The organism is Seramator thermalis (genome assembly GCF_004138125.1).
Classification (GTDB): domain Bacteria; phylum Bacteroidota; class Bacteroidia; order Bacteroidales; family Dysgonomonadaceae; genus Seramator; species Seramator thermalis.
The window spans coordinates 230,686-346,028 of the sequence record NZ_RXHS01000001.1 but is presented as its reverse complement, the minus strand read 5'-3'; the positions used below and the strand labels follow the sequence as shown (position 1 = coordinate 346,028).

General features: G+C 42.4%; 98 protein-coding genes, 1 tRNA gene and 1 pseudogene (2 of these 100 only partly in view). 67 read left to right on the top strand and 33 right to left on the bottom strand.

The features are described from left to right. Positions 1 to 1,732: the 3' portion of a SusC/RagA family TonB-linked outer membrane protein gene (locus EJN84_RS01520; protein WP_129593763.1), read on the top strand. 1,208 nt of this gene lie to the left of the window's left edge; only the last 1,732 of its 2,940 coding nucleotides appear in the window; the start codon falls outside the window, past its left edge; the stop codon is at positions 1,730 to 1,732. A 20-nt stretch (positions 1,733 to 1,752) separates the two neighbouring features. Beyond that, on the top strand, positions 1,753 to 3,324 hold the full coding sequence (locus EJN84_RS01515) for a RagB/SusD family nutrient uptake outer membrane protein (RefSeq protein WP_129593762.1): 1,572 nt from the start codon (positions 1,753 to 1,755) through the stop codon (positions 3,322 to 3,324). A gap of 201 nt (positions 3,325 to 3,525) precedes the next feature. Here the strand turns inward: EJN84_RS01515 and EJN84_RS01510 are convergent, their stop codons facing one another. Next, positions 3,526 to 4,740, bottom strand: a complete 1,215-nt coding sequence (locus EJN84_RS01510) for a uracil-xanthine permease family protein (protein ID WP_129593761.1) — start codon at positions 4,738 to 4,740, stop codon at positions 3,526 to 3,528. 9 nt (positions 4,741 to 4,749) lie between these two features. Between EJN84_RS01510 and EJN84_RS01505 the strand changes: the two genes are divergently transcribed. From EJN84_RS01505 to EJN84_RS01460, 10 genes are all read left to right on the top strand, one after another. Next, positions 4,750 to 5,472, top strand: coding sequence for a DUF4199 domain-containing protein (locus EJN84_RS01505; RefSeq protein ID WP_129593760.1), 723 nt, complete (start codon positions 4,750 to 4,752; stop codon positions 5,470 to 5,472). Positions 5,473 to 5,496: 24 nt separating this feature from the next. Next, positions 5,497 to 6,447, top strand: coding sequence for a glycosyltransferase family 2 protein (locus EJN84_RS01500; RefSeq protein WP_129593759.1), 951 nt, complete (start codon positions 5,497 to 5,499; stop codon positions 6,445 to 6,447). 11 nt (positions 6,448 to 6,458) lie between these two features. Beyond that, on the top strand, positions 6,459 to 6,977 hold the full coding sequence (locus tag EJN84_RS01495; RefSeq protein WP_129593758.1) for a nitroreductase family protein: 519 nt from the start codon (positions 6,459 to 6,461) through the stop codon (positions 6,975 to 6,977). Positions 6,978 to 7,003: 26 nt separating this feature from the next. Continuing rightward, positions 7,004 to 8,068, top strand: coding sequence for an FAD:protein FMN transferase (locus tag EJN84_RS01490; protein WP_129593757.1), 1,065 nt, complete (start codon positions 7,004 to 7,006; stop codon positions 8,066 to 8,068). A gap of 5 nt (positions 8,069 to 8,073) precedes the next feature. Then, positions 8,074 to 8,652: a methylated-DNA--[protein]-cysteine S-methyltransferase gene (locus tag EJN84_RS01485; RefSeq protein WP_129593756.1), complete on the top strand. Its 579-nt coding sequence runs from the start codon at positions 8,074 to 8,076 to the stop codon at positions 8,650 to 8,652. A 29-nt stretch (positions 8,653 to 8,681) separates the two neighbouring features. Further along, a complete protein-coding gene (locus tag EJN84_RS01480; RefSeq protein WP_129593755.1) occupies positions 8,682 to 9,680 on the top strand; it encodes a porin family protein in 999 nt (332 codons plus the stop codon). Positions 9,681 to 9,792: 112 nt separating this feature from the next. Then, positions 9,793 to 11,175, top strand: a complete 1,383-nt coding sequence (locus EJN84_RS01475; protein ID WP_129593754.1) for a family 16 glycoside hydrolase — start codon at positions 9,793 to 9,795, stop codon at positions 11,173 to 11,175. After that, a complete protein-coding gene (locus EJN84_RS01470; RefSeq protein ID WP_101488074.1) occupies positions 11,175 to 11,585 on the top strand; it encodes an A1S_2505 family phage non-structural protein in 411 nt (136 codons plus the stop codon). Before EJN84_RS01475 ends, EJN84_RS01470 begins: the two co-directional genes overlap by 1 nt. Before the next feature lie 360 nt (positions 11,586 to 11,945). Next, positions 11,946 to 12,377, top strand: coding sequence for a DUF2231 domain-containing protein (locus tag EJN84_RS01465; protein WP_129593753.1), 432 nt, complete (start codon positions 11,946 to 11,948; stop codon positions 12,375 to 12,377). A gap of 26 nt (positions 12,378 to 12,403) precedes the next feature. Next, a complete protein-coding gene (locus EJN84_RS01460; RefSeq protein WP_238943889.1) occupies positions 12,404 to 13,018 on the top strand; it encodes a rubrerythrin family protein in 615 nt (204 codons plus the stop codon). Positions 13,019 to 13,636: 618 nt separating this feature from the next. Here the strand turns inward: EJN84_RS01460 and EJN84_RS12475 are convergent. The 8 genes from EJN84_RS12475 to EJN84_RS01425 form a co-directional block, all read right to left on the bottom strand. Beyond that, a complete protein-coding gene (locus EJN84_RS12475) occupies positions 13,637 to 14,287 on the bottom strand; it encodes an RHS repeat domain-containing protein (protein WP_317125850.1) in 651 nt (216 codons plus the stop codon). Between the two features lie 163 nt (positions 14,288 to 14,450). Next, on the bottom strand, positions 14,451 to 14,591 hold the full coding sequence (locus EJN84_RS12470) for a hypothetical protein (protein WP_317125849.1): 141 nt from the start codon (positions 14,589 to 14,591) through the stop codon (positions 14,451 to 14,453). Between the two features lie 166 nt (positions 14,592 to 14,757). Further along, the gene (locus EJN84_RS01450) at positions 14,758 to 15,477 is read right to left on the bottom strand and encodes a porin family protein (RefSeq protein WP_165003998.1); all 720 of its coding nucleotides are present in this window, start codon (positions 15,475 to 15,477) and stop codon (positions 14,758 to 14,760) included. Between the two features lie 74 nt (positions 15,478 to 15,551). Beyond that, positions 15,552 to 16,259: an outer membrane beta-barrel protein gene (locus EJN84_RS01445; protein ID WP_129593751.1), complete on the bottom strand. Its 708-nt coding sequence runs from the start codon at positions 16,257 to 16,259 to the stop codon at positions 15,552 to 15,554. 216 nt (positions 16,260 to 16,475) lie between these two features. Beyond that, positions 16,476 to 18,035, bottom strand: coding sequence for a hypothetical protein (locus EJN84_RS01440; RefSeq protein ID WP_129593750.1), 1,560 nt, complete (start codon positions 18,033 to 18,035; stop codon positions 16,476 to 16,478). Positions 18,036 to 19,948: 1,913 nt separating this feature from the next. Beyond that, positions 19,949 to 20,019: transfer RNA gene (locus EJN84_RS01435), tRNA-Gln, on the bottom strand. A gap of 60 nt (positions 20,020 to 20,079) precedes the next feature. Then, complete coding sequence (locus EJN84_RS01430; protein ID WP_129593749.1) at positions 20,080 to 23,430, bottom strand: DEAD/DEAH box helicase; 3,351 nt, start codon at positions 23,428 to 23,430, stop codon at positions 20,080 to 20,082. A gap of 29 nt (positions 23,431 to 23,459) precedes the next feature. Continuing rightward, positions 23,460 to 23,825, bottom strand: a complete 366-nt coding sequence (locus EJN84_RS01425) for a diacylglycerol kinase family protein (RefSeq protein ID WP_129593748.1) — start codon at positions 23,823 to 23,825, stop codon at positions 23,460 to 23,462. 217 nt (positions 23,826 to 24,042) lie between these two features. On the opposite strand from EJN84_RS01425, the gene EJN84_RS01420 reads away from it, so the two are divergent. The 7 genes from EJN84_RS01420 to EJN84_RS01390 all read left to right on the top strand — a co-directional run bounded on the left by EJN84_RS01420 (position 24,043) and on the right by EJN84_RS01390 (position 32,802). Beyond that, on the top strand, positions 24,043 to 25,305 hold the full coding sequence (locus EJN84_RS01420) for an Nramp family divalent metal transporter (protein WP_129593881.1): 1,263 nt from the start codon (positions 24,043 to 24,045) through the stop codon (positions 25,303 to 25,305). Positions 25,306 to 25,769: 464 nt separating this feature from the next. Beyond that, positions 25,770 to 26,651 (top strand): hypothetical protein, encoded by an 882-nt coding sequence (locus EJN84_RS01415; protein WP_129593747.1) that lies wholly within the window; start codon positions 25,770 to 25,772, stop codon positions 26,649 to 26,651. 35 nt (positions 26,652 to 26,686) lie between these two features. Then, a complete protein-coding gene (uvrB, locus tag EJN84_RS01410; RefSeq protein WP_129593746.1) occupies positions 26,687 to 28,729 on the top strand; it encodes an excinuclease ABC subunit UvrB in 2,043 nt (680 codons plus the stop codon). A gap of 62 nt (positions 28,730 to 28,791) precedes the next feature. Next, entirely contained in the window at positions 28,792 to 30,456 is a 1,665-nt protein-coding gene (locus EJN84_RS01405; RefSeq protein WP_129593880.1) for a formate--tetrahydrofolate ligase, read from the top strand. A gap of 113 nt (positions 30,457 to 30,569) precedes the next feature. After that, positions 30,570 to 31,214, top strand: coding sequence for a hypothetical protein (locus EJN84_RS01400; RefSeq protein ID WP_101487037.1), 645 nt, complete (start codon positions 30,570 to 30,572; stop codon positions 31,212 to 31,214). After that, the gene (locus tag EJN84_RS01395; RefSeq protein WP_129593745.1) at positions 31,215 to 31,931 is read left to right on the top strand and encodes a DUF3307 domain-containing protein; all 717 of its coding nucleotides are present in this window, start codon (positions 31,215 to 31,217) and stop codon (positions 31,929 to 31,931) included. A 7-nt stretch (positions 31,932 to 31,938) separates the two neighbouring features. Continuing rightward, complete coding sequence (locus EJN84_RS01390) at positions 31,939 to 32,802, top strand: N-acetylmuramoyl-L-alanine amidase-like domain-containing protein (RefSeq protein WP_129593744.1); 864 nt, start codon at positions 31,939 to 31,941, stop codon at positions 32,800 to 32,802. On the opposite strand, the gene EJN84_RS01385 is transcribed toward EJN84_RS01390, so the two are convergent. Both EJN84_RS01385 and EJN84_RS01380 read right to left on the bottom strand, forming a co-directional pair. Continuing rightward, positions 32,803 to 33,885, bottom strand: coding sequence for a CapA family protein (locus EJN84_RS01385; RefSeq protein WP_129593743.1), 1,083 nt, complete (start codon positions 33,883 to 33,885; stop codon positions 32,803 to 32,805). A 12-nt stretch (positions 33,886 to 33,897) separates the two neighbouring features. Beyond that, the gene (locus EJN84_RS01380; RefSeq protein ID WP_129593742.1) at positions 33,898 to 35,577 is read right to left on the bottom strand and encodes a S41 family peptidase; all 1,680 of its coding nucleotides are present in this window, start codon (positions 35,575 to 35,577) and stop codon (positions 33,898 to 33,900) included. A 189-nt stretch (positions 35,578 to 35,766) separates the two neighbouring features. Here EJN84_RS01380 and EJN84_RS01375 point away from each other — a divergent pair, with 189 nt between their 5' ends. The 12 genes from EJN84_RS01375 (at position 35,767) to EJN84_RS01320 (ending at position 50,499) form a co-directional block, all read left to right on the top strand. Further along, positions 35,767 to 36,189 (top strand): VanZ family protein, encoded by a 423-nt coding sequence (locus EJN84_RS01375; protein WP_129593741.1) that lies wholly within the window; start codon positions 35,767 to 35,769, stop codon positions 36,187 to 36,189. A gap of 26 nt (positions 36,190 to 36,215) precedes the next feature. After that, entirely contained in the window at positions 36,216 to 36,689 is a 474-nt protein-coding gene (locus EJN84_RS01370) for a DUF4870 domain-containing protein (protein WP_129593740.1), read from the top strand. Between the two features lie 2 nt (positions 36,690 to 36,691). Then, entirely contained in the window at positions 36,692 to 37,384 is a 693-nt protein-coding gene (locus tag EJN84_RS01365) for a cell division ATP-binding protein FtsE (protein ID WP_129593739.1), read from the top strand. Between the two features lie 2 nt (positions 37,385 to 37,386). Continuing rightward, positions 37,387 to 38,532, top strand: a complete 1,146-nt coding sequence (locus EJN84_RS01360; protein ID WP_129593738.1) for a glycoside hydrolase family 5 protein — start codon at positions 37,387 to 37,389, stop codon at positions 38,530 to 38,532. A gap of 173 nt (positions 38,533 to 38,705) precedes the next feature. Further along, complete coding sequence (locus tag EJN84_RS01355; protein WP_129593737.1) at positions 38,706 to 39,269, top strand: RNA polymerase sigma-70 factor; 564 nt, start codon at positions 38,706 to 38,708, stop codon at positions 39,267 to 39,269. Between the two features lie 123 nt (positions 39,270 to 39,392). Then, a complete protein-coding gene (locus tag EJN84_RS01350; RefSeq protein ID WP_129593736.1) occupies positions 39,393 to 40,409 on the top strand; it encodes a FecR family protein in 1,017 nt (338 codons plus the stop codon). A gap of 250 nt (positions 40,410 to 40,659) precedes the next feature. Then, complete coding sequence (locus tag EJN84_RS01345) at positions 40,660 to 43,986, top strand: SusC/RagA family TonB-linked outer membrane protein (protein ID WP_238943888.1); 3,327 nt, start codon at positions 40,660 to 40,662, stop codon at positions 43,984 to 43,986. Between the two features lie 23 nt (positions 43,987 to 44,009). After that, positions 44,010 to 45,929: a RagB/SusD family nutrient uptake outer membrane protein gene (locus EJN84_RS01340; protein WP_129593878.1), complete on the top strand. Its 1,920-nt coding sequence runs from the start codon at positions 44,010 to 44,012 to the stop codon at positions 45,927 to 45,929. Positions 45,930 to 46,232: 303 nt separating this feature from the next. Then, positions 46,233 to 47,687 carry a glycoside hydrolase family 10 protein gene (locus EJN84_RS01335; protein ID WP_129593735.1) on the top strand — a complete coding sequence of 485 codons (1,455 nt, stop codon included), beginning with the start codon at positions 46,233 to 46,235 and terminating at the stop codon, positions 47,685 to 47,687. A 125-nt stretch (positions 47,688 to 47,812) separates the two neighbouring features. After that, positions 47,813 to 48,352 carry a Fur family transcriptional regulator gene (locus EJN84_RS01330; protein WP_129593734.1) on the top strand — a complete coding sequence of 180 codons (540 nt, stop codon included), beginning with the start codon at positions 47,813 to 47,815 and terminating at the stop codon, positions 48,350 to 48,352. Next, complete coding sequence (locus tag EJN84_RS01325) at positions 48,342 to 49,601, top strand: adenylosuccinate synthase (protein WP_129593733.1); 1,260 nt, start codon at positions 48,342 to 48,344, stop codon at positions 49,599 to 49,601. Before EJN84_RS01330 ends, EJN84_RS01325 begins: the two co-directional genes overlap by 11 nt. Before the next feature lie 205 nt (positions 49,602 to 49,806). Then, positions 49,807 to 50,499, top strand: coding sequence for a zinc metallopeptidase (locus tag EJN84_RS01320; RefSeq protein ID WP_129593877.1), 693 nt, complete (start codon positions 49,807 to 49,809; stop codon positions 50,497 to 50,499). Positions 50,500 to 50,718: 219 nt separating this feature from the next. On the opposite strand, the gene EJN84_RS01315 is transcribed toward EJN84_RS01320, so the two are convergent. Next, positions 50,719 to 52,269 carry a sulfatase family protein gene (locus EJN84_RS01315; protein ID WP_129593732.1) on the bottom strand — a complete coding sequence of 517 codons (1,551 nt, stop codon included), beginning with the start codon at positions 52,267 to 52,269 and terminating at the stop codon, positions 50,719 to 50,721. Between the two features lie 701 nt (positions 52,270 to 52,970). Next, a pseudogene (locus EJN84_RS01310) lies at positions 52,971 to 54,235 on the bottom strand (IS1380 family transposase). Between the two features lie 424 nt (positions 54,236 to 54,659). Here EJN84_RS01310 and EJN84_RS01305 point away from each other — a divergent pair. The 6 genes from EJN84_RS01305 to EJN84_RS12210 all read left to right on the top strand — a co-directional run bounded on the left by EJN84_RS01305 (position 54,660) and on the right by EJN84_RS12210 (position 63,110). Further along, positions 54,660 to 55,439, top strand: coding sequence for an ADP-ribosylglycohydrolase family protein (locus tag EJN84_RS01305; RefSeq protein WP_238943887.1), 780 nt, complete (start codon positions 54,660 to 54,662; stop codon positions 55,437 to 55,439). 222 nt (positions 55,440 to 55,661) lie between these two features. After that, complete coding sequence (locus EJN84_RS01300; protein ID WP_394343069.1) at positions 55,662 to 56,297, top strand: alpha/beta hydrolase; 636 nt, start codon at positions 55,662 to 55,664, stop codon at positions 56,295 to 56,297. A 558-nt stretch (positions 56,298 to 56,855) separates the two neighbouring features. Continuing rightward, a complete protein-coding gene (locus tag EJN84_RS01295) occupies positions 56,856 to 58,076 on the top strand; it encodes an exonuclease SbcCD subunit D C-terminal domain-containing protein (protein WP_129593731.1) in 1,221 nt (406 codons plus the stop codon). Further along, positions 58,073 to 61,354: an AAA family ATPase gene (locus EJN84_RS01290; RefSeq protein WP_129593730.1), complete on the top strand. Its 3,282-nt coding sequence runs from the start codon at positions 58,073 to 58,075 to the stop codon at positions 61,352 to 61,354. The genes EJN84_RS01295 and EJN84_RS01290 overlap by 4 nt, the downstream gene beginning before the upstream one ends. Positions 61,355 to 61,641: 287 nt before the next feature. After that, a protein-coding gene (gene prfB, locus EJN84_RS01285) for a peptide chain release factor 2 (protein ID WP_129593729.1) occupies positions 61,642 to 62,755 on the top strand; the annotation gives its coding sequence in 2 pieces (ribosomal slippage) (positions 61,642 to 61,704 and positions 61,706 to 62,755; 1,113 coding nt in all). Positions 62,756 to 62,945: 190 nt separating this feature from the next. Beyond that, entirely contained in the window at positions 62,946 to 63,110 is a 165-nt protein-coding gene (locus tag EJN84_RS12210; protein WP_165003996.1) for a hypothetical protein, read from the top strand. Positions 63,111 to 63,295: 185 nt separating this feature from the next. Here EJN84_RS12210 and EJN84_RS01280 read toward each other — a convergent pair whose 3' ends face one another. Then, complete coding sequence (locus tag EJN84_RS01280) at positions 63,296 to 64,096, bottom strand: TIGR02757 family protein (protein ID WP_129593728.1); 801 nt, start codon at positions 64,094 to 64,096, stop codon at positions 63,296 to 63,298. A gap of 103 nt (positions 64,097 to 64,199) precedes the next feature. Here EJN84_RS01280 and EJN84_RS01275 point away from each other — a divergent pair, with 103 nt between their 5' ends. After that, positions 64,200 to 66,458, top strand: a complete 2,259-nt coding sequence (locus EJN84_RS01275) for a trypsin-like serine protease (protein WP_129593727.1) — start codon at positions 64,200 to 64,202, stop codon at positions 66,456 to 66,458. Positions 66,459 to 66,463: 5 nt separating this feature from the next. On the opposite strand, the gene EJN84_RS01270 is transcribed toward EJN84_RS01275, so the two are convergent. The 5 genes from EJN84_RS01270 to EJN84_RS01250 all read right to left on the bottom strand — a co-directional run bounded on the left by EJN84_RS01270 (position 66,464) and on the right by EJN84_RS01250 (position 72,065). Then, positions 66,464 to 68,152: a lytic transglycosylase domain-containing protein gene (locus EJN84_RS01270; protein WP_129593726.1), complete on the bottom strand. Its 1,689-nt coding sequence runs from the start codon at positions 68,150 to 68,152 to the stop codon at positions 66,464 to 66,466. A gap of 38 nt (positions 68,153 to 68,190) precedes the next feature. Next, a complete protein-coding gene (locus EJN84_RS01265; protein ID WP_129593725.1) occupies positions 68,191 to 68,910 on the bottom strand; it encodes a DUF5683 domain-containing protein in 720 nt (239 codons plus the stop codon). Positions 68,911 to 68,914: 4 nt separating this feature from the next. Next, on the bottom strand, positions 68,915 to 69,826 hold the full coding sequence (locus tag EJN84_RS01260; RefSeq protein ID WP_101486726.1) for a ParB/RepB/Spo0J family partition protein: 912 nt from the start codon (positions 69,824 to 69,826) through the stop codon (positions 68,915 to 68,917). Between the two features lie 33 nt (positions 69,827 to 69,859). Further along, positions 69,860 to 70,624 (bottom strand): ParA family protein, encoded by a 765-nt coding sequence (locus EJN84_RS01255; RefSeq protein WP_129593724.1) that lies wholly within the window; start codon positions 70,622 to 70,624, stop codon positions 69,860 to 69,862. A gap of 109 nt (positions 70,625 to 70,733) precedes the next feature. Further along, a complete protein-coding gene (locus tag EJN84_RS01250; RefSeq protein WP_238943886.1) occupies positions 70,734 to 72,065 on the bottom strand; it encodes a KamA family radical SAM protein in 1,332 nt (443 codons plus the stop codon). A gap of 426 nt (positions 72,066 to 72,491) precedes the next feature. Here EJN84_RS01250 and EJN84_RS01245 point away from each other — a divergent pair, with 426 nt between their 5' ends. The 11 genes from EJN84_RS01245 (at position 72,492) to EJN84_RS01195 (ending at position 84,119) form a co-directional block, all read left to right on the top strand. Beyond that, on the top strand, positions 72,492 to 73,112 hold the full coding sequence (locus EJN84_RS01245) for a GNAT family N-acetyltransferase (RefSeq protein ID WP_101486723.1): 621 nt from the start codon (positions 72,492 to 72,494) through the stop codon (positions 73,110 to 73,112). Positions 73,113 to 73,178: 66 nt separating this feature from the next. After that, entirely contained in the window at positions 73,179 to 74,369 is a 1,191-nt protein-coding gene (gene argG, locus EJN84_RS01240) for an argininosuccinate synthase (RefSeq protein ID WP_129593723.1), read from the top strand. Then, positions 74,362 to 75,336 carry an N-acetyl-gamma-glutamyl-phosphate reductase gene (gene argC / locus EJN84_RS01235; RefSeq protein ID WP_129593722.1) on the top strand — a complete coding sequence of 325 codons (975 nt, stop codon included), beginning with the start codon at positions 74,362 to 74,364 and terminating at the stop codon, positions 75,334 to 75,336. Before argG ends, argC begins: the two co-directional genes overlap by 8 nt. A 25-nt stretch (positions 75,337 to 75,361) precedes the next feature. After that, complete coding sequence (locus EJN84_RS01230) at positions 75,362 to 76,486, top strand: aspartate aminotransferase family protein (RefSeq protein ID WP_129593721.1); 1,125 nt, start codon at positions 75,362 to 75,364, stop codon at positions 76,484 to 76,486. After that, positions 76,483 to 77,439, top strand: coding sequence for an N-acetylornithine carbamoyltransferase (locus EJN84_RS01225; RefSeq protein WP_129593720.1), 957 nt, complete (start codon positions 76,483 to 76,485; stop codon positions 77,437 to 77,439). The genes EJN84_RS01230 and EJN84_RS01225 overlap by 4 nt, the downstream gene beginning before the upstream one ends. 15 nt (positions 77,440 to 77,454) lie before the next feature. Beyond that, positions 77,455 to 78,240, top strand: a complete 786-nt coding sequence (argB, locus tag EJN84_RS01220) for an acetylglutamate kinase (protein ID WP_129593719.1) — start codon at positions 77,455 to 77,457, stop codon at positions 78,238 to 78,240. 2 nt (positions 78,241 to 78,242) lie between these two features. Next, positions 78,243 to 79,343, top strand: a complete 1,101-nt coding sequence (locus tag EJN84_RS01215; RefSeq protein ID WP_129593718.1) for a M20/M25/M40 family metallo-hydrolase — start codon at positions 78,243 to 78,245, stop codon at positions 79,341 to 79,343. A 24-nt stretch (positions 79,344 to 79,367) separates the two neighbouring features. Further along, on the top strand, positions 79,368 to 80,663 hold the full coding sequence (argH, locus tag EJN84_RS01210; protein WP_129593717.1) for an argininosuccinate lyase: 1,296 nt from the start codon (positions 79,368 to 79,370) through the stop codon (positions 80,661 to 80,663). Positions 80,664 to 80,851: 188 nt separating this feature from the next. Continuing rightward, the gene (gene pta, locus EJN84_RS01205) at positions 80,852 to 81,862 is read left to right on the top strand and encodes a phosphate acetyltransferase (RefSeq protein WP_129593716.1); all 1,011 of its coding nucleotides are present in this window, start codon (positions 80,852 to 80,854) and stop codon (positions 81,860 to 81,862) included. A gap of 34 nt (positions 81,863 to 81,896) precedes the next feature. Further along, positions 81,897 to 82,874: a 3-hydroxyacyl-CoA dehydrogenase family protein gene (locus EJN84_RS01200; protein WP_129593715.1), complete on the top strand. Its 978-nt coding sequence runs from the start codon at positions 81,897 to 81,899 to the stop codon at positions 82,872 to 82,874. Between the two features lie 18 nt (positions 82,875 to 82,892). Then, a complete protein-coding gene (locus EJN84_RS01195) occupies positions 82,893 to 84,119 on the top strand; it encodes an acetate kinase (protein WP_129593714.1) in 1,227 nt (408 codons plus the stop codon). A gap of 8 nt (positions 84,120 to 84,127) precedes the next feature. On the opposite strand, the gene EJN84_RS01190 is transcribed toward EJN84_RS01195, so the two are convergent. The 5 genes from EJN84_RS01190 to rpsF form a co-directional block, all read right to left on the bottom strand. Continuing rightward, positions 84,128 to 84,724 (bottom strand): response regulator transcription factor, encoded by a 597-nt coding sequence (locus tag EJN84_RS01190; RefSeq protein ID WP_129593713.1) that lies wholly within the window; start codon positions 84,722 to 84,724, stop codon positions 84,128 to 84,130. After that, the gene (locus tag EJN84_RS01185; protein ID WP_129593712.1) at positions 84,708 to 85,406 is read right to left on the bottom strand and encodes a hemerythrin domain-containing protein; all 699 of its coding nucleotides are present in this window, start codon (positions 85,404 to 85,406) and stop codon (positions 84,708 to 84,710) included. Before EJN84_RS01185 ends, EJN84_RS01190 begins: the two co-directional genes overlap by 17 nt. Before the next feature lie 173 nt (positions 85,407 to 85,579). After that, a complete protein-coding gene (rplI, locus tag EJN84_RS01180) occupies positions 85,580 to 86,023 on the bottom strand; it encodes a 50S ribosomal protein L9 (protein ID WP_129593711.1) in 444 nt (147 codons plus the stop codon). 12 nt (positions 86,024 to 86,035) lie between these two features. After that, positions 86,036 to 86,302, bottom strand: a complete 267-nt coding sequence (gene rpsR, locus EJN84_RS01175) for a 30S ribosomal protein S18 (RefSeq protein ID WP_071136196.1) — start codon at positions 86,300 to 86,302, stop codon at positions 86,036 to 86,038. 3 nt (positions 86,303 to 86,305) lie between these two features. Then, positions 86,306 to 86,710 carry a 30S ribosomal protein S6 gene (gene rpsF / locus EJN84_RS01170; RefSeq protein WP_129593710.1) on the bottom strand — a complete coding sequence of 135 codons (405 nt, stop codon included), beginning with the start codon at positions 86,708 to 86,710 and terminating at the stop codon, positions 86,306 to 86,308. 266 nt (positions 86,711 to 86,976) lie between these two features. Between rpsF and EJN84_RS01165 the strand changes: the two genes are divergently transcribed. Beyond that, positions 86,977 to 87,279, top strand: a complete 303-nt coding sequence (locus EJN84_RS01165) for a DUF308 domain-containing protein (protein WP_129593709.1) — start codon at positions 86,977 to 86,979, stop codon at positions 87,277 to 87,279. Positions 87,280 to 87,290: 11 nt separating this feature from the next. After that, complete coding sequence (locus EJN84_RS01160; RefSeq protein WP_165003994.1) at positions 87,291 to 87,545, top strand: DUF308 domain-containing protein; 255 nt, start codon at positions 87,291 to 87,293, stop codon at positions 87,543 to 87,545. A 95-nt stretch (positions 87,546 to 87,640) separates the two neighbouring features. On the opposite strand, the gene EJN84_RS01155 is transcribed toward EJN84_RS01160, so the two are convergent. After that, positions 87,641 to 88,690, bottom strand: coding sequence for a C40 family peptidase (locus EJN84_RS01155; protein ID WP_129593707.1), 1,050 nt, complete (start codon positions 88,688 to 88,690; stop codon positions 87,641 to 87,643). 164 nt (positions 88,691 to 88,854) lie between these two features. Between EJN84_RS01155 and EJN84_RS01150 the strand changes: the two genes are divergently transcribed. Next, entirely contained in the window at positions 88,855 to 89,463 is a 609-nt protein-coding gene (locus EJN84_RS01150; protein ID WP_129593706.1) for an HAD family hydrolase, read from the top strand. Between the two features lie 50 nt (positions 89,464 to 89,513). Here the strand turns inward: EJN84_RS01150 and EJN84_RS01145 are convergent, their stop codons facing one another. Together EJN84_RS01145 and EJN84_RS01140 are read right to left on the bottom strand one after the other, a co-directional pair. Next, entirely contained in the window at positions 89,514 to 90,422 is a 909-nt protein-coding gene (locus tag EJN84_RS01145; protein WP_238943885.1) for an RluA family pseudouridine synthase, read from the bottom strand. Then, positions 90,419 to 91,441 carry an N-acetylmuramoyl-L-alanine amidase family protein gene (locus tag EJN84_RS01140; protein WP_317125848.1) on the bottom strand — a complete coding sequence of 341 codons (1,023 nt, stop codon included), beginning with the start codon at positions 91,439 to 91,441 and terminating at the stop codon, positions 90,419 to 90,421. Before EJN84_RS01140 ends, EJN84_RS01145 begins: the two co-directional genes overlap by 4 nt. Before the next feature lie 267 nt (positions 91,442 to 91,708). Between EJN84_RS01140 and metK the strand changes: the two genes are divergently transcribed. From metK to EJN84_RS01105, 7 genes are all read left to right on the top strand, one after another. Next, complete coding sequence (metK, locus tag EJN84_RS01135; protein ID WP_129593705.1) at positions 91,709 to 93,016, top strand: methionine adenosyltransferase; 1,308 nt, start codon at positions 91,709 to 91,711, stop codon at positions 93,014 to 93,016. Positions 93,017 to 93,023: 7 nt separating this feature from the next. After that, entirely contained in the window at positions 93,024 to 93,659 is a 636-nt protein-coding gene (locus tag EJN84_RS01130; protein WP_129593704.1) for an LOG family protein, read from the top strand. Positions 93,660 to 93,683: 24 nt separating this feature from the next. Then, positions 93,684 to 94,571, top strand: a complete 888-nt coding sequence (locus EJN84_RS01125; RefSeq protein WP_129593703.1) for a DUF4271 domain-containing protein — start codon at positions 93,684 to 93,686, stop codon at positions 94,569 to 94,571. Continuing rightward, complete coding sequence (locus EJN84_RS01120) at positions 94,568 to 95,329, top strand: uroporphyrinogen-III synthase (protein WP_129593702.1); 762 nt, start codon at positions 94,568 to 94,570, stop codon at positions 95,327 to 95,329. The genes EJN84_RS01125 and EJN84_RS01120 overlap by 4 nt, the downstream gene beginning before the upstream one ends. Before the next feature lie 134 nt (positions 95,330 to 95,463). Continuing rightward, positions 95,464 to 95,874, top strand: coding sequence for a ribonuclease P protein component (rnpA, locus tag EJN84_RS01115; protein WP_129593701.1), 411 nt, complete (start codon positions 95,464 to 95,466; stop codon positions 95,872 to 95,874). After that, entirely contained in the window at positions 95,868 to 96,140 is a 273-nt protein-coding gene (gene yidD, locus EJN84_RS01110; protein WP_129593700.1) for a membrane protein insertion efficiency factor YidD, read from the top strand. Before rnpA ends, yidD begins: the two co-directional genes overlap by 7 nt. An 11-nt stretch (positions 96,141 to 96,151) precedes the next feature. Then, positions 96,152 to 96,859, top strand: coding sequence for a TatD family hydrolase (locus tag EJN84_RS01105; RefSeq protein WP_129593699.1), 708 nt, complete (start codon positions 96,152 to 96,154; stop codon positions 96,857 to 96,859). Positions 96,860 to 96,929: 70 nt separating this feature from the next. Here EJN84_RS01105 and EJN84_RS01100 read toward each other — a convergent pair whose 3' ends face one another. Beyond that, a complete protein-coding gene (locus EJN84_RS01100; RefSeq protein ID WP_129593698.1) occupies positions 96,930 to 97,553 on the bottom strand; it encodes a ribonuclease H1 domain-containing protein in 624 nt (207 codons plus the stop codon). Continuing rightward, the gene (locus EJN84_RS01095) at positions 97,550 to 98,011 is read right to left on the bottom strand and encodes a hypothetical protein (protein ID WP_129593697.1); all 462 of its coding nucleotides are present in this window, start codon (positions 98,009 to 98,011) and stop codon (positions 97,550 to 97,552) included. The genes EJN84_RS01100 and EJN84_RS01095 overlap by 4 nt, the downstream gene beginning before the upstream one ends. 161 nt (positions 98,012 to 98,172) lie before the next feature. Here EJN84_RS01095 and EJN84_RS01090 point away from each other — a divergent pair, with 161 nt between their 5' ends. The 3 genes from EJN84_RS01090 to EJN84_RS01080 all read left to right on the top strand — a co-directional run bounded on the left by EJN84_RS01090 (position 98,173) and on the right by EJN84_RS01080 (position 102,019). Next, positions 98,173 to 99,351: a C1 family peptidase gene (locus tag EJN84_RS01090; RefSeq protein WP_129593696.1), complete on the top strand. Its 1,179-nt coding sequence runs from the start codon at positions 98,173 to 98,175 to the stop codon at positions 99,349 to 99,351. A gap of 15 nt (positions 99,352 to 99,366) precedes the next feature. Then, positions 99,367 to 100,689 (top strand): UDP-N-acetylmuramoyl-tripeptide--D-alanyl-D-alanine ligase, encoded by a 1,323-nt coding sequence (locus tag EJN84_RS01085; RefSeq protein WP_129593873.1) that lies wholly within the window; start codon positions 99,367 to 99,369, stop codon positions 100,687 to 100,689. Between the two features lie 316 nt (positions 100,690 to 101,005). Continuing rightward, complete coding sequence (locus tag EJN84_RS01080; protein ID WP_129593695.1) at positions 101,006 to 102,019, top strand: aldo/keto reductase; 1,014 nt, start codon at positions 101,006 to 101,008, stop codon at positions 102,017 to 102,019. Positions 102,020 to 102,097: 78 nt separating this feature from the next. Here the strand turns inward: EJN84_RS01080 and gap are convergent, their stop codons facing one another. Beyond that, positions 102,098 to 103,102: a type I glyceraldehyde-3-phosphate dehydrogenase gene (gene gap, locus EJN84_RS01075; protein WP_129593694.1), complete on the bottom strand. Its 1,005-nt coding sequence runs from the start codon at positions 103,100 to 103,102 to the stop codon at positions 102,098 to 102,100. A 470-nt stretch (positions 103,103 to 103,572) separates the two neighbouring features. Continuing rightward, entirely contained in the window at positions 103,573 to 104,202 is a 630-nt protein-coding gene (locus EJN84_RS01070; RefSeq protein WP_129593693.1) for a DUF6266 family protein, read from the bottom strand. A gap of 906 nt (positions 104,203 to 105,108) precedes the next feature. Here EJN84_RS01070 and EJN84_RS01065 point away from each other — a divergent pair. The 5 genes from EJN84_RS01065 to EJN84_RS01045 all read left to right on the top strand — a co-directional run bounded on the left by EJN84_RS01065 (position 105,109) and on the right by EJN84_RS01045 (position 113,191). Further along, entirely contained in the window at positions 105,109 to 105,585 is a 477-nt protein-coding gene (locus tag EJN84_RS01065) for a hypothetical protein (protein WP_129593692.1), read from the top strand. A gap of 124 nt (positions 105,586 to 105,709) precedes the next feature. Continuing rightward, complete coding sequence (locus EJN84_RS01060) at positions 105,710 to 109,555, top strand: efflux RND transporter permease subunit (protein WP_129593691.1); 3,846 nt, start codon at positions 105,710 to 105,712, stop codon at positions 109,553 to 109,555. Further along, the gene (locus EJN84_RS01055) at positions 109,542 to 111,032 is read left to right on the top strand and encodes a TolC family protein (RefSeq protein ID WP_129593690.1); all 1,491 of its coding nucleotides are present in this window, start codon (positions 109,542 to 109,544) and stop codon (positions 111,030 to 111,032) included. The genes EJN84_RS01060 and EJN84_RS01055 overlap by 14 nt, the downstream gene beginning before the upstream one ends. 15 nt (positions 111,033 to 111,047) lie before the next feature. Continuing rightward, entirely contained in the window at positions 111,048 to 112,721 is a 1,674-nt protein-coding gene (locus EJN84_RS01050; RefSeq protein ID WP_129593689.1) for an efflux RND transporter periplasmic adaptor subunit, read from the top strand. Positions 112,722 to 112,756: 35 nt separating this feature from the next. After that, positions 112,757 to 113,191: a heavy-metal-associated domain-containing protein gene (locus tag EJN84_RS01045; RefSeq protein ID WP_101488158.1), complete on the top strand. Its 435-nt coding sequence runs from the start codon at positions 112,757 to 112,759 to the stop codon at positions 113,189 to 113,191. A gap of 133 nt (positions 113,192 to 113,324) precedes the next feature. Here the strand turns inward: EJN84_RS01045 and EJN84_RS01040 are convergent, their stop codons facing one another. After that, on the bottom strand, positions 113,325 to 114,626 hold the full coding sequence (locus tag EJN84_RS01040; RefSeq protein ID WP_129593688.1) for a dihydrolipoamide acetyltransferase family protein: 1,302 nt from the start codon (positions 114,624 to 114,626) through the stop codon (positions 113,325 to 113,327). Between the two features lie 5 nt (positions 114,627 to 114,631). Continuing rightward, on the bottom strand, positions 114,632 to 115,343 hold the 3' portion of the coding sequence (locus EJN84_RS01035; RefSeq protein ID WP_129593687.1) for an alpha-ketoacid dehydrogenase subunit beta. Its footprint extends 266 nt past the window's final position; only the last 712 of its 978 coding nucleotides appear in the window; its start codon lies off the right edge, out of view; the stop codon is at positions 114,632 to 114,634.

Here is a 115,343-nt window from a genome sequence, read left to right as displayed (position 1 = left end):
AAATCCTTTGAGACAAATAGAAATGAATGAAAGAAATATTAAAAATGTAGATTTTTATGGTAATGGCGATATTGAATTTAGCTTTACTGAGGATCTTATTGGTAAACTGACATTGTACACTCAAAGAAAATCTTTTGATTATTCTCGTTACGATCACAGTGAAACATATAATGGAAGAGATCCAAAAGGTTTCGCTCAGCGTGACGCAAGAACGATGGATAAAAATTTGTTGGAATCCACACTCACATACAATACCATATTTAACAATGCTCATAAGGTTACGCTTTTGGGCGGTTATTCATGGGAACAAAATGATTTTCAAAGAGTTCAAGCGCAAAATCGTTTTTTTATTACAGATATGTTAAAGGCAAACGATTTGCAATCAGGACAGAATCTACTTCCCGAAGATGTTTTATCTGAGAAAAATATGTATCGTTTAATTTCATTTTTCGGAAGATTAAATTATGCATATAAAGAACGATATATGCTTACAGCGACACTTCGTTATGATGGTTCTTCTAAATTTGGATCGAATCATAAATGGGGTACTTTTCCTTCGGTATCAGCTGCTTGGGGTGTTTCACAAGAAGAATTCATGAAAGATATTACATGGCTGGATGATTTGAAATTTCGAGTAGGGTATGGTGTTACCGGAAATCAAGACGGGCTTGATCCTTACAAAACATTAGAATTGTATGGTCGTTCGGGGTCTTATTATGATCAGGGAAACTGGTACACTTCCTATAAAATTGCTCAGAATGCTAATCCTGATTTAAAGTGGGAACAAACTTCTTCTCTCAATATTGGTCTTGATTTTTCGATCTTTAAAAATGTTTTAAATGGAACTGTAGAATGGTATCGCAAAAAAACGTCGGATATGCTTTATGAATATGCTGTACCTACTCCTCCTTTTTTACATGATAGAATTATGGCGAATGTAGGAGATATGTTAAACACCGGGTTTGAATTTGCACTTTCTTCAACTCCAATTAGAAACTCTAATTTTACATGGACTACCTCGATCAATGGTTCTTTCAATCATAATGAAGTTACGAAATTATCCAATGAATTATATTCTACGAGTAGACTGTATGTGGGGGATGTTGGTGGAATTAGAGGTATGTCAGCTACTACTTCATCAATATTGGAAGAAGGGTACCCTGTGGGTCAGTTTTATATGCTTAAGAGTAATGGCATTGATGAAAATGGAAAATACATAATCGAAGATATTACGGGAGAGGGTGAAATTACGGATGCTGATCGTACTTATGTAGGAGATGCTCAACCGGACTTTGTTTTCGGATGGCAAAATACATTCAATTATAAAAAATGGGATTTATCGTTTTTCTTCAGAGGTACTGTAGGTAACGATGTACTGAATATTGGAAAGATTGCATACTCTAATTCCCAAAGTTTGATTGGTGCTAATGTACGAAAAGAAGCTCTAAAGATAGGGCTAACTCAAGCTCCACAAATGTGTAGCTACTATGTAGAAGATGGATCCCATATACGACTCGATAACCTATCCATTGGATATAACTTCGACACATCTCGAATAGGGTGGTTGAATAATGCTCGTGTGTACATTACAGGTCAGAATTTGTTTGTTATTACTAATTACACCGGTCTTGACCCTGAAGTAAGGATGGACGGAGTTGATCCTGGAAAGGAAGAACGAGAATTTTATCCCAAACCAAGAACATTTTCTCTTGGAGTAAGTTTAAGTTTTTAATAATAAAACCATTAAAGTCTATGAAAACAAAAATCAAATATCTACTAACTTCTTTTTCTCTGTTATTCTTTTTTTCGTGTACTGACTTAGGAGAAGATGTATATGATAAAATCCCTGCCGATAAATTCGGCCAAACTGAGGCTCAAATCAATGCTATAATTGCACCAATCTATCGTTCATTGACTAGTTTATGGCCTGGAGATGGATTAGTTATTTCGGAAGAATCTGCGGATATGGCTATAACTCCTACTCGAATCGGAGGTGATTGGTGGGATGGTGGTGTTCATATGGAATTCGGCAGACATACTTGGCAGCCAAGAAATGGAGTATTGAACGGATTTTGGAATAGTGCGAATAACGGTGTTACCACCTGCAATAAAGTATTGGCAATTATAGAATCAAACACATCAATGGATGAAACAAAAAAAGCTAATGCCATTGCTGAAATACGTGGTGTAAGGGCTTTTTGGTATTATATACTGATCGATTATTTTGGAAATGTTCCGTTGGTTACTAGTTTCGACGATACAGAATTGCCTAGTACTACTAGTAGAAAAGATGTTTATAAATTTGTAATAGATGAACTTACTGAGATAAAAGATCAACTTCCATCAGACGTGTCATCAAAAACTTATGGAAAGTTTACTAAAGGAGCGGCGTATTTTTTGTTGGCAAAAATGTATTTGAATGCCGAAATTTTTACGGGAACGCTTACTGAGTCTTCTTTCACTAAAGGAACTGCTGAATGGCAAAATTGTATCGATGCTTGCGACTCAGTCTTAAAATTACCTTACATTCTTGAGCCAAATTGGAAATTATCTTTTGAAGTAAACAATGAGTCGTCAAAGGAAATCATTTTCCCCTGTGTGTTTACTCGAAAAGAATCGGGAAATCATATTTTGCATCGAACCTTGCATTATAAAGATCCAATAGCTTTAGGTATTAGCATCAGTCCATGGAATGGAATTAGTGCAATCCCCGATTATGTAAATCAGTATGATGATGCGGATAAGCGCAAAGATTGGTCATTTCTTATCGGACCTATGATTGATCCGGCTACAGGAGATGTGCTGATCACTCAACATGGCCGCGATCTCATTCATACGATTGACATACCTATAATTGAAGGATCGCAAAATAAGTATGATGGGACTTGGGGAGAGGTTCATCAAGAAGTTGGAGCTCGTTGTTATAAATGGGCAATTGAGCCCGGTATGTCTGCAAATTCTGAAAATGATTTTGCAATTTTCCGATTAGCTGATGTTTATTTGATGAAAGCCGAAGCATTGGTTCGTTTAGGCCGAAATGCAGAAGCATTACCTCTTGTGAATGAGGTTCGAAAAAGAGCCTTTGATGATCCCTCCAAACTACTTACAGAAGTGACCTTGGAAGATATTTATAGAGAGCGGAGGTATGAAATGGCTTGGGAATGTTACACGCGTCAAGATATGATTCGTTTTGGAACGTTTACAGCGCCTCGATTTTTAAAACCCGAAACCACTCCAATTTATAAAATACTTTTCCCAATACCTATTCAGGCATTGGAGGCTAATAATAAGCTTACTCAAAATCCCGGTTATTCAGGACTGTAAGATAAATAATAAAAATGCCCGAAATCTTCGGGCATTTTTATTACGGTTCAATTGCTTCACTTTTGTGACTCTTGATGAATTGATTATGATTTTGTCCTTCAATATTTATACAACAAAAATGCTCAGTAGATCCGACAAATTTTAAAGTATTTCTGTTGAATAAAGACAAATATCAAATAATTAATTTTCTAAAATAGCTATTTATTCTTTCGCTTGCACATCCTCATCCTTTTTTGAGTTCGGAAGAATCAGATTGAGAATAATCCCTACAAGGGCTGAAAGACCGATACCCGAAATACTAAAAGTTCCCCATTGAAAAACCGCTCCACCGATGCCGGTGGTAAGTATCAGCGAAACAATGATGAGATTGCGGGTATTGTTCATATCGGTTTTGTTGTGAACCATGTTGTTGATCCCCACTGCGGAAATCATCCCGAAAAGTAACAGCATAATACCGCCCAAAACGGCATTCGGGATCGATTTCAGCACGGCGCTTACCTTGCCCACCAACGAAAAAACAATGCCCGTCACGGCGGCGATCCTTATCACGGCCGGATCGGTAACCTTAGTCAGAGCCATCGCACCGGTAACTTCGGAGTAGGTAGTTACAGGAGGGCCGCCCACCAGCCCTGCAAAACAACATGCAATGCCGTCGCCCAACATGGTGCGATGCAAGCCGGGCTTTTTCGCGAAATCCTTTCCGGCGATGTGACTCACTGCATACACGTCGCCTACATGTTCGATGACAGGTGCTATTGCAACAGGAATCATAAAGAGAATGGCTTCCCAAGAAAACGCCGGTTTCTCAAATTGTGGTAAGCCAATCCAGGGAGCGGTCGCTATGCCCGAAAAATCAACTTTTCCCGTAAAAATGGATACCAAATATCCGATAATGATTCCACTGAAAATAGGTATCAATTTTAACAGCCCTTTGGCGAACAAACTAACGACAACGGCTGTTGACAAAGATATGAGAGCAAGCAACCAATTCTCTTTTGCCATATTTACGCCTGTACCGGCGAGCGACAACCCGATGAGCATGATCACCGGACCGATGACCACAGGCGGAAAAAGACGATCGATTATTTTTAGTCCCTGCCATTTTATCAACCCGCTCATCATGAAATATATAAGGCCTACGGCCACCAATCCTGAAAGCGTTCCAGCGAGTCCGTATAATTCGGTTGCTCTAATAATCGGTGCGATAAATGCGAAACTGCTTCCCAAAAAAATAGGGACAATGCCTTTCGTAATCAAATGAAAAAGCAATGTCCCTACACCTGCCGTAAACAAAGCTGTTGACGGATCGAGTCCCACCAGAAGGGGTACAAGGACTGTGGCTCCGAATGCCACAAAAAGAAATTGCACTCCAACTACCGTTTTCGAAGCCGGAGAAAGTTGTTTATCGTTACTCATTGACAGAAAATGAAAAGTTTTTATAAATTAGTATCGTCCGCAAAGGTAATCCATTTCTTAACTTTTGAATATTATCATCAGCATAAATTGAAAGCTGATCGGAATACTTCTATCAAAAATGACAGAGATGGTTATCCTTATGTTTTCGTATTTTTTGATTATTTTTGCACGAAAATAAAACCGATACAGATGAAGGAAGACAAAAGTCAATTGATGAACTACGCTATGAATAGCGGTCTTATACTGGGGGGATTCTGGGTTTTCAAATATCTTTTTGTGATTGGTGCAACACAATTTCCTTTTTTGGGAATTGTGCAATCATTGTTAAGCATCGGAACACCTCTTATTTTGCTCTATTTTATTGTGAAATACAAAAATCAGATTGAAGGCAGTCGTATCGGTTTTTGGCACGGAGTGCAATTTTCGATGCTGCTGTTTTTTTACGCAGGCCTGATCGAAGCGATTATCGTGATGATTCACGTTTTATGGATCGATCCGAACTACATATCGAATACGTTCGAAAACATTATTTCGATAGCCGAATCGCTACCCGTAGATCAAAATACGATCGAACAGGTCAGAAATCAACCCGTTCCGACGCCTTTTCTCTATACTCTTAATTTGATAATAAGTGATGTGTTGATAGGCATTGTTCTGTCACTTCTCATTGTACCACTGGCAATGAAAATCGAAATCACAAGACAAAACGAGAATTCTCGTAAAGAGGATTAAAATCTCAATCTATATCTCGATAAAATGGACATTTCTGTTGTTATTCCGCTCTACAACGAAGAAGAATCGCTCGAAGAGCTTTATGTCTGGATAAAACGTGTGATGACCGAAAATCGGTTTTCGTATGAAATTGTTTTCGTGGACGACGGAAGCACCGACTCTTCGTGGCGTGTGATCTCAAAGCTCAGAGAACAGGATCCGAATATTCGTGCTATTCGTTTTCAGCACAACTACGGAAAATCTCCTGCACTGTTTTGTGCTTTTCAGAAAGTTTCGGGCGATGTGGTGATTACGATGGATGCCGATCTACAGGACAGTCCCGACGAAATCCCCGAGCTCTACAGGATGATTCGGCACGAGGATTATGACCTGGTATCGGGATGGAAAAAAAAGCGTTTCGACTCGATTTTGTCAAAAAATCTGCCTTCAAAACTCTTTAATGCCACTGCCCGCAGAGTATCGGGAATTAAACTTCACGATTTTAATTGCGGATTGAAAGCATACAAAAATGAAGTAGTGAAAAATATCGAGGTTTACAACGATATGCATCGCTATATCCCGATTTTGGCCAAAAATGCAGGATATACCAAAATTGGGGAGAAAATAGTCCGCCACCAGCCACGTAAATATGGAAAGAGCAAATTTGGTATGAACCGTTTTGTTAACGGATATCTCGACTTGATGACGCTATCGTTTTTAAACAAATTCGGGAAAAAACCAATGCATTTTTTTGGTCTCTGGGGGTCGCTCATGTTCCTGATCGGATTGATAGCAGTGGTTGCTGTGGGAGTCATTAAAATTTACGACATGAAGCACGGAAATCCTTACCGATTGGTAACGGAGTCGCCCTATTTTTATATTGCCCTCACGATGATGATATTGGGTACTTTGCTTTTTCTGGGCGGATTCATTGGAGAACTTATTTCGCGAAATTCACCGGAAAGAAATTATTACCGAATTACGGAAGAAATATAATTTGAAAAGAAATGGAATTCGACAGCGTAGTAGAAAATAGAAAATCGACTCGAAAGTTCAGTGAAAAAAAGGTGGATAAAGAGCTCATCGTCAAGTTGCTCGAAAGTGCTCGTCTTGCTCCGTCGGCCGTGAATTTTCAACCCTGGAGATTTTACGTATGTACATCCGAAGAAATGAAGTTGGCTTTGAGGGAAAGCTACGATCGAAAGTGGTTTGCCGAAGCCCAAACTTATATCGTGGCATGTGGCGATCATTCACAGTCGTGGAAACGACCAACCGATGGAAAAGATCATTGCGACATTGATGTTGCCATTGCCGTTGAGCACATTGTGTTGAAAGCTACCGATTTGGGACTCGGAATTTGCTGGGTGTGCCATTTCGACGTCGAAAAAGTGAAAAAAGCGCTGCAACTATCAGATTCGTGGGAACCGATGGTGATCTTGCCCGTTGGTTATCCGGCCAACGATTTTGTGGCCGATGCCCGCAACAAAAAACGCAAAGCGTTGAACGAGATCGTAGAATGGAGATAAACCCTTAACTAACACATACAACCGCGATGAAGTCTTTCAAAATCACTTGCTATATTTTTCTTCTATTCTTTACTCTTCCCTCCCTTTTTGTTTCATGCAATTCTTCTTCGAAGAAAAACGACAAAAACTCTGAAAACTATACCTATTATCAGGAACAGGGAGAAATATTTCACACCAGTTTTCACATCAAATATGCTTACAATAGCTCATTGTATGACGAGATTAAGAGCGAACTCAACAAGGTCGATCATTCGCTTAATCCATTCGATGAAAACTCGATCGTCAGCAAAGTCAACCGAAACGAACCCGTAGAACTTGACTCATTTTTCGTGGATGTGTTTAACAAATCGATGGAAGTCGCTATTATTTCTGAAGGAAAGTTCGATATTACCGTCTCGCCACTCATCAATGCATGGGGTTTCGGCTTCGAAAACATGGATAACGTCACACCACATATCATCGACAGTTTAAAGCAATTTGTAGGCTACCAGAAAATTAAAATCGAGAATGGCAAGATTGTGAAAACCGATCCACGCGTGCAAATTAATACAACATCGTTGACCGATGGTTATGCGAGCGATGTGATTGCCCGCTTGCTCGAAAATTACGGAATAGAAAATTACATGGTGGAAATCGGCGGCGAAGTTGCCGCAAAAGGCGTGAACGACAAAAATGAATGCTGGCGCATCGGCATTGACAAACCCATCGATGATAACACCGGACTGCGGCATGAGTTGCAAACCATCGTTTCCGTGTGCGACAAGTGTCTTTCTACCTCGGGAAACTATCGCAACTATTACCTTAAAAACGGTAAAAAATATGCCCATACCATCGACCCGATCACCGGATATCCTTCCGAAAACGAAATGCTCGGAGCTACCGTCATTGCCGACGATTGCATGACTGCCGACGCCTACTCCACGGCTTTCATGGCCGCCGGCTTAAAAAAATCGAAAGAAATGGCAAAAAAAATTCCGGGATTGGAATACTACATTATTTATTCTGATCCCGACGGAAAAACAAAAATTGCTTTCTCCGAAGGATTACTTGAGTTTTTTGCGGATAAAACCGAAGTTTTGGAACAACAGTAGAGACAATGATGCAACCATCAAAAACTTTTCATACCTCCACTCAATCTTTCATCATCGAGCGGATGTTGCCTGAGGAAGAATCGTCGATCGTTATCAGTTACCATGTGCATCAAACCCAATATGGTAGTGCACTTATTGCAAATACACGGAAGGGAATCTGCTTTATTGCTTTCGGCGATGGGGTAAAAACTTTGGAAGAACTAGAAATGCGTTTTCCGAAAGGAATTTTTCATCGGGAAGAAACAGAATTGCAATTTTCGGCAGTCGGCGCAATCGATCAGTATGGGGCACTTTCTGTGGCTTTGCCTCTTCACCTCAAAGGAAGCGATTTCGAAATGCGGGTCTGGCAAGCATTGTTGCAAACACAAAAAGGCATGCTGACTACCTATGGTGAAATTGCTCGAACCATTGGAGCTCCACAGGCAGTGCGTGCCGTTGCAAGTGCCATTGGCCGAAATCCGATAGCCTGTTTAATCCCCTGTCACCGCGTGTTGCGTGCCGATGGCAAGCTTGGAGGTTATCACTGGGGCATCGACATAAAGAGGAAAATGATTGATTGGGAACGTGCATCCATCTTACGTTAATTTTTAACAACATACCCAACATCAAAGAAGTGAAACGTTACCTGTTTTTTCTTATTTTCGGCATTGGTCTGACAACGAGTTTATTTTCGCAAGAAAAGGAATCGATGTATCCTTTTTTTCGATTCGATGGCGTGCTGAAAACAAAATATGAATATGCGCCTCCTGTCGGCACATCAAGGTTTTCGGTACGCAATTCACGACTTGGTGTCTCGGGCAAAATATATCCGAAGGTCGATTATCGAGCGCAAGTCGAACTGAGCAACGAAGGTAAATTTCAAGTACTCGATTTGAGTGGAACCCTCAGACCGATTGAAGGACTGTCTCTAACAATTGGACAAACGAGCATTCCTATTTTTAACTCCTACACCACCAACCCGGGTACGATGATGTTTGCCAATCGCACCTTTTTGGCAAAATATTATGCCGGCACGCGCGATATAGGTTTTGTGGCAAAATATGTAAAACGGATTGGAAACATGCCTTTCGGCATCGATTTGGGAGTATATAACGGAAACACGATCAATAATCCGCTGTGGAGCGAAAAAATGTCGATAGCCGGACGATTGACTTTGGGAGGAATGAAGGGTTGGCGCTCGACCATGAAAATATACGACTATCCCAATTCGCCTGATATTCATTATCTTCTCTATGGGGCTGATCTTCGCTATGCTTCAGACAATTGGAAAATAGAAACCGAGATTATGAAACGCGATGACAAAGTCAATGGAGAAAATTTTGTTTCTGCATATTTGCAATCCGGATATTCTTTTCCTTTGAAAGATTCTTATCTGTTTAAAAATCTGATGCCGGCAGCACGTTACGATTTTATCGACAAAACCGGTAACGATGTTTTCGATGTCAACCGCTTAACTCTTGGGCTGGGATTCGGATTAAGCTCAAAACCGTTTGATTCGCTTCTTCGAATCGACTACGAATTGTATTTCGTGAACAACCGACTCGACTTCATGCACCAAAATGAAGAAATGGATGCCGACAAACTGACCGTTGAGCTCGTTTACATTTTCTGATTGATCCGATAAATCTTTCCTTTCAGCGTTAAAATCTTCAGCGGAAGAGAAAGTTTATATCTTTTTTTATACTTTTGACTCTCTGATAACAAAAAAACAAATAACTACTTCCATGAGTAAAAACAACATTATGTATGCCGTCATGATTTTTGTGCTGATGGCAGTCGGTGCATGTTCAAATTCAAAATCGATACAGACACTTTTCGATGGCAACAGCATCGATCAATGGACTGCTCAAGGTGATGTCAAACTCAATGACAGTATTCTTTCCTTGGAGAATGACGCTTCACTGACACTTACCGACGGATCTTTCGACAATTTCGAATTAAAGCTTACCGCCCGCACTGTTGATACCGGTAAGGGATTCATAGCATTTCATACAGATGATCACGGAAATGGAGGATATCGTGTGGCTTTCGACAACGATACATCGGCTATGCAATGGTGGACCAAGACGGGCAGTTTGCTTTCGGTTCGTAATCTTGTAAAATCTCTGGTCAAAACCGGCGAATGGTTCGATATGAGCATTCGTGTAGATGGCAAGACCATCACCATCAGACTCAATGAATATCCCGTTGTGGAATATACCGAACCGGACAAACCTTTTCGCACTGCAGATCATGCTGACCAACTGCTGTCGAAGGGAACAATTTTTATAAAAAATACGGGTGGCGGCAATTTGGAGTTTAAGCGCATTGCGATCGAAAAAATAAAACCCGCTTCGCCGGCTATTGTTTCGTCAATCGACGAATCTGCCGACGATATCGTCAAACTGCATCAGGAAAATTTTCCGGTACTCGACTATCATGTTCACCTGAAAGGTGGTTGGACGGGAGAGCAAGCTGCGGAGCAATCGCGAAAGTTCGGCATAAATTATGCACTTGCACCCAATTGCGGAATCGGATTTCCGATTCAAAATGATGCACAAGTCATCCATTATCTCGACAGCATGAAAGGGCAGCCTTTCGTTTTTGCCATGCAGGGCGAAGGTCGTGAGTGGCCTACTACGTTTTCGAAAGAAGTACGCGACCGGTTCGACTATGTGTTTACCGACGCCATGACATTCATCGATACAAAGGGAAACAGAACACGCCTGTGGATTCCCGAAGAAGTATTCATCGATGATGAGCAGAAATATATGGACTTGATTGTCGATAAAATCGTAGAGGTGATGAAAGAACCCATGGATGTGTATGTAAATCCAACTTTTCTGCCGGATGTAATGAGCGATCGTTACGATGAGTTCTGGACCGAAGAACGCATGAACAGGGTAATAGATGCTATGGTGCAGAACGGAAAAGCTCTCGAAATCAACAATCGCTACAAAATTCCACACAAGACATTTATTCGGAAAGCCAAAGCTGCCGGCTTGAAATTTACTTTCGGGACAAATAACACGGACGCTAATCTCGGAAAACTCGAATATTGCATTGAAATGAAAAACGAATGCGGAATCACTGCCGACGATATGTATAAACCTCATATCAAACCATAATGAAAACCGAACCGTCGAATAGAAGAATTACGCCCGAACGGATAACGGAACTTAAACCCAACGAAATTTTCGTTTTCGGAAGTAATCTCGAAGGAGCACACGGAGGTGGTGCTGCCGCTACTGCTTACCGGCATTTTGGTGCCATTTGGGGACAGGGTGCGGGATTGCAAGGTAATTCGTACGGAATTCCTACCATGCACGGGGGTGTGGAAGCTATCAGACCCTATGTGGAAGAGTTCATCGCCTTTGCCCGATCGCATCCCGAATTGCATTTTTTGGTCACCCGTGTTGGATGTGGCATTGCCGGTTTTCGCGATGAAGAGATTGCCCCGTTGTTTGCAGAGGCCGCTAACTTGGAAAATGTATGGCTGCCGTCAAGTTTTCTTCAAGTAATTGAAGGGCAGAAATAGAAACCCTTCAAACACTGAGTTGGAGTAAAATCGTTCCTATTTTTTCGTCAGTCTCTCGGCGAACAAAGATGGTTTATCTAGTTCCGATCCCTACAAATCAGCTTGAAAAGGCTTTCATCAAACAATTGAATACTATAGCTTTTATTAGTTGGTTATTAATCCCGAAATTTATGAACTGATATATCGATGTATATCTCTGTAAATTAGTAGAATAAATGCCTTTTCCAGCGTAAAAATCTTCCATAGAATGATTCTATATTTTATAAATTTGAGAATATTTAATATTCGAGATAAACAACCTGTTTGAAAGCATGCTATCTTTACATAGATTTAAAATTGTTTATTTAAAAACACAGTCTTATGTTCACGTTATCGCACATTCACCCCATGTTGGTGCATTTTCCGATTGCTTTAACTGCCGTCGGTTTTCTTTTTGAACTGATCTATTTATTGAACAAAAAAGAAGTTTGTCTGACCAAGGCCGGCTATTACCTGCTCTTGCTGGGAACGTTGGCAGCCATCGTTACCTGGCTGTCGGGAGAATTATTTACCGCTGAAATGGAAGGCACTTCCGGACAAATCCGCGAAATGCATGCCCTTCTAGCTACGATTACGGTCATACTTTTGATCATCACTTCCGGTATCCGAATTTATATCAGAGCCAAAAAGAAAGAAGATAATCGCACCCTGAAAAATCTGGGTTTTATACTTTACGGGTTAGCCACCGTGAGCGTTTTCGTAACCGGCAATTTCGGAGGAACTCTTGTCTATAACTATATGATGCCACTTTAATGTTTAAATATTTAAAAAGTTACAAAATGAAAAAAAATGTATTCATTCTATTGGCTTTAGGAGCCATGTTTGCGTTCGTTGGTTGCAGTCAGAAACCAGTAAAAACCATTGCCAATCTGAAAGAAGGAATTAAAGGAGAAACTACGGCAAGTGCCAAGTATGCCGCATTCGCTCAGAAAGCTCGCGAAGAAGGGAACGATACCATCGCCAAATTATTTGATGCTGCTTCCAAAGCAGAGAGCATTCATGCCGCAAATCACACAAAAGTATTGGAAAAACTTGGTGAGAAAATGGAACCCTTCACTCCACAATTCGAAGTAAAAACAACGGCTGAGAACCTTCAAGCCGCCATTGATGGAGAGACCTACGAAGAAACAACCATGTATCCCGGATTTCTTAGCGATGCGGAAACGGAAAAGGCAGTCGATGCCGTAAAATCGTTTACTTGGGCAAGGGACACCGAAAAGAAACATGCCGAATTTTATAAACAAGCACTTGCAGTCTTGCAAGCAGGAAACGAAAGCACGTTGCCATTCGATTACGAAGTGTGTCCGGTTTGTGGAAATACGTATGAAGCTGGCAGTGTGGATGAGAAATGTGCTTTCTGCCAAACCTCCCGCGACCAATTTGTAAAAATTTAATTCAAATAAAAGATTGATTTTTAAACGGTTGTTCCTTCACGAACGGCCGTTTTTTAATGCAAACAGGCGAAGGAAGCATCTAACCTTCAACCGACATTTATGTTTCGCTACGCTGTAGCTCTGGTTTTGGTTGTGACGTCGTAGCTACCAATATTTCGCCGCTATGCGGCTATAAGTGCCAGCGATCAGCGTTCAGCTATCAACACCATTAAATGACAACTGAATAACAACTGAATAACGATCGAATAACTATCAAATAACCAACCTATCATTCTGCATTTTTTATTATGCATTAATTTTCACATCATTGCATCGTTAAATCCATTTATCCTCCATTCTCCAACCTCTAATCTCCGAATTTTGGTTTGTCAGTCAGTATGTCAATTGAAAATTATCCTATAATTTTGTGTCAGAGAAAAAATAAATCATCCGACGTTAGAATATGGACCTAACGATCACAATAAACACGAATATCCGCCAATGCACACGGCCGAACACATCCTGAACCGATGTACGCATGTTCGGCTGTCTATGGTACTACCCATTTTTAGGACCACTTTTGGCCATTTCTGTAATCCATAATTCCTCTGGTAAGTCCTCCCAATAGAGCGCCACCAGCTAATCCAACGCCTCCTCCAATAAATCCTGCTTGTAGCCCTTGATTAAAATTAGCGCCTTGTAATAACCATGCATTTCCGGCCCCGCCGACAAAACTACCGAGTCCACCTCTGGCTCCACCGGATACATGTCCTCCAAAAATCCTCCAAAATTAAGCGCGCTTGAAACGATACCACCGGCCCAGGCTCCTATGGATCCAGCTGCACCGCCTACCAAAGCTCCTTTAAACATATCTCCAACCAATCCCCAGCCTGTTTCGTCACTACTAATCATAGCTTGCTCCATGCCCATCCATGCTCCTATAATGGCAGCAACAAGGATAAATGATTCTCCATCATCATCCACATACACCAGCGGGTTATTCAAACAGTAACTGTACCGGTTGAAATTCTGCGAGAAATCCGGCATCTGCACATAGGGATCGGGCGAGAGGAAACGCCCCAAGGCGGGATCGTAGAGTCGGGCGTTCGCATGGATTAGCCCGAACCACGGCAGATATTCGTGCCCTGTGTAACCTCTGCCCATGAATAAGGCAGGCTCGCTTCCGGGATCATAGGCTACCTGCGTAGCAGGATTTCGCAACCGTCCCCATGCATCGTAACTTAACTCCTGTTTCGCGGCTATGCCGCAGAATTCCTCCTCGCTCGGCATAGCACAAGCAAGCTTGGCTCTACCCTCACTCGTTCGTCATTTCAAAGAACCATCGGCATTGGCCACATGGGTGATACTGCCCAGATAATCCCGACAAATATAATAAATATTCACTACGTAGATTATTCCTTCGTTCGGCAAAACGAGTAAACTCGTTCTGCTCTCACTTAACGGAATAATTCCAATTCCCAGCTTCCTTTACATACACTGCCGGAGCAGAATAAACATCACCACCCAAATACAGCCGTTCCACACCGCTCTGGGCATCCAGTTCGTACTGCCCGCCAAGGTAATACCGCGTCAATAAAGCGGTATTTGCCTGCATGACGTCCATCTTTACCCTGTCGCCGGTCGCATTGGCCAAACGGGGGAAAAGTTACCCCTCCGCTGCAGGATGTTGGCCAAATTTCGAAGTTGGAACCCGCTTCAAAGGTAAAGACAAATCAAAAAATACCTTTAGAGAAATTATCTCAAAAATAATATCCTACCGATAAGGTTGCCGTCCACATTTTGGTAGTAGGTTTCACCGAACCGCCACCGACCATATATCCAAAAGCAGCCATGTTATTCAACACCTGACGAAATCCGATTCCGGCCGTCAATCCCTGCGAAAACTCCATGCCTGCCTCCAAAGCTATTCCCCCATTAAAGCGTTGTTGCAGATACACGTTACTTTCCTCCTGGTCAAGAATCCGTATGTTGGGGTCATACAAACTCCATTTCACCTTCATTGATTCTCCACCTTGCGATAATTTTATATGCTGGTCTGCAGCTGGTGCGTAGGTTGCAAAACCTCCTGCCATGCCGTATATTTTCAATCCGTCAGGCAGCGTGAACTTAACCTTCGCATACAGCGGCAACTGGATCGTATTCATGCTTACATACCCTTCCACCGACGTTCCTTCCGGAAGTTCCAATCCCTGTAGGTATTTTTCGGGATTTATGTTCGCCCCGCTGTATATGTACATGAGTTCGCTATGTAGTCCAAAATATCTGCTAAACATGTATTCAGCCATCATACCGGCATGAAAACCCGCCCGAGGTTCATAGATTTCTAATTCCACACTGCTCATATTCATGCTCATATTCGACAGGTTGGCACCTGCTTTCAGTCCTGCACGAAATTGAGCAAATGTGGGAGTGGCAATTAGCAATAGAAAGAAGATAAAAGAGAAAATTGTTTTTTTCATTGCGAATGGTTTTATTTGGATGATTTGATAGCCCATCAGACTCAGCAAACAAGAGCCTGACTGACATTACTTAATTACCAGGATCGGAAACTCAAAAATGCCGTAATCATAAGGTTGGAAACGTTTATCTTTTCATCGGATGAAATGTTTTGTCCCTCGAAATTAATCGAATTGATGGTTCCCATCGTATAGGAAAACTTCAGACCTAATCCCATCCGGTTGTTCATCTTATATTCACCCGAAACACCTGCATTGATGCCGACAGTCGTTTTATTGCCGTTGACTTCTACGCCTTCGATGGTAATATCATCCAGGAAGACTAACGGGCCGATGCCGATGGAGGTTACCAATAAAAACTTATCGCTTTCGGAGCGAGCTGCAAATGCGGGACCGACATATAAGCATCGCTGGGTTTCTTCGTAACTGTTGATGGTTTGATTCAGTCCGGGAAGTGTAAATCCACTCCCAGAAGTAGAAGCAGTGCATAAATTGGCATTTAGTCCGACTCCCCACGATTCCCTGAAGAAATATTGGGCATCGACATCGATCACGAACCCGTTGCGTAATTTCTTATTCATATCGTCAATTTCCGGGTCGGAAGTCTCTTCAATCTTTCCCAGCCGATAGGCGTAGCCGCCACCAACAGCTACGCGGAAGTCTTTATAGCTCGAAAAAGGTTGATCTTCAGTTCCGTAAGACGATGCCTGTTGGGCGGTTACAGGCGAAATGACCGATGCACAAAAAGCCACGGCAGCCACAGCGATAAAGTAGAATTGTTTCATAAAAAGTTGTTATTTAATATGTTATAATGTTAGTAATAGAGAACTCATATTGATTTGCTTTTGTATTTTAGTAAATTGATATTAATTTTGGAACAAAATAAACCGAAGTTTTGTTTTTATACAAGTTTCGCGACTGAGTTTTACCTCCAAACCATATTCAATACATTCATTTTTAATATATTGCCAATATGAATTTTAACCTTTTCATTCCACCGTTTAGCCGTTAAAAAGGTTAAGCAAAGTGTTTAAATCCGAAGAATCTTGTGCTTTCAAAGATATTTTCTTTTTCAATTGACTTTTTCTTGCTTTAAAACTGTCATTTGTGGTGTTTAGTAAAGCTGCGATCTGTGCATTTTCCATTTTTTCCGCCATCATAAAGAGGATCAAGCATTCGTGATGGTTGAGGAAAGTTGGAATCGTATTCAACTTCAGTAATTCGGCTAACTTTTCCGGCGAAAACAAATGTGTGGTTAGGAGATTGATATTTTTCCGGTTTTCGGTTAATTGCAGGTCGAGTTTGTCGGCTATTTGCGGATTCTTGCCTCTTATGTTGATGGCCAACGAAGTCGTTTTGTGCACCTGATCGGCAAAATGTTTGACGAATGTCGAATAAATAAGCAACATCTGTTGTTGCGACTGGCTTTGCTTCATAGCATACAAAGCTTTAGTCTCTGCAATTTGGTGTTGCAGCATCGTCTGTTGCATTTCTGCTTCAAGTTGTTTTTGCTTTAATTTTCCGAGAGATTTTTGTTTGGATATGTAAAAATAAAGCAGGACGATAAAAAGGCTCAGCATCACCAGCGCAGATATTAGGTAACGATTGTGCTCCTTCATCTTCAAAGCTTTATTTTCTGCCTCGGCCAGAGAGTATTTTTTTTCTAACGCTACTACCTGCATTTCGGTTTTACGTTCAATGTTTTTTTCGAGCAGGCCCATACCGGTTTTCCGATAGTCATTGGCCGTTTTGTAATCATGAAGTTTTTCGGCAGCATCTGCAATATTTTCATAGAGCAGATAATTGAAAATATTGGAGGTATCCTGTATGTTATCAATAGCCAGTTTTGCATAATAAAAAGCGCTATCGGGCCGGTTGATGTCACCATATCTTTCCGAAATCGAGTAATATAATCTGAAAAATTCTTTTTCGTGATTCAAATACGGGATGAGGTCTTTTTGTTTTTTCTTGAAATCGAGTGCTTTTTGATAGTCTTGCTGCGTATCGTAATAAATGCTTTGTGCATTATACAAAGTATAGCGGTCATCGGACGAAAGGTTTGTAAAAGTTTGCAACGTGTCCAGATAGGATTTGGCCTCCGAATAGTGATCCTGAATCATTTCGCACCAATATAATTCGACATAGGCATCAAATTCGTAATTTTTGTTCCCGGACAATTTTGCAAAAGAAAGCGCTTTATTCAAATACTTTTTTGCCATCGGGCTTTGTTGGTTGTCTATTAATACCTCTCCAAGATAGTAATGAATGAAATATCCGAGTATTGGATCTTCTTCTCCCCGATGCGAGTAAATCTTTTTCGCTTCTTGAAAGGGAAGCATCGCCGTGGAATCCTTAACGCCCATCCTGTATCGGACAATGCCTTGATAAATCAGCGATCGGATATGATTGTAACTGTTGGGCTCATGACGTCGATAGTAGTCCTCGACTGAAGTTATGAGCGAGTCGGACGTGAACGCGACAAACGACTTGTCGTCCGCAATCACCTTCATTAAATCGAAATAGGCACGATCGGCACCCGATAAAACTTCCCGATCGATCATTTTCAAGCTGTCCCGAATTCTTTCCGGGTTTATGGTCAATTGTGTATCCCATTTTTGCAAATGATCGCAGACTGTTTGGTTATCCGGTCTTTCACAGGATAAAAATATCAGAAACAGGAGAATCAATCTTTTTGTTTTTCCCGATGCCATTACTGTAATGCCATTACTGTAAACAATTTTTTGCAAAAATACTCAAGAAACTTAATGCCGCCAAAAGATAAAATCATTGTTTGTTTGACCGGATATCTAAATTCCATCATAGGTAAACAAAGCAGAAAAAACAATTCATGATATTGATAATACCATATGAGTGATTTATCGATTCAATGATTTATTGATTAGTCGATGGGGACGAATAAGTAAATAGTGCATGCAAGTTATTCTAAAACGTCGAAACGTGGTGGGTTTTTGTTATCATCCATCATTAACCCACGAATCAATTCGAGGGTTATGGAGGTATGCAGCACACAAGAATTACACAATCGTCGGAGAAAACCCCATCGTCCGTACTCGCGGAAAACTACATCAGCCGAAAAAGTTGTGGTTTCTACACTTCGTGATGATGCAAATCCGTAGAAAATCGTTAAATAATGAGGCTGATTTAACACTCCTGTTACTCAAATTCCATCATCTTCACTCAAAGATGACACGTTCGGCGAGGAATGATCCCCCGTTTTCACTTCGAAATGACACGATTGACCTGTCGTGACCTGTCATCTTGGTGTGAAGAAAGCATGTCCGTCACAAAAAGTCATGGTTTCTACGTTGCAGATTACATGTTTTAGCCAAAAAATACCTATAGCATGTTAATAGAAAAGGCAATTTGGCTCGAAAATGTACCTTTCAGAAGTATAGACGGGGCAATCGGCGGACAAAATTGCTCCGTCTACTTTGTAGAAAGTATGTTCGTCGGACAAAGTTGTACTTTCTGCACTTCAAAATTGGGCAATTTGGCGCCGAATCCCTATAGAATGTTAACAAGATTGGACGTTTTCATTCACATTTGCGAAATCTACAAAGTAGATATAACATTCTTTAAGTCGAACGTGGTTTCTACAAAGTAGAAAACAGGTCCGTCGGAGTCAAACGCGTTTTCTACATTTCTGACGGGGCAATTTTGTTCCCGAATCGATGAATTTTTACTTCAGAAACATACAAATAATCTGCTGATATACATATATTAATGTCATACTGAAAGCTTATGAAAGAAATTTGCCCTATTTTATTAACAAAACATCACAATTGAGAATGTGAAAGGATGTAAACATGGCTGGAGGATGGAGGATGGGGGTTGGAGATTGGAATTAGTCGATGATTTATCGATTTACTGATTTGATGATTTACGGATGAATTTCGAGCAGTATAGGGGTTATGATATTTCCTCATTTCTCACTTTCTGCAGCGCAGCGTAATTTTCATGCAGATGATTCCGAATAAAATCAGCGTAAATCAGTGAGAAAAGAATCAGCGTTGATCTGCGAGAAAGAAAAAAATTCATCTCACGCAGATATTCGCAGATTAAAAAAACGCAGACGGGACGGATAATTCCCATTTCTTACTTCTCACTTCTTCATTTCTTCTGAAAATCATCCATTCTTCGAATGACACTTCCGTCGTATCTGCTCCGTACATGATTCGAATGAACTTAAGGTCCAAAATAGCGTAATTTTCCAACCCCCATGTAATTTAAAATTCCCATTTCTTCGTTTCTAACTTTTTCACTCCTTTTATTTTGTAGTTCAAGTTTCCGAACTTCTGCTTGAAACAACCGCAGTTTCCGGACTGCTTTTTGTTTTGCATCCAAGTTACGTTAACGCAATATAATGCTTAAACACATATGTTTGCGGGTGAGCCAAAGTAGTTTTTACAAAAAAATAACTGCCTAAATAATAGACAGTTATTTGTGAGAATTGTTGTCCTGCTCGGATTCGAACCAAGACAAACAGGACCAGAATCTGTTGTGCTACCATTACACCACAGGACAATTTGTGAGTGCAAAAGTATAAAATAAATTGCGATTCCGCAATAGTTCCGAAACGAAAAATTAAGGGATTTCGTTCAAAACAAACGTTTGGGAATCATAATAGTCGAGTAGGGTGGCATACACCGGATGCAGGCGAAGCAAACGTGCATTGCCGGTCATAAAGAATTGCTGCCGTGCCCGTGTGATAGCCACGTTGAGTTTGCGATCGACTTTGCCCTCGTGATTCAGGTTGCACATCAAGTCGAGTTGATAAGGCCGGTTGACGCAAAACGACAGTAAAATCACTTCGCGCTGACTCCCCTGAAAGCGTTCTACCGTATCCACCATTATTTTTTCGTAATCGCTTATACCGGCCGAAGCCAGTTTATGCTTGATGAGTGCGATTTGGTTGCGGTAAGGTGCAATGATTCCGAGCATTTCACTCGAAAAGGATTTCCCGTTGGCTTCGTATATTCTGTTAATGGATTGTACCAGCCTTACGACAATGTCGGCTTCGGTTTCGTTGATTTTGTCGGAAGGTGTGAATCGAAATAATTTTTCGGTGGAAAACACTGCCACACGCTGCGATGCCACACATCTGTCAAACAGATTGCCGTAGTCTGCACAATCCAATCTCCATGTTTCTTGCTGCCATTCGCTGGCCGGACATAGCCCTTGTGAATAATAAAAGGTGGACGGGAAATTGGCTATATCATTGTGCATGCGTCCTTGTTGGGTGAGTTGTGCGCAGGTATGTTTCCATCCGTTGGCATTGCATACGCGGAATAACCTTTCGAAAAGGGAATCGCGACAATCGAGAAATCCGATGCGGTTGAGTTCCGGCTTGTGAATGGCCGAAACTAGCGGTTTTTGGAGGACGATGGTAGATAGTTGGTTGTGGTCGCCAATCAGAATGAATTTGTTCACCTTAGGCAAAATGCCGACGAGTTGTGGTTCGAGAATTTGTGAAGCCTCATCCACAATCGCTATCTGAAAATCCTTAAGCGAAAAGAGCTCCATCCTGCCGTTGAGAGAGGCAATGGTGGCAACAAAAATGCGTGTTTGTTCAATTTCGTTCCGCAATTGTTCGCGATTAAGAGCTTTCTCCGATATTCGCTGCAATAGTCTGTCGCGATAGGGTTCGGCACACGACAACTCCGATCCGATGCGAATGAAAGGTGCATTGTCGGGCGACTTCCTGTCAAAAGCGGCATTGATTGCTTCGCACAGTTCATCGACCGCACGATTGGTATAGGCCAAAACCAAAATATTCGTATCCGGCTGTGCATAATATTCTTCGATCAGTCTTCGGGCGAAAATCGAAGTCTTTCCGGTGCCGGGAGGCCCAACAATCAGAAAATAATCTTCGGCAGCCAGCGCTTTCGAAATAATGTTTTCGGGATATGGTTTTTCCTCTGTTTGTTCGATTTGTCTTGTGCGTGGTTCCTGCAAGCCGAGCAGCAAATCGCGTTTTCGGTGTGAAGCCGAAAGAAATGAAAACAGATTTCGGTACATTCCGTTGTACGAGTTGTCGAGTGTATCGTGTTCCACTGCCCAGTAGCGGTTTTCGTCGAAGTAAGCCGGATTGTGCTGTTTGTAACGAAATCTGATATGCACTTCGTCAGGGGTGATATGTTCGATAGTCCCTTTCAGAATCTGTTGGTTGAGCACGTTGTCCGACTCGCTGTTGCGGGGATAAACAATGCAGATGTCGCCTTCGCGAAAGTTGACGATATCGTTTTCGGGATGGTTTCTACAAAAGCGAATACTCATGTCGTTTTCGTTCATCGTTTTTTCGTCGATGGTCAAATCATAGAGTACGTCAAGCGATTCGGCACGTTCGGCGAAATCGCTGTTCCAGAGTGCGGCCACGCCTGTAGGCGATTCGTATTCGGTGTCGCCGATTTTTTGCAGATACATTTCACGGGCAATAAAACGGACAAAACGATAGAAATAGCTGCGCTCGACGTCGGTAGCTTGTTGAAGCACCGACGATAGGGCCTCTATTTTATTGAGGTAAAAAGAGGGAAGCCTGTCGATTCCTTCAACGGACTGAAACAGTTCTTCGAATTTATTTTCAACGGCGCGGTTGTCGCCGTATGTCAGTTGATATTCATCGGCCACAATCAGATTGCGCATGTTCACGATTTCCTTTTCCAATTGCCGATATACGGCTGCGAAACGTAAATTTTCGCCCGGAATATTGCCTGCAGAATACAGAATGGCTGCATCAATCGCACGTGAATCTGCACCAAAAACACTTTCGATCATCATTCGATAGATGGCCGTTTGTGTTTCGTGATTTAGTGCGATTTTCCCTTTTTCGGATGGTGGAAAAGGAAGCCTTCCCGATTTCAATTCTACAATGTTGAATTTTTGTTGTTTGGCGTCGGCCTGCAGCATATCCAATCGTCCCTGAAATCCAAATTTTTCGCTGAAGAATGAAGGTTCGAGAATACAACGTTTCCGATCGATTTTTCGTGCCGGAAAGTCTTTCGTGACAACGCGCCGAATGTTTTCGAACTGTTGCCGGGCGGTAGCCATAAAGTCTCGAAAATCTTCGTCGGAACGGATGTCGTTGCAGCTGGCATATTCGAATGGCGACTGCTTGAACGATTGTAGAAAAACGTCCATGAAGCTCACTTCTTCGGGATGCTCTGCAAATACCAGCTTATCGAGAAAAAAGTTGGCAAGGTTTCCCAAAAGCAGATAGGAGCGGTTTTCTTTCTCTTCGAATTTGTTGCGAAAATAGTGAAGTGGCGATTTGCAGTAATCCTGGAAGCATTCGGCCAGAGCCGAAGCATCAATCAGATAATCGGGTTCGAGCACAAAATGTCGGGGTATGAGGCAACCCTCGTTGTCCGTTGTGCAATCTATCAAATTGAGCTGAGCTCCTACCCAAAACCGGTCGATGGAAGCTTGGTAGGTATTTTGTTCGGCATTGATGCCATATTTTACGGTCAGTTCTATTGGGGCATGTTCGCTGATGCAATGCAGTTCTTTTTTTTCGCGATCAATAGCGGTTATCTGCACCCTCATTGTTTCTGCTGCGGGTGTTTCGGCTATTTCTTCCTGTATCGGTCCAGTTTGTGTAACAGGTTGTCCTCCCACAATATGACAAAGATCGAGGAAAGCACGTTCCATGCGTCGATATTCTGCCGCAGGTGCTTTTTTGCCTTTATTGCGACGGATTTCCCGTGCTTTCACCCGGAAGTGCTGTAATTGCCATTCGTGTTGCTTGGAGAGATTGTATTTCTGGGCAATGAATACTAATCGCGAAAACTGGTTTGCAAATTGCAGCGTTTCGTCTCTAACAATCGATTTGGACAATCGGTCGAGCAGGCGGTTGAGTTGAACGATTTTTTCACCGGCGGTGAGATCGGAATTCGATATTTCTTCTATTTCGGTGAGATAGGGTGATGCGTCGAACATGATTGGTGAGTTTTTGTAATGAAATTTTTTCACTGAAAAAATTTTGGCAGGAAAACAATGATGCCGACGACAAGTGCTGCTATGGCGGCCATCAAAACGCCGGCGGCGGCCAAGTCTTTCGCTTTTGCTATGCGACTGTCGATTTGTTTGTTACAAGCATAGTCGGCGAGTGTTTCGATGGCTGTATTTATCGCTTCCATAGCGAAAACCAGTCCGATGACGATGCAAATCGCTATCCATTCTGTCGTCGAAATACGAAATACGAATCCCAACGTGATCGCCATAATGGCGAGTATTGTATGAATTCGAGAGTTAGGTGTTTCATGTACGAGCACTTTTATTCCCCGAAACGCATATTTGAAGGACAAAATTCGCTTTTGAAAATAGGAATGCATAATTGTTTTTTGTGTGATTCACTGAACAAAGTTACGAGTTTCGTTGAGAAAAAGAAAAAACATTGCCTGAGAATGCCAATAATTGATCATGCAAAATAAAATTATTTGTAGATTTTTTTGCTTTTCTGAACGGCTCTTTTAAACAAGCTATTGGTTATCGTTGTTTAAAGAAGAATTTAATATTTTTGTAATCCGTATATTTGAAGACATTCAAGTTGTGTTTAAGGCATTCAGACATATCGACAATAAATCCTATCGCCCGGTATTCGGAGCATCGGATATTTTCAAATTTATCGGTCCGGGTTTGTTGGTAACCGTTGGATTCATCGATCCGGGCAACTGGGCTTCCAATTTGGCCGCCGGTTCCAATTTTGGATATTCGCTTTTGTGGATGGTAACGCTGTCCACAATCATGCTTATTTTGCTGCAGCATAATGTGGCGCATTTGGGTATTGCCACAGGTTTGTGTTTATCGGAGGCTGCTGCTATTCATCTGAAACCGGTTTACTCCAAGTTTGTACTGGGTTCGGCTATGTTGGCATCGGTATCTACTTCGTTGGCCGAAATTTTGGGCGGAAGCATTGCCTTGAACATGCTTTTCGATGTCCCCATTCGAGCAGGAGCTGTTCTGGTGACGATATTTGTGCTCATCATGCTTTTTACGAACTCATATCGCGTAATCGAAAAATGGATTATTGGTTTTGTTTCGATCATTGGATTGTCGTTTTTGTATGAATTGTCGTTAGTCGATATCAATTGGAATTCGGCTCTTGTGGGTTGGGTGACACCAAGTTTCCCTGAAAATTCGATGTTGATTATTATGAGTGTGTTGGGTGCGGTTGTGATGCCACATAACCTTTTTCTGCATTCCGAAATCATCCAAAGCCGCCAATGGAACTTGAAAGATGAAAAAATAATCAATAAACAGCTGAAATACGAATTTTTTGACACACTGTTTTCCATGCTCATTGGTTGGGCAATCAACAGTGCCATGATTTTGTTGGCGGCGGCCACTTTTTTCGAAACCAAAACTCCGGTTACCGAATTGCAGCAGGCCAATCATTTACTGACACCGTTGGTAGGAAAAAATGCTTCGGTAGTTTTTGCAGTGGCTTTGCTGTTCTCGGGAATTTCTTCTACACTCACGTCGGGGATGGCGGGTGCAAGCATTTTTGCAGGAATGTATAAGGAACCTTACGATATGAAAGACAATCACTCGCGATTAGGGGTTCTTATTTCTTTGGTGCTCGCTGTGTGTGTCATTTTCTTTATCTCTGATCCTTTTCAGGGACTTATTGTTTCGCAAATGCTGTTGAGTGTCCAACTGCCGTTTACGATTTTCACGCAGGTGAGGCTCACTTCATCCGAAAAGGTGATGGGAAAGTACAAAAATTCCACTTTATCGAAAATTGTTCTTTATTTGCTCGGATCGATTGTGACGATTTTAAACGTGATGCTTTTTGTCAGTTTTTTCAGATAGGGAAAATTTGCTTTCCATCGATTTGAAAGTAGGGCCGAAGTGATAAGTATGTGAGTAATATAAATCGATTACAATTTGTTTTTGGTGATGTGATTGCATTATTTTTTCGTTCCACTGTGTAAAAACCATTCAAATTTGTCCGCTAATACGCTAACATTGTTTATCTTTGTGATGAAAAAACAACGCATTGTTTTTCGGTTATGTCGCAGTTTTGTCCGATTTGTCAAAAATCAAAATCCGAAGATGAATTATTTTGTCCCGATTGTTCGAAGAAAATTCAACGTGACTTCGAAATAGATTTGTTTCGGCCGGATAATTCCGAGTATGGAATTGATCGTTCGTCGATGATTGTCGAAGATGTTGAGACGGTATATTGCGAGAATAGTCATAAGATGCCAACATCAGAGACTCTTTCCCCAGAAACTAACAACGATATTGTTGAGGGGAAAAAATCTTCTCGAAGAATGGGAACCATATTTGTGTGGATTATCTCTTTTATTCTATTATCAGGAGGCTCTTTTGCGATATATACGTATTACGTTAAAGGTCTGAATCTTGATCGTTCGGAATGGGAAAACGCGCAACGACAAAATACAGTGAGCGCTTATGTGTCGTATATGAATCAGTTTCCAAAAGGGAAACATTTTGCCGAAGCTTTGTCGAAAATGCAGCAGTTGAAGGAGAAAGAAGCGAAGGCATGGGATAACTTAAGAAAGTCAGACAACGAGGCAGAATTTCATGCATTTTTAAAGTCGTTTCCAAAAAGCCCATACAAATCATTGGTACTCAATCGACTTGACTCGTTGAGATGGCGGTCCGCACTCAATGCCAACACCGTGCAGTCTTATTACGATTACATGGTTTCGTCGGACAGCGGTGAATTGCCGGGTATTTTTTACAACGATGCCCAAAAACGCTATGAAATGCTTTTTCAGTCCTATCCGGTAGATTCTGCCGAATACAATTCGATTCGGATGACAATGGATGCCTTTTTTGTGGCACTTTCGAATGTCGATTACAACAAAATGAAAGAAACGCTTGCTCCCAGAATCTTCCGCTTTTTCGATTCAGGAACAATTTCGCGTGAAAAGTTGATGGGAGAGCTGGTTGTGGCAGGGTCAAAAACTTCAAAACCAACTATCAAGTTTGTTCCCGACATTGCGGCTTTGCAGTACCAAAAAACGTTCAACGGGCATTATAAAACCAATATTCCGCTGACTAAAACATATATCGACAACAAAGGCAATTCGGTAACCCAATATGGTTACATCATTCATGCCGAATTGGATGAAATGTTTCGTATTATCGGAATTTTCGAAACAAAACCTTATATCGACGCACCCTAAATTTTGAGGTTGCAATTTTTTGCTAAAGGTGAAGAATGAAATTTGAGTTAACATCAGAATACAAACCAACCGGCGATCAGCCGGAGGCCATAAAAGCGCTGGTAGAAGGCTTGCGGAATAAAGTTCCGTACCAAACGCTGTTGGGTGTTACGGGTTCGGGCAAAACTTTTACGATAGCCAACGTCATTGCGCAAATCAACAAGCCGACGCTGGTCATCAGTCACAACAAAACGCTTGCCGCGCAACTCTACAGCGAGTTCAAGAGCTTTTTCCCGCACAATGCGGTGGAATATTATGTTTCGTACTACGATTATTATCAGCCCGAAGCCTACATCCCTTCCACCGACACGTATATCGAAAAAGATTTGTCCATCAACGCCGAAATCGAAAAACTGCGCCTTTCGGCCACGTCGGCATTGCTTTCCGGAAGAACCGACGTCATCGTGGTTTCGTCGGTTTCGTGCCTCTATGGCATTGGCAATCCCGAAGATTTCAATAAAGTAACCATCGACCTCAAAGTGGGGCAAAACCTGGTGCGCGATGTTTTTTTGCGGCAGCTTGTCGAAAGTCTGTATTCTCGCAACGAAACAGCCGAATACAATCGGGGCAATTTTCGGGTAAAAGGCGATACAGTGGATGTGTTTTTGGCTTATGACGATCAGATTATCCGCGTCATTTTTTGGGGTGACGAAATAGAAAGCATCGAAATGGTTGATCCGTTGACGGGTGTCACGCTCGAGCAATTGGATGCTTATCGCATTTTTCCGGCAAATTTGTTCGTAACTACCAAGGAACGCATCTTTCGGGCGGTGGATGAAATTATGATCGATTTGGGCAAGCAGGTAGAGTTTTTTCAATCCATTGGTAAGCCACTCGAAGCCAAACGACTGTATGACAGGGTTACCTACGATGTGGAAATGATTAAGGAAATCGGGTATTGTTCGGGTATCGAAAACTATTCGCGTTACTTCGACGGACGACCGCCCGGAACGCGACCTTTCTGTCTGTTGGACTTTTTCCCGAAAGATTTTCTGACGGTCATCGATGAAAGTCACGTTACCATTCCGCAAATTCGTGCGATGTATGGCGGCGATCATTCGCGAAAAATCAACCTGGTGGAATATGGGTTCCGACTGCCGGCCGCCATCGACAATCGTCCACTCCGATTCGAAGAATTCGAAGCTATTGTGCCTGAGGTTATCTTCGTGAGTGCAACGCCCGCCGACTATGAGTTGGAAAAGTCGGAAGGAGTGGTGGTCGATCAGCTGATTCGTCCTACGGGTTTGCTTGATCCGCCTATCGAAGTGCGTCCCAGTCTGAATCAGATCGACGATTTGATGGAAGAGATACAGCAGCGGGTGGAACGAGACGAACGTGTGCTCGTGACGACCCTCACCAAACGTATGGCCGAAGAGCTGACGGATTATCTGACGAGTTTCAACGTTCGCTGCCGATATATTCATTCGGATGTGGAGACTTTGGAGCGCGTGAAGATTATGGACGATCTTCGGAATGGACTTTTCGATGTGCTTATCGGGGTGAACCTGTTGCGCGAAGGGCTCGATTTTCCTGAAGTTTCGCTTGTGGCCATACTCGATGCCGACAAAGAAGGTTTTTTGCGCTCCAATCGTTCGCTTACGCAAACAGCAGGACGTGCCGCAAGAAACGTGAACGGAAAGGTGATTTTTTATGCCGACAAAATAACTGAAAGCATGCGGCTTACCATCGACGAAACCAATCGCCGACGCGAAAAGCAGATGAAATATAACGAAGAACATGGCATTACGCCACAACCCATCGTCAAATCCAAATCGTCGGCTTTGGGGCAAAAGGCGGCTACCGTGGAACCGCATGCCTATGTCGAGCCCGACTATTATTCGCTCGTTGCCGAACCGGTACAACCGAATTATGCTTCGGAGGACGATTTGAAAAAACAAATCGAAAAAACACGCAAAGCGATGCTGGCTGCCGCCAAAAAACTCGAATTCCTGGAAGCTGCACAATTGCGCGATCAACTGATTATGTTGGAAGACAAATTGAAAGAAGAAGAAAAAATCAAACATCATACAAAATATTAAACATTATTCACATGAACGAGCAAACGAAAGAGTTTGACCAATCTCCGGAAACGGATTTTATTATGAAATCGGATATTGAAATAGCGCGTGAAACACCGTTGAAACGAATTAAAGATGTTGCCGAAGAGATCGGCATTCCACGCGAGGAGGTTATCAGTTATGGAAGGCATATGGCAAAGGTGCCATACGATCAGATAAATGATGACCATATTGCGAAAAGCAATTTGATATTGGTAACGGCCATCACTCCTACCAAAACCGGGGTGGGAAAAACAACCATTTCTATCGGATTGACACTCGGATTGAATCGTATCGGCAAAAAGGCTATCGTGGCTCTTCGAGAACCTTCATTAGGGCCTGTATTTGGTTTGAAAGGCGGAGCAGCAGGTGGTGGTTATTCTCAAGTTCTCCCGATGGAAAATATCAACCTTCACTTCACGGGCGATTTTCATGCCATTACTACCGCTCACAATACTATTTCCGCTTTGTTGGATAACTATATTTATCGCGTTCAGGGAACACAGGACGAACTGAAACAGGTGCTTTGGAAACGTGTGCTGGATGTGAATGATAGGAGTTTGCGTTATATTGTTACCGGTCTGGGGCAAGGCAATGGCGTTCCGCAGGAAAGTGGGTTCGACATAACGGCTGCTTCGGAGTTGATGGCAATTTTGTGCCTGGCTGAAAATGAGAAAGATCTTCGGCGTCGTATCGAAAACATTCTTTTGGGTTACAAACGAAGTGGCGAACCATTTACGGTGAAGGATTTGGGTGTTGCAGGCGCCATCACTGTATTGATGAAAGATGCATTAAATCCGAACCTTGTGCAGACAACCGAAAATACGGCGGCTTTTGTGCACGGCGGACCTTTTGCCAATATTGCACACGGTTGCAATTCGTTACTGGCCACAAAAATGGCGATGTCGTATGGTGAGTATGTGGTAACCGAAGCCGGTTTTGGTGCCGACCTGGGCGCCGAAAAGTTTTTCAACATAAAATGCAGGAAAAGCGGATTGCAGCCCAAAGCAACGGTAATCGTAGTTACTGCACAGGGATTGAAAATGCATGGCGGCACTCCCGAAAAACTGATTAAAAATCCCGATATGAAGGGGCTGAAAAAAGGTCTCGACAATTTGCAGCGCCATTTGATCAATTTGGCCGCATTTGGACAAACAACGGTCGTGGCATTTAACAAGTTTCATAACGATTCGGCAGAAGAAATTGCTGTGGTTCGGGATTTTTGTGAAAGAAAAGGTGTACGTTTTGCTTTATGCGAAGCATTCGAAAAAGGTGGCGCAGGCGCCGTGGAGTTGGCGAATGTTGTGGTAGATGTGGTAGAAAATTCTCCTTCCGGTCGTTTGCTGTTTACTTATGAGGATGATGATCCCATAGATCAGAAACTCGAAAAAGTAGCAATGGGAATTTATGGCGCACACGAAGTTTCGTTTGGCGAAAAGGCGCAAAAAATGCTCAAGCAAATCGAAGGAACTGCTCTCGAAAAGCTGCCTGTGTGCATTGCCAAAACGCAATATTCGTTCTCGGCCGATCCAACGGCTTATGGCGTAGCCAAAGGATTTTCATTCAAAATCAACGATCTGGTTATTAATCAGGGGGCGGAATTTATTGTTGCCATTGCGGGCGAAATGGTTCGCATGCCCGGTTTACCGGCCGATCCACAGGCAAAACGCATCGATTTGGTGAATGGTCAGGTGGAAGGACTGAGCTAAATTCTTCTATACTTTCCCCTTTCGAAAAATATCGTTTATTTCGACGATATTTTCGATTATCGTTTATTTCGACGATATTTTGATTTATCGTTTATTATTACGATATTTGAACCATGATAGCAATTATAAAAGGAGATATTGTTTCGTCCCGGAAAATGGATAATCCTGAAGTTTGGCTATTGCCACTGAAAGAATTATTCGATAAGTGGGGTGAAACGCCCGCGCAATGGGAGTTGGTTTGGGGAGATTCTTTTCAACTCGAAGTAGACCAACCTGCCGAAGTATTGTTCAAAGCTTTGTCCATTAAAGCTTTGATAAAAAAGACAATGCCTAAAAATAAAAATAAAAAAGCAAGCGATATCGATGTGAGAATGGCAATTGGTCTTGGCGAAAAAAATTATTCCGGCAAGCGTATTTCTGAAAGTAACGGGGAAGCCTTTATAAATGCGGGAGAGAAATTTGAAGAACTTGAAAGAGAAAAAGTTAATTTACTTATAAAAAGTCCTTGGAGAGATTTCGATGATGAAATGAATCTTTACTTAAGATTAATATCTATTTTTATGGATAATTGGACCATCGCTTCTGCCGAATTGATGGAGATGGTGTTGAAATATCCGGATCGGAAACAGAATGAAATAGGTAAAATGCTTGATATCAAGCAAAACTCTGTGAGTGGAAGGTGGAAAAGAGCAAGAATAGACGAAATATTGGCTGTGGAACAAGTTTACCGGCGAAAATTGAATAAATTGATGATTTAAGTGGAATTTGTCAGACTGATTTTGGCTCATTTAATCGGCGATTTTGTTTTACAATCGAAGTCGTGGGTAGACGAAAAGGAAAAATTGGGGTTTAGATCCTCGAAAATTTACTTTCACGGATTCATTCATGGGGTCTTGGTACTGTTGGTTCTGTGGAATCTTTCTTATTGGGCCTTGGCGCTTGTCATTGCGATCATTCATGTTGTGATAGATTTGATGAAACAGCATTTTCAGAAAGAAAACAGTAAATCGCGCTGGTTTTTGATTGATCAGTCGTTGCATCTCGTAAGTATTTTTGCACTATGGTTTTTGTTTTTCTATCCAAATCTCTCTCTGACTTTTATTTTCGAAAATAATCTGTTTTGGGTATATCTGACGGCAATTGTGTTTTTGACGGTTGCATGTGGCATTGCGATTCAACTAATGTTGGAAAATTGGACTAGTTATATAAACTTCTCAAAAGCGGAATCGTTGCCAAACGCCGGTAAATATATCGGCATTTTGGAAAGACTATTGGTCTTTACTTTTGTGATTTCAGGCCATTGGGATGCCATTGGTTTTTTAGTGGCCGCCAAATCTGTGTTTCGATTTGGTGATTTAAAAGATTCCGGAAATCGAAAGTTGACCGAATATATCCTTATCGGAACTTTGCTTAGTTTTGGTATCGCCATTGTTACGGGAATGATAGTGGTTGGTATAACCGCACAATTAAAATGATGCTTCGATGAAAAGAGTAGGGTTGATATTGTTATTGTTTCTGGCCACAGCTTCAGTTATCTTTGCAAAGCAAAAACCAATTTATACCCGGGATGATATCGCTATCTTCGACAGGTATGTGCAATATATCGAACCTTATCGCAACAAGCCGATGGAGGATGTATTGCAGGCTACTGCCGAATTTTTTCTTGAATCGCCGTATGTAGCCAATACACTTGAAGCTGCTGACGAAATATTGATTGTAAATCTGAGAGAGTTTGATTGCACGACTTTCGTGGAAAATGTAATTGCCTTATCGCTTGCTGCCCGAGGTGACGAATTGTCGTTTGATGCTTTCGTTGACGAACTTCGAAAAATTCGTTATCGAAATGGCATTATCGATGATTATTCTTCGCGTTTGCACTATACTTGTGACTGGGTTTTCGAAAACCAACGACGAGGAATCGTCGAAAATATCAGTCGCCAATTGGGTGGAACAAAAGATGTGCGCAAAATTCATTTTATGACATCGCATCGTGAGGCATACCGACAACTCGCGTCCGATGAACAGATGTTGCAGAAAATGTCGCTGCGCGAAAAAATAATCAACGATAGAGGCGGATTTTATTATCTTCCGAAGGACCGAATTTTGTCTCAATCGGACAAAATTCCGAATATGGCAATGATTGCATTCGTTACGTCGATTGACGGATTGGATGTTTCGCATGTGGCTTTTGCCTATCGACAGAATGGGAAACTGACCTTTATTCATGCATCGAGCGTCGCGAAAAAAGTAATCATTCAACCAGCAACGCTGAGTGAATACTGTGCTTCACAAAAACAGTGCAAGGGCGTGATGGTGATACAAATAAATAGCTGCCAAAAGAAATGATTAGTAGTGGATCCGATGATTTAGAATCTGCAGGGCATTCGAGGTAAAAGCATTCATCTTTTGTATTTCGGCGGGGTTCATTACCGGATGAATTTGTTCGAGGGGCAAATCGGTCGGGATGAGTAGATATCGTTTCTTCTTGTTTTCGAAAAATTTTCGTACCCATACCAAACTGTGTTGCACCGTATCTATGGTTACCAATGAATTATCGTCGACTTTACTGATTGTTATTTCGGCAATCATGCCGCCATCGGTATTCGACTTCTGCTGATTGCTGATGAAATTTCCCAAAGAAAAAAAGACCACACTATTTATCCCATTTCGGGTGGAATCTGTCAAAATCGGTTGAATGACGTGAGGATGATGTCCTATGACAATGCGTACGCCATTTCGTTTCAGGAATTCGGTCAATTTCAATTGTTCGGCAGTAGGGTAGGTTTGGTATTCTTCGCCCCAATGCATAACGGCAATGATGATATCGGGGTGGTAAAGATTTGCCATTTCGATATCGTTTCTCATTTGTATGGTATCGATCAGATTTACAATGAACGGAGGTTTCACTTCAATTCCGTTGGTATCGTAAACGTAATTGAGAAAAGCCATTCGAATGCCGTTGCGAATGAGGATGAGGGGATATTGCAACGAGCGGCTCTCGGAAGAAGAAAAGGTTCCGGTATGTTTTATTCCGAAAGAATCCAGTACGTCGATAGTCCTTTTCAATCCTTTGCTTCCCTTGTCCGCTGCATGATTATTGGCCTGAACGAACAGATTGAAGCCCGCTTCTCGCAAGGCAAGTGCAAACTCGTCCGGCGAACTGAATGTGGGATAGCCCGTATAAGGCTTTCCTGCAAGCACGGTTTCGAAATTAACACAAGCTAAATCCGCACTTGAGATGCGACTTTTTACCAATTCGAAACAATCGTCATACCGATAACTTCCTCTTTCGTTCCATGCAGATTCCACTTGTGGCATATGCTGCATGGCATCGCCTGCAAAAAGAAGTTTCACCTCTTTTTTCTGTGCGAAACACGCATAAAATGCGACCGACAGAAAACATGAAACAACAAGGCGTCGAAGCGTCATTTTGAATCTTGGTTAGTGCGACGAAGCAATTGACTTGCCCGGCTTCAGCGTATTGTTATACAACGATTTGTCGTTAAGCACTTCTACCGCCTTTTGGTAAGCCTTGTCGTTTTGCAGTGTGTGAATGAGAACGCCTTTCTCGAAATAATAGCGCCGAATGATTTCGTTGGTGATGACATCCTTAATCGATTCCTTAAATAATTCGAGGTCGCGATCCAAATCCGGGACGAGTTTAGCTTTGAGTGCCTGAAATTCGGCGGATGCTACATCCATGTACCCTTCAAATTTCATTACCTCTTCAAGATTGCGAAGCGAATGCGCGCTCATTTGATCGTATTTGAAATCTTTTTTCGATTTAACAAATTGCTTGAAAGCTTCGTAATCGGCATCCGTGAGCGAAAATTTGTCGGGAGAATCAATTTGAGAATGTTTCAGTACCCAATCTGTCACGAAATCGAACACAACGTTTTGAGTAATCAAGTAATAAGTAATGGTTCCCGGTTTGTCTTCGGCAATTATAAAATCGGGATTGATTCCGCCACCATCGCGAACCTCACGTCCGTTTCGAGTGTAAAATACATTTGTCAGACTGTCAGGCACGCGGGCGACGCTTCCGTCGGGATTCCGATGTGAATAGTCGAGCACCTGAATGCAACGTCTGCTCGGAATGTAATATTTGGCAGTCGTGATTTTCAGATTTCCATTATAAGGCAGCATGCGGGTTGTTTGGACCAAACCCTTTCCGAATGTTCGGTTACCGATAATCACTCCGCGATCGAGATCTTGCATCGAACCGGCAAGAATTTCCGATGCCGAAGCAGAGCTGGTATCGGTGAGCACGGCAATCGGAATAAGTGTATCAATGGGTTGTTCGGATGTTTTGTAGGTGCGATCCCATTGTTTGATTTTTCCTTTGGTGGAAACAATTTCCTGATCTTTCGGAATAAAAAGATTGGCAATACTTACTGCCTCTTCCAAAATTCCGCCACCATTGCCTCGTAAATCGATGATGAGCGATTGAGCCCCTTTATCTTTCAAGTCGAGAAACGCTTTACGAAATTCTTTCGAACTGTTTTCGGTGAAACCCGAAAAATGGATGTATCCTGTTCCACTATCGTTTATTGCCGAATAGGTTACGGGATTGATCGTAATTTTTTCGCGAACGACTTTTATGGTACGTGGTTTGTTTTCGCCGGGTCTTTGGATGAGTAGTGTAACTGTTGTTCCGGGAGTGCCTTTGAGTTTATCGCTAACATCCTTAACGTTTGCTTTGCGCATATCTATGCCATCAATTTCAAGTATGGCATCGGCAGCTTTCAGTCCACTTTTTGCCGCGGGCATATTTTCGTAAGGTTGATTGATGATGACCTGCCCGTTGTTGTATGAAATCACGGCTCCAATTCCGGCATATTCGCCCGTAGTGAGCATGCGCAAATCGTCCATGTTATTTTCTGCATAGTATTCAGTATATGGATCGAGTCCGGCAAGCGTATTTTCGATGACGCTCTGCATCATTTTGTCCGTAGGAATACTATCCACATAGAACATGTGCAATTCTTTGAATACGGAATTGAAGATGTCAAGGTTTTTATTGATGTCGAAATAACGTTGATTGTCATTCTTGGGGGAGGTTTGAGCTGATATGTTGCATAAGAATGCAGAAAAAAGCAGCATCAAAAAGATCTTCTTCATATTATGTTGCAAAATTGTATTGTTAAATTCTACACAAAGAAACGAATTTTTTGCGAATAGATGCACCGCGTATTGTTATATGTTTTTAAAAGTGGCTCTCGATTGTGGAATTTCGTATCTTTCCTCTATAAATCACGCTTGGAAATACCTCTTTTTTCATGTACTTTTGCGAAAGAATAAGCTAATGATATGTCTCGTTTTTTTCGACATCTTTTACTCCCTGGATTCATCGGATTGGTCATTTTTGTTTTGACCTGTTTGCTGACACCCAATGAAATACCTGAAATGCCCGATGTAATACCTTGGGACAAACTTGCGCATTTTGGTATGTTTTTCGTTTTATCGGTTGTTTGCTATTACGATTACTTTCAACTCAATGACGGAAATGTGCGAAAAGGTCGATGGATTTTTTGGGGATTTGTAATTCCTGTGCTTTATGGAGCGGCAATCGAATTGTTGCAAAAATATGTTTTTACCAGTAGAAGTGCCGATATTGTTGATTTTCTTTCCGATATGATCGGATCCGTTGTTGCTTCCATCCTTTCGATTTATATTCTCGATCGGAAACAAAAGGCGAAAAAAAGTTTACCTTTGCAACAAAACCTTCGATAACAATAAACTGCCTAAAAACTACTCAAATGAAATACGAAGATCTTAAAATTTTAGACGAACTTCGCGAAAAGGGAAGTATCACCGAAGAAGAATTTCAGCGCGAAAAAGCGAAAATTCTTAATGAACAATATAATAGTGCTGATGGGGAAAGAGCGTTCAAAAAACCTCTTTTCGATTTGGAAGAAAACACCTATCTCATGCTTATGCATTTATCGCAGTTGGCAGGATTGGTGGTACCGTTGATTGGTTTTATTATTCCTGTCGTTCTGTGGCTTACGAACAAAGATGTAAACGAAAAGGTAAATATTAACGGACGGAATATTCTAAATTTCATGATAAGTTATACGATATATGCCGTAATCTTGTGCATTACCATTATTGGGATTCCATTGGCAGTGATTTTGGGAATAGTTTACGTGGTTTTCGTCATCGTTGCTTCCATCAAAGCCAACAACGGCGAAAGTTGGAAATATCCGATGACGATCGAATTTATTAAATAAACATGACTGAAGAATTACTGGTAAAATATACAGATGTTGTTTTGAATCGTGAAGAAAATACTATTCTCCGCGATGTGAATTTTTCAGTAGTGAGAGGTGATTTTCTGTATATCATCGGGAAAGTAGGATCCGGAAAGAGTACATTACTGAAAAGTATTTATGCCGAAATACCTATCATGTCGGGCGATGCGCAGGTTTTTGAATATCAGTTGCAAAAAATAAAACGCAATCAAATCCCTTATTTGCGACGAAAAATCGGTATTGTATTTCAGGATTTTCAATTGCTCATCGATCGATCGGTAGAAAAGAATTTGGAGTTTGTGCTTCGTGCCACGGGTTGGAAAAACAAAAAGATGATCGAGGATCGCATTCACGAAGTGTTGGTGCAGGTAGGCATGCAAAACAAAACCTACAAAATGCCGCACGAACTGTCGGGTGGAGAACAGCAACGCATTGTGATAGCCCGAGCCTTGCTCAATTCCCCTCCGTTGATTTTGGCCGACGAACCAACAGGGAATCTTGATCCCGAAACGGGAAGCCAGATCGTTGCCTTGTTGCAGTCGATTTCCGAAAAAGGTACCGCCGTTATCATGTCCACCCACAATTATTCGATTGTGCAAACATTTCCGGGAAAAATTATGCGGTGCGAAAACAGGCATTTGATTGATATGAGTGAACCCCAACAAACATCATGATGATGAAACGAAGAAATTTTATTCGGACCCTTGGCATGGGTATGATTGCTGCAGGTGTAGGTGTAACAGGATCAGCAACTGCCGAAAATCTTTTTTATTCAACCAAAAACAAGTTGCCTCGTTGGCGCGGTTTTAATCTGCTCGACTACTTTTCTCCCTACAGAGAAGCCGGTTCGGTAACCACCGACGAAGATTTGAAATGGATGGCCGACTGGGGTTTCGATTTTGTGCGTCTTCCCATAGCTTATCCGCGATACATTATTTTTGATCCGTCTCGAGATATTACGCCCGATGATGTACTTCATTTCGACGAAAAGGAAATAGACAATATTCAGTCGTTGGTTGAAAAGGCAAATGGTTACGGATTGCACGTGAGCTTAAACCTGCACCGAGCGCCGGGTTTTTGTGTAAATGCGGGATTTAATGAACCGTATAATCTGTGGAAGGATAAGGAAGCGCAGGAAGCTTTCTATGAGCACTGGAGCATGTGGGCCAAACGATTCAAGCATCTTTCGCCTCGAGAAATAAGTTTTGATTTGGTGAATGAACCTTGTCTGCGTGAAGATATGAACGATCAACACTCACAGAGAGGTCCTGTTCCCGGTCAGCTTTATCGCGAAGTGGCTCAAAAATCCTTGAATGCCATACGTCAGCATAATCCTCAGCATCTGGTTATTGCCGATGGGAATAACGTGGGAAACGATCCTATCCCGGAGATTTTCGACCTCGATATCGGACAAAGTTGTCGGGGATACTATCCTCATTATATTTCACATTATCGGGCTCCGTGGGTATGGAAAAATCCGGATGAGGCTCCCAAACCGGTATGGCCGGGCGTAATTGACGGAAAATATTTCAATAGAAAAATCCTTGAAGAGTTTTATGCCCCTTGGATTGATGCCGTGAATAAGGGTGTTGGCGTACATTGTGGTGAATGTGGTTGTTGGAAAGAAACACCTCATGAAGTATTTTTAGCTTGGTTTGAGGATGTACTCGATATCCTTACTCAGCATGGAATAGGTTATGCGCTTTGGAATTTTCGGGGCGATTTCGGTATTCTCGATTCCGGCCGGAAAGATGTGAAATATGAAGATTGGTATGGACATCGACTTGACCGCGAATTATTAACTCTCCTAAGAAAGTATTAGATAGTTAAAAGGGCTATTTATTGCATTGTATGATATTGTTATCCTCAATTACTTTAGAAATTCTTAAGAAATCAGGTGCAAAATATAGCAAGGTGGATAAACTTTAAATAAGTTGAGGGCTAACTTTATTCTTTTTAGACAAAACTCTAAAATGAGGTTTTAATTGTGCTAAAATGTGGGATAAGGATCAGAAATTGGAAATCATAACTATTGAACAATTTGAAAATCTCTATTTACAACAAGCTCCAAAATTGATTTTTTATGCTCGAAAATTTGTAGATAATGTTGTTGCCGAAGATATTGTCCACGATATATTTTTGAAACTTTGGCACGAAAAACCGGAGATTGATTTTCGTGAAGAGGATAATCCGTATCTTTTTCGTATGGTTCGGAATGCCTGTTATGATTTTCTCAAACATAAAGCGGTGGAAGAAAGTTTTGTAGACAAAGCGTTTAATGAGTTGAAAATGGAAGAATTGGAGTGGAACGATTCTTACGAAACTTTTCTTGATCAAGAAGAGAACATAAATGCTGTTTATACTATTATTGACCGGCTTCCTCCAAAATGCAAAGAGATCTTTGTAAAAGCTTATTTAGAAGAACAAAAGCATTCCGATATTGCTACTCAACTTAATATCTCTGTAAGAACGGTAGACACACAGGTTTATAAGGCTTTAAAAATAATCCGTGACCATTTAATACCGGTTTTGGTTTTAATATTTCCTCTTTTTTGGTAATATTTTGTAAATTTCTTCGAAAAAAGAATACGTAATTTCTTTTTTTTAATCGTATATATTCAAAGCGGGTAGTATCCGGATAAAGGAAGCGACTAAAATTAGTGAGTAGATATTTCGAGTTAAATGAAAGATATACAACAAATTATTATCCATGTGTTACAAAATGATGTTTCGGAAGAAGAAATGGCTTTTTTTTCCGAATGGTTTCATTCTTCATCCGAAAACAAAGATTTGTTTTTTCAGTTAAAAGATATATATGATCATCGAAAGGGTGGTTTGATGCCTGATAGCAAGGAAACGAAAGTAAGTTGGAACAGGCTCATGAATAAATTGGAGAATAATCCCCAACACATCTTTCAATCCACAACTACAAGAAATAAGCGTGTAAAATTGAATCGATGGCAAGCAGTTGCCGCTATTTTTGCAGGGTTATTGATTATCGGCGCTTCGTTGTTTTATGGCCGTATGAAACAAAATTCCGTATGGGTTGAAGTGCGGACAACCTCTTCTGATCAAGTTCAACTTGTTCAACTGCCTGACGGTTCCACGGTGCAATTGAATGTATCTTCTTTTCTGAAATATCCAAAAAGATTTACAGGGAAAAAGCGCCAAGTTTACCTTGATGGGGAGGCCATATTTGATGTGAAAAACGACGGAAGGTCTTTTGAGGTGCAAAGCGACAAACAACAAATCGTTGTGTTGGGAACGCAATTTAATGTGATGGATTATTCTGTCGATGCTTTTGCCGCTACAACATTGATAAAAGGGAAGATAGAATTGAAAACCTTTGATGCATCGCATACCGTAAAAAACCGCATGGTATTAACGCCGAAGCAGCAAGTGCTGTTGGATAAGAATACCAGCTATGTAACGCTCAGAGATGTCAATCCCGATGATATCTTATCATGGACAACAGGAACGTATTCTTTTGAAGACGTACCGTTAGAACAAATTACGGGACGTTTGGAAAAGGTGTATGATGTAACCGTTGTTATTCCGGACGAAAAAAGTCGAAAAGAAAAATACACCGGTAAATTTTCTTCATCACAAACTATAGAGGAAATTATACAGATCATCAATTTTAAAGGACAATTCGAGTATCGTTTTCGAAATGATACGATCGTTTTGCAAAGAAAGTGACCGAGAATAATATTGTTGAATTTTATAAAATCAAATTGCTATGGGAAAGACATAAGAAGAAAAAAAGAATCGGGAATAGCAAGGCTGATTACCCGATTCAAGGAGCGTTTTTAATCAAATGAATCAATGACCGTTCCTCCACGTCTGCAAACTGTCGGAACGGTTGTGTATAACTCAATCAAAAACACACAAATATATGAATAAATTACGAATCTTACTTAAGTTTCCATCAAGGGACGTATTTTTGACTATGAAATGTATTATCGCCTTTTTGCTGATAGGCATGTGTAATGCTTTTGCCGCAGGATATGCACAAAGCGAAAAAATAACCGTTAAAGCAAATGATGCCACCCTTAAAGAAGTGATATCCATTATCGAAAAACAGTCGGACTACACTTTTTTCTATCAAAATGAGGATGTCGATCATTCGCTTCGTTTTAATGTCGATTTAAAAAATCAAGATATTAAAGAGATCCTTGATCAATTGGTCACTAACACATCCCTTTCCTACAGAATATCGGGAAAATATATTTTTCTCGAAAAAACAGCAAAGGGAAATAGCGTTCAACAGCAGCAAAATAGAAGAACGATAACCGGTCGTGTTTACGATACGAAAGGAGAGTTGTTGATAGGAGTCAACGTTGTTGAAGTGGGTACCACTAATGGTACCGTTACCGATGTAAATGGAACGTATCGTATTTCGGTGACTACTCCTAAACCGGTTTTAAAATTTACTTATATTGGTTTTAAAGAAAAAGAAGTACCTGTGGGCGGTGGAAATATTTTGGATATCCAATTAGAAGAGGATGTAAGTGAATTGCAAGAAGTAGTAGTAGTTGGCCATGGGACGCAAAAAAAGGTTTCTGTTGTAGGTTCAATTACGACAATTAAACCGGAAGAATTGCAAATAGGGACAACTCGTTCTATCAGTAACAATCTGGCAGGACAACTGGCCGGAATTATTGGTGTACAAAGATCAGGTGAACCGGGTTACGATAATTCTCAATTTTGGATTCGGGGAATTTCTTCTTTTGCAGGGAACAATAACCCTTTGATATTGGTAGATGGTATAGAGCGTTCATTAAATAATATCGATCCTGCCGAGATTGAGTCGTTTTCGATTTTAAAAGATGCGGCAGCAAGTGCTGTATATGGTGTTAGAGGTGCTAATGGGGTAATTATCATTACGACGAAAAGGGGTCAAATTGGAAAACCAGCTATAAATGTGAGAGTGGAGCAAGCGGCTACTGCATTAGGGAAATTGCCCACTTTTATCGGCTCGACCGAATATTTGTCACTTTTAAATGAAATTGCAATTGATGAAGGAAAACCTATTCGGTATCCTGAAGAAGTTATAGAAAAATATCGTACCGGTGAGGATCCGGATTTGTATCCGAATGTGAATTGGATTGATGCTATTACAGATGACTTTGGATATAACACAAGGGCAAATTTGACTGTTTCTGGAGGAAGCGATGTACTGCGTTATTCGTTAGTTACGTCTTACTACGGAGAAAAAGGGATTATTGCTCGAGATAAAAGGCAAGAGTGGGACTCTTCATCAAGGTTAAATCGGTACAATGTCCGCTCAAATGTCGATGTAAATATTACACCTACCACTTTATTCCGTGTGAATATTGGAGGGTATCTGCAAGAAAGAGTCAGATCTCCTCAGAGCGTAGATGATTTATTCGGTTTGGCTTTTGATACCCCTCCATTTGTTCATCCGCCAATTTATTCTTCGGGTGAAATTCCTGTTGTTCCTGAAAGAGCTAATCCATGGGCATTGGCTACTCAATTGGGATACGAAACTTTCAGTCATAATCAAATCGAATCTTCTGCTTCCATGGAACAAGATCTCAAATTCTTGTTGCCGGGTTTAAAAGCCCGAATTTTATTCTCTTTCGATCGTTATTCCGGAAATGGTGTTCAACGGAGTAAATCTCCGGATTATTATAATCCTGCAGTGGGAAGAAAAGACGATGGCTCTTTAGATCTTGTCATCTATCGGTATGGACAATCATTTTTAGGTCATAGTACCTCTGCCGAATGGGGGAATAAAAGCACTTACCTGGAAGGTTCTTTGAATTATGATCAAATTTTCGATGAAAAACACGCTATCGGACTAATGTTTTTATATAATCAACGAAGTTTTGAGGATGGGAGTGCCTTACCTTATAGAAATCAAGGAATAGCTGCGAGGGCATCTTATACCTTCGATAATAAATATGTGGGTGAATTTAATTTTGGATATAATGGTTCGGAAAATTTTGCGAAAGGGCATCGATTCGGTTTTTTCCCTTCATTGGCAGTAGGATGGATTTTGTCTGAAGAAGCTTTTATGGAACCCTATAGAAATACTTTTTCCAAAATAAAATTAAGAGCTTCCTATGGATTGGTTGGAAATGATCAATTGGGCCAGAATAGGGGAGATTATCGTTTTGCCTATTTGACAACGATTGGAGATACCGGAGGATATAGTTGGGGTGTAGACAATGATTATGGGCGTTCCGGTCGTTGGGAAGGACAGGTAGGTGTGCAGAATCTTACCTGGGAAAAAGTGAAAAAGGCAAATGTGGGTGTAGAATTAGGTTTATGGAATAGCATCGAGTTACAGTTTGATGCTTTTAAGGATCATCGTTATGATATATTCATGCAGCGAAGGACTATTCCTGCTTCGGCCGGATTTATTCAAACACCGTTTGCTAATTATGGAAAGGTAGATAATCGAGGGATAGACGTTTCATTAACAGCAAACAAACAAGTTACAAGAGATTTTCAGTTTGTAATGAGAGGTACGTTTACTTATGCTAAAAACGAGATTACAGAGCAGGACGAGCCTTTGGGTGTAATCGGTACCAACCGGTCTCGGACAGGACATCCGATAGGTCAGATATTTGGATTGATTGATGACGGCCTTTTTACGGATGACGATTTCGTTACAAATGAAAGCGGTGAATTGGAATTAGCTCCGGGCATACCTAAGCATACATTCGCACCGGTAAGACCGGGTGATATCAAATATAAAGACATCAATGATGACGGAGTAATCAATTCATTAGATGAATGTCCTATTGGAGGCACTGTAGATCCGCAGATTGTATATGGGTTTGGTGCAAGTATATTGTACAAACAGATCGATTTCAGTTTCTTTTTTCAAGGGAATGGAAAAACGTATCGTGTAATTGGAGGCAATAATTTTATTCCGGGAAGCGGAGATGCTTCCATGGGAAATATTTATGACAATTATAAGGATCGATGGACTGTGGATAATCCATCCCAAGATGCATTTTGGCCGCGTTTATCGAGTTATAATCATGCCAATAATACCCAATCCTCAACGTGGTGGTTAAAAGATATGAGCATGTTGCGTTTAAAAAATATTGAAATAGGTTATAGTTTTCCCAAACAAACTGTATTGCCTAATTATATTAAAAGCGCGCGTATTTTTTTGGCGGGGTCTAATTTACTGCAATTTTCCAAATTCAAATTATGGGACCCGGAAATTGGTTTTTCTAATGGTTTAAGATATCCCATCATGAAATCGGCTTCCATAGGTTTAGAAATAGATTTTTAATACATAATATAAATCGAAAAATGATGAAATATTTAAAGAATATCCTGTTTTTTATAGTTGTTTTGTTGTTTTCAGCTTGCTCCGACTTTTTGGATAAAAAACCGGACGATATGTTAACACTAGAGATGGTTTTTGGCGATAAAACGCGAACAGAAGATTGGTTGGCTGGTGTTTATAATGCCATACCTGATCCATACTGGCGAGATATGTCACATCATGGTGTTGGACCTTTGGGGGATGATTTGGCACCATCAACCGGTTGGCAAAAATTTGGATGGGATGTAGTAGCAAAACAAATTGGAAATTGGAATCCGGCTTCCTATGATGGAGATAACAGGTGGGTAGATTTACCTAAAAGAATTCGAAGTGCTTTGATTTTTATTGATAATGTAAGGCCGAATGCAAAACAATTGGTTACCGAAGCTGAGGTAGAAAACATGAAAAATGAAGCACGTTTTTTAATTGCTTATTATTATACCCTGTTGCTTGAGAAGTATGGACCGGTTCCTTTTAACCCTAATCAAATATTGCCTACTGATGTTTCGCAGGAAGAATTACTGCTAGGCCAAACTCCTTACGATACCATTGTTAATTGGATTGATCAGGAATTAGTAAACTTATCGAAAGTACTGCCTGCTTCTTATACGGATAAAAAGAAATATGGTCGTGCAACTTCAATTATGTGTTTAGCCGTAAGAGCAAGAATGTTACTGTTTGCTGCTAGTCCCTTAGTTAACGGCAATCCTGATTATAAAGGTCATGTGAATTGGAAAGGTGAGGAATTATTTAATTCTACTTACGATCCCAACAAATGGAAACGGGCGGCTCAGGCGTGCAAAGAACTTATAGATGCCGCTCATGCAGCAGGTCATAAATTGTATTATGAGTATAATGGTGATGGAACAATAGATCCTTTTTTATCCTATCAAAACATGATGTTCAAAAAAGGAGACGTTAATCCTGAGATTTTATTCGCTAGACCCGGATGTGATTATACAAGTCTTGACAGACATGCTACCCCGAGAGGATGTGCGGGTAATGGTGGCTATGGAATAACCCAATCGTTGGTTGATGCATTTTTTATGGAAAACGGATTACCTCCCATTTTAGGTTATCAAGATGGCGATAAATCAAAACCCATTATAAATTCGGTTTCAGGATATAAAGAAAAAGGATTTTCAACAGAACCGGAAGTCAGAAAAACAAAATGGATAGAATGTCAAGGCGATCAACCCGGGAAAGAAGGGCAAGTAACGTTAGCAGGTACTTACAATATGTATTGTCATCGTGAACCACGATTTTATATTTCTGTGTTATATAACCGGGCGTGGTATCGTCAAGAGGGACGTACAACCCGTTTTCTCATTGGAGAATGGGATGGGGGACCAACACATGACGCACCTCAAAACGGATATTTGTTAAGAAAGATGGTGCACCCGGATCATAACTGTAGAACGAACATTTTTCCTTATAGACCCGGCATTCTTTATCGTTTGGGCGAAGCTTATTTGAATTATGCCGAGGCCCTTAATGAATCGGATCCCGGGAATCCGGATATTGTGAAATATTTGAATTTGATTCGTGAAAGAGCCGGTATTCCGACTTATGGTAACGGGGTAAATCAGATTCCTCTTCCACAAGGACAGGATGCCATGCGTGAAGCGATACACAGAGAACGTCGTGTTGAATTGAACTGCGAAGGATCAATACGGTGGAATGATATTCGCCGATGGAAAATGGGCAAGGAAACATTAGATGGAGATTTTTATGGGATGAATTACTTGGGAGAGAATTTAAGCGATGATGATAATGATCCCAAAGCATTTTTTGTTCGCAAACCCTATCAAAAACGTGTTTTCGAAAAACAAATGTACTGGTTTCCCGTACCGCAAGATGAAATGGATAAAAATCCGAATTTAACGCAAAATCCACTTTGGAAATAATGTTAGATTAGATGTTTCAAATATTTTGAAATTGACAGTAACAATCTTATTTTGTTTTTCGAGATTTTCAGCTCAACAGAAGACTTCAATCCATTCTGTTGAGCTGTTTTTATCAAACAATTTTAATTCTGAATATGCTTATATTTACTCTCTTACTTACAATTAATTATTCTTGGGCTTAACTCTTTTAAAATTTTACTATATTTTTTAACCGATATACTTGATACATCTATTACTAAATATAACCTTAAATATGGCTTTTTGTGCTATTTTTGTAGCATCTGTAAAGAACCATTTTAAATAATGACCAAACTTCATACCTTCATAATTGTTTTCGTGCTGGCGACGATTGATGTTTTTTCTCAAAAATATCCTGCAACTGAAATAAGGGCCGTGTGGCTTACTACCAACTATAATTTAGATTGGCCACGATCCAAATCGAGTGTTACGGCACAAAAGCGGGAAATTCAAGAAATTCTTGATCATCTTCGAAAAAACAATTTCAATACCATACTCTTTCAAACGAGGAATAGTGGTGAAGTGTTGTATAAATCGAACATCGAACCAATGTTTCGCAGTATTGCACAATCTCCCGGTAAAGAGTTTTTTGATCCCCTGAAATTTGTAATCGACGAATGCCACCGGCGAGGCATGGAGTGTCATGCGTGGCTCATTACTTATCCGCTTGGTTCTCGAAAACATCAAAACAGCCTGGGTGCAGCATCTGTAGTAAAAAAACACCGTAATATTGTAACTCTCTACAAAAATGGGTGGTATCTCGATCCCGGAAATCCTCAGACCGACGACTACCTCCTTTCCATTATTCGGGAAATTGTTTCGAATTATGATGTGGACGGTATTCATTTCGATTACATTCGTTATCCCGACCGTGCAGTGAAATTTACCGACGATGCAAGTTATCGTCGTTGGGGTAAAGGACAAGCTCGAGACGATTGGCGGCGGGAAAATATCAATCGATTTGTTGCCAAAGCATATGATCAGATAAAAAAGTTAAAACCATGGGTAATGGTGAGTAGTTCACCATTAGGGAGATACAAACCTTTGAATACAAACCCCAATGATACGTGGACAGCTTATTATAGTGTTTATCAGGATCCTGTTCAATGGCTCAATGCCGGCAAGCACGATGCCGTTTTTCCGATGATGTATTATCGTGACGGGTTGTTTTATCCATACCTCGATCAATGGATAGAAAACTCAAACGGACGTATTCTGGTCCCGGGATTGGGCGTTTATCAAATTCAAGATCTGGGTTGGCTTAGCAGCGATATAATTGATCAGATAGAATACGGCAGATCCAAAGCAGTATCGGGAAACGCTTTTTTCAGAGTGGAACATGTGTTGAATTACAATCACAACATCCTTCGTCAGTTGTCTGACAAATATTACAAATATCCTGCAAAAATGCCTCCGATGAGTTGGTTGTCAGATGAATTTCCGGAGGCTCCGTTCGATTTGACAGCAGAAAAAGTTGCTGCCGATTTTCAGCTTCGATGGAAAGTAAAAGATTCAGATCCGCGAATAACATTCAATGTGTATCGATGCAAATCAGACACTGTTGATATAACCGATGGCTCTAATCTGCTGGCGACAGGGTTGCGCGAACCTGTATTTATGTATCAACCACCCGAAGACGACAGCGCTTATTATTATTTTGTTACTTCGAGCAATTCATTTCATAATGAAAGTTCCGTAACAATACCGGCATTTTTTTGGCATTCAAAAACCGAGAAATAGAAATTATTTTCATTTTGCACTTCATATTTCATTCTAAATCGATATTTGCAATTTTTTGCACGAAATGTTGATAATTAAATAGATAAAAAGCAAGATGAATCGTTCAAAAAACATATTTTTGCAACATGGATGATGAAATCATAAAAAATAAGGTAAAAGAAATTTTTACCGAATATCTCACTCTGCACAAACATCGGAAAACGCCCGAACGATATGCCATTCTTGATCATATTTATTCGACCAAAGGGCATTTTGATATGGACTCGTTATACAATTCGATGATTGAAGAAAATTTCAGAGTGAGCCGGGCCACGCTATACAATACCATCGATTTGCTGCTCGAATGCGGATTGGTTGTCAAACATCAGTTTGGTGAAAATGTGTCGAAATATGAACGTGCCTATGGCAATGAAAATCACAATCACATTATTTGCACTTCGTGTGGACGTGTTTGGGAAACAAAAAACGGAGATCTTTTTACTCCGACACAGCAGAAAAAAATCAAAAAATTTACGGTTCATTATTACAGCATGTACATTTATGGCATTTGCAGTAAATGCAGTCATGCCAAAAAAATGGAATTACACCGTCTAAGTCAAGCGCAGCCGGAAAAAACAACCGGAGCGGATAAAAAGCAAAAAAAATCAAAGAAAAATGAAAGTTGATGTAATTTTAGGCCTTCAATGGGGAGATGAGGGCAAAGGGAAGATTGTGGATGTATTAACCCCGGATTATCAGATTGTTGCAAGGTTTCAAGGCGGCCCAAATGCCGGTCATACGCTCGAATTTGAAGGACAGAAATACATCCTGAAATCAATTCCTTCGGGTATTTTTCAGGAAGGGAAAATCAATGTGATAGGTAATGGCGTCGTGCTCGATCCAGCATTGTTTCGGCAGGAAGTTGATGCTCTCGAAGCATCCGGACACACACTTACCGATCGCCTTTTTATTTCAAAAAAAGCACATCTTATTTTACCGACTCATCGATTGCTTGATGCCGCAATGGAATCGTCGAAGGGCGATTCGAAAATTGGGACTACCGGCAAAGGAATAGGCCCGGCTTATACCGACAAAGTGAGTCGCAATGGTCTGCGTGTCGGTGACTTGTTTCATAATTTCGAAGAAAAATACCGAATCGCGATTGACCGACACAAACAGATGCTCTCGCAGTATCATTTCGAATACGATTTATCGGAACTCGAAGCTCAGTGGTTTGCCGGAATCGAAAAATTGAAAGAATTTACCATTATCGATGGAGAACACTTCATTAACAAATCTCTTTTGCAAGGTGACCGAATTTTAGCCGAAGGAGCACAAGGTTCGATGCTTGATGTCGATTTCGGATCATATCCATTTGTAACTTCCTCTAACACAATTAGCGCCGGTGCATGTATCGGATTGGGCGTTTCGCCACATACCATTGGCGAGGTGTACGGAGTTTTTAAAGCATATTGTACACGTGTGGGTAGCGGACCTTTTCCAACCGAATTGACAGATGAAACCGGCAATTTGCTTCGCGATCGCGGACACGAATACGGATCTGTTACCGGACGTCCACGGCGATGCGGATGGATTGATCTTGTTGCACTTCGATATACGGTAATGCTTAATGGAGTTACCAAACTGGTGATGATGAAAAGCGACGTACTCGATACTTTTGATACCATAAAAGCGTGTGTTTCGTATATTGTGAATGGTGAAGAAACGGAAGATTTGCCGTTCGATTTATCGGACAACATCGAGCCGGTTTGGGTAGAGTTACCCGGATGGGAAACCGATATGAGCCAAATGCAATCGGAGGATGAATTTCCTGAAGAATTTAACAACTATCTCACTTTTCTGGAGGATGAGCTGGGGGTTCCCATCAGCATCGTTTCTCTCGGGCCTGATAGAAAGCAAACAATCATACGGTAACAATACTATTGTGTTAAAGCCTGCTATTCCAATTCGTTTGGCATACAATTTGTTTTGAACTATTGTGTTAAATATACGTTCAATAATGCAAACTCAATAATTTAAAAAAATGATGACATTAATTTCTTTTCTCGCGAGTTTTTTGCCTTCGGGTGAAATCATATTGCAAGCAAATTACTACGGTAACGGGCAATCTTCCACACAGATGGGAGGAACAGTCCTGATCTGGATTCTTTTCGGGTTTATAGCTTTAGCCGGTTGGATTGTGCAGGCACAATTGCAAAGTCGATTTAAAAAATATTCTTCACTTTCGCTCCGAAATGGCATGACTGGAAAAGATGTTGCGGAAAAAATGCTTCATGATCACGGAATCTATGACGTGCAGGTGATTTCAACAAGGGGACATCTTACCGATCACTACAACCCGATGAATAAAACCATAAACCTGAGTGAACCGGTTTATTCCGGTACAAGTGTGGCAGCGGCCGCTGTTGCTGCACACGAAACAGGCCATGCCGTACAGCACGCCGTGAGTTATGCTCCGCTAAAAATGCGTTCGGCGTTGGTTCCTGTTATTTCGGCAACAAGTCGATGGGTGATGTGGGTAATTCTGTTGGGGATTATCATGTTGCAAACATTTCCGGCACTGTTATGGGTTGGAATTGCCATGTTTGCGCTTACAACCATATTTAGTTTTGTAACTTTGCCGGTCGAAAAAAATGCAACCAACAGAGCGCTCGCCTGGTTAAGCAATGCCGGCATTACAGATGTGAGTAATCAATCTCAGGCCGTAGATGCTTTACGTTGGGCAGGATATACTTATGTGGTCGCTGCTCTGGGTTCTCTGGCTACGTTGATCTATTATATTATGATTGCACTTGGGAGCAATCGAAGATAAAGATTCGATATTTGCAAAGCAGGAAAAGCATTGAATTTGCGTTTCATTTATCTTGCCAAATTGCCATTTTGTCATTTTGGCAATTTGGCAAGAATAAGAAATGAGCAAGATATTTGGGGTTTGTTTTTGTGCCGGAATCTCGGCGAGTAGAGTGATAGTTGATAAACAGATACAAAAGAATGAATTACGCCTTTTCCATTTTGGGCCTTACCTTAAATGTCAGTAATTTCCCATATTTCGATGATCGCTGTGTGGCCATTCCGTCCTTTTCAAGGGAATACTCATTCCACCGGTTGATTCGAGCCAATTATACAGTTCGTGATTCAACGACTTTATCGTATCCTGACAGGCAGGATCGGTGATAAGGTTGTGCATTTCGTCGGGATCGTTTTGCAGATCGTAAAATTCGTTTGTATCCCAAATACCGTGATACCGAATGTATTTGTAACGATCCGTTCGGATGCCGTGCATAGTTGGTGTTTGTGGAAATTCGTACTCCCAATAATATTCGTAAAAAATCTTGTCGCGCCAAGGTATATTTTTTCCGAGCAAAAGTGGTACGAACGATTCTCCCACCATTTGCGGAGCTTTTTCCAATCCTGCGCAGTGCATCAGGGTAGGGGCAATATCGACATTCTGAACCATTTTTTCGACGACTTCACCTCCCGGGAAAAGTCCGGGAGCCCAAACAAGCATCGGCACCCGTACCGATTCTTCATAAAACTGTCGTTTGTCGATCAATCCGTGTTCACCCCATGCAAAACCGTTGTCGCCCATGTAAATGACAATCGTATTTTTGTCCAGCCCGTTTTCAACGAGATAATCGAGCACGGCCCCGATACTTTCGTCCACTGATCGGAGCGTTTCGCAATAGTTGCGCACTTGCGTTTCCCAAGGTCTGCCGTGATAAGAATAATCAACCCCGTGCCAACTTTCACGCTGGTTTTTCACCCAGTTCGGCATCATGTTTTCACCATAGAAGTCTTTTCCCGATGCCGCTTTGCCGGTCAGGCTGTCTATGGTTGGAGGAGTCGTAATGCCGTATTTGGGCATATTGAACGAAGCCGGATAAACCAACGGTTTGTCCCGATAACATCCTTTGTGTCGTTTGGCAGGTTGAAAATTGTCGTGCACCCCTTTGTGCGAAAGGTACACCATGAAGGGTTGATGATTTTTGGTTTGTTGATCGATGAAATCGATGGCGTGTTGCGTAAGTAAGTCGGTAACATACACACTATCGGCGTATTGAATCCACTTGCCGTTTGTGTTCAGTCGCGGATTGTAATATTCGCCCTGACCTTTGAATGCTTCCCAATGATCGAATCCCGGTTGGGGATCGCCCGAATCGTTTCCCATGTGCCATTTTCCGAAAAATCCGGTGATATAACCGGCTTTCTGCAAATATTGCGGGAAAAATGTCAATCCATCGGGCAGGGGTGCCGTATTGTCAACGACTTTATGCGAATGCGAATACATTCCGGTGAGAATGGATGCGCGGCTGGGAGAGGATAGGGAAGTGGTTACGAACGCGTTTTTCATCCATGCGCCTTCGTGTGCCATTCTGTCCATCGATGGTGTTTGCAACCAGGGAATTTTCCCGACAAATCCCATATAATCGTAGCGATGATCATCGGAAAGGATGAACACGATGTTCATTTTTTTACCGTTTGTTTTTTCGCTGCTGTTCGATTTGTCGGCTTGTTGTGCCTGCATATTATGTCCTGCCAATGTAAGTGGTATGGACAAATAACCGAGAAACTTGTTGTTCATAATGAAAATTTATCGTTGTTTTAAATATTTGGCATCATTTCTCGTGGTTTATACTCAACGGAATAGAAATGAACTCCCAAATTTAAAAAAAATTCCGAGAAATTACATCTACCTTTGTAGCTGAAAAAAGAATTTATAGGGTAAATAATTTGTGAGTAAAACTTCTCGATATGGCCAATAAGTGCACGGTATTTTCATACTGCCGAACATTATTCACAAGCGAAGGAAACAAATGAAAGCTGCAATTCTACTGTAAAAAACAAAAACGATAAAATGTCCGGCCAAAGCAAGGCAGACCGAAACGAAGTGGGTCTGTTCATAATAAGCGGCAGAGTTCACCGATTTTTATTTTTGTATTTCGGAAGAAAAGTCTTTGCAACTTTACGAAAGAGATGTTGGTAATCGTCAACTAACTATAATTCCGGCCGGTATAATACGCCGGAAATAGCACATCGGATTGACAAAAAATATTCCCTAAAATCCGCAAGCAAAAAAATTAGAGAGGTCGTTTGGGTTGATTTCATCTTGTTTCTTCATTTTTTCATTCAATCCGATATAAACGCCTTGGCTTTTGAGCAAAGTAAGTAAAAAAATTATAGAAAAATTGAGCGACATTGCGCTATTTTTCATGTCAAGACATACCTCCCCCTGTCAGGTTTCCCAAGAGAGTTTTAATATACTGTTAATCAGGTAAATTGCAATTAATCGTACGGGCGGTCGGTGTAAAGCCGGAGCTTCCATTGACGACTCTGTCTGATCCATTTTCCGGCGACACAAATGAATTTGAATATAAAGCGTTTCATTCCTGATACGATAGAAATATCCGTAAATACGTCTGATACCTTTTTAATGATGTGGTTGTAGAAGTTTTTCATCATAGCTGTCAGAATCAGAAAAACTGTATTGCTATTCATTTCTGATGTGGGAAGGCGTCCCCGGCCAAAGTCGTTGTTTTGGATATCGAATACCTTTTCACTCGCCCCACGCATATTGTAATATTCGATAACCTCTTTTTCACTTGACGCATGATCATTGGTCAAAATGGAGCGATAAATAAAGCTATCTCCTGTAAACAGGTCTAACCGGGCATCATCTGACTGTTCCCGCATGACCACCAATCGATAATTTCGATCCTCAAAAAACCGGCGGAATGGAATTAAGGCTACTTCGTATGATTTATAATTGATTTCAACTTTTTCCCAATCGCTTATTTGGCATATCTGCTCAAACATACTTTCGGATTTGTTTGCCCGGATGTAGAATAGCTTACTGTGCCCGGAAACCGTATCAATAATATCTTTTGCATACGAACCGGCGTCCATGCGGGAACGATTAATCATTATCCCATTCTCTTCAATCAACTCATAAGCTCTTTCAAGTGTTTCATTCTGTGAGATCTTCACAGATTGGCGTTACCGTCACGGTTTTCAATGTACACGATCTTGTCGTTTATCGTGGCAACTCCCGGGAAGTAACCTGTCGTATGTTTATAGGTTCTTTTGGCGTCATATTTCTCATGCGCTATGATCTGATTGTCGTAATCAAAATCATACATTTTGCCCTTTGCTAGCTGTTTAGTCAATAGCAATGACTTGATGTTCAAATCATTCATCTTTTTATTGAAGTTGAATTGGTACTCTTTCCCACTTGAAGAGGTGATTGTTGTATTTTCGGTGGCCAACTCTTTTATCGCGCGAAGCAAGGTGTCCGGGCTGTCTACACGGTTGCCCGGTATATCTTCAAGGGTGGAACGTAAATGTTCCTGTACATCTTCTGCAACTTCACCGCCACAAAAGAACACCTCAAACCGGGTTCTAAAGAGCTCTCCGTATTGATAACCGGTCATGTTTCCGGTGCCGAGATGATTGTCAATAAGATCCGATAGACCGGATTTGTTAAATTCTTCATGAATAAAAGAAATTCCGGCAAATGGTGTGATTGTTTGAGAAACTTTTTGTAATTTCATCCTTCTGTAAGTTTTTCTTTTTTTTTGTTTGGTATCATAAAAACAGGTGAAATCTTACACATGGCAAAGCGTTTGATAAAATATTTCTTATCAGCGCTTTGCTTACTTAAAGGCGAAACTGGTTTGCGGATTTAAGGATTATCATAATCTCTGCACTGCCCGGCAGCATTGTTTGTCGCCTTATCTTAAGGGGACAGTTAGCTTTGGATTCCATCGGTAAATCGATAAATCATTGAATCGGTAATTTATCGAAGCTGAAATTGTGGCCGGCTGACGGTATTGAAAATGTGAATTAAAAATCACGAACGATTGGATGAAATATAATTTGTATATTTGGAGATATTTTATGACAAGATGAATAAAATTCGGATAGTTGAAATATCCGACGAACGTTGAGATACAAAATATTAAATTTCATTACGATATGAAAAACACGATTATTGGTGCTATTGCTGGAGATCTAATCGGTTCGATTTATGAATTTCACAATATCAGGACAGTCGATTTTCCTTCGTTCGACGAAAAATGTGATTTTACGGATGACTCGGTATTAACTATCGCTTTGGCTGATTGTATTTTACATCACAAGGATTTTGGCAAAAATATATGGGAATATGCAAAAAAATATCCCAACAGAGGTTATGGTGGAGGATTTATGCAATGGATTATCAGAGGGGATTTGAAGCCTTACGGTAGTTTCGGCAACGGATCGGCAATGCGTGTGAGTCCGGTTGGTTTTGCATATAACGATATCGATCCCGTTTTGTGTGTCGCAAGACAATCGGCTGAGGTTACAACAATCATCCAGAAGGAATTAAAGGAGCTCAAGCAATTGCGTCTGCCATTTTTTTATGCTCGCACCGGAAAAAGTAAAGCGTTTATCAAGGAATACATCTCCACAGCATTTGGTTACGACTTAAACAATACTGTTGAAAATTTGCGGAAAACCAATCAATTTGATGAAACCTGCCAGGGATCTGTACCACAAGCTGTAATTGTTTTTTTGGAAAGCACTGATTTCGAAAATGCCATTCGTTTAGCTATTTTGATTGGAGGCGACAGCGATACAATTGCCTGCATGACCGGCGGCATTGCAGCTGCATTTTATCGCGAAATTTCCGAAGAAATCATCCGGTTTGTTTCAAATAAATTGCCGACTGAGTTCAATGATTTGATAAAGGAATTTGATGAGAAATTCAGTTAAATTTTTTTTTCACAAACATCCAAAATAGAATGAAGGAAAAACTTGCAATCATCTTTTTGACAATGAGCCTGTCATTGACGGCAATGGCTCAAAAAAACGGTTTATCAAACCCAAACCGATATCTCGTACTATTCGGAACAGTTGCGGAAATCAAACGCATACATTAACGAGCGTTGCAAACTGGATATTTATTATCCGACAAATAAAAAAAATTTCGCAACTGTGGTATGGTTTCACGGTGGCGGACTGACCAGGGGAAACAAAGAAATTCCCGAAGCCTTGAAGAATAACGATTTTTGCGTGATTGGCGTGAATTATCGGCTTGCCCCGAGAGCCAAAGCTCCCGAATACATTGAAGATGCAGCAGAAGCAGTGGCTTGGGTTTTCCGGCACATCTCACAATTTGGAGGCGATACGACCAAAATATTTGTTTCGGGACATTCGGCCGGAGGTTACCTGACCTTGATGATTGGTCTGGACAAGCATTATCTGGCGAAATCCGGAATAGATGCCAACCGCATTGCGGGACTGATTCCGTTAAGCGGTCAGACGATTACTCATTTCACCATTCGCAACGAGCGCGGCATCAAGGATACGCAGCCACAGATAGATTCCCTTGCTCCGCTATGGCACGTGAGGGCAGATGCTCCGCCACTTTTGCTCATCACCGGCGACCGTGAGCAAGAAATGTTGGGCCGCTACGAAGAGAATGCCTATCTTGCTCGGATGATGAAACTAGTGGGCCATCAGCAAACCCAGTTGCTCGAACTGCAAGGTTACGGCCACGACATGACTTATCCGGCATTCCCGTTGGTTGTTCGCGAAGTCAAAAGGCTTTCTGTGAAGCAACATGAATGATTTGCGTTAAATATTGTATAGTGTGCCAATGTAAATAATTTGCTCGTGTGATGATATTCAAGAAAATTTGCGGGAATCAGCAGAAGAAATCTGCGTAAATCACCGAGAAAAATATACACCCGATACATAAAACGACCTATTTGTCAACCGCACTTACCGACTTGCCCACCGAAATATGATATCTTTGTGATTATAAATTCGGATGACTTATGCAGATTCCGCTGAACCGATTTGAGCAATATATAGACGAACCCATACTGAAACGTAGTTTTTAGTACTTCAAAAAAGGACATGTACACGAAACCGAAGAGATAATTCCCAGTGTGTACGAAGTCATTGTAGAAGGCATGGAAGATTATACAGGGTTATGAAAATAAAAAACATAACCCGAACCGTTTCAACGGTTTTAAACAACAAACGAACGAAGAAAATAAAATTATTGAACAAAATGGATGAATCCATTGAAACAATTTCATTAACCATCTAAGCCCACGATTTAAATCGTGGGTTATGAAAGAACGATAATAAAAACGGAATTTGAACGATATTGGTAAAACTATGAAACTATTACATACCTCCGATTGGCATTTAGGACGGACGCTTTATTCCAAAAAAGAACGACAGGAAGAGCATACGGCATTTTTAGCATGGTTGCTCGGAACGATTCAGGAAAATTCGATAGACCTGCTGATCATCGCAGGTGATGTATTCGACACGGCATCGCCGAGCAGTACGGCTCAAAAAATGTATTACGACTTTCTGATCAATGTGCGGAAAGCGGGTTGCGAAAATGTGATTGTAGTGGGTGGCAACCACGATTCGCCAAGTTTCCTGAATGCGCCCAAAGACATTTTGGCCGCACTGAACGTTACGGTCATTGGCAATGCGACAGAAAATCCGGAAGATGAAATGATTGTCGTTACGGACAGGAATGGGAATCCTCTGGCCATTGTTTGTGCAGTCCCATTCTTGCGGGAACGGGATATCAGCCGTTTTACGGAAGGGGAGAATTATTCCGATCGTTCGAGACGAATCAACGAAAACATAAAAAAACACTATGAAGCAATTGCTCAACTTGCTGAAAACAAACGGAAAGAATTGGGTGTCGCCGTTCCGATTATAGCAACGGGACATTTGCCTGTTGCAGGAGGAAAAAGAAACGACGACGATGGCGTGCGCGAAACCTACATTGGGAATATCGAAGCGGTTGGCAACGACATTTTTCCCGATACATTCGATTACGTTGCACTTGGACATTATCACATCCCGTCTGTCATCAAAGACCACATTCGCTTTTGCGGATCGCCGATTCCGATGGGTTTTGGTGAAGTGGGACAAAAAAAGCAGGTGTATCTTGTTGAATTCAATGAAAGGAGAAGCATTGAAACCATTGAAATTCCTGTTTTTCAGAGATTGGAATCCATCGTAGGCGACAAAAAATTCATCGCCCAACGTTTGTCGGAATTGAAAAAAACCGGTGACTCTGTTTGGGCAGAAGTGATTTACACCGGGAATGAAATTTTTCCCGATTTATCTTCGTGGGTGAACGAACAGATCGCCGATTCCAACATTGAAGTGCTCAAACTTCAGAACCGCCAATATTTGAATGAAGTTTTGACACAAGCTGATGCAGCAGATTCGTTGGACGAACTCAACGAAATGGAAGTCTTCGACAGGCTGTTGGAAAAAAACAATATCCCCGACGAGCAAAAAACAGAACTGAAAGCATTGTATAAAGAGATTATTGACGGTTTGCATTTACAGAACATGGTCTTATGAAAATTTTGAAACTCAAATTCAAGAACATCAATTCGCTGTCAGGTGAAAATGAAATTGATTTTACACAATCGGTTTTCACAAACGAAGGACTTTTTGCCATTACCGGAAAGACAGGTGCGGGTAAGAGTTCTATCCTGGATGCCATTTCGCTCGCTTTGTACGGTAAAACGCCGCGTGTGGAAATTTCGGGCAACGAAAATGCCGTGATGACAAGAGGCGAGAAAGATTGCTATTCGGAAATTATTTTTGAAGTAGCCGGTAAAACATGGAAATCGAGCTGGAAACAGGAGCGAACCAGAACAGGAAATCTAAAGCCGGTGGTTCGTCAGATTTCTGATTCCAACAACAAAATCATAGCCGACCAATTGCGTGCTTGCGATACAAGAATTGTGGAAATCCTTGGGTTGACCTTCGATCAATTTACTAAAGTGATATTGCTTGCGCAAGGCAGTTTCGCTGCTTTTTTGGAAGCGAATAAGAATGACAAGGGAGAACTTTTGGAACAAATAACAGGAACCGAAATCTATGGAGAGATTTCGAAAAAGGTTTTTGAACGAAGCAAAGCAGAAAAAGAACAATTGGATAGGGTTTTACTCGAACTCGAAGCCATCAAAATTCTTTCGGAGGAAGAAATTAAAAACCTGAACGATGAGATTGCCGCACTTGAAAATGAAAAAACACAGCTGGACGAAGAGTTGCAGAAAATAGAGCATGCGAAGAAATGGCTTTCGGATTTGGACAGTTTGCAAAAGCAAATCGATGAAACGAAACGAAAGTTGCCTGAATTGGAAGTAAAAACTATAACGACCAAAGAAGCGTTTGATGCTTTGGAAAGGGCTTTAAAGGCTCTGAAAGAGGAACAGAAAGAACTCGAACCGCTTTTTAAAAAGGTCAGAGAGCTCGATACCAAAATTTCGGAGAAAGAAAAATTGTTGCATCCCATTTTGACAGCCATTTCGGATTTGGAGAAAAAGCTGCATGAATTATCGCAAACACTCGAAACGCAACACTCGAATTTGGGAAAAGCAGAAAAATTGTTGGAAGCAAAACGCAAATGGGCGAGTGAACATCAGAAATATGAAGAATTGGTTTCAACCTATGCGGCGATTGAAAATGAATATCGACAATTAATCTCTTCCTTCAAAGAAATCGAAAATCTGAACGCTGAAATAACCAATTTACAGAAGGATTTAAAGTCGAAAGAAGCTGCACTTCAACAGGCAGCAAAAGTTTTCACAGAAAAAGAAAAGGATTTGGCAGCAAAAACGCAGGAACTTGAAACCGGGAAGAGGGAATATGCATCAATATTGGACGGGAAGGAGCTATCCTTGCTTCAATCAGAAAAAGAAAACATTTCTGGTCTGTATAATCAAATCAAAAATCTGATTCAGGTAGAGCAGGCAATTGCTGCCAATCAAAAAGAAATAGAAGACTTTGCAGGAAAAATAAGACAACTCGATTCGTTCATTCAGGAACTTTCCGAAAAGATTGAAACCGATAAAATAACCATCGACCATCTGGATCGTCAAATCAACTTGCTGGACGAAAATATCAAACTGACAAAGACCATTCAAAGTTTTGATGAACTCCGGCAAACACTGAAAGACGGAGAGGAATGTCCGCTTTGTGGAGCCTTGGAGCACCCGTTTGCTCGGGGAAATGTTCCGCAGATGGGAGAAAAGGAAATTGAATTGGCAACGTTAAAAAGGCAGTGGCAAGAGATCTCGAAGACAGTTCAACAAAACGAAAAAAATCTTGCAACATACAATTCGGATAGAGACAACGCTTTGAAAAACAGAGCAAAAGAAGAAAAATATCTATCGGACAATTTAGAAAAACAAAAGGAAATACTCGCTGAAATAAAAAGCATACAGACTGACTTCACGATTCCTGTTGGAGAAAATAAAATAGAGGAACTGAATGAAATGCTGGCACGGAAACAAGCCGAACTTAAACAAATTACTGCCATCATCGAACGAGCAGTAAATTGCGAAAGACAACTGGTAAACCTCCGAGACAAAGAAATTCCTGCTTTGCAAAGAGAAAAAGAGGCGGCTGAAAGATTAAAAAATGAAGCCGAAACCGCTCAAAAGTTAGCCGAACAACAATTGAACGACAAACAAGAATTAGCAGCCACTGCAAAGGATAAATATGAAAAGGAAAGAGCATCTTTGCGGGTCAAACTCCAAGACTATGGCGTTGAAAACATGGAGGGACTAAAAAGATGCCTCGAGGCCTGGAACGAGAATAAAAAACAAATCGAAGAATTAACGAACCTAACTACCACACTAAAAAGCAGCATCGCGTTAAATCGAAAAGAGTTAGAGAACCTGGAAAAATCGCTTACCGAGAAGCAAAACGATAAGCTGAGCATCGAAACAGAAAAGCAATTACTCTCGGCGCAACGGAAAGAAATCTTCGGGGAAAAATCGGTTGAGGAAGAAGAAAATCTGCTGAAGCGAAGGATTGAAGCCGCTGAAGCCGCAAGAGTAAAAACCGAAAAAGAGAAGAATGAAGCAAATACCGAATTTGAGAAAAACAAGGCGATCGTAACCGATAAAGAAAAAGAGTGGACAGAAAAACAGGCACAGAACATTACGGAAGAATCGTACGAAGAACTTCAAACTGCGGGAGAAGAAAAGAAAAAGCAGGCCGAAGAGATGTCTCAAAAAATTGGAGCGAACAAGCAAACCTTACGGTCCAATGCCGAAAATCGGAAAGCCAGTCTTGATAAACTAAAAGAGAAGGAACGACAACAGGCGATTTTCAATAAATGGGCAAAATTGAATGAGCTGATTGGTTCCGGTGACGGAAAAAAATACCGCAACTTTGCTCAAGCATTGACTTTCGAACATTTAATCAGTTTGTCGAACAGACAATTGCAAAAGATGTCTGACCGCTATCTGCTGAAACGTTCAGGCGACAGTACCAATCCATTCGAGTTATCGATCATCGACAAATTCCAAAACAGTGAAGAACGAACGGCGCAAAATCTGTCGGGAGGAGAAAAGTTTATTGTTTCGCTGTCGCTTGCTCTCGGTTTGGCCAATATGGCCGGTAAAAATATGCGCATCGACACCATGTTTATCGACGAAGGCTTTGGAACACTCGATTCCGACTATCTCGACGTAGCACTCAATGCCTTATCGAATTTGCAAAGTGAAGGAAAAATCATTGGCATTATTTCTCATTTGACTGAGCTAAAAGAACGAATTTCAACGCACATCGAAGTCGTACCTCTGGGCAACGGACATTCACGAATTCAGATAACGAATTGAATTTCATTGACAGACGAAATCAGGGAAAACAAAAGCACAGGTAAATTCCTGCGTCAGCGGGAGAATACAAATTACAAATTATCTGCGAAAATCCGCGAGAAAAAATCTGCGTTCACCTGTGAGAAACATTCCTAAAAAATCCGTTTCGCGACAAATCTACGCTCATAAATTCTTTCATCAATGAATCAGTAAATCCATAATTCATCAAATCATTAATCCATCAACCTGTGTGCCGATTGGAAATAATCATGTAAATTTGCAGCCTCAAACCGAAACAGAAACAGATTATGATAACAGCAGACCAACTAAAAGAAGTGTTGGAGCGCGAGCAAGCGCTGAGGGGGTATCTTTGACATTGATACAAAGATCATTCAACTCGAAGAGGAGGAACTGAGAACGCAATCGCCCGATTTTTGGAGCGATTCCAAAGCGGCTGATGCTCAAATGAAAGTGGTGCGCGAACTGAAAGGCTGGATACGAGACTACAACGAAGTGAAATCGGCTACGGATGAGTTGCAACTTGCCTACGATTTTGTGAAGGATGGTGTCGTTACGGAGGAAGAAGTCGATGCGGCATACCGCAAGGCCATTGATTTGATAGAAAATCTCGAACTCAAAAATATGCTTCGCAAGGAAGAGGACAAGCTCGGAGCGGTGCTAAAAATCAACGCAGGGGCGGGCGGTACTGAAAGTCAAGATTGGGCGTCGATGCTGTTCAGAATGTATCAGCGATGGTGCGAAAGCAAAAATTACAAAACCACCGTTACCAACTGGCAGGATGGTGACGATGCCGGCATCAAGACGGCCACGCTGCAAATTGAAGGCGAGATGGCTTATGGCTTTTTGAAGAGCGAGAACGGAGTTCATCGCCTGGTGCGAGTTTCGCCTTATAATGCTCAGGGCAAACGTATGACATCCTTTGCTTCGGTTTTCGTTGTGCCGTTGGTGGACGACACTATCGAAATTGAAGTGAATCCGGCGAATTTGAGTTGGGACACTTTCCGTTCGTCGGGAGCCGGGGGACAAAATGTGAACAAGGTGGAAACCGGTGTTCGACTACACTACATGTATAAAGATCCGGATACGGGCGAGGAGCAGGAAATCGTGATCGAAAATACTGAAAGTCGTTCGCAATTGGGCAATCGCGAAAATGCCTTGCGCTTGTTGCGCTCGCAACTCTATGAGATTGAGCTCGAAAAACGTCGTGCCGCTCAGGCTGAAATCGAAGCCGGGAAAAAGAAAATAGAGTGGGGATCGCAAATCCGCAGCTACGTTTTCGACGATCGGCGCGTAAAAGACCATCGCACCAATTATCAGACATCGGACGTTACAGGTGTGATGGATGGCGATATCGATGGTTTTATTAAGGCATACCTGATGGAATACGGCGGTGAAAGTTAATTTCGCCGCCATATCGTTGTGTTATGACGGAAAAAAACGGATTTCGATAGATATTCAAAGGTCATCGAGCCTTGCTCCCAATGTCATTCGTTAAGATTATGCCATAATAAATTTACCTTCTTATTTTTTAACATGAAACAAAAAATTATCTTTTTTCTTCTGTTATTGGGCTTTTCAATATCCGGCATCAATGCCCAGTTCCGTTTTGTTGACCGTCGTTACGGTGATAGAAGCTTTGATGAGTTACGATGAAGTTACGACTTATAATGATTTCGGGAGTTTTACCGAGCTTGAAACCAATCCGACAGGTGTTGGCGATTATGCTCACAGGTTTGGCTGCAACACTTGCCGTTGACATTTGGGCTATCGTGGATGCAACCAGAGTTGCCAAAGTCAATAACATGTATATTCAAGACTTATGAAAAAATACAAGTCAGGTTAAAATCAATCTCATGCCGTTTGTGGAATCGAATAATTATTTGGGTGAACATCATTTCTTCCGCCGGATTGTCCTTGAACGTTACGTTTTAACGGATTACTTTAACCGAATTGCGGAGAGGCTTTATAGCCGTTTTTTTGATCGACTGAAAGCCCGAAAAGGGTAAAGTCATATTTCACGGGATCATTCGGATCGAGGCTGCGAAGGTTTTCGGTAAGTTCGACAGCGGTTTTCCAGTCGGTTTGTTTTCGGGTAATCAGTCCCAGTTGGCGCGCCGTCCGATCTACATGAACATCGATCGGGCAGATCAGTGCATGTTGCGGAATGCGTTTCCAAAGTCCGAAATCTACACCTTTGTCATCATTACGCACCATCCATCGCAAAAACATGTTCAATCGTTTGCAGGTGGAATTGCGGGCGGGAGTTGCAATGTGCTTGCGGGTGCGCTTCGGCGCATCCGGATGATCGAAAAACTTTTTTTCGAATTGGGTCAGCGAATTTTCTATCGAAATAAAAAGCCCATCCGTCAGAAACGCATCCTCTAAACTGTCGTAAAGCTGATAGTGGCGATGAAGAAAATCGACAAAATAAAGTAAATCCGTATCGTTGAAAGTACGATGTTTGAATCCGACAAGAGGTTTCAGTTCTCCTGGATCGTTCTTCATGATGAATGAATAGGGCGAATTGTTCATCCTCTCTGCCAGTTCCGAACATTTTTGTAAGATGGTTTTTCGTTGTCCCCAAGCGAGTGTGGCTGCAAAGAATCCCATGATTTCGATATCGTGTTTATCGGAATATCGATGCGGAATGGAGATTGGATCGTTTGGAATAAAGGTCGGTGAGTTGTAGATATCGACCTGTTCGTCTAAAAAATGTTTTAGCTGGAAATCGGGAACACTCATTGTTGCGTTGGGAATTTTACAATGCAAAAATAATCTATATTCTTAAAAACATCTTACATTTGCAAAACGGTATGAAGTATTATTTCATCGTAAACGGCAAACTATGACTTTCAGCTATCAATTTTCCCCAAGAATCGGAAAACTATTTTTTCTGTTTTTTTCTATTTTCGCAACAGCAACGATCAGTGCACAAATTAGTCATGGCGGGAGTCCGCTTCCATTGAATGCCGGTGAAAGAGCGTTGACCATTAAAAGGGAAATGTTTGTGGAGATGCCGTCTTTCGACGTAGCCGAAGAGTTGCGGTTGAGCGAAAATGAAGCCCAATTCAAAAGCTTATATTTTGCGCACAAGTTTTTTGTCCATCTTCGTCCCGATAATTCCGGAGTCAGATTTACAAACGCTGACGGCACAAATGTTTGGTGTGTCGGCATTCGTTCGCGAGGCGCTTATTCGATAAATATCCTTTTTTCGAAATTTCATTTGTCCAAAGGAGCAAAAGTTTTTGTGTATAATGCCGATCAAACGCAGATTTTAGGTTCCTATACCGACGAAAATAATACGGAACATAATTTGCTGCCGGTGCAACCCATTGGTGGTGAAGAATTGATTGTGGAGCTACAGGAGCCGGAAAATTCGGTAAGCGAAATAGAGGTAGGCGAAGTGAATCACGATTTTCTCGGACTTTTCCGTGCAGGAACCGAACCTCGTGATCCGTCGCAAAGTTGTCACCCCAATCTCGTATGCTATCCGGAAGATACACAGGCAGGAAGTGGAGTAGTGGAACTGATTATCAATGGCAATACCTATTGCACCGGTGCACTTGTTAACAATACGGCTCAGGATGGAACTCCTTATTTGCTCACGGCTACTCATTGTTTGAACAGAGATTACAATACTTCGTTTTTAGCCGACAGAGAATATGATGTTGTTGCGGGTAGCATTGTTGCATTTTTTCGTTACGAATCGCCTGTATGTGATGCAACTATTCGGGGCAATACGCAAATGACACTGGCCGGTGCTGACTCCGTCCTTATTAGTGAAAAGCACGATATTTCGCTTTTGCGGTTTTTGCAAATGCCACCCAGAGAATATCAACCCTATTATTTGGGCTGGAACGTTAGTTCGGCACCATCGGCTCCTTTTCATGGAATTCATCACCCGAATGGGGGTATAAAAAAAATAGCTGTTGAAAACGATGCGCTTACGATTGCTTCTTTTGGAACTTCAGCTCCCTATAACATGGAGCCAAATTCGCATTGGAATGTCGCATCATGGGACGTGGCATCCACGGAACCCGGATCTTCAGGATCGCCGTTGGTGGACAAAGATAAACGGTTGGTAGGAACGCTCAGTGGCGGATTATCTGAATGTTCCTCTCCGAAAGGGCCCGATCAATATGCTTCGCTTAATAAATTTTGGAATGTGGAAGGATCGATCGATAATCCGAATTCCATAAAATATTATCTCGACCCCGTCAATTCCGGGTCTCAGCAGTTAAATGGGTTTAATCCTTACGAAAATGCGCCGATGACACGCGAAAATAATTTTGATACCGATGAGACAATCACCCAAACTACGTATAATAATACGATCAATCTTTTTCAGACCAATACTTCACTTGGATACTCGGAGTTTGCCGAACAATTTTATTCCAAAAGCGAAGTTCAAATTGACGGAGTGTTTATATCGACTCCGGCGATAAGAAATATTGCAGGGATGGATGTTCGGATTAAGGTTTATTCGGGGAGTGAGCATCCGGAGATTTTGTTAGCAGATCAAAAGTTTAATTATTCGTTTCCATATTATTCGGGAGGATCTTACCTATCCGGAAACAGAGATATGAATACTACCGTAGAGAATTATATCCGATTTGTGTCACCCATAACAGTCTCCGGTAAATTTTTTATTTCTTATAGCGATGCCAACGGAACGACGCCGGGATTTTGTGTATTGAATACCGAGCCTCGCAGCACCGGGTCGGGACTTAGCCCTACTGCTTGGATGAAGAACTCTACGGGCTGGGCTCTTTCGTCCGAAAACATATACAATCCGGTGAATACTTCATTGTTGATTTCGCCCTATGTCGTAGGACGCGGATTGGAAGGTGAAGAACAGCTGTCTCAATCATTTGAACTGAATGTTACTTATAATCGCGAAGTTCAACGAATTTTTGTCGAATCGAATCAGGAAATTGTTTCGTGGGAGATATTTTATGTTACGGGTCAAAAAATATTTGCCCAACAAATCGACAAGAGTGTTAATCTTGCATCGTATTCCGCTTCTCATCTTGCCAAAGGCGTTTATGTGGTTAAGGTGGAAACCACCAATGGAAGTGGAATACGAAAAGTATTGGTACGATAGATATCTTAATTCGTTTGTTCGCTGTCTAATATGGGTTGATCGGTATTTTCATCCAAACTTTGTTGTGATGCTGAGGAATTCCCTATTTGATCTTTCAGATAATTGGAAATGATGCTGCTCTCGGTCTTGCCGGGCGCTGAATATGATTCGCCGTTGGTTTGTGTATTCGACGGAGTTTTTACAGTCTTTTTTTGGACAATCAAATTTTTTCCGATCGATAACTTAGTAGAATTCAGTCCATTCCATGCCTTTAGTTGAGACACTGTAACATTATTTTTCTGTGCTATACCACTCAGTGTATCACCTTTTCTTACGCGATAGTATTGGTTGACGGAGCGGCTTTCGGCCGGATGTTGTTCGTTGTCGGTTTGTGCAAGTAAAGTTTGACTTTCTTCCGGCGAAGATTTGGGCGTTTCTATTTTGCGTTTGTTCACGATAAGTCTTTTTCCAGCCGTAATTCGGCTCGATTTGAGGTTGTTCCACGATTTCAGCTGACTGACGGTAACCCCGTTTCGTTGTGCGATTTTCGATAAATTATCTCCGCGTCGTACTTTATAATACACATAAGTTCCATCTGAAGATGTGGGAATATTATAGTTATTACTGATGTAGCGGTCGGTGCTAAGACGGTGTGTTAAAAATTCGGATCGTCGGTAATTTGTTATGCTGTCTTTTTGATCGATAAAAGCTATCATTTTTTTTGTCGGCAAATTGAGTGCGTAAGATTTGTAATTGCCGGGAATAATATCTCGTTTGAATTGAGGATTGAGTCGGCGAAGTTCGGTTAAAGGAATATCGAGTATGTCCGATATTTGTTGCAGGTGGATTTCTTCACTCACATGAACAGTATCCAAAGCAACATAATCATTGATGCGAACCGGGCAAATATTATGATCGGTATAGTAGTTCATAATGTAGTTCGCTGCAATAAATGCGGGAACATATCCACGAGTTTCGCGAGGAAGATGGAAATAGATTTCCCAGTAATCACGTTTTCCGCCACTGCGGGCAATGGCCTTATTTACGTTACCCGGTCCGCAATTGTATGCAGCAATTACCAGATTCCAATCCTGATAGATGGTATATAAATCTTTGAGATAGCGGGCGGCGGCTTCGGAGGATTTGATGGGATCGCGGCGTTCGTCCACCAAACTGTTAATTTCGAGTCCGTAACCTTTTCCTGTTTTGAGCATGAATTGCCAAAGTCCTGTAGCGCCTACTCTTGAAACGGCAACAGGATTGAGTGCCGACTCGATGACCGGAAGATATTTCAATTCGAGAGGAAGTCCGTATTTGTCGAGCATTTGTTCGAACATTGGAAAATAATAATCTCCCAGCGCCAGCATGTACGCCACCTGGCTGCGTTTACGGTCGGCATACATATCGATATACGATCGCACTACATGATTGTATGACAGTTCCATGAACGATGGCATGTTATGAAGGCGCTGAATGTAAATGCTGTCATTAAAAACAACATTGGACCCTTGTTGACAATCGTTTTGGAAAGAAGAGAAGTCGATTTGCCAATCGTGCAGTAAATCGCTGAGGTCTTTGTTCATGCTTTCGGGGACAACAATCGATTTGTCGACAATGGTATCTTTGGCCTGCTTTGTTGTTTGAGCAGATATCGGTTGCATAGCCAATGAGCAGGCAACAATCGATGAAAGGATCAGTTTATGAGAAGCTTCCATAGTTTTGCAAAAAAAGTGAGGGCACAGCTGCCCCTTTGTTAATTGAAATTAAAAGTACAACTGATGCCAAAGGCATCTTTCGAAAACGAATAATCCCTCTGAATAACGGAAGGTTGTAACCGCATGGTCAGATCGGGACTAATATCAAAATCAAATAATTGAGCATCGACGTAAGCATCTACGATACTTAATCCATACAATGCCACCGTGCCAATAATACTAAGATCGCGATAGCGGCGATAATAATCCTTGCGACGCTTCAGTACACTTTTTAACCACTCTCTGTCAACCGTTTCGGGATCTTGGCCATACCTCAGGAATTTTTGCCAGCTATTGGTATTCGGATCATCGTCCGCAATATCTTTGTAGCCATTAAAATAATCCTGATAGTACCGATTATTCCACGAAATGGCGTAGGCAAATCCTACGAACCCACCGTAAAGAATCGGCAATTTCCAGTATTTTCGATTATATACTTGTCCCATCCCCGGAAAGATAGCCGCCATGATGACTGCTTTGGTAGGATCGGGTTTAAATTCTTCCGGAATAAGAATGCGCGTGGTGTCGATTTGCTGCTCGGCCGCAATGATGCTGTCCGTTTTATACTGAATTACGTCGGTGCGAACCTTTTGCGAAATAGTATCTTGCAAAGGCGTTAGCTTGGCAGTATCTTTTTTTTGAGGTGTGGAGTTCACTTGTGCCTGAAGTTGTATCGACACAAGAATGCCCATGAAAAGGATAATCCTCCACTTTTTCATGCGATTATCTTTTGTTAAGTTGATCGAAAATGCCGATGATACGCTCCAACTCGTCTGTTGAAGTAAACGGGATGGTGATTTTGCCTTTTCCCAGTTTATTGCAGCTGAATTTTACGCTGGTTTTAAAATAAGCCGACAAATGTTTTTCCAAAACATCAAAATCGTCAGAATAATTGCTTTTCGATTTGGATGATTTTCCGTCTTTTTTGCTCTGCTTCGGATGAAGGATTTCGTCGAGATCCCTTCCCTCCGAAATATCTTTAGCTATACTTTCGACATTTCTCACCGATAAATCTTCCTGAAGGATAAGATTATATATTGCCAATTGCGAAACCGGATCGTTAATCGTAAGCAAGGCACGGGCGTGTCCCATATCGATTTTTTTGTCCTTTACGCCCATTTGCACTTCGGCCGGCAGTTTGAGAAGACGAAGATAATTGGCAATGGTTGCCCTTTTTTTACCGACACGTTCGCTCAACTGTTCCTGAGTGAGTGAAAATGTTTCGATCAGATTTTGATAAGCCAATGCGATTTCGATGGAGTTGAGATCTTCACGTTGAATATTTTCGACAAGAGCCATTTCCATCAAATCGTCATCTTCGGCTGTTTTAATGTAGGCGGGAATGCTTGTCAGTCCTGCGATTTGCGAAGCGCGAAATCTGCGTTCACCTGCGATGATTTGATAAGTGTCGTCATCTATTTTGCGAAGAGTAATAGGCTGTATGACGCCAATTTTGCGGATGGATGTTGCCAGTTCTTCCAGCGCTTCTTCGTCGAAAACGCGACGTGGTTGATCGGGATTGGGCGTTATTTTCGAAAGTTCAACCTCGTTGATGGAGGATGTGCCTTGCGTTTCGGTATCCTCCATAGTGATGAGCGCATCCAGTCCTCTTCCTAAAGCATTTTTTTTAGACATTCTTCTACGTTTTCGTTCGATGTAGAGGCAAAGTTACGAATTTTTTTCAATAAGTTCTTTGGCCAATTGCATATAGTTGTAAGCTCCCCGCGAAGCGGCATCATACATCAATGCCGGCTGAGCATGACTTTGAGACTCACTTAGAGTAATGTTTCGCTGTATGACCGAATTGAAAACCAGTTCCTGAAAATGGTGTTTCACCTCTTCGTACACCTGGTTGTGCAGGCGCAGTCGTGAGTCGTACATGGTGAAAACGAATCCTTCTATTTCCAACTTGGTATTCAATTTCGATTTGATGATTTTAATCGTGTTTAGAAGTTTGCTCAATCCTTCGAGCGCAAAATATTCGCATTGCACAGGAATAATTACGGAATCGGCAGCAGTAAGTGCATTGACCGTGATGATGCCCAATGAAGGTGAACAGTCAATTAGAATATAGTCGTAATTGTCTTTGAGCGGATGTAGCAAATCACGCAGTCGTTTCTCGCGATTGTCCATCTGCACCATTTCGAGTTCGGCTCCTACAAGATTGATGTGCGAAGAAATAATGTCGATGTTGTCGAACGGTGTTTTCAATACAATGTCCGAAGGGCTTACTTTTCCAATAAGCCCTTCATATATGGTGTTTTTAATGTTTTTGATATCGATGCCCAATCCCGATGAGGCATTGGCTTGGGGATCGGCATCGACCACGAGAACCTTTTTATCGAGTGCAGCGAGTGAAGCTGCGAGATTGATGGCGGTAGTGGTTTTTCCGACTCCTCCTTTTTGATTTGCAAGTGCAATTATTTTGCCCATATTCACCTTTCAATTAGCCGGCAAAATAAACAATAAATCATTTAATATGGTGTTAATATTTTGAAACAATCCGATTTTTGTTGAAAAATCATCTTAAGGCCGGTTGGAGTCATTCCCATAAAAAATCCGAATCGCTCTCCTTTTTTGTCATCAGCTCGTTAGTCTCGAAAAAAAAATTTTCTTCGCCGAATGCGGGTTTGAGTTGGTCAAACCATGTGGCTTTCGGATCGTAAGCTGCAAAGAAAGGAATATCTACAAATTGCGGATTGCGACATTGAAGAAATCGTAGAACAAAAACTTTTTCGCCTTTTACTTCCGTTATTCCGAGAATCTGGATTTTTCCGGGAGTAGCACTCATGCTTGGCCCTCTTACCGTACGGCAAATTCCGCTTACACTCGAATAAGCCTTTCGGAAGATATCCCACGCTTTTTCGAGTGGCAATTCGAAAAATGCTTTAGCTCCTGTGTCACGTGCTACAAACATATAATAAGGAATAAGTCCGAGTGCAACTTGTTCGCGCCACATGTTTGCCCATATCTTGGCGTCGTCGTTGATGTTTTTCAGAAGCGGTGATTGCGTTCTGATTTGAGTCCCCGTATTTCTAATACGCTGTATCGCCAATTTTACGGCTTCGGTGGACAATTCGACCGGATGATTGAAATGCGCTTGAAAAGCGAGATGTTTCCCGGCTTTGTTGACTTTTTCGAACAATCTGAGCAAATCGTCCGCATCCTTATCTGTGAGGAAGCGGTATGGCCAGTATGATAGCGTTTTAGATCCGATACGTATGTTGCGGATATGCGAAAATTCTTTTGAGAGAAGTGGTTCGATGTAAGCACTGAGTATTTTGGCATTCACCGTGAGTGGATCGCCACCGGTAAACAAGATATCCGTAACTTTGGGATGCTTCAATAAGTATTTATGTAATAAATCCGCTTCCTTCATCGCAAATTTTAATTCGTTGATACCCGAAAATTGTGTCCATCGGAAACAGAAAGAACAATAGGCATGACACGTTTGTCCTTGACTTGGAAAGAATAAAACCGTTTCTCGATATTTATGTTGTATTCCATGCAATTTGTTTCCTTCCATAACCGGCACATTATGCTCCTGACCAGCCGGATTCGGATTCAGACTCATACGTATTTCGTATATCTTTTTTTCGAGTTTTTCGTTGTCAGCCTTGTCCAGCAGTTTTAACACTTCCTTGTAGGTGGCATTCGTAAGCATGCCTTTTCGAGGGAATGTAAGTGTAAACATGGGATCTTCCGGAACGTTGTTCCAGTCAATCAATTCATCTACCACATAGTTGTTCGATTTGAAAGGCAAAACGTGTCCCACAACCTCTATTGCTTCCAAAGACGATTCGGATAACTTTTTGAGTTGGGGTATTTCTTTGTAATTATGCAATGTATAAGCATGATACTTCATTTCTTTCATAAACTTCTCTATTTTCAATTTGATTCCAAAACTTATTAATAATATGGATAGGGGAGATAATAGGGTCAAAAAAATCTGGTTACCAAAATCTCATTGAACAAATATACAATCATTTCATTTTAAAATTATTAATTGGGTTTTTATACTTTGTTAAATATTATAAATCAATGTTAGGTCTGTCATTATTTTATTTTTCATGCATATTTCCTATCAAAAAAATAGAATATTAAAAATTTTATGATTACTTTTGTAGCATCAATGAATGAGTTTTATACACATATCATCTTCGTAAGTGCATCGGGTCTTGTCCGACGATGCCGTTAACTCTATTTATAAGCGATGAAGCTTATAAATACAAAACCTATCATTGCCTTACGGCAAAAAATAATCCTCCTCTTAGAAAAGTATTATATTATTGATTGTTAAATGAATGTAGAAATTCATGTGGCAAATAGCAGCCACACAGGTTATGCACAGGAAATATGCGATCTTGTTTACGAATCGGCACAGGCTCGGGGCACCGGTATTGCTAAACGCAGTCCTGAATATATTGCCGAAAAAATGATCGCGGGCAAAGCCGTTATCGCGCTTGATGGCGATAAGGTGGTAGGTTTCGCCTATATCGAAACATGGGGGCACGAGCGGTTTGTAGCCAACTCGGGACTGATTGTACATCCTGATTATCGAAATCGGGGATTGGCCAAGCAAATCAAACATAAAATATTCGAGCTTTCGCGAAAGCTTTATCCCAAATCGAAGATTTTCAGCATCACCACCGGCCTTGCCGTGATGAAAATGAATACAGAACTCGGATTTCGACCTGTTCCTTTTTCGGAGTTGACCGACGATATGGAGTTTTGGAAAGGATGTCAGGGATGTCGAAATTTTGATATTCTGGAACGCAATAATTATCGCATGTGCCTATGTACGGGATTGCTGTATGATCCGGCTGAGAAAAAACCGGCACCTCAACCAAGCGGTTTTGCCAAAAAAGTGGTGAAACCGGTAGTGAAGAAAAAGAATCCGAATAAAATGTTTAAAAAATAATGCTGCGCGTTGCTTAACATTTCCGATTTACGAAATATGACCGGCGTAGCCCAAAAAACAAACAAGATGAAACAAAAGGTAGTTTTAGCATTTAGCGGCGGCCTCGACACATCGTTTTGTGTGCCGTACCTGAAAGACGAAAAGGGATTGGAAGTTCACACCGTTTTTGTGAACACAGGCGGTTTCTCGGACGAAGAGGCCAAGCATATCGAAGAACGTGCCTTTCAGTTAGGTGCTGCAACACACACGTGTGTGAATGCCGTGGAGGATTATTACAATCGCGGAATCAAATATTTGATATTTGGGAATGTTCTAAAGAATAATACTTACCCATTGTCTGTAAGTTCCGAGCGATTCTTTCAGGCGTTGGCCGTGCTCGATGAGGTTAAAAAAATTGGAGCCGATTTTGTTGCTCATGGCAGCACGGGAGCCGGTAACGATCAGGTGCGTTTCGATCTGGTTTTCGAAGTGCTTGCTCCGCAGGTGAAAATCATCGCGCCCATTCGCGAATTGGCCTGGTCGCGTCAGCAGGAAATCGATTATTTGCACAATAAGGGATTTGATTTTTCGTGGGAAAAATCGAAATATTCCATCAATCAGGGATTGTGGGGAACCAGTGTGGGTGGTGTAGAAACCCTCAAATCGAATGGGACAATTCCTGAAGAGGCTTATCCTTCGCAAGTTACCGATTTTGGAGTAGAACGTATTACGATTCGTTTCGAAAAAGGCGAACCGGTGGCACTCAATGGCGAAAAAATGACCCCAATCGAGTTCATTCACAAATTACACCGGACAGCGTCCAAATTCGGTATCGGACGCGATGTTCACGTAGGTGATACGATCATTGGGATGAAGGGACGCGTAGTTTTCGAAGCTCCTGCACCACTGATCATTGTCAAGGCTCATCATTTGCTCGAAAAACATGTGCTCACCAAGCAACAACTCTACTGGAAAGATCAATTGGCAACCTGGTATGGACAGCTCATGCACGAAGCTCAATATCTTGAACCGGTAATGCGCAATATCGAAGGATTTCTTGATGACACTCAAAAATACGTTACCGGTGATGTAGATGTGGAATTGCGGCCTTATCATTTTGCCGTTTTGGGTTGCACTTCGGATTATGATTTGATGAATTCGAAATTTGGAGAGTACGGCGAAATCAATAAATCTCTCTCGGGACAAGATATTGTAGGATTTACAAAAGTGATTGCCAATCCGCTAAAAATATATTACAATATCCATCAAAATGATTAAAGCAAGCATTGTCGGAGGAACCGGTTACACGGCAGGTGAATTGTTGCGTATTTTGCTGCATCATCCCGAAGTGAAAATAGAATCGGTTGTCAGTTCTTCATCGGCAGGAAAGCCTGTAACAGATGTGCATCGCGATTTGTATGGCGAAACCGACCTTGTATTCACCGATCAAATCGGAAATCCCGATGTCGTTTTTCTTTGCCTCGGGCATGGTATGTCGCGTCCGTTTCTTGACGAAAATCGCCTCCCTTCATCGTGTAGAATCATCGATTTGGGAAATGACTTCCGAAATGATCCTGTTTACGGAGATCGCACATTTGTTTTCGGGCTTTGCGAATTAAATAAGAATCTCATTCGCGAGGCGAAATTCATTGCCAATCCCGGATGTTTTGCAACATCTATTTTGCTGACATTGATACCATTGGCTTCGAAAAAGTTGTTGACGGACGAAATTCACGTTCACGCCATCACCGGATCGACAGGAGCCGGCAAAAAACCCGGAGAAACTACTCATTTCAGTTATCGCGACAATAATATTTCGGTATATAAAGCTTTTCGTCATCAACACTTGGACGAAATTCGAAACACATTGGCGAGCGCCGGGAATGACTCTCTTCCTCAAATTAATTTTGTGCCGATGCGTGGTGATTATACGCGAGGAATTTTTGCGAGCGTTTATACCAAATGGGAGGGGATAATGAGTGAGACGGAAACGATCGATTTTTACAAACAATTTTACGCGGGGTCACCATTTGTTTTTGTGTCGGACGAGCCTGTTTCGTTGAAAGAAGTGGTGAATACGAACAAGGGGTTGTTGCACATTGAATTTCACAACGGATATATTCACATCACATCCATCATCGATAATTTGCTCAAAGGAGCATCGGGGCAAGCGGTGCAGAACATGAATCTGATGTTTGGGCTCGATGAGGCAACCGGATTAAAATTGAAGGGGAGTGCCTTTTGATAAAAACGGAATAAAACAAAATGAAATGAATTTATTTGAGGTTTACAGTTTGTGGAATATTGAGCCGGTAAAGGCTGAAGGATGCAAACTTTGGGATAAAAACGGCACGGAATATCTCGATTTTTATGGCGGACACGCCGTAATATCCATCGGACATTCGCATCCCGAATATGTGAAAGCAATCGAGAGACAGGTCGAGAATCTGGGATTTTACTCCAATTCTGTGCAGAATTTGCTTCAAAAAAAAGTTGCCGAAAAGTTAGGCGAACTTAGCGGATATTCCGATTATTCGCTCTTTTTGTGCAATTCGGGAGCCGAAGCCAACGAAAATGCCTTAAAACTGGCATCGTTTCATACAGGCAGGAAACGTGTGGTTGCGATGAAGAAAGCCTTTCACGGACGTACATCAGGAGCCGTTGCGGTTACCGACGATCCTTCCATTCAATCGCCTTTCAATACAGGGCATGAAGTTACTTTCGTTGCCTTGAACGATGCGGAAGGCATAGAAAATGAATTGGCAAAAGGTGATGTGGCTGCCGTCATCATCGAAGGTATTCAGGGTGTTGCCGGAATTTTCGTTCCCGATACCGAATTTTTGCAGTGTGTGCAGGCAGCTTGCGAAAAATACGGATCGGTGCTTATCCTCGATGAAATTCAATCGGGATACGGACGTACCGGAAAGTTCTTTGCTCATCAGTTTGCCGGCATCAGGCCCGATCTCATTACCACGGCCAAGGGGATGGGAAACGGTTTTCCGATCGGCGGAGTGTTGATTTCGCCGAAATTCGAAGCCAAAAAAGGGATGTTGGGTACAACTTTCGGCGGAAATCATCTGGCTTGTTCGGCTGCAATAGCCGTGCTCGACACCATGAAAAAGGAATCGCTGATGAAGAATGCCGAAGAAATGGGCCGTTATCTGCAAAGCGAACTTTCCACATGTTCCGGAATCAAAGAAATTCGTGGCTGTGGATTGATGATCGGTGTGGAAATGAAACCCGAATATGCCGGCGTTCGGGACAAATTGTTATTCGAAAGCCATATTTTTACCGGCAGTTCTAAAAATAATGTGATTCGACTACTTCCTCCGCTGAGCGTTTCGAAAAAAGAAATTGATATTTTAATTCACGAATTCAAAAAACATACGTCATGAGGCATTTTACCTGCGTTAAAGACATTGGCGACCTGAAACTGGCGCTCGAAAAAGCAAAATATGTCAAGGAAAATCCGTTTGCCGATCAGGCTTTAGGCAAAAATAAAACCTTACTGATGATTTTCTTCAATTCAAGTCTCCGAACACGTTTGAGTACCCAAAAAGCAGGACTGAACCTGGGCATGAACGTAATCGTTCTCGACATCAATCAGGGTGCATGGAAGCTCGAAACGGAGCGTGGCGTGATCATGGATGGCGACAAAACCGAACACATTCTCGAAGCCATTCCCGTGATGGGAAGTTACTGCGATATTATCGGCGTTCGCTCTTTCGCTCAATTTCAGAGCAAAGAAGATGATTACAATGAGGTCATTCTCAATCAGTTTATCGAATATTCCGGGCGACCGGTTTTCAGTATGGAGGCGGCTACACGACATCCACTGCAAAGCTTTGCCGACTTGATTACCATCGAAGAGTATAAAAAAACGCCTCGCCCGAAAGTGGTGCTTACGTGGGCCCCTCATCCTAAACCGCTGCCTCAAGCCGTGGCAAACTCATTTTGCGAATGGATAAATGCTACCGATTACGAATTTGTTATCACCCATCCCGAAGGATACGAACTCGACGAAAAATTTGTCGGCAATGCCAAAGTGGAATATGATCGCGAAAAAGCTTACAAAGATGCCGATTTCATTTATGCGAAAAATTGGTCGGCTTATCGCGACCCGAACTATGGCAAGGTAATCAATAAGGATATGTCGTGGACGGTAGATGCAAAAAAAATGGCGTTGACCAACAATGCTTATTTCATGCACTGTTTGCCGGTTCGACGTAACATGATCGTAACGGACGAAGTGATTGAAAGTCCCCAATCTATCGTGATTCCAGAAGCTGCCAATCGTGAGGTATCGGCTCAGGTAGTATTAAAAGAAATTCTTCTCGGATTGCAATAACATAAAAATTCCGAAATGGCCGAAAAAGATGCGCTCTCCATTGTTAAAATCGGTGGGAACATTGTTGACAATTCCGAGGTACTGGAGTCATTTCTTTCCGATTTTCATCGGTTGGAAGGCCGAAAGCTGCTCGTACATGGTGGCGGCGTTATGGCCACAAAACTTTCGTCGCAACTTGGCATCGAAACAAAAATGATTGAAGGGCGTCGCGTTACCGATGAAGAAACCTTGAAATTGGTTACGATGGTTTACGCAGGCTGGATCAACAAACAGATGGTCGCTTCGTTACAAAAAATGGGTTGCAATGCCATTGGGCTTTCGGGTGCCGATGCCAATTGCATTCCTTCGAAGCGTCGAAATCCTGAACCGATAGATTATGGTTTTGTTGGCGATCCGATAACCGAAAAAATGAACGGAAAATTTATCTCGATGTTGATCGAAAATGAAGCGGTTCCTGTTTTTTGTGCGATCACGCATGACGGAAACGGTTCGCTGCTCAACACCAATGCCGATACCGTTGCTTATTCTCTCGCTTCGGCTCTGTCGAAATATTATCGAACGACGTTGTTTTATTGCTTCGAAAAGGAAGGAGTCTTGCGCGACGTTAACGACGAAGACAGTTTGATTTCGATGATCACTTTCAGCGAATATCTCGAGCTAAAATCACAAGGAGTTATTGCCGGAGGCATGATTCCCAAAATCGACAATTCGTTCAGGGCCATGGAGGAAGGTGTATCGGAAGTGGTGATTTTGCATGCCAAAAATTTATTGAACGGAAAAGGAACAAAACTAATTTTATAATTATGACTGCTCCCGAAAATTCATTATGTGAAACTTGCCGGCTACTTCGCAATTTAGTTAAGATTCCGTCGCTTTCAGGCGATGAAGGGGCGCGTGCCGCCTATTTATTCGGCTATCTTACCGAGCGTGGAACAGTAGTCGATTTCATAGGTAAGAACATCATTGCTCGTCAGCACCATCACGATTCTTCGAAACTTACGTTAATGCTCAATTCGCACATCGATACCGTAAAACCGGCTTCAAGCTATACGTTCGATCCCTATTTCCCGCTGATTTCCGATTCGCATATTTATGGGTTGGGAAGTAACGATGCCGGAGCAAGTGTGGCGTGCATGATTCAGACGTTTCTTCATTTTTACGAACAACGGTTGCCTTTCAACCTGATGCTCGTGCTTTCATGTGAAGAAGAAAATTCCGGACCGAACGGGATGCGAAAAGTTTGGGCTGAAATTTCCGATTCGGTGGATTTTGCCATTATCGGCGAGCCTACGGGTATGAAAGCGGCTATTGCCGAACGTGGGCTGCTTGTCATCGATGGCGAAGCCAGAGGCATTAGTGGACATGCTGCCCGTGACGAAGGAGTAAATGCAATTTATATTGCTTTGGACGATATCACAACGCTCCGAAATGTGGATTTCGATAAAATTTCCCCGACCATGGGGAAAGTGAAACTCTCCGTTACCCAAATCAATGCAGGTATGCAGCATAACGTAATACCCGATAAATGTACGTTTGTGGTGGATATTCGTCCGACCGAGATGTACACCAATTCCGAGATTATGGATATGCTGAAACCCAAAGTAAAAAGTGAATTGAAAGCACGCTCGCTTACCAACAAAAGTTCGGCAACGCCGTCCGATCATCTGTTGATGAAATGCATTCGAAAACTCGGGATCGAAACCTATACTTCGCCCACAACCTCCGATTGGATGCGCATTTCGTGCCCTGCCATCAAAATGGGACCGGGACAATCTTCGCGTTCGCATCAGGCCGATGAGTTCGTGCTTGTTGAAGAATTGGAGGATGGATTGACGGGATATATTGCTTTTATTGAGGAACTTTCAAAATATTCAATGGGAGATTTCGCAAATTCGGAAAAATAGTTTTTAATAAAGGAAAAAATTAATATGGCGAAAATTTGGGATAAAGGGTTCGATATCAATGCACTTGTTGAAAATTTTACGGTTGGAAACGATCGCGAATTAGACTTGCGCTTGGCAAAATACGATATCATCGGTTCGATGGCGCATATCAAAATGTTGGCAAAAATCGGATTACTCGAAATCGAAGAAGAGCAACAATTGCAAGGAGCGTTGCAATATATTTTGGAAGAAGTTGAGAAGGGCAATTTCCATCTCGATAAAGATGCCGAAGACATCCATTCGCAAATCGAATCGATGCTTACAGCAAAATTGGGTGAGATGGGCAAAAAAATTCATTCGGGGCGGTCGCGCAACGATCAAGTGCTCGTTGACATAAAACTTTATCTGAAAGACGAAATTCGTCAGCTCAAAAACGAAGTGCTTCAACTTTTCGATTTGTTGCAATTGCTGAGCGAACAGCACAAAAATGTGTTCCTTCCCGGATATACGCATGCACAAATAGCCATGCCATCATCTTTCGGCTTGTGGTTTGGCGCTTATGCCGAAACACTTGTTGACGATATGTATTCGTTGGTTGCTGCATGGCGTGTGGCCGACCAGAATCCCCTCGGTTCGGCTGCCGGTTATGGCAATTCGTTCCCGCTCGATCGGGAGATGACCACTCGTGAACTTGGTTTTTCCGAAATGAACTATAATGTGATTGCAGCCCAAATGGAACGCGGTAAGACAGAAAGAATTCTTGCTCAGGCAATGTCGAATATTGCTTTTACGCTTAACAAACTGGCTGCGGACAATTGTATGTACTTGTCCGGAAATTATGGCTTTATTTCATACCCCAACGAGTTGACGACCGGATCGAGCATCATGCCACACAAGAAAAATCCTGATGTGTGGGAGCTTATCCGTGCTCATAGTAATCGACTGCAAAACCTTCCGAACGAAATAGCCCTCATGACAACGAATATGCCGCACGGTTATCATCGCGACTATCAGTTGCTGAAAGAAGTGTTGTTTCCTGCCATCGAAACGCTCCACACACTTCTTCAAATGGCGCACTTCATGCTCGAGCATGTGTCGGTGAACGAACATATCCTCGATGATCCGCGCTACAATTATCTGTTTACGGTGGAGGAAGTGAATAAACTTGTGCTCGCCGGAATGCCGTTTCGCGAAGCTTACAAGCAAGTGGGGCACGAAGTGGAAAGCGGAACATACAAAGCCAACAAGGAAGTGCATCATACCCATGCCGGAAGCATCGGAAACCTTTGCACAAAACAAATCAGAGAAAAGATGGAGAGAGCGGCAGAGGAAATAAGATGATTGTCGGAGTTATTAAGTCGGATATCTATCTAAGTTGGATACTTCGAATTAATTTTTTTTCAGCAACAACCTACAAGATTAGGATGAGTTCGGCCGATGATCGCAAAGAATAAAAAATTGGATTCCTTTTTCAAAGGGCAAAATCCAATTTTCTTTTCTATCTTTGCAGCGTAATCAAAAATCGAACAATGAACTTAATCGAAAACATTATTGCCCGGGCCAAGGCAAACAAACAGCGTATTGTACTGCCCGAGGGGACTGAAAAACGCACACTTCAGGCTGCCGACAAGCTGATTACGGATGGTGTTGCCGACATCATTTTGTTGGGAAATCCCGATGAAATAACCACACTGGCCGAAGAACTGAAATTGAAACATATTGACAAAGCTACAATTGTCGATCCCCACAATTATTCGAAAAAGCAAACTTATGCCGACCTGCTTTACGAACTCCGGAAGAAAAAAGGCATGACGTTTGAACAAGCGGAAAAACTGATTGAAGATCCACTTTATTTGGGATGCCTGATGATCAAAAATGGAGATGCCGATGGCGAAATAGCAGGTGCTCGAAATACTACGGGCGATGTCCTTCGTCCTGCATTGCAAATTATCAAAACATTGCCTGGTGTGAGTGTGGTTTCGGGTGCTTTCATCATGTTTACGAACACGCCTCAATATGGCGAAAACGGAATTCTTGTTTTTGCTGATTGTGCCGTGATTCCGGATCCTACGGCCGAAGAACTTGCTTCGATTGCCATTGCTTCGGCACAAACCGCTCGTGATATCGTCGGAATTGAACCGAGAGTTGCCATGCTGAGTTTTTCGACGAAAGGCAGCGCACAACATGAACGTGTGGATAAAGTAGTGGAAGCCACTCGAATCGCAAGAGAAAAAGACCCCTTGTTGCAGATTGATGGCGAGCTTCAAGTTGACGCTGCCCTTGTATCCTCGGTTGCCGAGCAAAAGGCTCCCGGAAGCTCAATCGCCGGGAATGCGAATGTGTTGGTATTTCCATCACTCGAAGCGGGGAATATCGGCTATAAGCTTGTGCAGCGGTTGGGAAATGCTGAGGCCGTTGGTCCGATTTTGCAAGGGATGGCTGCGCCAGTCAATGATCTTTCGCGTGGATGTTCGGTGGAAGATATCTACAAAATGGCTGCGATAGCTGCTAATCAGGCTATCGGTTTAAAAAAGCCATAAACGTGCTTCATAGATAAAAAATTATTAAACTATTATGACAGAAACTATTATAGAACCTATCGAGCAATTTGGGCTCAGCATTAGCGCACAGCACAAAAAAAAGCCGATGTTTTCGAAAATCGGTGTTGTGGGTGCCGGCAAAGAAGGCCGTACCATCATCAATCTAACTTCCAGCGCAGGAATGGATGTGATTTTCATGGACGAAAATCAGGAACGCATCGATTTTGTGATGGAAGAGGTAAGTAGAAATCTCGATTCGAAAATTGAAAACTGGGGTCTTACTCAGTCCGAAAAGAAAATAATCATGAACCGCATCACTCCCACACTTGATTATGTGGACTTCAGAGGATGTGATTTGGTGGTAGAATGTACGCGTTATTCCGAAACCGGACGTAGAAGTACTCCCTTGAGAAAAAATATTTTTAAAAAACTCGAAGAAATTCTCGAGCCCGATGCTATTATTGCCACAAACGGACCGACAGTAATTATTAGTGAACTTGCGGCCGACTTGATACATAAAGAGCGATGTGTAAGTTTGTATTTTCCAGTGGCACATCCCGATGCTCGTATTCTCGAAATTGTGAGTGGAATGTACACCTCAAACGAAGTGTATGCCAAAATGGAAATTTTCGCCAAACTTATCGGATACAAACCTCACAAAGTGAGTGAGAGCAATGGAAATGTGAGCCTGCGTTTGATGGTAGCCATGCTCAACGAGGCGTGTGAAATATTAATGGAACATGTAACCTCTATGGAAAATATCGAAGAAACATTTACGATTATCTATGGTCAGCGTTACGGAATTTTTCGTATGGCCGATATTATTGGCATTGAACGAATGGTAACTCTTATGGAAGCGATGTTCAACGATTTTGGCGACAAAAAATACAAACCCAATCCCATTTTGTGGAAACTCTACCGATCAAATCAATTGGGAATTCGCACAGGGAAAGGATTTTATATTTATGACCAAAACGGAAATGTAACAGGTATCAACAATTCACTTTTTTAAACAGGAAATCAAATCGCAATGAAAATTTTGGTACTCAACTGTGGCAGTTCGTCCATCAAATACAAACTTTATCAGATGGAAACTCGGCAAGTACTTGCTCAGGGTGGAGTCGAAAAGATTGGGCTGAAGGGTTCTTTTCTGAAATTCACTTTGCAGGATGGAAGAAAAGTGATGCTCGAAGGCGAAATTCTGGAACATCAGACAGGCATTGAATATATTTTGGGCGTTTTGCTCAGTAAAAAATACGGTTGTATTAATTCGTTGAGCGAGATCGATGCTGTGGGTCATCGTGTGGTTCACGGAGGAGAGAAATTTAATCAAAGTGTTTTGCTAACGCAAGAGGTGATTGCATCTATTGAAGAATACATTGAGCTTGCCCCCCTACACAATCCACCTAACCTGAAAGGTATTTATGCGATTCAGGAATTAATGCCCGAAACGCCTCAAGTTGCAGTGTTCGATACTGCTTTTCATCAAACGATGCCGGATTATGCTTATATGTACGCCTTACCTTATTCGCTTTACGAAAAATATAGTATTCGTCGATATGGTTTTCATGGAACGAGTCATCGCTATGTTTCGAAAAGGGCTTGCGAATTTCTTGGCGTTCCTTTTGAAGAGCAACGCATGATTACGGCCCATATCGGCAATGGAGGGTCTGTAGATGCGATTAAAAACGGTAAGTCTATCGATACGAGTATGGGAATGACGCCGGTGGAGGGATTGATGATGGGAACGCGCTCGGGTGATGTTGATCCCGGTGTCCTGACCTACTTGATGGAAAAGGAACGTTTGGGTGCGCCGGGAATATCGCGTCTGGTGAATAAATTCTCAGGCGTGTTGGGTATTTCGGGCGTATCATCGGATATGCGGGAAGTGAACGCAGCAATAGCGCAAGGAAACAAACGTGCTGCTCTATCGCTCGATATGTATAATTATCGCATCAAAAAATATGTTGGAGCTTATGCCGCAATTTTAGGTGGTCTCGATATTTTGGTGTTTACTGGTGGAGTAGGTGAGAACCAGGCTATTACTCGAAGTGAGGTTTGCAAGAATATGGAGTTTTTGGGTATCGAACTTGATGAAGAGAAAAACGCTTCGGTTCGTGGTATCGAATGTGAAATAAGTAAACCTGAATCGAAAGTTAAAGTTGTTATCATTCCGACGGATGAAGAGTTGACCATTGCTCAAGACACACTCGAAATCGTTTCGAAAAATCTTTCGAATAAGGTTGCAACGGAGTAGGGGGAGGACTAATCATTTTTCTTAATATCATCGATTTCGATTAGCTTATTGACGATGGCATAGATAGTAAGCCCAGACGTACTGTGGATATCCAGTTTGGTGGATATGTTGCGCCGATGCGTTATTACGGTGTGTATCGAGAGATTGAGTTTTTCGGCAATTTGTTTGTTGGAGAGTCCTTTCACAACCAACCCGACGATCTCTTTTTCGCGCGAGCTAAGACACTCTGACGAAATATCTGACTCAGGTGATGATATCGCTTTCTTCAGTTTGCTGATTATTTGTTCAGCGGAATCGAATATCGAAACAGACTCATCGTATTGCAACATAAGAGAATTTTCACACAAGACGCTTTGCAATGCGATGATTTTAATGCCGGATTTGCAGAATTCTTTTTTTAATTGCTGAGGGGATGAAAATCCTGTCAGAATCGGATTAAGGATTAAAATATCGAAATTGTGATGGGCAAAAGATTGCCTAAGCTGCTGCAAGTTTTTTATTTCAACAAAAAAAATCTGAAAATTCATACTTTTCAGAATCGAGATAATCCCGGTTCGGATCACATCGGACGATTCGGCTATTGCAACCTTAATTTGTTTGCTCATCTTTCAGCCGGTTTTTTTGCTCCAGTTTCAGAATCGACGGAATAAGCAATTGATTTTCGATTTGATTATGCGAGGCCAAATCATATTCGCAGTTAAATATATCGAACAATACATTGTTTAACTCATTCGATCCTTTGGCAGGATAATATTTAATTAAAATCTGCTTAAACTCTTTCAATCGGTATTCAACTTGATCGTGATGACGCCGAAAAATATCGATGTTGTATTTTCGATTGTTTTTCCCTTCGACCAATTCACGAATATATGGGAATACTTTTGTTTCTTCATACATCATGTGTTTACGAACCTCTTCAACATACTCGTCAAAATAGTTCAACACGGCATTGTTGAGGTCGTTCTTTCTTTCGGTTAGGACATTTTCCAATCCTTGCCTGATTCCGGGCAGTTTAAATTCGAGAAAATATTCATGCGACCGTTGTAAATACGTGATAAGAGCCTCGGGCGATATATTGGGAATCGTTTCCTCTGCAATGTCATTGTCTTTTACCAGCATGTTTGCGACCGCCAAAAAAGTCTCTACATCAACATTATTTTCGTTGCACACCTCAGCGATCGTTTTTTCACCAAAACCGAGCCCAATTCCAAAACGATTGAGGACAAGTAAAATACGAAAATGGTGAGTAGCCAAATCACTCATTTTGTGCGAAGGAGTATATGTCATCGTTTTTTTTCATTAAGATACATTTTTGGACAAAAATAGCATTAAAATTTGTGATTGAAGGTTGTTTCGTAAATAATCAATTTTCATGTACTTTTGTTGGAAACAAAAAGAGGATATTCCGAAGAACATCCTCTTTTTGAACATGATTTATCTGAAAGAATAGTAGAATTATTTTATTCTGAAACTACTTCAAACGGTATTTCTACCGATACTTCCTTGTGTAATTTAACCGTTGCTTTATAAGTGCCGACTTCTTTCACCGGATCTTTGATAAGGATGAGTTTTCGGTCGATTTCAAATCCCTTTTCTTTTAGAGCATCAGCAATTTGGATGTTCGTTACCGACCCGAAGATAGTGCCCGTAGAGCTTGTTTTTGCGCCGATAGTCAGAGATACTCCTTCGAGTTTGCTTGCAAGTTCCTGAGCTTCGTTTTTGATTTTTTCAATTTTATGAGCGCGTTGTTTCAAATTTTCGGCAAGTACTTTTTTTGCCGATTCGGTAGCGATATAAGCCTTCCCTTGAGGAATGAGATAATTGCGACCATAGCCGCGTTTCACGTTAACGATATCGTCTTTATAGCCCAAATTTGGAACGTCTTCTTTCAATATTACTTCCATTTTTTCTCCTCCTTATTTCATTAAATCGGTTACGTAAGGCAGCAAAGCAATATGACGGGCACGTTTGACGGCTTGTGCAATGCGGCGTTGAAATTTAAGCGAAGTTCCGGTGATTCGGCGGGGTAAGATCTTACCCTGTTCGTTGAGAAACTTTTTAAGGAATTCGGGATCCTTATAGTCGATGTATTTGATTCCGTTCTTTTTGAAACGACAATATTTTTTCTTTTTTACATCTACCGAAACCGGCGTTAAATAGCGAATTTCTGATTGTTTTGCCATTTTTTAATCCTCCTTTTCTTCTAGTTCAACTTTTTCAGCCACCTTTTCTTTTACGGGTGCAGGAGCTTCGTTTTTCTTACTGCCTTTGTTGTTGCGCCTCTTCTCGGCATACTCTAAGGCAAATTTGTCTTGTTTTACCGTCAGAAAACGAATTACGCGCTCGTCGCGGCGGTAGTTAATTTCCAGTTTTTCAATAACCGAAGGATCGGCTTTGAATTCCAAAAAATAATAAAAACCGGTGGTCTTTTTGTCAATGGGATAGGCTAACTTGCGCAATCCCCAATTTTCTTCGTTTACGATTTCGGCTCCTTGTTCGGTAAGGATGTTTTTGAATTTGTCAACCGCTTCCTTCATCTGTGCATCAGACAAAACGGGAGTCAAAATGAAAACGGTTTCGTAATTGTTCATACTGTTAATCTTTTGTTTAGATAATTTTTGTAGCTAAATATCGAATTTAGAGGCGCAAAGATACGATAAAACTTTGATATTTCAAATCCAAACATCGAAAAAAATATACGGAATAGAGTTTTACTTTTATTTCATTTTATTCGTTTATTTGTTTCATTTTCAGTATGATTTTATGCCTTAATCGGGCTAACCTGCTGAGTGAAGGCGAACGAACAATTTAGTATGATAAGTGTTCAATAAATTGAATACTAAAACTATAACATAATATGATAGAGGATATACTTACATCAACTCATCAAATTGTTAGACGATGGTATCTTCCGCTTGTTATCGGCGTGATTTTGTTGATTTTGGGAGTTTGGACGCTTTTCACTCCCGCAAAATCTTACGTAGCATTGGCCATTGTTTTTGCAATCGGTTTTTTGATTAACGGAATTCTCGAAACTTATTTCGCCATTGTAAACAAAACGAATGGTTGGTCGCTGGTATTGGGAATTTTGAGTTTGATTCTCGGATTAATGCTTTTGTTTAATCCTGCGTTTCGGCCATTACGCTACCTTTGTACGTAGGATTTATGTTAATGTTTCGTTCTGTTTCGGGTATTGCTATTGCTCTTCAATTGCGCCGTCATTATGTAATCGATTGGGGAACACTGATGGTGTTTTCGGTATTGGGAATCTTGCTTTCGTTTCTGATGATTTTCAATCCGGCTTTCGGCGGTTTGTCCATTGTGCTATGGACCGGCTTTGCTTTTTTGGCCAGTGGAGCACTTTCGATTGTTTTTGCCTTGCGATTGCGAAAGTTGCATACTTTCATTCAAAAAGAATTGGAATAATTGCGTTGTTATTACGTGATGGCCTCTCGGGATACAAACAATATTACACGCTTGTGTTCCGATATGTTTTTTTAACTGTCGGGACGAAACTTTTTTCAATTGTTTCTAATCGAAAGTATTTCGCTGGTTTTCAAAACTTTCCCTATGGACGGATTCCATGATTTAATCTGTTCGATCGTGCAATTGTATTTTCGAGAAATAGAGTAGAGTGTTTCGCCCATTTTTACGGTGTGCTGGATACTAACATCTGCATTGTTAACCGTATCTTTTGACAATGAGTCGGAGTTTGCTTCCATTTCTTCCGGATCGGAAACGGTTGTATATTTGGGGCGACGCATGGTTTGCTTCTCTTGATTAATCCCGCTATTCGTTGGTGAATTGTCTGTTGTGTTCTTATGGCTTGTTGTGCTTGCGAGTTGAGACACTGTTTTTCGAGATGCCTCTCGCGAGTGCACAATATAATTGTTATCTGCCTGAGCTTTCGAAATTTCGTCCGAAGATTTCAGTCGAGGCAAATCGACTCGATTAGCTTCGTTTTCCGAAATATTTTTCAGAGTGTTAATACTGTTTTTATCTTCGACAACTTTTTGTTGTGCTTTCTTCGTTTGTTGTGAGGTCAGTCGATCAGTTTCTTTCAATACGCGCCCTCCTCGCAAGTAACGCGAAGCGTAATAGGGTTCGGTGGATGCGGTGATGATTACTCCGTCGGAAGTGGATGCATGGATGAAATTGAACTCACCGTTCGATTTTTTCTCGATGACGATCCCAACATGGCCTACTTTCCCATTTTTGCGACGCCCCTCAAAGAAAACCAAATCGCCTATTTGTAAATCTTCCTTTCGTCTGATGGCAGGTACTTGTTTATCCTGATCTTCGGAGCTGGCACTGAGTTTGTATCCGAATTTTCTGAATACGAAAGAGGTGAAACCTGAACAGTCAAAAGCATTAGGTCCTTTTCCCGCAGGTCGGTATGGCTTACCCAAAAAATCTTTGCTATAATCGATCAATTGCTGTTGTGTTGACGAGAGGTATGGTTTCTCCGAAACAGCTTTTCGTGAGGTTCCACAAGAAGCAAGCAGTAATGTGAGTAATAGCAATAGCCACAAGCAAATTACAGTTTTTTTTTCGTTGAGAAAATATGCCATAAACGCGTATTCTTCGGACACATTCAATTTTATTGCGAAACAAATATAAAGAATTGATTGTGATAGCTGCCTTTATTCTGTTTTTTTAACTTTTAGAATTTCGGGTCTTTATTCTTTTTTTGATCGATTAGGTCTATTTTTGTCCGAAAATTGACTTGGAATATATGAAACAACTCAAAAATATCGTATTTGACTTTGGAGGCGTACTTATTGACTGGAATCCTCGTTATCTGTATCGAAACGTTTTCGAGACTGAAGACGAAATGGAATACTTTCTCGAACACATTTGTCCATACGACTGGAATCTGATGCAGGATGCCGGCCGTTCGCTCGCCGAAGCTACACTGTCAAAACAAAAAGAACATCCCGGATACAGCGACGAGATTGCATTATATTATGGCCGATGGATTGAAATGGTAGGTGGAATTTTCGATGAAAATGTGAAATTACTGACACCGCTGAAAGAAAAATACAATTTGTATGGATTGACCAACTGGTCGGCCGAAACGCTTCCGCTTGCTCAGGCTAAATACGATTTTTTTGATTTGCTTGACGGAATTGTTGTATCGGGTGAGGAAAAAATCGTGAAACCTGATCCGGCACTTTATCATATATTGATCGATCGCTATCGAATCGATCCTCGTGAAACACTGTTCATCGACGATAATCCGGAAAACATCCAAACTGCCAAACAACTCGGATTTCAGACGTTACACTTGACACCTCAAATCAATTTAGAACAAGAACTGAAAAATAGAGGCATTATCGATTGATGCCTGAAAGAATTCCTTCCTGGAAAAATAATCTTAAAGGGGAAGCATTTTCATAACAATCGCAGAAAAAGTTTGGGCACAGGCGTTTCGAAATGCATGATTTCCCCCGAAGTGGGGTGATAAAATTCCAACACGCGCGCATGCAATGCGATGCGACTTATAGATGTGGACGATCCGTATTTGCGGTCGCCAACGATAGGGTGTCCGAGATCCTTGAGGTGGACCCGTATTTGATTTTTGCGCCCGGTTTCGAGTTCCAATTCGAGTAACGAAAATTGGTCGGTAGTCTGCAAAACTTTATATCGTGTAATGGCCGGTTTTCCCCCGTTATCTACGGGACTGGAATACACCATATAGTTCTTTTTGTTTTCGGTCAGCCAACTCGAAATTTTTCCCTCAGATTCGTCCATTTTTCCCTCTACAACAGCCACATATGTGCGTTTGGTAACCATATCGCGCCAATTATCACGCAGCTGATGCTGTGCTTCGCTATTTTTGGCAAAGACCAACACTCCCGAAGTCAATTGATCGAGCCGGTGAACCGTATATATTTTATTGTAGGGAGATTGTTTTTGGACATAATCCTTAAGCAACGAGACTGCTGTGGTATCAATTCCACTTCCGGTGGTAATGGTAAGCAGCCCTGCTTCTTTGTCAATAACGATAATGTCGTCATCTTCGTACAGGATGCGCAATTGCGGGATATTCTTCTCCACGATGCTCCGATGATTGCCAACGATAATCTTATCACCCGATTTTAAAGGATAATCGTAGCGTGTGATGGTTTTGCCGTTGACAACTATTTGACCATATTTGAGTAACGATTTCACCGAATTTCGACTCTTTTCGCTCATGTTTGTCAGCAAAAAATCGAGCAAAAGAGCATTCTCGTTCACGATCATCGTCTGTTCTTTCTTCGTTGATGCAGCAGGCGATTTTTTATGTGTTTGTTTGTTCACTTCGTTAAATTGTTTTCGTAATCTTTTATAAACCCGAGAGTCATCCAGTTAGCCATTGCCTGACGATTGTTTTCGAGGATAATGCGACGCCGATCGAAATCATTCTGAATATTGCCGACTTCTACCAGAATGGATGCCGGTTTGTAATTGCGAATAACATACAAATCTCTTTGGCCGACTACTCCCTGAAATCCCCTCCAAGGCTGAAATTGGTCATATTTCTGTTGAAAAACATCACTCATGGTCTTGGCCAACGCTATACTTTTCGGATTGTCGGAATGATAAAAAAACACGTCAATCTGTTCAGTCTCGTTGCGACTGTCAACATGAATTGCAATAGCTCGGAGGTAATCGAATTTTTTCCGATCCTCTCGATAAAGCTTATTGACAGCATTAACCCTCTGTTTGAGCCTGTCAAGCTGACCTCGGGGGATAGGCTCGCCCAAACAGGTCTCATCGTAGTTATTGTTCAAAAATTTGTCGTCACGAATGCCGTCATTCTGATCTTGAATGACCATGTAAACCGTAGCACCTTCGGCCATTAAGTTTCTGGCCAATCGAAGCGCAATATCGTAAGCATACTCATCTTCATGGAGTTCGATTCCGTCGAAATTGCTTACCGCTCCGGGATCAGGGCCTCCGTGTCCGCTTTCGATATAAAAACAGGCATTTTTAAGTTTGTCAGAATTTTTGGGCACATCGGCGTATGCGCTTCCAAAAAGAGCCGGATCGAATGTTGAAAAAGTAACGGGCTTTGGAGGATAAACATCTCCGGGATGCAATGGGGGAATAAGATAAACCGTGCCTAATTCAAGTCCACCCTGAGCATTTAATCGATCTCTGTTTAATTCAACAAATTCGCGTACATACGTAGAATCGAGTCTGTTCCAACGTCGAAGAAACGAATAAATGCCGTCGCCCTGAATCGGATAAGCCATATCCTGAGCAGCAACAGATAAAGGAATGAAAAAAAAGACGATACACGATATCTTGAAAAACCGTTTTTTCAATACAATCACATTTTTAATCACGTTGCAAAATTACGAAAATTATGTCATTGAACTTCCCAATAAATAAAACCTATCGGCTATTTTCTGAAATGTGTTTGCAGTCTGATGTTTTATTTATAACTTTGCGCAAAAGAAAGACGATGTGGACAGATTTGAGCTGCTTGCAACCACAGAAAAAAATGCTAAAACCATTCTCCGCAATGCTTTAGACTTCCCTTTGTTGCTTAGTACGCTTTCACGATTCCGCTGTTTTTCACCTACAGATTAACAACGATTATGAACTATTTATTTACATCCGAGTCGGTGTCCGAAGGACACCCCGATAAAGTAGCCGATCAAATATCGGACGCTTTGCTTGACGAGTTTTTGGCTTACGACCCTAACTCAAAAGTAGCTTGCGAAACGCTGGTAACTACCGGACAGGTAATACTGGCAGGAGAAGTCAAATCACAAACTTATGTGGATGTGGCCGAAGTGGCACGTAACGTAATTGCCAAAATTGGCTACACTAAAAGCGAATACCGTTTCGAAGCGCAATCGTGCGGCGTTTTTTCGAGCATTCATGAACAATCGGACGACATCAATCGTGGCGTCGACCAAAAAGCCGATCCCATGGAGCAGGGGGCTGGCGATCAGGGAATGATGTTTGGCTATGCAACCAACGAAACCGAAAATTTCATGCCGCTTCCGCTCGATTTGAGTCATGCGTTGTTGCAGGAATTGGCTTATATCCGCAAAAATGAGCTCCACTTGATGCCCTATCTTCGTCCTGATGCCAAATCACAGGTAACCATCGAATATTCCGAAGACGGAACCCCGCTTCGCATCGATACCATAGTGATCTCCACTCAGCACGACGAATTTATTTTGCCCGAAAACAATTCTCCCGAAGCGTCCGACAAGGCAGACAAAGCCATGCAGAACAAAATTCGCGAAGACATCATTAATATCCTCATCCCTCGGGTAAGGGAAAAATACAAATTCAAAAAAGATATTCATAAACTTTTTGAGGGTGATATCAAATATTATATCAACCCTACAGGCAAATTTGTTATCGGTGGGCCTCATGGAGATACGGGACTTACGGGCAGAAAAATCATCGTTGACACCTACGGAGGAAAAGCTTCGCACGGCGGAGGCGCGTTTTCGGGAAAAGACCCCTCCAAAGTTGATCGTTCGGCAGCGTATGCAGCTCGTCATATCGCCAAAAATTTGGTTGCCGCCGGCGTGGCTTCCGAAATTCTTATTCAGGTTTCTTATGCCATTGGCATCGCCGAACCGATGAGCATTTATGTCAATACATATGGCAAAAGCAACGTCAATCTTTCGGATGCCGAAATTGCCGAAAAAGTGAAACAACTCTTCGATATGCGTCCAAAAGCTATTGAAGAGCGACTGAAACTTCGAAATCCGATTTATTTCGAAACGGCTTCGTACGGGCACATGGGACGTGAACCACAAGTGGTGAAAAAAGTTTTTTCGTCGCGCTACATGCCCGAGCCGGTAGTGTGCGAAGTTGAACTCTTTACTTGGGAAAAACTCGACTACGTAGATAAAGTTAAAAAGGCATTCGGACTTGTGTAGAAAAAATATGAAAGTCAATAAAACAGGAAACGATACTTCCGAATTTTCGTGGTCACAAAATTCGGGAGTTGTCGTTTATTGTGCGTCGAGCGCACAAGTCGATCCGACTTATTTTGAGGCAGCCAAGAGACTGGGGCAATTATGTGCCGAGCAAGGAATCTCGGTGATTAATGGTGCAGGTAAACAGGGCTTGATGGGAGCTCTCAACGATTCCACACTTGCACATGGTGGAACAGCCATCGGAATCATTCCTCAATTTATGGTAGATGCGGGTTGGTGTCACGAAAACTTAACCGAAACAATTTTTACCGATACCATACACGAACGCAAATCGCTGATGGCAGAAATATCTGACGCAGCCATCGCATTGCCCGGAGGAATCGGGACGCTCGAAGAGTTAGCCGAGATTATCACTTGGAAACAATTGGGACTTTACAACAAACCCATCATCATCATGAACATAAACGGTTATTACGATTTATTGCTCAGCTTTTTGGACAAAATGATGACGGAGCAGTTTATGAACCCCGGTTATTGTCAAATGTGGAAAGTAGTATCAACGCCCGAAGAAGCGATTGATGCCCTAAATAATTTTCCCGTGTGGAATCCTTTGTTTTCCAAATATGACGAAAAAGAGTTGTAACTTTGCGAAAATTTACGACAATCCGTGTTCGATACGATTCGCAATACAACGTTCGATACCACTTCATTTTTCCTCGTCGGAGAGCCTGTGGTTGTAAAAACCGATTCCGTTACTTTCGGCTTTTCTCCGTATAAAGTTATTGCAAACGATTCTACGGGCATTCATTTCAAAAAGGATTCGATAGCTTATTCAATCCGGTCTGTCGAAAATGGAAAAGTTGGAATTCCACGCAATTATCCGCTATACGAGAACAGTCTGTTCTTTTTGATTTTTCTGCTATGCCTGTCCATTTTTTCTTTTTTTTATCGCATTTCCGGAGAATCGATACGCAATCGCTTCGAAGAAGAATTTCGTCGCAAACGCCACTCATTATCATATAGCGAGCAGGTGACTGCGGCTGACGTTTGGGCTGATTTTTTCATGATCGTGCAAACCATTTTGATTGCAGCAATGGTCGCTTACAAGTATTTTGGACAGCAGGAATTTGTTTTGTCTTCTACCGAAAGCAAAACGATCTATTTCATCGGATTGGGAATGTTTTTTGGATTTTTTATATTGGTGCGTCTCTTGATTTTTCGATTGTTTGGAAGTGTCTTTTTCTCATCCGATGTTTCGGGCCTTATGTCGAAATACCTTTCTCTGATAGGATTTATGGGAATATTGTCTTTTGTTCCCGCCTTTATTTTTGTTTTCGCCCCACAGTTCAGTCAAATAATGCTGATCATACTTATTATAATTTTTTTTATTAGTAGAGTCATCATTATAACTTCTGTTTTAGATATTTTTGTTAAACACAGGTTAGGTTACTTGGGTTTTATTGTGTACCTTTGCAGCGTCGAAATTTTGCCATATTTTTTACTTTATTTTGGGGCAATTTCGTTGATTCACATTGTTGGCAGCATAGCATTATGAATGTAAGGAAAGTTAAGAAGATACTTATATCGCAACCCAAACCCACAACAGACAAATCTCCCTACTACGAGATCGCCGAAAAATTTCATGTCGAGATTCATTTTCGTCCGTTCATCAAAGTAGAGCGCGTATCGGTAAAGGAATTTCGTCAGCAGCGCATCAATATTCCCGACTACACGGCTATTGTTTTCACCGCACGTACGGCCATCGATCATTTTTTTTCGTTGTGTGAAGAGTTGCGCATCACGATGCCCGAAACCATGAAATATTTCTGCATCTCCGAGTCCGTTGCTTTGTATTTGCAAAAATACATTGTGTATCGCAAACGCAAGATTTTTTTCAGTCAAACGGGTAAAATAGAAGGGTTGAACAATGCAATTACGAAACATTCCAAAGAAAAATTCTTGGTACCCCTCCCCGATCAGCATAACGGTGAGGTAACACGTTTTCTCGAAGAAAAAAAGATCGATTATACCGAGAGTGTCATGTATCGTACGGTGAGCAACGATTTTGACAAAGACGAACCGTTTGACTACGATATGGTTATTTTTTTCAGTCCTGCAGGTGTACAATCGCTTTTCAAAAATTTCCCCGACTTCAAGCAAGGCGACATTGCCATCGGGTGTTTTGGAAGCACTACTGCCAAAGCAGTTGAAGAAGCTGGATTGAGACTCGACTGTGAAGCTCCGCTTCCCGGACTTCCTTCTATGACTGCCGCACTCGAAAACTTCTTGAAAGAAAACCACAAAAATCACTAAAATACTTTGAGAGCTGAGATGCTTGGTCAAATCGAAGAGAAAATTTTTAAAATTACTTCGAAAGAGAATCAACAAATAACAAAAACAACTATCTTTGTTAATTGAATTGCTTTCGGAGGAATGCTTTTTATCATATGATGGAAGGACTTAAAAAGAGAACTTTGCGAAAGGGACAGCGTATTTCCGGCGTAAAACGGATGGAGCACCTTTTTGCTCATGGAAAGTCCTTTATATCATATCCGTTGAGGGTGGTATATGTGATTCGTTCTTCAAGAGATGATTATCCGATATCGGTGATGGTAAGTGTGCCCAAGAAAAAATTGAAATCGGCGGTGGCTCGTAATCGAATGAAAAGACTCGTTCGTGAAGCTTTTCGCCAAAACTCCCATCTGTTGGATATAGCTACATTTCCGCATGAACAATCGTTGGATATTGCATTCGTGTATCTCAAAGATGAGCTTTGCGATTATGCCACAATTCAAAAGGCAGTACTCAAGGCGTTAAGCGAAATTGCCCGTTGCATGAAGGGAAACGAAAAATGCTGAAAATTTTACGAAACATAGTAATCCAAATTCTTTTGGCTCCGGTGTATTTCTACCGGTTTGCCATATCTCCGCTCACGCCTCCCAGTTGCCGATATACACCTACATGTTCTCAGTATGCGATAGAAGCATTGAAAAAACACGGTCCCATCAAAGGTTCGTGGCTTTCTGCCAAACGCATCTTAAGTTGTAATCCGTGGGGCGGTTCCGGGTACGATCCTGTTCCTGAGCCCAAGGTAAAGGTGAAAAAAGACAGACCGAAAGCATAGCAAGACACACTATGGAACTTTATGACGTACATACTCACCAAGTTTTTTTAGAGGACAATGATGACCCCTATCACTCGTGTATCCTCGATGTTTATCCTTTGGAATTTGAAGTAGCAAAAGAATCTTATCACCGACATGCTTTTTCATGCGGAATCCATCCCTGGTACTCAGAAGATAGCGATTTTCAAATGCAATATTTGACCGAAATAGCGACTGATCCACGCATTGTAGCTATCGGAGAAACGGGTATCGATAAACTGAAAGGACCGTCATACGACATTCAGATTCCTGTGTTTGAGAAACATATCGCATTGTCCGAATCACTCAAGAAACCTCTCATAATACATTGCGTGAAAGCATGGGACGAGCTCATTCGCGTTCGCCGGCAATCACAGCCATCGCAACCCTGGATTATTCACGGTTACCGCAGTAATCCGGAGCTTACTAAAAGATTGATCAAGGAGGGATTTATGTTTTCCGTGGGTGATAAAATCAATATCGAATCGCTCGCTTTGATTCCGTTAGACTCTCTGTTTTGCGAAACCGACGAAGACGAAATGGATATACGCGACATTTATATGCAGGCTGCTCTGGCATTGAATATGAATCTTGAAGATTTTGCTGACAGGATTGCACAAAATGTTCATCGTATCTTTCCAACACTGCAACCACCCAAACCATTCGATCCGGAGGAGATGAAAGAAGTACAGGAAGAATAAAAAACAAATTGCATTGTTTTTTCACCAAATTAATAATAAAGACTCATGCTGCAACCAACGGCGTGAGTTTTTATTTTCTGCCGAAATCGGCCGGGATTTCTCCCCAAATCTCGGTTTGCCATTTCAAAATCGGATTGGAGTAGCTGTTTTCGTTCAACCATTTTTCGGCTCGGGCTATCAAGTCGAAAATGATTTGGTTTCGGGGTGTTTCTTTGAGCTTGGTGTTGCATTTTTTGCGTTCTACCCATTTGATGGCATTCACGCTGTCCGAATAAATCGGTAAATTGCTCTTCTTTTGCGCCAGAAGCGCAAGCGCATGAACAATACCCAAAAATTCTCCGATATTGTTGGTACCGTCTTCGAACGGGCCTACGTGGAATATTTCGGTGCCGTCGGCAACATAAACACCGCGATATTCCATTCGTCCGGGATTACCGCTGCAGGCTGCATCTACGGCTATGCTTTCCGCAATGATTTCGGCAGAAGAGGGTAGGAAAGCAGGACGAGTTCTTTTCTTGAGGCCGATATGTTTCCATGGATTATCTGCAAAGGCTTTTTGCGCTTCTTCTTCCGACTCGAACGACTTGTATCGCGCGTTTTCGAAACCCGATACTTGAGCCTTACATGCTTCCCACGATGTGTATATACCGGGTTTCACGCCCTGCCATACGACATAATATTTTTGCTTCTTCATTGTCCGGGGGCAGGCTGAAAACTATCCTGATAAGGATATGGAATTTCCTGAATCGGTTGAGGTTCCCGGATGTCGATGATGCTGTCCACAATGTATTTCGTGTATCCCCGCCACGGAAGGGGCGCAAAATACTCTTTGTAGTGAAGCTGAACATTTTTCCCCCCGGCAAGCATGAGCTTTTCGGCAATTGCCTTATCCACCACCGAAAATTCGAACTGATTCGATTGCAAACCACTCGATTTTTCGGCCCGAAAACCCGACTGAATGAGTTTCCCTTCGTAGGTTTTGAAGATCACACCTTTATAAACGAGATAATTGAGTTCGCCCGACTTCACGCCGGTGCCGAATACGTAATAAAAACGTACGTAAACAAAGATTCCCAATGCCAATATTATGATAAAAGTAGCCCAGCCAAGAAATTTTTTCTTTCTGTTGCTTCGGGGTTTCAGTTCGTCCATAACAATCAAGTATTAATATTTCGTCCGTAAAGTTAAGAGTATTTTTGCTTTTTAAGTATTTATCAAACCTAAAATCCTGAATAATATTTTCCTTTTGGCTATCTTTGTGAAACAATAGTTACAAGTCAATTACTTATTTATTATTTAAGATAACACTCATTATGAAAAGGTTAACTTTATTCAGCGCGCTTTTGTTATGCTCTGTGATGCTGATGGCTCAGCAAAAAACCGAAGCTTACACATTTACTGTCGTAAAAGAAAATCCGATTACTTCCGTCAAAAATCAAAATAGCACGGGTACATGCTGGTGTTTTTCGGGACTTGGTTTTTTGGAATCGGAACTTCTCAGGCAGGGAAAAGGAACCTACGATTTGTCCGAAATGTACACTGTCCGGAAAAATTATGAAGATAAGGCCAAAAAATATACCCGATTGCATGGCAGTCTCAATTTCGGCCCTGGCGGATCGTTTGCCGATGTCATCGAGTCGATTGACGACTACGGATTGGTTCCCAATTCGGTGTATACCGGTTTAAATTATGGCTCGGAAACGCACAACCACAGCGAAATGGATAAAGCCCTGAGCGGATATATTAAAGGCATCGCGGAAAGCAATTCGTTGACCACTGCCTGGTTCAACGGATTTAGCGGGATTCTCGATGCTTATCTCGGAAACACGCCCGACACATTTACTTATGAGGGCAAACAATACACGCCTCAAAGTTTCGCAAAAATGTTGGGCTTGAACCAAAATGATTATGTTTCGATTACCTCGTTCACCCATCATCCTTTTTATACCAAATTCGCCATCGAAGTGCCCGACAACTGGCGTTGGGCTAATTCGTACAATCTTCCGTTGGACGAACTGATTGAAACCATCGACAATGCCATCAACAACGGCTACACGGTGGCTTGGGCTTCCGACGTGAGCGAAGCCGGTTTTTCGCGCGAAGGAATTGCAATCGTACCCGATGAAAATGCTCCCGAAAATGCCGGAAGCGATCAAGCCAAATGGTTGGGACTTTCGCCTCGCGAAAAAACCAATGCGCTTCGCGACAAAATCGGGAAGGAAATGCTGAAGGAAAAAACCGTTACACAGGAAACGCGACAGGAGGCTTTCGATAATTTTCAGACGACAGACGATCACGGAATGCAAATTTATGGCATTGCCAAAGATCAAAACGGCAACAAATACTATATGGTGAAAAATTCGTGGGGCGAAACTGGACCTTACAAAGGAATCTGGTATGTTTCCGAAGCTTTTGTCCGTTACAAAACGCTGAGTGCCGTTGTCAACAAAAAAGCACTTCCGGCTTCTGTTTCCAAAAAACTCGGTTTGTAATTGGCAGCAAACAGCATGGATATACCTGCTCTATACGATATTTACATCCAACATCCGATCGTCACCACCGATTCGCGCAACTGTCCTGCGGGCTCTATATTTTTTGCACTCAAAGGCGACAAATTCAATGGCAATCGTTTTGCCCTGAATGCCTTGCAGCAAGGTTGCGCTTACGCCGTAGTTGACGAGCGCGACGAGGCTTTGGAGGGCAACGATCACATCATCATGGTGGACAATGTCCTCGAATCCTTGCAAAAGCTTGCCAATCATCATCGGCGCAAGCTCAAAATTCCCATCATCGGCATCACAGGCACCAATGGCAAAACCACTACTAAGGAATTGGTTTCGGCCATTCTTTCGAAAGAGTTTAAGGTGGCTTTCACGCAGGGAAATTTCAATAATCACATCGGTGTGCCGCTCACTCTTTTGTTGATGAAGCACGAGCACGAGATAGGCGTTGTGGAAATGGGGGCAAGCCATCCCGGCGAAATTGCGCAACTGTGTGCCATAGCCGAGCCCAATTTCGGGCTGATTACCAACATCGGCAAAGCGCATATCGAGGGATTCGGATCGTTTGAAAACGTAAAAAAAACCAAAGGCGAGCTCTATGATTTCATTCGCGAACATGACGGGAAGGTTTTTGTGAATGCCGACAACGAAATGTTGCTCGAAATGTCCGAAGGGATGGATCGCCTTCTTTACGGGCGCAATAATCTCGATTTGTTTGCCTCGGGCACGCTTTCGTCCGAAACGCCCTTTCTCGAATTCGACTGGAACTTTTTCGAGCATCCCCATCACGTGAAAACCCATCTGGTGGGCGAGTACAACTTCGACAATGCACTTGCGGCAGTGGCCATCGGCAAGTATTTCGGCATCAATGCCGACAGCATCAGCGATGCTCTCGAAGCCTATCAGCCGAAAAATAACCGTTCGCAATTCGAACGCACCGAGTACAACGATCTCATCGTGGATGCCTACAATGCCAATCCTACCAGCATGATGGCTGCAATGGATTTTTTTGTGAAAATCCCTACGTCTTTGCCCAAAGCCGTCATCATTGGCGAAATGAGCGAGTTAGGCAATATTAGTCTGGAGGAGCATCAAAAGCTGGTGAATTTTATTGCTTCGCAACAATTCGAAAAAGTTTATCTGGTGGGCAACATCTTCAAAACGTTGACCGATGGTGACGAATCGCTAAGGCAGTGGATGAATGGAAACTGTTTTTCGTCCGTCGCCGAATTGTGTGATGAGCTGCAAAAAAAACCGCTCAAGGGATATTACATTTTGCTCAAAGGCTCGCATTCGGTTCATCTCGAAAAAGCTGTACCTTTTTTATAGCGATTTTGTCTTCGATAATATTCTAATGAGGCTGATTTTGATAATATGAGATGCAGTGGAGCTTCGCGTGACGAGCGACATCGATTTTACTTCTTTGCCGTTAACTTTCACCGTGATTTTGTCGATGCAACGTTTGTTGGCATTTCTAACTTGAACTTAGCTTTCCGATGATGCTTTTTTGCGAGTTATTCGGAAAAATTTCAGGATAGCGGGCGAACATTCCTCCATTCCTGTTTGTTTTAAGAGGGTAAAAATCACAATTTCTTCGAAAGTATAAAATCAAAAAGGACAGAGTAGAAATTCTAAATTTAAGTTTATGAAGTACAAATTATTGGGTAATACGGGATTGAAGGTTTCCGAATTGTGCCTGGGAACCATGACATTTGGTGGACAGGGTATGTGGACTGCCATCGGTTCACTTCCACTGGAAGAGGCAAAACAATTGATTAAAATTGCGGTGGATGCCGGTGTCAATTTTATTGATACGGCAAATATTTACAGCTTTGGACTGAGCGAACAATTGACCGGAAATGCTATTCGGGAGCTGGGGCTGAAGCGTTATGATTTGGTGATTGCAACCAAAGTGCGCGGCATGATGGGTGAAGGCCCGAACGATGTGGGTTTGAGTCGTAAACACATTATGCAGCAGGTTGAGGATAGTTTGCGACGTCTGCAGACGGACTATATCGATTTGTATCAGATTCATGGTTTTGATCCGCAAACTCCGATGGAAGAGACACTCGAAACGCTTGACATACTGGTAAAAAGCGGTAAAGTTCGTTACATTGGTTGCAGCAACTTGGCCGCCTGGCAGATTATGAAAGCATTGGGAATTTCGGCACAGCAACATTTGTCGAAATTTGTTTCACTGCAGGCTTACTATACAATAGCAGGTCGTGACCTGGAACGCGAAATTGTTCCGCTGCTGCTTGATCAGAAAATGGGATTGTTGGTATGGAGTCCGCTGGCAGGTGGTTTCTTGAGTGGAAAATATACCCGTCAGAATGCGGATACCGAAGGGCGTCGTGCCAACTACGACTTTCCGCCTATCGATAAGGAAAAAGCTTACGACATTATTGACGTCATGCAGACAATTGCTCAAAATAAACAGGTGTCGGTGGCTCAGATCGCTTTGGCATGGTTGCTCCATCAACCTGTGGTAACATCCGTGATTGTTGGCTCCAAAAAACCGGAACAATTGACGGATAATTTGAAATCGGCAGATGTGAAATTGTCCGCTGAAGAGCTGTCGCAATTGAATGCTGTAAGCGAATTGCGTCCCGAATATCCGGGTTGGATGCTTAATATGCAAACACAAGAAAGGCAATAAAATAGTTTACAACGGATAAAAAACAAAAAGCGCCTTTCGAAAGGCGCTTTTTGTTTTAGTTGTATGTGAAAATCCGGATTATCCGTTTACTTTTGCCATGTGAGCAATCAAATCGAGAACTTTGTTCGAATATCCCCATTCGTTGTCGTACCAGCTAACTACTTTTACGAAAGTCGGGCTCAATTGGATACCGGCTTTTTCGTCGAAGATAGAAGTGCGAGGATCACCGATGAAATCGCTTGAAACAACTTCTTCGTTGGTATATCCGAGAATACCTTTCAGTTCGCCTTCCGAAGCTTCTTTCATAGCTTTGCAGATTTCTTCGTAAGTTGTTTCCTTTGCCAAACGAACAGTCAAGTCAACAACCGAAACGTCCAAAGTAGGAACGCGAAGCGACATACCTGTAAGTTTGCCGTTGAGTTCGGGGATAACTTTACCTACAGCTTTGGCAGCACCTGTAGAAGAAGGAATGATGTTGCCCGAAGCAGCACGTCCGCCTCTCCAGTCTTTCATCGAAGGACCGTCAACAGTTTTCTGTGTAGCTGTAGTAGAGTGAACGGTTGTCATTAATCCTTCAAGCACGCCGAATTTGTCGTGAAGCACTTTGGTGATAGGAGCCAAGCAGTTGGTTGTGCAAGATGCGTTCGATACAAATTGTTCGCCTTTGGTGTAAGTTTTTTCGTTTACGCCGCAAACATACATGCGAGTGTCGTCCTTCGAAGGAGCCGACATAACTACATATTTTGCACCGGCATCGATATGACCTTTGGCTTTTTCCTTAGTCAGGAAAAGTCCGGTAGATTCAACTACATATTCGGCGCCAACTTCGCCCCATTTCAGGTCGGCGGGATTTTTTTCGGCGGTAATGCGGATCGATTTTCCGTTTACAACCAGTTTACCGTCTTTTACTTCGATAGTGCCTTTGAATTGGCCGTGAATCGTGTCGTATTTTAACATATAAGCGATGTAATCTACATCGAGCAAGTCATTGATACCTACGACTTCAATGTCGTTTCTTGTTTGAGCAGCACGAAATACCAAACGTCCGATGCGTCCAAACCCGTTAATACCTACTTTAATCATAATTGTTGAATTTTATTTGTTAAAAGTGTTCCTAAATACTATCTTTTTTATTGAGTTACAAAAATACAACTTCTTTTGTTTTTAACGAAATTATTCATGTCAAAATGTATAAAAATAATCACTTCGAAGCAGTTAGTGTAAATATTAAACCACCACCTCCTTTGGTGGGTGGTGATTTAATTATTCAAAACAAATAAAAAACCATTATTGAGCGGTCATCATTCCTCACCAATTTCGTATAAAAATGGGGAAAGGCAGTTTATTTCAACTCGAAATGATAGAGGTTTTGCCGATGTGCTTGTCTGTTATACCATCGTTAAATACCAATTCGAATGCATTCACCGTGAAAGTGTCTCGCAGTCGCAGGTGCTGATCTTCCTGACAGCATCATCTGATATCTTTAGCCGGAATACACGAAATTCTACTTGGACTTGGTATGGAGTTGGTATGGACTTGGTACGAATTTGGTTTTACCATTTCAATTGCCCTATATATACACTCGAAGAATTCATGTTGCCGTTGCTTGTAGATAAATAAGCCCAACAGTGGAGAGGATTTTCTTTGTTTGTTTCGGGCAACAATACGGTAACCATTTGGTCGGAGCGAGAACCGATATTTTGGTGAAAAAAACATGACCCTGTTGCTTCGTCAAAAAACACCAGCGAGATTTTGTCGTCTGCATTCCCTTGTAATTGCGCTTCAGGTGCGATTTGCCATTTGACGATAACTTCGGATGTGCTTTTTCGGGTTTCAGCCGTAACCATTTCCACCGGCGGCAAAGTACCATCCGCCGGTTGCAGCTTCGAAAAATCGATGGCGAAATCGGGATATTCACCTTCGACGGCCGTTTTCAGTACTTTACTGCAAACTTTCGGGAAAGCCTGAGTGTCGAGATAGCCTCGTTTGATGACTTGGCGCAGTGGTGTCAGGCTGCGATTGACAAACCTGAACTTCATACGATTTGCCTGTTGTTTGAGCGTTTGTGGATTAGCCGGAACGGTATATTCGCGCAGGAAGTTTTTCCCGTTGCGTTTTACCGCAACTACTTTGCCTAATCGTCCGGACATTTTGCCAAAAGTACTTGATTCGAATTTAGCCATTATTTTTTTCAATTTGATCGATTGGTTACCTATAAGACAAAGATAGTGCCGATGAAAGCATTATCTTTATTTATTTAATTTCATTAACTTTTTGAAAAGTAATAGTTGCTTGATAGTTGCTATGGAGTTAACTTGGAGTTGACATGGAGTTGCCTCGGAGCTATGTCGGAGCTATAGCGTAGGAAAGATAGAGATAAGTGGGAGATGACGGGGAAGATGAATGAGGTAAAGAGGTGGGGAATTTGAACAAAAACACTTTGTGAGAAAAAATCCGTACTCCTCCAAACATTTTTTTAAATAAATTCCAACATTTGGTTATGCCAAAAAAGGGAGAGCTCAATCACAAAGAGCAGGAACAAGAGAGCGAAAGGGCGTTTAGAAAAACACGCCATCGACACAGTGCGATTGAGTCGAACATCAACGAACCGGAACATAGGGGATCAGACAGGTGTCCCGACAAGGGTTATGCCCACTCCAAACGATATGTGGTTATATGCGTCTGCGCCTATAACCTTCACAAGATAGGAGCAGAGCTGTTACGAATTGAAAGAGAGGGAAAAATAAAACAAGCAGCTTAATCATTTCAACATTTTAATATACAGCTCATTAATAAAATGAAAGTGAAAACTTATAGAGAACGCTATGTCATTTTGGTAACAATTTGTTACTTTTACTGAAGATTAATCGTTAAAACCTGTAAAGTTAGTCGGAAATAAAATTTTGGTCTACGAAAAAATGAATAATCAACTTTTTTGTTTCTGCATTTTCAAAAAACAGGGAGTTTTTTGGCAGACACTAATTCATCATTTTAAACAGCACAATTTTTGCAAAAAACAAAATAAACGCTACTTTTGTAACCAAATACCTGTTTTTGTTGTTCTACAGGTTATGCAATCTGAATATAGAATGAAGAAAGTTACGGCCATATTCTTGCTCCTCATGATGATGCTGTCAGCGGTAAAACCGGTACTGGCAATGCATTTTTGCGGGAATGAGCTGTATTCCTTTTCACTGGTTCAGACAGCCGACAATCTCCACTCCTGCTGTGATAATATAGAACAAACCGAAAAACAGACTCCCAAAACAGTTAACATCCCAGTCGGGGGACCCCATCACACCTGCATCCTGGGTGAAGCTAACGAAACTTGCTGCGTTACACAATTACTCACGATCGACACCGATGATTATCAGGGTAAAACCGAGCAGCTTGTTTCCCACATGGCATCCATTTCTTTCGATGATGCATTTGCATTGTTGATTCCTTTGTTCAGGTTATCAGAACCCGAAACCAACACTTTATCCTTTTTTCAAGATTTTCCCCCCAAGGGACTTTTCCTACAGGATGTAAGTCTGCTGACTTACATCTGCATTTACCGTATTTGATTGGACAGATTGCTGACAAACAAAACCTCATGGGGTTTTACCACTGCCTGAATCTCCGGCAGTCGTTTTAATTTTGCGGCATATTGTGCACTATTTTTATATTGTTCAATCAAATAAAATTTTCATGCTTAACAAGATCATAAAGTATTTTCTGAATAACAGGATGATAACAATCCTGATACTCACTGTCATCATTGCGTGGGGCATATCCACTGCCCCCTTCAACTGGTACAGTGTGCTCCCGCGTGATCCGGTTCCGGTAGATGCGATTCCCGACCTCGGCGACAATCAGCAGATCGTCGCCACAGAATGGATGGGACGCTCACCCAAAGATATCCAGGATCAGATCACCTATCCGCTCACCACCTCACTGCTCGGCATTCCCGGCGTAAAGACCATTCGCAGCACTTCCATGTTCGGGATGTCGTTTATCTACATCATCTTCGATGAAGATATCGAATTTTACTGGAGTCGCTCGCGCATTCTGGAAAAATTGAATTCACTGCCACCGGGAACGTTACCTGAAGGAGTACAACCCAGCCTGGGACCGGATGCAACTGCCTTGGGGCAAATATACTGGTACACGCTGGAAGGTAGAAACCCGGATACCGGCGAACCCACGGGAGGGTGGGATCCCGACGAGTTGAGAACCGTACAGGATTTCTACGCCAAGTACACACTTTCATCGGCAGAGGGTGTGGCAGAGGTGGCTTCTGTCGGCGGGTTTGTAAAAGAATACCAAGTGGAGATCAACCCCAATTCCATGCGCGCCTACAACCTCTCCATCATGGATGTGATGAATGCCATCCAGAAGAGCAATCTCGATATCGGTGCGGAGACAGTGGAGATCAATAAGGTGGAATATCTCGTCCGGGGATTGGGATACATCAAAAATGTGTCTGACCTCGAGGAGACCGTCATCACTGTCCGCAATGGTGTGCCGGTAAAAATAAAGGATGTGGCTTTTGTCAATCTTGGTCCTGCCACACGGCGGGGCGGCCTCGACAAGGAAGGGGTGGAAGCCGTGGGAGGTGTGGTGGTAGCACGCTACGGATCCAACCCGTTGGAGGTGATCAACAACGTGAAGGAGAAAATCTCCGAGATGGAAGCAGGATTACCCCAAAAGACCCTTGCTGATGGTACTGTTTCGAAGGTGACCGTTGTTCCCTTTTACGACAGAACCGGTGTGATTCATGAAACCATAGGCACGCTGGAGACAGCACTTACCCATGAAACGCTTATTGCCATTATTGTGGTCATCGTCATCATCCTGAACCTCAGAGCATCGATCGTCATTTCCAGCATATTACCTGTGGGGGTGCTGGCCGCTTTCATCATTATGCGCTACGCGGGCATTGATGCCAATATTGTTGCACTATCGGGTATCGCCATCGCCATCGGGATTATGATCGACATCGGAGTAGTCTTTGTTGAGAACATTATCCGGCATATGGAGATGGAAGAGAACAAGAGTATACGAAAAGGCAAGGCTTTCGCTAACTTAATTTACAAGAGTGTCAGTGAAGTATCTGGGGCTGTGCTCACCGCGCAGCTCACCACTGTGGTCAGTTTTCTCCCTGTCTTTTTTCTGGAGGCACAGGAGGGGAAGCTCTTCACCCCGTTGGCTTATACCAAGACCTTTGCACTCATCTCGGCATACCTGCTTGGCATTGTCGTGCTGCCTACCCTGGTCTATTATATCTTCTCGATCAGAATCACCTCAAAGCAGGTCCACAAAATAGCGAACATTTTATTGGCAGTCGCCGGCGTTGCGTTGGTGATCTTCACCGGATTTGGCCTTTACATTGCCCTAACCTTCTTCGGTTTGAACAACCTGTTTGCCCATCAGTGGAAGAATCAGCGGATACCCACTTTCCTCAATATCGGGATTGCCCTGTTGGCGGTGGTTTACCTGCTCACCGTGGAATGGCTGCCCATGGGTACGCAGGCTGGGGTATCCCGCAACCTGTTATTCGTGATCCTGATCATCGCTCTTATCCTCGCGCTCCTGTGGATGTTGGTGATCTATTACGAAAAAATCCTGCGATGGAGCCTGGCCAACAAATGGAAGTTCATGGCACTGCCTATTGCGACGGTATTTTTTGGCCTGGTCATCTGGATGGGTTTCGACAAAACATTCGGCATTGTGGCAAAAGGCTTTGAGACCGCAGGATGGAGCACTTTCCGTCAGACAGGTTTCTGGCAGACAGCCAGCAACAGATTTCCCGGTATCGGACAGGAGTTTATGCCCAGCCTCAACGAGGGTTCCTTCCTGTTGATGCCGACGAGCATGCCACATACGGGTATTGAACAGAACCTGCAATATATTGAAATACTGGATAAAAGAATCAGCAATATCCCGGAAGTAGAGATGACCGTCGGTAAATGGGGACGGGTCAATTCGGCACTCGACCCGGCACCCGTACAGATGTTCGAAAATACGATCAACTACCGTCCCGAATATATCCTGGATGAAGACGGCAACCGTCAACGTTTCAAGGTCAACCGAAAAGGAGAATTTATCTTGACAGATCAGTCAACGTACAATCCGGAAGATGGCTATCGATTAGTTCCGGCAGACAGTCTTATTCCCGACAGACGGGGTGATTACTTCAGACAGTGGCGTCCGCAAATCAGGACTGAAGACGATATTTGGCAGGAGATCATCAATGTCTCGCATATACCCGGTCTGACATCGGCACCGAAACTGCAACCGATTGAAGCACGGACGGTGATGTTGTCCACCGGCATGCGCGCGCCGATGGGCGTGAAGGTATCGGGACCCGACCTGGAATCCATTGAACAGGGAGGCAAAGTGCTGGAAGCAGCTTTGAAAGAGGTGCCTTCCGTACTCTCCTCTACTGTATTCTATGATCGCGCCGTGGGAGCACCATATATCGAGATCAAACTGAACCGACAGCATATGGCCCGCTACGGCATCACGGTGGCCGACCTGCAGGAGGTGATCGGTGCGGCAGTGGGAGGCATGCCGTTAACAACCACGGTAGAAGGACGTGAACGTTTTCCCGTACGCTTAAGGTATCCGCGTGAACTGAGAGAGAACCCCGATGAGCTGTCGCGGCTGATCGTACCCACAGCCACCGGTGCACAGATACCGTTGGGAGATGTTGCGGAGATAGAGTACACCCGTGGTGCACAGATGATCCGGAGTGAAAATACTTTCCTGGTGGGTTATGTGATTTTTGACAAGGTAGCAGGCAAGGCCGAGGTTGATGTGGTAAAAGAGGCCGATGCGCTGTTACAGGAGAAACTGCGCAGCGGGGAAATCAGCCTGCCCCATGGTGTCTCCTATACCTTTGCCGGTAATTATGAACAACAGGCCCGCGCATCAAAGCGGCTGATGATTATTATACCTATCGCTTTGCTCAGCATCCTGCTTATCCTCTATTTCCAGTTCAAAACGGTGACAGCCTCACTGATTCACTTTTCGGGGGTGTTCGTCGCTCTGTCCGGAGGATTTATCCTCTTATGGCTATACGGTGAACCGTGGTTCATGAATTTTTCGATGGGCGGCATCAATATCCGTGATATGTTCAGCATGCATCCCATCAACCTCAGCATTGCCGTCTGGGTAGGATTTATCGCCCTCTTCGGCATTGCCACGGACGATGGGGTGTTGATGGGAACCTATATCCACGATACATTTCTGGAAAGAGACCCGCAGACAAGGGAGGAGATCAGGGAAGCCGTTGTCCATGCCGGTTTAAAAAGGGTACGCCCGGCAGTGATGACCACTGCCACCACACTGATCGCACTCCTGCCGGTGCTTACTTCCACGGGTAAGGGATCCGAGATTATGATTCCCATGTCTATCCCCACCTTTGGCGGGATGCTCATCCAGTCGATGACCATGTTTATTGTACCCATCCTTCAATGCTGGTGGCGGGAAGGTGTCATCCGGAAAAAAGAAAAACAACAAGCTAAAACGACAGATTATGAAACCATATAACCTCTTCGGCGTCATCCTGGTTGTGCTGACACTCATGGGTGCTAACCCTGTAGTGGCGCAAACACCCGATTCACTCACTCATTACCTGGAAACAGCGGCGAAGAACAATCCGGGTCTGAATGCCGATTTTCTGACTTATAAGGCATCACTGGAGAAGGTGCCGCAGGCAGGTGCCTGGCCCGATCCCAAATTGGAAATCGGCTTTTTCCTCAAGCCGATGGATATTGTGGGAGGACGACAGATAGCCGATTTCACCCTCATGCAGATGTTCCCCTGGTTCGGCACCAAAAAGGCAGCACAGACCGAAGCCACCCATATGGCCAAAATGGCGTATGAAAAATTTAGGGAGACAAGGGACAACCTGTATCTTGAAGTGTATACCCAATGGTATCTCCTCTCTACGCTTGTAGAGCAACTCCGTAACAACCGCGATAATCTGCAATTGCTGAAGCAACTTGAAGAGCTGGCTCTTCGCAGAGTCTCTTCGCCCTCCGGCGGTTCGTCGTCAGGGTATACTGTGCCTGCCCCTTCACCGGTAACAAAAGGCAGTGCCACCTCTCCCGCCGGTGGAGGCATGGCGGGCATGGGGTCGATGGGAGGTACTGCCGCTTCGTCGGGCACCTCATCCTCCTCCGAGATGTCATTTAGTATGGGCAGTTCCGGCGGAACCATGTCCTCCGGCATGGGCAGCGCTGCCCCGGGCATGTCAGACGTGCTCCGCGTGCAACTCGAGATAGCCGAAATCGAAAACAACATCGAGAGCATCCTTTCGGAGATTGTAGCCGGGAAAGCCAAATTCAACGCATTGTTGAACCGGCCAGCCGGCGTGGAAGTTATCCTGCCAGACTCCATTACAAAAGTGCCCTTTCTCTTCGATGAAGGGGTTTCCCTGGACGAGATCGAAAACCGGAACCCTATGCTGGGTATGCTGAAAGAAGAAGAACTGGCTTACCGGGCAAAGGGTGAGATGGATCAAAAAATGAGTTATCCTATGTTCGGTATCGGGCTGCAGTACATGCTGATTGGGGAAATCGCGGCTGCACCGATGGATCAAGGAATGGAACCGGAAATGAACGGCATGGATATGGTTATGCCCATGGTTTCCATCTCCCTCCCCCTTTACCGGAATAAATACAAGGCGCAGCAACGGGAGAGCCGGTTTCTGTGGCAATCGGCCCGGGAGAAGTACAACAACACGCTGAATATGCTTCAGTCTGACCTGTTCAAACTGAAACATCAGCTTGATGATGCGGAGCGTAAGATCGCGCTGTACCAGAAACAGGAACAACTGGCTCGTACAACTTATCAGCTGGTGGTGCAGGAGTTTGTATCGGCAAAGAGTGACCTCACCAACGTGATTCAGGTGCAGCGGCAGCTGCTCGATTACCAGTTGCGGAAGGCCGAAGCCATCGCCGAATACAACACCAGGGTGGCTTCCATCCGTAAATTGCGTTCCTTCAACTCATTCAACAATTAACAGATAACTATCAATATGGATAAGAATAAAATAAAAAAAATCACCAACAACCCCTATGTAAGGTATGGGTTGATCCTGCTGGCCGGCATCCTTCTCGGCTGGCTACTATTCTCCGGCGGGAACCGCAAACCATCGTCACAGCAAACAGCGACGATAGAAGAAGCGCACGATCACGATGCTGAAGAAACCATCTGGACCTGTTCCATGCATCCACAGATAAGGATGAATGAACCGGGCGACTGCCCCATTTGCGGGATGGATCTGATCCCGCTACAGACTACCGGCTCGGGCGATGCTTCCATCGATCCGGATGCCATTCAACTATCGGTAGAAGCGGCTGCCCTCGCCAACGTACAAACGACTGTGGTGAGCAGACAAAATCCGGTAAAAGAGGTTCAGCTTTATGGCACCATTCAGGTGGATGAACGGCTGTCGCAATCGCAGACCTCCCATGTGAGCGGGCGTATTGAGAAGTTGTTCGTCTCCTTCACCGGCGAAAGTGTACACCGTGGGCAACCCATCGCCACCATCTACTCCCCTGAGCTGTTGAACGCGCAGCAGGAGCTGATAGAGGCGGTGAAAATGCAGGAGCTGCAGCCCGCCTTGTTACAGGCGGTAAGAGAGAAACTGCGTCTGTGGAAACTGACAGACGAACAGATTGCACGCATCGAACAGTCAGGTGAGGTGTCGCCGCTGATCGATGTAGCGGCAACCACAAGCGGCATTGTGATTTCAAAAAATGTAAACCAGGGTGACTATGTGAATACCGGCACTGTACTGTTCGATGTGGCCAACTTATCGCAGGTATGGGCTGTTTTCGACGCATACGAATCCGATCTGCCTTTTCTGAAGGTGGGCGACTGGCTGGCATACACCCTCCAGTCACTCCCCGGTAAAACATTTTCCGGGCGGATCTCTTTTATCAATCCCATTCTCGATCCTTCCACACGTACCGCAAAGGTGCGTGTGGAGACAGCCAACCCCCGGATGGAGCTGAAACCGGAGATGTATGCCAACGCCCTCATCGACGCACCGCTTAAACAATACAACAACGAAGTTGTTATTCCTAAGTCGGCCATCCTGTGGACCGGCAAGCGCTCTATCGTTTATGTGAAGCAACCGGATACCGAAACACCCGCGTTCATGCTACGGGAGGTCGAGCTGGGACCTTCACTGGGAGACGCTTACGTCGTTCTTTCAGGTATCGATGAGGGTGATGAGATCGTGACCAATGGTGCGTTCACCATCGATGCGAGTGCCCAGCTGGCCGGTAAGCGCAGTATGATGAATGACGAGGCAGGCCGGGCCGTTACCGGGCATGAAGGTCATACGATGAATGGAAACAGTCCTGAGAATAGTACCCCGACAAGTAGTGCACCTTCCGCCGGGCATGAGGAACATACCATGCAGGCTGTGATCCCTGGCGGGGAGCATGTGATGCTTGCGGTGCAGGGGTTGTGCGAGATGTGCAAGGAACGCATCGAGCAAGCGGCGAAAGCAGTAAACGGGGTTTACTTCGCCAGCTGGGACCGGAAGACCAAACAGCTGCATCTCGGGTTCGATCCGACCAAGACATCGGCCGATGCCGTTGCCAAAGCTATTACCAAAGCGGGGCACGATACCGATTCATACAAAGCAGACATGGCGACCTATGATGCGTTGCCTGACTGCTGTAAATACAGAGAATAATTAATTGAATGATAAATTCTTAAAATGCAACAACAATGAAAAAAACATTTGTAGCAACCATGATTTTGGGTGTTATCCTGTTCACTGCATGTAATTCAGGCACATCCAACAGGAATCAATCAAAGAATGAGCAAGCAGAGATGAATCAAATGACAACAGGTGATTCACAAAATGAAATGGAACACATGCAACAGGGTGCTCAGAACGAAAATCATGCCATGCTTGGCGTAAAGGGAAGCTGTGAGATGTGCAAGGAGCGCATCGAAAAGGCTGCAAAGAGTGTGGAAGGCGTCTCCTTTGCAAGCTGGGATATGGAAAAGCAGGAACTCCATATGAATTTTGACCCTGCCAAAACCAATATCGAAGCCATCAGCAAAGTGATTGCAGCAGCAGGACATGACACGGACAAGGACAAAGCCGAACAGGCAACGTATGACGCATTGCCCTCATGCTGTAAATACAGAGAATAATTGATGTGACATATTGTTTAGGGGAAATGCCACGTTTAGGTATTTCCCCTTTGTTATAATTGCTATAACGGCTCCGTGAATCATTTGACACAAGTAGCTTTGTCAAAGGAATTCTATTCCACCTTCATGAAATCTAGTCCTCCATTAAAAAGGATATCGGATCTGTGAGGTATTCCATCACCTGGTAAATGAAACGGGTCGATTCGCCGCCATCCACAATACGGTGGTCCACAGTGAGCGACAGAGGCATGATGTTACCAATCACTATTTCGTCATCTCTGACGATGGGTGTCTTAAGAATACGACCTATTCCCAGTATACCTGCCTGTGGGTAATTGAGTACCGGCGTGGCATAAATACCGCCGAAGGAGCCGAAGCTGGTAACGGAGAATGATCCTTCTTTCATCTCGTCGAGCGTCAGTTCCCGTCTCCTTGCCTTATCAGCCAGTTCACCAATCTGTTGGGCAATCCGAAAGATCGATTGCCGGTCGGCATCCCGGATCACGGGCACCACCAGTCCGTCGGGTGCATCCACTGCGAAGCCGATATGGCAGCGGTTGCGAATGATTATGCGGTTATTTTCCGTATCTATCTGTGAATTGAGTTGCGGATGTTTCTTTAATGCCATCGCCACCGCTTTCACGATAAACGGCAGATAGGTCAGCTTCACTCCCTTTTCGGCAAACTTCTGTTTGTATTTCGATCTCACCTGCATCAATCGAGATATTTCCACTTCTTCAAACACCGACACGTGGGCGGCGTTATGCTTGGCGTGTAACATGTTTCGGGCAATGGTTTTCCGGATTTGCGTCAGTGGCAGGTAGGTTACATCCTCAGCGGCGGTTGTTGTTTCTTTTTTGGCGGGAACTGACTTTGGTACATCAGCGTTGAAATTCAGTATATCTTCACTTTTCACCCTGCCCGAAGGACCGCTGCCTGGCACTTTGTTGATGTCGATACCCATCTCTTTGGCCATGGCCCTTGCCACGGGTGTGGCCAGTACTTTTTGCGGTGCTTTCTCCGTAGTAGGTATTTCCTGAGATCCTTCGTTACTCTCCGGGAGCAGGGCATCCTTTCCAGCTATTTCCATGGTGCCTACCACGGCGCCGGCATCTTCCTCAGTTTCGGAGACGGGTTCGGTAGTCACTTTTTCTTTTGTAGTTCCCACCTGACCGCTTTGTTGCACCCCGTCGGCATCTTCTGTCTTAATTTCCACCAGGGGTGTGCCCACTTTAATCACATCCCCCACGCTGCCATGTAACAGGACAATCACACCCTTTTTGGGCGAAGGAATATCGGCCACCACCTTATCGGTTTCCATCTGCACAAGCGGGTCACCCTCATTCACCTGTTGTCCTTCTGTGACATACCACGCCAGGATGGTTCCTTCTTCGAGTCCCTCTCCTAAATCGGGAAAATGAAATATAAAGTTCATAACGATTAAAATTTAACAGTTTTCTCTATCTCGTAAAAAATCCGGTCCGGTGATATGATGTAGAATTTCTCACCCTGCGCCAACGGCACAACGGTATCGTATCCCATCACCCTGCGCGGGGGAGCTTCCAGATAGAGGAACGCTTCCTCGTTGGTGATAGCTATCAGCTCCGAGCCCACACTGAATGATTCATGGGCTTCCGCCACGGCAATCATGCGCCCTGTTTTTCGCACAGAGTTGCGAATCGTTTCCCTGTCGATGGGATAAATGGAGCGCAAGTCGATCAGCTCCACCGATATGCCGGCCTCTTCTGCCATGGCGATGGCTTTCTGACATTCCCGGATCATAGCACCGTAAGCCACGACTGTTACGTCTGAACCATCCTGTATCACTTTGGCTTTGCCCAGCGGCAAACTATATTTTTCATCCGGGACCTCTTGCTTGATGGCCCGGTAAATCCGTTTGGGCTCCATAAAAACGACCGGATCATTGCTCTCAATCGCCGCAATCAAGAGTCCCTTTGCGTCGTACGGTGTGGATGGTACTACCACCTTAAGTCCCGGTAAATGGGCATAGAGTGCTTCAGGACTATCGGAATGATGCTCCAGAGCGTTGATACCACCACCATAAGGGAAACGGATCACCATGGGAACGGTAAACTTGCCGCGTGAACGGTTTTGCATCCGTGACACATTGGATGCTATCTGGTTGAAGGCA

Coding starts and splice junctions, on each gene's coding strand:
- EJN84_RS01060 (WP_129593691.1), top strand. CDS start 105,710: ATGCTTAACAAGATCATAAAGTATTTTCTGAATAACAGGATGATAACA.
- argH (WP_129593717.1), top strand. CDS start 79,368: ATGGCGAAAATTTGGGATAAAGGGTTCGATATCAATGCACTTGTTGAA.
- EJN84_RS01190 (WP_129593713.1), bottom strand. CDS start 84,724: ATGAGCAAACAAATTAAGGTTGCAATAGCCGAATCGTCCGATGTGATC.
- EJN84_RS01515 (WP_129593762.1), top strand. CDS start 1,753: ATGAAAACAAAAATCAAATATCTACTAACTTCTTTTTCTCTGTTATTC.
- EJN84_RS01265 (WP_129593725.1), bottom strand. CDS start 68,910: ATGAAAAAGTGGAGGATTATCCTTTTCATGGGCATTCTTGTGTCGATA.
- EJN84_RS01045 (WP_101488158.1), top strand. CDS start 112,757: ATGAAAAAAACATTTGTAGCAACCATGATTTTGGGTGTTATCCTGTTC.
- EJN84_RS01165 (WP_129593709.1), top strand. CDS start 86,977: ATGATAGAGGATATACTTACATCAACTCATCAAATTGTTAGACGATGG.
- EJN84_RS01275 (WP_129593727.1), top strand. CDS start 64,200: ATGACTTTCAGCTATCAATTTTCCCCAAGAATCGGAAAACTATTTTTT.
- rpsF (WP_129593710.1), bottom strand. CDS start 86,710: ATGAACAATTACGAAACCGTTTTCATTTTGACTCCCGTTTTGTCTGAT.
- EJN84_RS01295 (WP_129593731.1), top strand. CDS start 56,856: ATGAAACTATTACATACCTCCGATTGGCATTTAGGACGGACGCTTTAT.
- EJN84_RS01370 (WP_129593740.1), top strand. CDS start 36,216: ATGAAATACGAAGATCTTAAAATTTTAGACGAACTTCGCGAAAAGGGA.
- EJN84_RS01085 (WP_129593873.1), top strand. CDS start 99,367: ATGGATATACCTGCTCTATACGATATTTACATCCAACATCCGATCGTC.
- EJN84_RS01250 (WP_238943886.1), bottom strand. CDS start 72,065: ATGAAAGAAATGAAGTATCATGCTTATACATTGCATAATTACAAAGAA.
- rpsR (WP_071136196.1), bottom strand. CDS start 86,302: ATGGCAAAACAATCAGAAATTCGCTATTTAACGCCGGTTTCGGTAGAT.
- EJN84_RS01375 (WP_129593741.1), top strand. CDS start 35,767: ATGTCTCGTTTTTTTCGACATCTTTTACTCCCTGGATTCATCGGATTG.
- EJN84_RS01335 (WP_129593735.1), top strand. CDS start 46,233: ATGACCAAACTTCATACCTTCATAATTGTTTTCGTGCTGGCGACGATT.
- EJN84_RS01485 (WP_129593756.1), top strand. CDS start 8,074: ATGATGCAACCATCAAAAACTTTTCATACCTCCACTCAATCTTTCATC.
- EJN84_RS01510 (WP_129593761.1), bottom strand. CDS start 4,740: ATGAGTAACGATAAACAACTTTCTCCGGCTTCGAAAACGGTAGTTGGA.
- EJN84_RS01225 (WP_129593720.1), top strand. CDS start 76,483: ATGAGGCATTTTACCTGCGTTAAAGACATTGGCGACCTGAAACTGGCG.
- EJN84_RS01500 (WP_129593759.1), top strand. CDS start 5,497: ATGGACATTTCTGTTGTTATTCCGCTCTACAACGAAGAAGAATCGCTC.
- EJN84_RS01460 (WP_238943889.1), top strand. CDS start 12,404: ATGAAAAAAAATGTATTCATTCTATTGGCTTTAGGAGCCATGTTTGCG.
- EJN84_RS01325 (WP_129593733.1), top strand. CDS start 48,342: ATGAAAGTTGATGTAATTTTAGGCCTTCAATGGGGAGATGAGGGCAAA.
- EJN84_RS01505 (WP_129593760.1), top strand. CDS start 4,750: ATGAAAAGTTTTTATAAATTAGTATCGTCCGCAAAGGTAATCCATTTC.
- EJN84_RS01065 (WP_129593692.1), top strand. CDS start 105,109: ATGAAGAAAGTTACGGCCATATTCTTGCTCCTCATGATGATGCTGTCA.
- rnpA (WP_129593701.1), top strand. CDS start 95,464: ATGATGGAAGGACTTAAAAAGAGAACTTTGCGAAAGGGACAGCGTATT.
- EJN84_RS01405 (WP_129593880.1), top strand. CDS start 28,792: ATGAAATCGGATATTGAAATAGCGCGTGAAACACCGTTGAAACGAATT.
- EJN84_RS01260 (WP_101486726.1), bottom strand. CDS start 69,826: ATGTCTAAAAAAAATGCTTTAGGAAGAGGACTGGATGCGCTCATCACT.
- EJN84_RS12210 (WP_165003996.1), top strand. CDS start 62,946: ATGCCCAGTTCCGTTTTGTTGACCGTCGTTACGGTGATAGAAGCTTTG.
- EJN84_RS01100 (WP_129593698.1), bottom strand. CDS start 97,553: ATGAAGAAGCAAAAATATTATGTCGTATGGCAGGGCGTGAAACCCGGT.
- EJN84_RS01280 (WP_129593728.1), bottom strand. CDS start 64,096: ATGAGTGTTCCCGATTTCCAGCTAAAACATTTTTTAGACGAACAGGTC.
- EJN84_RS01380 (WP_129593742.1), bottom strand. CDS start 35,577: ATGAAGAAGATCTTTTTGATGCTGCTTTTTTCTGCATTCTTATGCAAC.
- gap (WP_129593694.1), bottom strand. CDS start 103,102: ATGATTAAAGTAGGTATTAACGGGTTTGGACGCATCGGACGTTTGGTA.
- EJN84_RS01155 (WP_129593707.1), bottom strand. CDS start 88,690: ATGGCATATTTTCTCAACGAAAAAAAAACTGTAATTTGCTTGTGGCTA.
- EJN84_RS01270 (WP_129593726.1), bottom strand. CDS start 68,152: ATGGAAGCTTCTCATAAACTGATCCTTTCATCGATTGTTGCCTGCTCA.
- EJN84_RS01090 (WP_129593696.1), top strand. CDS start 98,173: ATGAAAAGGTTAACTTTATTCAGCGCGCTTTTGTTATGCTCTGTGATG.
- EJN84_RS01440 (WP_129593750.1), bottom strand. CDS start 18,035: ATGATCGATCGGGAAGTTTTATCGGGTGCCGATCGTGCCTATTTCGAT.
- EJN84_RS01095 (WP_129593697.1), bottom strand. CDS start 98,011: ATGGACGAACTGAAACCCCGAAGCAACAGAAAGAAAAAATTTCTTGGC.
- EJN84_RS01150 (WP_129593706.1), top strand. CDS start 88,855: ATGAAACAACTCAAAAATATCGTATTTGACTTTGGAGGCGTACTTATT.
- EJN84_RS01080 (WP_129593695.1), top strand. CDS start 101,006: ATGAAGTACAAATTATTGGGTAATACGGGATTGAAGGTTTCCGAATTG.
- EJN84_RS01385 (WP_129593743.1), bottom strand. CDS start 33,885: ATGACGCTTCGACGCCTTGTTGTTTCATGTTTTCTGTCGGTCGCATTT.
- uvrB (WP_129593746.1), top strand. CDS start 26,687: ATGAAATTTGAGTTAACATCAGAATACAAACCAACCGGCGATCAGCCG.
- EJN84_RS01160 (WP_165003994.1), top strand. CDS start 87,291: ATGTTTCGTTCTGTTTCGGGTATTGCTATTGCTCTTCAATTGCGCCGT.
- EJN84_RS01040 (WP_129593688.1), bottom strand. CDS start 114,626: ATGAACTTTATATTTCATTTTCCCGATTTAGGAGAGGGACTCGAAGAA.
- EJN84_RS01350 (WP_129593736.1), top strand. CDS start 39,393: ATGAAAGATATACAACAAATTATTATCCATGTGTTACAAAATGATGTT.
- EJN84_RS01245 (WP_101486723.1), top strand. CDS start 72,492: ATGAATGTAGAAATTCATGTGGCAAATAGCAGCCACACAGGTTATGCA.
- EJN84_RS01490 (WP_129593757.1), top strand. CDS start 7,004: ATGAAGTCTTTCAAAATCACTTGCTATATTTTTCTTCTATTCTTTACT.
- EJN84_RS01185 (WP_129593712.1), bottom strand. CDS start 85,406: ATGACATATACTCCTTCGCACAAAATGAGTGATTTGGCTACTCACCAT.
- argG (WP_129593723.1), top strand. CDS start 73,179: ATGAAACAAAAGGTAGTTTTAGCATTTAGCGGCGGCCTCGACACATCG.
- pta (WP_129593716.1), top strand. CDS start 80,852: ATGAACTTAATCGAAAACATTATTGCCCGGGCCAAGGCAAACAAACAG.
- EJN84_RS01465 (WP_129593753.1), top strand. CDS start 11,946: ATGTTCACGTTATCGCACATTCACCCCATGTTGGTGCATTTTCCGATT.
- EJN84_RS01230 (WP_129593721.1), top strand. CDS start 75,362: ATGAATTTATTTGAGGTTTACAGTTTGTGGAATATTGAGCCGGTAAAG.
- metK (WP_129593705.1), top strand. CDS start 91,709: ATGAACTATTTATTTACATCCGAGTCGGTGTCCGAAGGACACCCCGAT.
- EJN84_RS01120 (WP_129593702.1), top strand. CDS start 94,568: ATGAATGTAAGGAAAGTTAAGAAGATACTTATATCGCAACCCAAACCC.
- EJN84_RS01475 (WP_129593754.1), top strand. CDS start 9,793: ATGAGTAAAAACAACATTATGTATGCCGTCATGATTTTTGTGCTGATG.
- EJN84_RS01470 (WP_101488074.1), top strand. CDS start 11,175: ATGAAAACCGAACCGTCGAATAGAAGAATTACGCCCGAACGGATAACG.
- EJN84_RS01305 (WP_238943887.1), top strand. CDS start 54,660: ATGAAAAACACGATTATTGGTGCTATTGCTGGAGATCTAATCGGTTCG.
- EJN84_RS01290 (WP_129593730.1), top strand. CDS start 58,073: ATGAAAATTTTGAAACTCAAATTCAAGAACATCAATTCGCTGTCAGGT.
- rplI (WP_129593711.1), bottom strand. CDS start 86,023: ATGGAAGTAATATTGAAAGAAGACGTTCCAAATTTGGGCTATAAAGAC.
- yidD (WP_129593700.1), top strand. CDS start 95,868: ATGCTGAAAATTTTACGAAACATAGTAATCCAAATTCTTTTGGCTCCG.
- EJN84_RS12475 (WP_317125850.1), bottom strand. CDS start 14,287: ATGCCGAGCGAGGAGGAATTCTGCGGCATAGCCGCGAAACAGGAGTTA.
- EJN84_RS01050 (WP_129593689.1), top strand. CDS start 111,048: ATGGATAAGAATAAAATAAAAAAAATCACCAACAACCCCTATGTAAGG.
- EJN84_RS01345 (WP_238943888.1), top strand. CDS start 40,660: ATGAAATGTATTATCGCCTTTTTGCTGATAGGCATGTGTAATGCTTTT.
- EJN84_RS01070 (WP_129593693.1), bottom strand. CDS start 104,202: ATGGCTAAATTCGAATCAAGTACTTTTGGCAAAATGTCCGGACGATTA.
- EJN84_RS01355 (WP_129593737.1), top strand. CDS start 38,706: ATGTGGGATAAGGATCAGAAATTGGAAATCATAACTATTGAACAATTT.
- EJN84_RS01105 (WP_129593699.1), top strand. CDS start 96,152: ATGGAACTTTATGACGTACATACTCACCAAGTTTTTTTAGAGGACAAT.
- EJN84_RS01400 (WP_101487037.1), top strand. CDS start 30,570: ATGATAGCAATTATAAAAGGAGATATTGTTTCGTCCCGGAAAATGGAT.
- EJN84_RS01315 (WP_129593732.1), bottom strand. CDS start 52,269: ATGAACAACAAGTTTCTCGGTTATTTGTCCATACCACTTACATTGGCA.
- EJN84_RS01055 (WP_129593690.1), top strand. CDS start 109,542: ATGAAACCATATAACCTCTTCGGCGTCATCCTGGTTGTGCTGACACTC.
- EJN84_RS01130 (WP_129593704.1), top strand. CDS start 93,024: ATGAAAGTCAATAAAACAGGAAACGATACTTCCGAATTTTCGTGGTCA.
- EJN84_RS01450 (WP_165003998.1), bottom strand. CDS start 15,477: ATGAAAAAAACAATTTTCTCTTTTATCTTCTTTCTATTGCTAATTGCC.
- EJN84_RS01425 (WP_129593748.1), bottom strand. CDS start 23,825: ATGCATTCCTATTTTCAAAAGCGAATTTTGTCCTTCAAATATGCGTTT.
- EJN84_RS01430 (WP_129593749.1), bottom strand. CDS start 23,430: ATGTTCGACGCATCACCCTATCTCACCGAAATAGAAGAAATATCGAAT.
- EJN84_RS01200 (WP_129593715.1), top strand. CDS start 81,897: ATGACAGAAACTATTATAGAACCTATCGAGCAATTTGGGCTCAGCATT.
- EJN84_RS01415 (WP_129593747.1), top strand. CDS start 25,770: ATGGGAACCATATTTGTGTGGATTATCTCTTTTATTCTATTATCAGGA.
- argC (WP_129593722.1), top strand. CDS start 74,362: ATGATTAAAGCAAGCATTGTCGGAGGAACCGGTTACACGGCAGGTGAA.
- EJN84_RS01340 (WP_129593878.1), top strand. CDS start 44,010: ATGAAATATTTAAAGAATATCCTGTTTTTTATAGTTGTTTTGTTGTTT.
- EJN84_RS01320 (WP_129593877.1), top strand. CDS start 49,807: ATGGGAGGAACAGTCCTGATCTGGATTCTTTTCGGGTTTATAGCTTTA.
- EJN84_RS01365 (WP_129593739.1), top strand. CDS start 36,692: ATGACTGAAGAATTACTGGTAAAATATACAGATGTTGTTTTGAATCGT.
- EJN84_RS01195 (WP_129593714.1), top strand. CDS start 82,893: ATGAAAATTTTGGTACTCAACTGTGGCAGTTCGTCCATCAAATACAAA.
- EJN84_RS01215 (WP_129593718.1), top strand. CDS start 78,243: ATGACTGCTCCCGAAAATTCATTATGTGAAACTTGCCGGCTACTTCGC.
- EJN84_RS01330 (WP_129593734.1), top strand. CDS start 47,813: ATGGATGATGAAATCATAAAAAATAAGGTAAAAGAAATTTTTACCGAA.
- EJN84_RS01255 (WP_129593724.1), bottom strand. CDS start 70,624: ATGGGCAAAATAATTGCACTTGCAAATCAAAAAGGAGGAGTCGGAAAA.
- argB (WP_129593719.1), top strand. CDS start 77,455: ATGGCCGAAAAAGATGCGCTCTCCATTGTTAAAATCGGTGGGAACATT.
- EJN84_RS01390 (WP_129593744.1), top strand. CDS start 31,939: ATGAAAAGAGTAGGGTTGATATTGTTATTGTTTCTGGCCACAGCTTCA.
- EJN84_RS01360 (WP_129593738.1), top strand. CDS start 37,387: ATGAAACGAAGAAATTTTATTCGGACCCTTGGCATGGGTATGATTGCT.
- EJN84_RS01445 (WP_129593751.1), bottom strand. CDS start 16,259: ATGAAACAATTCTACTTTATCGCTGTGGCTGCCGTGGCTTTTTGTGCA.
- EJN84_RS01495 (WP_129593758.1), top strand. CDS start 6,459: ATGGAATTCGACAGCGTAGTAGAAAATAGAAAATCGACTCGAAAGTTC.